The sequence below is a fragment of the Vibrio sp. E150_011 genome (assembly GCF_053544015.1).
Window position 1 is genome coordinate 1 of the sequence record NZ_JBHFOL010000013.1, and the last position, 115343, is coordinate 115343.

Annotated in this window: 101 protein-coding genes and 1 tRNA gene (1 of these 102 running past the window's edge); 41 read left to right on the forward strand and 61 right to left on the reverse strand. The window is 45.4% G+C overall.

Annotated features, from left to right (window positions below):
* Positions 1-267: 267 nt before the first annotated feature.
* The 6 genes from ACE1OE_RS17390 (at position 268) to gloA (ending at position 3952) form a co-directional block, all read left to right on the forward strand.
* A complete protein-coding gene (locus ACE1OE_RS17390; RefSeq protein WP_449211810.1) occupies positions 268-396 on the forward strand; it encodes a hypothetical protein in 129 nt (42 codons plus the stop codon).
* Positions 396-1442: an electron transport complex subunit RsxD gene (gene rsxD / locus ACE1OE_RS17395; protein ID WP_372060806.1), complete on the forward strand. Its 1047-nt coding sequence runs from the start codon at positions 396-398 to the stop codon at positions 1440-1442. The genes ACE1OE_RS17390 and rsxD overlap by 1 nt, the downstream gene beginning before the upstream one ends.
* Positions 1443-1447: 5 nt before the next feature.
* On the forward strand, positions 1448-2080 hold the full coding sequence (gene rsxG / locus ACE1OE_RS17400) for an electron transport complex subunit RsxG (protein WP_449211869.1): 633 nt from the start codon (positions 1448-1450) through the stop codon (positions 2078-2080).
* On the forward strand, positions 2077-2766 hold the full coding sequence (locus ACE1OE_RS17405) for an electron transport complex subunit E (RefSeq protein ID WP_102470381.1): 690 nt from the start codon (positions 2077-2079) through the stop codon (positions 2764-2766). Before rsxG ends, ACE1OE_RS17405 begins: the two co-directional genes overlap by 4 nt.
* A 78-nt stretch (positions 2767-2844) precedes the next feature.
* Positions 2845-3480: an endonuclease III gene (gene nth / locus ACE1OE_RS17410; protein ID WP_372078765.1), complete on the forward strand. Its 636-nt coding sequence runs from the start codon at positions 2845-2847 to the stop codon at positions 3478-3480.
* A gap of 55 nt (positions 3481-3535) precedes the next feature.
* Complete coding sequence (gene gloA, locus ACE1OE_RS17415) at positions 3536-3952, forward strand: lactoylglutathione lyase (protein ID WP_449211811.1); 417 nt, start codon at positions 3536-3538, stop codon at positions 3950-3952.
* 114 nt (positions 3953-4066) lie between these two features.
* On the opposite strand, the gene motY is transcribed toward gloA, so the two are convergent.
* Positions 4067-5068, reverse strand: coding sequence for a flagellar protein MotY (gene motY, locus ACE1OE_RS17420; protein WP_449211812.1), 1002 nt, complete (start codon positions 5066-5068; stop codon positions 4067-4069).
* Positions 5069-5406: 338 nt separating this feature from the next.
* Between motY and rnt the strand changes: the two genes are divergently transcribed.
* Positions 5407-6057 (forward strand): ribonuclease T, encoded by a 651-nt coding sequence (gene rnt / locus ACE1OE_RS17425; protein ID WP_449211813.1) that lies wholly within the window; start codon positions 5407-5409, stop codon positions 6055-6057.
* Positions 6058-6084: 27 nt separating this feature from the next.
* A complete protein-coding gene (locus ACE1OE_RS17430) occupies positions 6085-7410 on the forward strand; it encodes a Na+/H+ antiporter family protein (RefSeq protein WP_102467733.1) in 1326 nt (441 codons plus the stop codon).
* 139 nt (positions 7411-7549) lie between these two features.
* On the opposite strand, the gene ACE1OE_RS17435 is transcribed toward ACE1OE_RS17430, so the two are convergent.
* Positions 7550-7885, reverse strand: coding sequence for a Grx4 family monothiol glutaredoxin (locus ACE1OE_RS17435; RefSeq protein ID WP_102467732.1), 336 nt, complete (start codon positions 7883-7885; stop codon positions 7550-7552).
* 315 nt (positions 7886-8200) lie between these two features.
* Between ACE1OE_RS17435 and sodB the strand changes: the two genes are divergently transcribed.
* From sodB to ACE1OE_RS17450, 3 genes are all read left to right on the forward strand, one after another.
* Positions 8201-8785, forward strand: a complete 585-nt coding sequence (gene sodB, locus ACE1OE_RS17440; protein WP_102467731.1) for a superoxide dismutase [Fe] — start codon at positions 8201-8203, stop codon at positions 8783-8785.
* 120 nt (positions 8786-8905) lie between these two features.
* Positions 8906-9406, forward strand: coding sequence for a VC2046/SO_2500 family protein (locus ACE1OE_RS17445; RefSeq protein WP_449211814.1), 501 nt, complete (start codon positions 8906-8908; stop codon positions 9404-9406).
* Positions 9407-9611: 205 nt separating this feature from the next.
* The gene (locus ACE1OE_RS17450) at positions 9612-10286 is read left to right on the forward strand and encodes an SDR family oxidoreductase (RefSeq protein ID WP_372060800.1); all 675 of its coding nucleotides are present in this window, start codon (positions 9612-9614) and stop codon (positions 10284-10286) included.
* 172 nt (positions 10287-10458) lie between these two features.
* On the opposite strand, the gene adhE is transcribed toward ACE1OE_RS17450, so the two are convergent.
* Entirely contained in the window at positions 10459-13161 is a 2703-nt protein-coding gene (gene adhE / locus ACE1OE_RS17455) for a bifunctional acetaldehyde-CoA/alcohol dehydrogenase (protein ID WP_449211815.1), read from the reverse strand.
* Positions 13162-13826: 665 nt separating this feature from the next.
* On the opposite strand from adhE, the gene ACE1OE_RS17460 reads away from it, so the two are divergent.
* Positions 13827-14465: a YchE family NAAT transporter gene (locus tag ACE1OE_RS17460; RefSeq protein WP_102467727.1), complete on the forward strand. Its 639-nt coding sequence runs from the start codon at positions 13827-13829 to the stop codon at positions 14463-14465.
* A gap of 113 nt (positions 14466-14578) precedes the next feature.
* Positions 14579-15427 carry an ion transporter gene (locus tag ACE1OE_RS17465; RefSeq protein ID WP_449211816.1) on the forward strand — a complete coding sequence of 283 codons (849 nt, stop codon included), beginning with the start codon at positions 14579-14581 and terminating at the stop codon, positions 15425-15427.
* Positions 15428-15519: 92 nt separating this feature from the next.
* Here ACE1OE_RS17465 and asd read toward each other — a convergent pair whose 3' ends face one another.
* The 4 genes from asd to yejK form a co-directional block, all read right to left on the reverse strand.
* Entirely contained in the window at positions 15520-16632 is a 1113-nt protein-coding gene (asd, locus tag ACE1OE_RS17470) for an aspartate-semialdehyde dehydrogenase (RefSeq protein ID WP_449211817.1), read from the reverse strand.
* A gap of 332 nt (positions 16633-16964) precedes the next feature.
* The gene (locus ACE1OE_RS17475) at positions 16965-18167 is read right to left on the reverse strand and encodes a chemotaxis protein (RefSeq protein ID WP_449211818.1); all 1203 of its coding nucleotides are present in this window, start codon (positions 18165-18167) and stop codon (positions 16965-16967) included.
* Positions 18168-18281: 114 nt separating this feature from the next.
* The gene (locus ACE1OE_RS17480; protein ID WP_449211819.1) at positions 18282-19601 is read right to left on the reverse strand and encodes an Hpt domain-containing protein; all 1320 of its coding nucleotides are present in this window, start codon (positions 19599-19601) and stop codon (positions 18282-18284) included.
* An 81-nt stretch (positions 19602-19682) separates the two neighbouring features.
* Positions 19683-20681 (reverse strand): nucleoid-associated protein YejK, encoded by a 999-nt coding sequence (gene yejK / locus ACE1OE_RS17485; protein ID WP_102467722.1) that lies wholly within the window; start codon positions 20679-20681, stop codon positions 19683-19685.
* 84 nt (positions 20682-20765) lie between these two features.
* On the opposite strand from yejK, the gene ACE1OE_RS17490 reads away from it, so the two are divergent.
* The 3 genes from ACE1OE_RS17490 to ACE1OE_RS17500 all read left to right on the forward strand — a co-directional run bounded on the left by ACE1OE_RS17490 (position 20766) and on the right by ACE1OE_RS17500 (position 23132).
* Positions 20766-20981: a YejL family protein gene (locus tag ACE1OE_RS17490; protein WP_102467721.1), complete on the forward strand. Its 216-nt coding sequence runs from the start codon at positions 20766-20768 to the stop codon at positions 20979-20981.
* 38 nt (positions 20982-21019) lie between these two features.
* Complete coding sequence (locus tag ACE1OE_RS17495; protein ID WP_449211820.1) at positions 21020-22843, forward strand: DUF3413 domain-containing protein; 1824 nt, start codon at positions 21020-21022, stop codon at positions 22841-22843.
* A 198-nt stretch (positions 22844-23041) separates the two neighbouring features.
* Positions 23042-23132: transfer RNA gene (locus tag ACE1OE_RS17500), tRNA-Ser, on the forward strand.
* A gap of 77 nt (positions 23133-23209) precedes the next feature.
* Here the strand turns inward: ACE1OE_RS17500 and ACE1OE_RS17505 are convergent.
* Positions 23210-24289, reverse strand: a complete 1080-nt coding sequence (locus ACE1OE_RS17505; RefSeq protein WP_449211821.1) for a LacI family DNA-binding transcriptional regulator — start codon at positions 24287-24289, stop codon at positions 23210-23212.
* Between the two features lie 244 nt (positions 24290-24533).
* On the opposite strand from ACE1OE_RS17505, the gene ACE1OE_RS17510 reads away from it, so the two are divergent.
* The gene (locus tag ACE1OE_RS17510) at positions 24534-26639 is read left to right on the forward strand and encodes an alpha-galactosidase (protein ID WP_449211822.1); all 2106 of its coding nucleotides are present in this window, start codon (positions 24534-24536) and stop codon (positions 26637-26639) included.
* A 133-nt stretch (positions 26640-26772) separates the two neighbouring features.
* A complete protein-coding gene (locus ACE1OE_RS17515; RefSeq protein ID WP_102467717.1) occupies positions 26773-28476 on the forward strand; it encodes a solute:sodium symporter family transporter in 1704 nt (567 codons plus the stop codon).
* Between the two features lie 309 nt (positions 28477-28785).
* Here ACE1OE_RS17515 and ACE1OE_RS17520 read toward each other — a convergent pair whose 3' ends face one another.
* From ACE1OE_RS17520 to ACE1OE_RS17530, 3 genes are read right to left on the reverse strand one after another with little or no spacing between them, the layout of a single operon-like run.
* The gene (locus ACE1OE_RS17520) at positions 28786-29001 is read right to left on the reverse strand and encodes a DUF2986 domain-containing protein (RefSeq protein WP_372060789.1); all 216 of its coding nucleotides are present in this window, start codon (positions 28999-29001) and stop codon (positions 28786-28788) included.
* Between the two features lie 56 nt (positions 29002-29057).
* Entirely contained in the window at positions 29058-29546 is a 489-nt protein-coding gene (locus tag ACE1OE_RS17525; protein WP_449211823.1) for an NUDIX domain-containing protein, read from the reverse strand.
* Positions 29546-30466 carry a histone deacetylase family protein gene (locus ACE1OE_RS17530; RefSeq protein ID WP_449211824.1) on the reverse strand — a complete coding sequence of 307 codons (921 nt, stop codon included), beginning with the start codon at positions 30464-30466 and terminating at the stop codon, positions 29546-29548. Before ACE1OE_RS17530 ends, ACE1OE_RS17525 begins: the two co-directional genes overlap by 1 nt.
* Positions 30467-30524: 58 nt before the next feature.
* Here ACE1OE_RS17530 and ACE1OE_RS17535 point away from each other — a divergent pair, with 58 nt between their 5' ends.
* From ACE1OE_RS17535 to ACE1OE_RS17550, 4 genes are all read left to right on the forward strand, one after another.
* A complete protein-coding gene (locus ACE1OE_RS17535; protein ID WP_449211825.1) occupies positions 30525-31211 on the forward strand; it encodes an SDR family oxidoreductase in 687 nt (228 codons plus the stop codon).
* A gap of 159 nt (positions 31212-31370) precedes the next feature.
* Positions 31371-32762: an efflux RND transporter periplasmic adaptor subunit gene (locus ACE1OE_RS17540; protein WP_372060785.1), complete on the forward strand. Its 1392-nt coding sequence runs from the start codon at positions 31371-31373 to the stop codon at positions 32760-32762.
* Entirely contained in the window at positions 32759-33472 is a 714-nt protein-coding gene (locus tag ACE1OE_RS17545; RefSeq protein WP_449211826.1) for an ABC transporter ATP-binding protein, read from the forward strand. Before ACE1OE_RS17540 ends, ACE1OE_RS17545 begins: the two co-directional genes overlap by 4 nt.
* Positions 33469-34695: an ABC transporter permease gene (locus tag ACE1OE_RS17550; RefSeq protein ID WP_102467710.1), complete on the forward strand. Its 1227-nt coding sequence runs from the start codon at positions 33469-33471 to the stop codon at positions 34693-34695. Before ACE1OE_RS17545 ends, ACE1OE_RS17550 begins: the two co-directional genes overlap by 4 nt.
* A gap of 96 nt (positions 34696-34791) precedes the next feature.
* Here the strand turns inward: ACE1OE_RS17550 and ACE1OE_RS17555 are convergent, their stop codons facing one another.
* From ACE1OE_RS17555 to ACE1OE_RS17565, 3 genes are all read right to left on the reverse strand, one after another.
* Positions 34792-36735, reverse strand: a complete 1944-nt coding sequence (locus tag ACE1OE_RS17555; RefSeq protein ID WP_102467709.1) for a DNA topoisomerase III — start codon at positions 36733-36735, stop codon at positions 34792-34794.
* 79 nt (positions 36736-36814) lie between these two features.
* Positions 36815-37363, reverse strand: coding sequence for an NAD(P)H nitroreductase (locus tag ACE1OE_RS17560; protein ID WP_102467708.1), 549 nt, complete (start codon positions 37361-37363; stop codon positions 36815-36817).
* Between the two features lie 170 nt (positions 37364-37533).
* A complete protein-coding gene (locus tag ACE1OE_RS17565; protein ID WP_449211827.1) occupies positions 37534-39537 on the reverse strand; it encodes an oxidoreductase in 2004 nt (667 codons plus the stop codon).
* Positions 39538-39831: 294 nt separating this feature from the next.
* Here ACE1OE_RS17565 and sppA point away from each other — a divergent pair, with 294 nt between their 5' ends.
* On the forward strand, positions 39832-41682 hold the full coding sequence (gene sppA / locus ACE1OE_RS17570) for a signal peptide peptidase SppA (RefSeq protein WP_449211828.1): 1851 nt from the start codon (positions 39832-39834) through the stop codon (positions 41680-41682).
* A gap of 120 nt (positions 41683-41802) precedes the next feature.
* Positions 41803-42816, forward strand: coding sequence for an asparaginase (ansA, locus tag ACE1OE_RS17575; RefSeq protein WP_102467743.1), 1014 nt, complete (start codon positions 41803-41805; stop codon positions 42814-42816).
* A 184-nt stretch (positions 42817-43000) separates the two neighbouring features.
* Here ansA and ACE1OE_RS17580 read toward each other — a convergent pair whose 3' ends face one another.
* Positions 43001-43462: a low molecular weight protein-tyrosine-phosphatase gene (locus ACE1OE_RS17580; RefSeq protein ID WP_372060780.1), complete on the reverse strand. Its 462-nt coding sequence runs from the start codon at positions 43460-43462 to the stop codon at positions 43001-43003.
* 119 nt (positions 43463-43581) lie between these two features.
* On the opposite strand from ACE1OE_RS17580, the gene cobO reads away from it, so the two are divergent.
* Positions 43582-44190: a cob(I)yrinic acid a,c-diamide adenosyltransferase gene (cobO, locus tag ACE1OE_RS17585; protein ID WP_372060779.1), complete on the forward strand. Its 609-nt coding sequence runs from the start codon at positions 43582-43584 to the stop codon at positions 44188-44190.
* Between the two features lie 255 nt (positions 44191-44445).
* On the opposite strand, the gene ACE1OE_RS17590 is transcribed toward cobO, so the two are convergent.
* The 3 genes from ACE1OE_RS17590 to apbC all read right to left on the reverse strand — a co-directional run bounded on the left by ACE1OE_RS17590 (position 44446) and on the right by apbC (position 48605).
* Positions 44446-46560, reverse strand: coding sequence for an AsmA family protein (locus tag ACE1OE_RS17590; RefSeq protein WP_372060778.1), 2115 nt, complete (start codon positions 46558-46560; stop codon positions 44446-44448).
* A 147-nt stretch (positions 46561-46707) separates the two neighbouring features.
* The gene (udk, locus tag ACE1OE_RS17595) at positions 46708-47349 is read right to left on the reverse strand and encodes a uridine kinase (RefSeq protein ID WP_102467702.1); all 642 of its coding nucleotides are present in this window, start codon (positions 47347-47349) and stop codon (positions 46708-46710) included.
* 179 nt (positions 47350-47528) lie between these two features.
* A complete protein-coding gene (gene apbC / locus ACE1OE_RS17600) occupies positions 47529-48605 on the reverse strand; it encodes an iron-sulfur cluster carrier protein ApbC (RefSeq protein WP_449211829.1) in 1077 nt (358 codons plus the stop codon).
* A gap of 165 nt (positions 48606-48770) precedes the next feature.
* On the opposite strand from apbC, the gene metG reads away from it, so the two are divergent.
* The gene (metG, locus tag ACE1OE_RS17605) at positions 48771-50837 is read left to right on the forward strand and encodes a methionine--tRNA ligase (RefSeq protein ID WP_372060776.1); all 2067 of its coding nucleotides are present in this window, start codon (positions 48771-48773) and stop codon (positions 50835-50837) included.
* A 237-nt stretch (positions 50838-51074) separates the two neighbouring features.
* Positions 51075-51884, forward strand: coding sequence for a hypothetical protein (locus ACE1OE_RS17610; protein WP_449211830.1), 810 nt, complete (start codon positions 51075-51077; stop codon positions 51882-51884).
* Between the two features lie 121 nt (positions 51885-52005).
* On the opposite strand, the gene fadR is transcribed toward ACE1OE_RS17610, so the two are convergent.
* Positions 52006-52845, reverse strand: coding sequence for a fatty acid metabolism transcriptional regulator FadR (fadR, locus tag ACE1OE_RS17615; RefSeq protein ID WP_372060774.1), 840 nt, complete (start codon positions 52843-52845; stop codon positions 52006-52008).
* Positions 52846-53523: 678 nt separating this feature from the next.
* Between fadR and nhaB the strand changes: the two genes are divergently transcribed.
* Both nhaB and dsbB read left to right on the forward strand, forming a co-directional pair.
* Positions 53524-55116, forward strand: coding sequence for a Na(+)/H(+) antiporter NhaB (gene nhaB / locus ACE1OE_RS17620; protein WP_372060773.1), 1593 nt, complete (start codon positions 53524-53526; stop codon positions 55114-55116).
* A gap of 78 nt (positions 55117-55194) precedes the next feature.
* A complete protein-coding gene (gene dsbB, locus ACE1OE_RS17625) occupies positions 55195-55737 on the forward strand; it encodes a disulfide bond formation protein DsbB (protein ID WP_449211831.1) in 543 nt (180 codons plus the stop codon).
* Between the two features lie 94 nt (positions 55738-55831).
* Here the strand turns inward: dsbB and ACE1OE_RS17630 are convergent, their stop codons facing one another.
* Positions 55832-56434, reverse strand: coding sequence for an SEC-C metal-binding domain-containing protein (locus ACE1OE_RS17630; RefSeq protein ID WP_449211832.1), 603 nt, complete (start codon positions 56432-56434; stop codon positions 55832-55834).
* Positions 56435-56554: 120 nt separating this feature from the next.
* On the opposite strand from ACE1OE_RS17630, the gene dusC reads away from it, so the two are divergent.
* Positions 56555-57517 (forward strand): tRNA dihydrouridine(16) synthase DusC, encoded by a 963-nt coding sequence (dusC, locus tag ACE1OE_RS17635; protein WP_449211833.1) that lies wholly within the window; start codon positions 56555-56557, stop codon positions 57515-57517.
* 74 nt (positions 57518-57591) lie between these two features.
* Here dusC and malZ read toward each other — a convergent pair whose 3' ends face one another.
* The 4 genes from malZ to ACE1OE_RS17655 all read right to left on the reverse strand — a co-directional run bounded on the left by malZ (position 57592) and on the right by ACE1OE_RS17655 (position 62341).
* Positions 57592-59433, reverse strand: coding sequence for a maltodextrin glucosidase (gene malZ, locus ACE1OE_RS17640; RefSeq protein WP_449211834.1), 1842 nt, complete (start codon positions 59431-59433; stop codon positions 57592-57594).
* 143 nt (positions 59434-59576) lie between these two features.
* Positions 59577-60371, reverse strand: coding sequence for an ABC transporter ATP-binding protein (locus ACE1OE_RS17645; RefSeq protein WP_102467692.1), 795 nt, complete (start codon positions 60369-60371; stop codon positions 59577-59579).
* Positions 60368-61309, reverse strand: a complete 942-nt coding sequence (locus ACE1OE_RS17650; RefSeq protein WP_102467691.1) for an ABC transporter permease — start codon at positions 61307-61309, stop codon at positions 60368-60370. The genes ACE1OE_RS17645 and ACE1OE_RS17650 overlap by 4 nt, the downstream gene beginning before the upstream one ends.
* 66 nt (positions 61310-61375) lie before the next feature.
* Complete coding sequence (locus tag ACE1OE_RS17655; protein WP_102467690.1) at positions 61376-62341, reverse strand: ABC transporter substrate-binding protein; 966 nt, start codon at positions 62339-62341, stop codon at positions 61376-61378.
* 396 nt (positions 62342-62737) lie between these two features.
* Between ACE1OE_RS17655 and ACE1OE_RS17660 the strand changes: the two genes are divergently transcribed.
* The gene (locus ACE1OE_RS17660; RefSeq protein ID WP_449211835.1) at positions 62738-63841 is read left to right on the forward strand and encodes a PQQ-dependent sugar dehydrogenase; all 1104 of its coding nucleotides are present in this window, start codon (positions 62738-62740) and stop codon (positions 63839-63841) included.
* Between the two features lie 118 nt (positions 63842-63959).
* Here ACE1OE_RS17660 and yfbV read toward each other — a convergent pair whose 3' ends face one another.
* A complete protein-coding gene (gene yfbV / locus ACE1OE_RS17665; protein ID WP_102467689.1) occupies positions 63960-64412 on the reverse strand; it encodes a terminus macrodomain insulation protein YfbV in 453 nt (150 codons plus the stop codon).
* A 332-nt stretch (positions 64413-64744) separates the two neighbouring features.
* On the opposite strand from yfbV, the gene ACE1OE_RS17670 reads away from it, so the two are divergent.
* Together ACE1OE_RS17670 and pta are read left to right on the forward strand one after the other, a co-directional pair.
* Positions 64745-65941, forward strand: coding sequence for an acetate kinase (locus tag ACE1OE_RS17670; RefSeq protein WP_102467688.1), 1197 nt, complete (start codon positions 64745-64747; stop codon positions 65939-65941).
* A 130-nt stretch (positions 65942-66071) separates the two neighbouring features.
* Positions 66072-68216 (forward strand): phosphate acetyltransferase, encoded by a 2145-nt coding sequence (gene pta / locus ACE1OE_RS17675; RefSeq protein ID WP_102467687.1) that lies wholly within the window; start codon positions 66072-66074, stop codon positions 68214-68216.
* 166 nt (positions 68217-68382) lie between these two features.
* On the opposite strand, the gene ACE1OE_RS17680 is transcribed toward pta, so the two are convergent.
* From ACE1OE_RS17680 to ACE1OE_RS17710, 7 genes are all read right to left on the reverse strand, one after another.
* Entirely contained in the window at positions 68383-69327 is a 945-nt protein-coding gene (locus ACE1OE_RS17680; RefSeq protein ID WP_449211836.1) for a glutathione S-transferase family protein, read from the reverse strand.
* Between the two features lie 220 nt (positions 69328-69547).
* Positions 69548-70549, reverse strand: a complete 1002-nt coding sequence (gene oppF / locus ACE1OE_RS17685) for a murein tripeptide/oligopeptide ABC transporter ATP binding protein OppF (RefSeq protein WP_449211837.1) — start codon at positions 70547-70549, stop codon at positions 69548-69550.
* The gene (gene oppD, locus ACE1OE_RS17690) at positions 70546-71517 is read right to left on the reverse strand and encodes an ABC transporter ATP-binding protein (protein ID WP_102467684.1); all 972 of its coding nucleotides are present in this window, start codon (positions 71515-71517) and stop codon (positions 70546-70548) included. Before oppD ends, oppF begins: the two co-directional genes overlap by 4 nt.
* Positions 71518-71538: 21 nt before the next feature.
* Positions 71539-72441, reverse strand: coding sequence for an oligopeptide ABC transporter permease OppC (gene oppC / locus ACE1OE_RS17695; RefSeq protein WP_449211870.1), 903 nt, complete (start codon positions 72439-72441; stop codon positions 71539-71541).
* Positions 72442-72456: 15 nt separating this feature from the next.
* A complete protein-coding gene (gene oppB / locus ACE1OE_RS17700) occupies positions 72457-73377 on the reverse strand; it encodes an oligopeptide ABC transporter permease OppB (protein WP_372060764.1) in 921 nt (306 codons plus the stop codon).
* 99 nt (positions 73378-73476) lie between these two features.
* A complete protein-coding gene (locus tag ACE1OE_RS17705) occupies positions 73477-75108 on the reverse strand; it encodes an ABC transporter substrate-binding protein (protein WP_102467682.1) in 1632 nt (543 codons plus the stop codon).
* Between the two features lie 810 nt (positions 75109-75918).
* Positions 75919-76755 (reverse strand): helix-turn-helix transcriptional regulator, encoded by an 837-nt coding sequence (locus ACE1OE_RS17710; RefSeq protein ID WP_372060763.1) that lies wholly within the window; start codon positions 76753-76755, stop codon positions 75919-75921.
* A 596-nt stretch (positions 76756-77351) separates the two neighbouring features.
* Between ACE1OE_RS17710 and ACE1OE_RS17715 the strand changes: the two genes are divergently transcribed.
* Entirely contained in the window at positions 77352-78068 is a 717-nt protein-coding gene (locus ACE1OE_RS17715; protein ID WP_102467680.1) for a cation transporter, read from the forward strand.
* 191 nt (positions 78069-78259) lie between these two features.
* Here the strand turns inward: ACE1OE_RS17715 and ACE1OE_RS17720 are convergent, their stop codons facing one another.
* From ACE1OE_RS17720 to ACE1OE_RS17730, 3 genes are all read right to left on the reverse strand, one after another.
* Positions 78260-78787, reverse strand: coding sequence for an NADPH-dependent FMN reductase (locus ACE1OE_RS17720; protein WP_372060762.1), 528 nt, complete (start codon positions 78785-78787; stop codon positions 78260-78262).
* 115 nt (positions 78788-78902) lie between these two features.
* The gene (locus ACE1OE_RS17725) at positions 78903-79166 is read right to left on the reverse strand and encodes a YfcL family protein (RefSeq protein WP_372060761.1); all 264 of its coding nucleotides are present in this window, start codon (positions 79164-79166) and stop codon (positions 78903-78905) included.
* A 26-nt stretch (positions 79167-79192) separates the two neighbouring features.
* The gene (locus ACE1OE_RS17730) at positions 79193-79720 is read right to left on the reverse strand and encodes an elongation factor P hydroxylase (protein WP_372060971.1); all 528 of its coding nucleotides are present in this window, start codon (positions 79718-79720) and stop codon (positions 79193-79195) included.
* A 212-nt stretch (positions 79721-79932) separates the two neighbouring features.
* Between ACE1OE_RS17730 and ACE1OE_RS17735 the strand changes: the two genes are divergently transcribed.
* Positions 79933-80556, forward strand: coding sequence for a trimeric intracellular cation channel family protein (locus ACE1OE_RS17735; protein ID WP_449211838.1), 624 nt, complete (start codon positions 79933-79935; stop codon positions 80554-80556).
* Positions 80557-80629: 73 nt separating this feature from the next.
* On the opposite strand, the gene fusA is transcribed toward ACE1OE_RS17735, so the two are convergent.
* The 3 genes from fusA to prmB form a co-directional block, all read right to left on the reverse strand.
* Complete coding sequence (gene fusA, locus ACE1OE_RS17740; RefSeq protein WP_449211839.1) at positions 80630-82645, reverse strand: elongation factor G; 2016 nt, start codon at positions 82643-82645, stop codon at positions 80630-80632.
* A 302-nt stretch (positions 82646-82947) separates the two neighbouring features.
* Positions 82948-84033 carry a chorismate synthase gene (aroC, locus tag ACE1OE_RS17745; protein WP_372060758.1) on the reverse strand — a complete coding sequence of 362 codons (1086 nt, stop codon included), beginning with the start codon at positions 84031-84033 and terminating at the stop codon, positions 82948-82950.
* A 200-nt stretch (positions 84034-84233) separates the two neighbouring features.
* Complete coding sequence (gene prmB, locus ACE1OE_RS17750) at positions 84234-85166, reverse strand: 50S ribosomal protein L3 N(5)-glutamine methyltransferase (protein ID WP_102467674.1); 933 nt, start codon at positions 85164-85166, stop codon at positions 84234-84236.
* 63 nt (positions 85167-85229) lie between these two features.
* Here prmB and smrB point away from each other — a divergent pair, with 63 nt between their 5' ends.
* The gene (gene smrB, locus ACE1OE_RS17755; RefSeq protein ID WP_102467673.1) at positions 85230-85760 is read left to right on the forward strand and encodes an endonuclease SmrB; all 531 of its coding nucleotides are present in this window, start codon (positions 85230-85232) and stop codon (positions 85758-85760) included.
* A gap of 142 nt (positions 85761-85902) precedes the next feature.
* On the opposite strand, the gene sixA is transcribed toward smrB, so the two are convergent.
* The gene (gene sixA, locus ACE1OE_RS17760; RefSeq protein WP_449211840.1) at positions 85903-86367 is read right to left on the reverse strand and encodes a phosphohistidine phosphatase SixA; all 465 of its coding nucleotides are present in this window, start codon (positions 86365-86367) and stop codon (positions 85903-85905) included.
* Between the two features lie 332 nt (positions 86368-86699).
* Here sixA and ACE1OE_RS17765 point away from each other — a divergent pair, with 332 nt between their 5' ends.
* Positions 86700-89489 carry an insulinase family protein gene (locus ACE1OE_RS17765; RefSeq protein ID WP_449211841.1) on the forward strand — a complete coding sequence of 930 codons (2790 nt, stop codon included), beginning with the start codon at positions 86700-86702 and terminating at the stop codon, positions 89487-89489.
* A gap of 84 nt (positions 89490-89573) precedes the next feature.
* Here ACE1OE_RS17765 and fadJ read toward each other — a convergent pair whose 3' ends face one another.
* Complete coding sequence (gene fadJ / locus ACE1OE_RS17770; RefSeq protein ID WP_102467670.1) at positions 89574-91688, reverse strand: fatty acid oxidation complex subunit alpha FadJ; 2115 nt, start codon at positions 91686-91688, stop codon at positions 89574-89576.
* Positions 91688-93010 (reverse strand): acetyl-CoA C-acyltransferase FadI, encoded by a 1323-nt coding sequence (fadI, locus tag ACE1OE_RS17775; protein WP_102467669.1) that lies wholly within the window; start codon positions 93008-93010, stop codon positions 91688-91690. Before fadI ends, fadJ begins: the two co-directional genes overlap by 1 nt.
* A gap of 627 nt (positions 93011-93637) precedes the next feature.
* Here fadI and ACE1OE_RS17780 point away from each other — a divergent pair.
* From ACE1OE_RS17780 to ACE1OE_RS17795, 4 genes are all read left to right on the forward strand, one after another.
* Positions 93638-94144 (forward strand): sigma-70 family RNA polymerase sigma factor, encoded by a 507-nt coding sequence (locus ACE1OE_RS17780; RefSeq protein WP_241903118.1) that lies wholly within the window; start codon positions 93638-93640, stop codon positions 94142-94144.
* Entirely contained in the window at positions 94137-94856 is a 720-nt protein-coding gene (locus ACE1OE_RS17785; protein WP_449211842.1) for a DUF3379 domain-containing protein, read from the forward strand. The genes ACE1OE_RS17780 and ACE1OE_RS17785 overlap by 8 nt, the downstream gene beginning before the upstream one ends.
* A 267-nt stretch (positions 94857-95123) precedes the next feature.
* On the forward strand, positions 95124-96380 hold the full coding sequence (locus tag ACE1OE_RS17790) for an outer membrane protein transport protein (protein WP_449211843.1): 1257 nt from the start codon (positions 95124-95126) through the stop codon (positions 96378-96380).
* A gap of 329 nt (positions 96381-96709) precedes the next feature.
* Positions 96710-97975, forward strand: coding sequence for an outer membrane protein transport protein (locus ACE1OE_RS17795; RefSeq protein WP_449211844.1), 1266 nt, complete (start codon positions 96710-96712; stop codon positions 97973-97975).
* A gap of 266 nt (positions 97976-98241) precedes the next feature.
* On the opposite strand, the gene ACE1OE_RS17800 is transcribed toward ACE1OE_RS17795, so the two are convergent.
* The 20 genes from ACE1OE_RS17800 to ACE1OE_RS17895 form a co-directional block, all read right to left on the reverse strand.
* Entirely contained in the window at positions 98242-99168 is a 927-nt protein-coding gene (locus tag ACE1OE_RS17800; protein ID WP_449211845.1) for an MlaA family lipoprotein, read from the reverse strand.
* A gap of 223 nt (positions 99169-99391) precedes the next feature.
* Positions 99392-100621 carry a c-type cytochrome biogenesis protein CcmI gene (gene ccmI, locus ACE1OE_RS17805; protein WP_449211846.1) on the reverse strand — a complete coding sequence of 410 codons (1230 nt, stop codon included), beginning with the start codon at positions 100619-100621 and terminating at the stop codon, positions 99392-99394.
* Entirely contained in the window at positions 100621-101100 is a 480-nt protein-coding gene (locus ACE1OE_RS17810; RefSeq protein ID WP_372060749.1) for a cytochrome c-type biogenesis protein, read from the reverse strand. The genes ccmI and ACE1OE_RS17810 overlap by 1 nt, the downstream gene beginning before the upstream one ends.
* Positions 101097-101651, reverse strand: coding sequence for a DsbE family thiol:disulfide interchange protein (locus ACE1OE_RS17815; RefSeq protein WP_449211847.1), 555 nt, complete (start codon positions 101649-101651; stop codon positions 101097-101099). The genes ACE1OE_RS17810 and ACE1OE_RS17815 overlap by 4 nt, the downstream gene beginning before the upstream one ends.
* Complete coding sequence (locus tag ACE1OE_RS17820; RefSeq protein WP_102467660.1) at positions 101651-103612, reverse strand: heme lyase CcmF/NrfE family subunit; 1962 nt, start codon at positions 103610-103612, stop codon at positions 101651-101653. The genes ACE1OE_RS17815 and ACE1OE_RS17820 overlap by 1 nt, the downstream gene beginning before the upstream one ends.
* On the reverse strand, positions 103609-104094 hold the full coding sequence (gene ccmE / locus ACE1OE_RS17825; protein ID WP_102467659.1) for a cytochrome c maturation protein CcmE: 486 nt from the start codon (positions 104092-104094) through the stop codon (positions 103609-103611). The genes ACE1OE_RS17820 and ccmE overlap by 4 nt, the downstream gene beginning before the upstream one ends.
* The gene (gene ccmD, locus ACE1OE_RS17830) at positions 104091-104297 is read right to left on the reverse strand and encodes a heme exporter protein CcmD (protein WP_102467739.1); all 207 of its coding nucleotides are present in this window, start codon (positions 104295-104297) and stop codon (positions 104091-104093) included. The genes ccmE and ccmD overlap by 4 nt, the downstream gene beginning before the upstream one ends.
* Positions 104298-104302: 5 nt before the next feature.
* Positions 104303-105055, reverse strand: coding sequence for a heme ABC transporter permease (locus ACE1OE_RS17835; protein ID WP_449211848.1), 753 nt, complete (start codon positions 105053-105055; stop codon positions 104303-104305).
* Between the two features lie 65 nt (positions 105056-105120).
* The gene (gene ccmB, locus ACE1OE_RS17840; RefSeq protein ID WP_102467657.1) at positions 105121-105789 is read right to left on the reverse strand and encodes a heme exporter protein CcmB; all 669 of its coding nucleotides are present in this window, start codon (positions 105787-105789) and stop codon (positions 105121-105123) included.
* Position 105790: 1 nt separating this feature from the next.
* Positions 105791-106408, reverse strand: coding sequence for a cytochrome c biogenesis heme-transporting ATPase CcmA (gene ccmA / locus ACE1OE_RS17845; protein ID WP_102467656.1), 618 nt, complete (start codon positions 106406-106408; stop codon positions 105791-105793).
* 288 nt (positions 106409-106696) lie between these two features.
* Positions 106697-107200: a DUF2802 domain-containing protein gene (locus ACE1OE_RS17850; protein WP_449211849.1), complete on the reverse strand. Its 504-nt coding sequence runs from the start codon at positions 107198-107200 to the stop codon at positions 106697-106699.
* Complete coding sequence (locus ACE1OE_RS17855; RefSeq protein WP_102467654.1) at positions 107200-107694, reverse strand: chemotaxis protein CheW; 495 nt, start codon at positions 107692-107694, stop codon at positions 107200-107202. Before ACE1OE_RS17855 ends, ACE1OE_RS17850 begins: the two co-directional genes overlap by 1 nt.
* 57 nt (positions 107695-107751) lie before the next feature.
* A complete protein-coding gene (locus ACE1OE_RS17860; RefSeq protein ID WP_449211850.1) occupies positions 107752-109005 on the reverse strand; it encodes a chemotaxis protein CheW in 1254 nt (417 codons plus the stop codon).
* Positions 108992-109774: a ParA family protein gene (locus ACE1OE_RS17865; RefSeq protein WP_102467653.1), complete on the reverse strand. Its 783-nt coding sequence runs from the start codon at positions 109772-109774 to the stop codon at positions 108992-108994. The genes ACE1OE_RS17860 and ACE1OE_RS17865 overlap by 14 nt, the downstream gene beginning before the upstream one ends.
* A gap of 4 nt (positions 109775-109778) precedes the next feature.
* On the reverse strand, positions 109779-110906 hold the full coding sequence (locus tag ACE1OE_RS17870; protein WP_449211851.1) for a protein-glutamate methylesterase/protein-glutamine glutaminase: 1128 nt from the start codon (positions 110904-110906) through the stop codon (positions 109779-109781).
* An 11-nt stretch (positions 110907-110917) separates the two neighbouring features.
* Complete coding sequence (locus tag ACE1OE_RS17875; RefSeq protein WP_449211852.1) at positions 110918-113185, reverse strand: chemotaxis protein CheW; 2268 nt, start codon at positions 113183-113185, stop codon at positions 110918-110920.
* Between the two features lie 9 nt (positions 113186-113194).
* Positions 113195-113911: a protein phosphatase CheZ gene (locus tag ACE1OE_RS17880; protein WP_102467650.1), complete on the reverse strand. Its 717-nt coding sequence runs from the start codon at positions 113909-113911 to the stop codon at positions 113195-113197.
* Between the two features lie 31 nt (positions 113912-113942).
* Positions 113943-114311, reverse strand: a complete 369-nt coding sequence (gene cheY / locus ACE1OE_RS17885) for a chemotaxis response regulator CheY (protein WP_096995504.1) — start codon at positions 114309-114311, stop codon at positions 113943-113945.
* A gap of 45 nt (positions 114312-114356) precedes the next feature.
* On the reverse strand, positions 114357-115091 hold the full coding sequence (locus ACE1OE_RS17890; RefSeq protein ID WP_102467649.1) for an RNA polymerase sigma factor FliA: 735 nt from the start codon (positions 115089-115091) through the stop codon (positions 114357-114359).
* Positions 115084-115343: the final stretch of a MinD/ParA family protein gene (locus tag ACE1OE_RS17895; RefSeq protein ID WP_102467737.1), read on the reverse strand. It continues 625 nt past the right edge of the window; only the last 260 of its 885 coding nucleotides appear in the window; the start codon falls outside the window, past its right edge — the gene reads right to left on this strand; it ends in the stop codon at positions 115084-115086. The genes ACE1OE_RS17890 and ACE1OE_RS17895 overlap by 8 nt, the downstream gene beginning before the upstream one ends.

Consider the following 115343-nt stretch of genomic DNA (forward strand, 5'->3'; position numbering starts at 1 on the left):
GCAGATGGGTAGAAGGGACAGGAGCCAGCCAACGCTGATACCGCTGCCGATGTCGACCCGAAAAAAGCCGCCGTTGCTGCCGCAATTGCTCGCGCCAAGGCACGTAAAGCTCAGCAAGCGGCAAGCGAACCTGAACCAGAAGTACCTGAGCTAGCCAACGCTGATACCGCGGCCGATGTCGACCCGAAAAAAGCCGCCGTTGCCGCCGCAATTGCTCGCGCCAAGGCACGTAAAGCTCAGCAAGCGGCAAGCGAATCTGAACCAGAATTGCCTGAGCCAGCCAACGCTGATACCGCGGCCGATGTCGACCCGAAAAAAGCCGCTGTTGCCGCCGCGGTGGCACGCGCCAAAGCACGCAAGTTAAAAAATGAACAACAAGATAAGGAGAACAACTAGTGTCGTTCTTTATTGCTAGCTCTCCACATGCTCATAGTCGTAAACGTACCCCAGATCTGATGAAGGGCGTTGCCTTGTGTGCGCTGCCGGGATTAATAGCGCAAAGCTACTTTTTCGGCTGGGGTACCCTGATTCAACTTGGTTTGGCCGTTATTATTGGTTTAACACTCGAAGCACTGATCATGTTGCTCCGCAAGCGTTCTCCTAAAAGAGCACTTAGCGACTACAGTGCACTCGTCACTGCATGGCTACTAGCGGTGGCTATCCCGCCAATGTCACCTTGGTGGATCGTGGTTATTGGTTTGATTTTTGCGATTATTATTGCCAAACACCTGTACGGTGGCTTAGGACAAAACCCATTTAACCCCGCCATGGTCGCTTACGTTGTGTTGTTGATTTCATTTCCGGTAGAAATGACAAGTTGGATCACTCCGCATTCACTAAGCGGCGAGTCAATTACCTTTCAGGATACGTTTTCACTGATTTTTACTGGCTTTGACGTTGATGGTTATTCCTTACAGCAAATCCGCACCGGTATCGATGGCATCACGATGGCAACACCACTGGATGCGTTAAAGACTGGCTTCAAAAACGGATATACCTCGACTGAAATATTCCAACAACCTATCTTTTCTGGTTTAGCGGGTATTGGCTGGGAGTGGGTGAATTTGGCTTACTTGGCAGGTGGGTTATTGCTCCTTAAATTGCGGGTTATTCAATGGCACATTCCAGCTGCTTTTATCGGTTCACTTATTGTTATCAGTGGTTTGTTTGCCCTCATTTATCCAGGTGAATCTGCCTCTCCGTTGCTACACCTATTGTCTGGTGCAACCATGTTAGGGGCCTTTTTTATTGCCACTGACCCAGTGTCGGCTTCAACAACGATAAAAGGTCGCCTTCTATATGGTGCTTTCATTGGTGTCATGGTGTTTGTTATTCGGACATGGGGCGGATTCCCAGACGGTGTCGCCTTTGCAGTATTACTTGCCAATATGTGTGTGCCGTTAATCGACTACTACACGAAACCTAGAACTTACGGACATTAATGACTATGTTAAACGCGATTCGTAAAAACGGACTAACATTGGCTATTTTTGCCTGCGCTTCTACTGGGATTGTGGCGTTGACGCAGTATCTGACAAAAGATCAAATCCTACAGCAAGAGCGAGCCCAGCTGCAGGCCACTTTGAATGAGGTTATCCCCCATTCTCTCCATGATAATGAATTGTATGCGTCATGTACGCTTGTCACCGATCCTTTGCTGGGTAGCGATTCTGCACAGCCACTCTATATTGCGACTCAATCTGGTGCGCCCACGGCGATGGCAATAGAAAGCATCGCACCTGATGGTTACAATGGCGCTATCCGTATTATTGTCGGCATCGATATTAATGGTGTTATATTGGGCTCTCGTGTGTTGTCTCATCAAGAAACGCCAGGGCTCGGTGATAAGATCGATCTTAGGATCACAGATTGGATGTTAAGTTTCACTGGTAAGCAAGTGACCCCTGACAATAACTCTGAGTGGGCCGTGCGCAAAGATGGCGGCCAGTTCGATTCCTTTACTGGCGCGACCATCACCCCTCGAGCAGTCGTAAAGGCCGTTAAAAATACGGTTAACTATGTTAATGCTAACCGCGACATTATTCTCAAGCAGCCGTTAAACTGTGGAGGTAAATCATGAGTACATCTAGACAACTCGCAAAAAATGGCTTGTGGGACAACAACCCTGCTCTGGTGCAATTATTGGGTTTATGTCCATTGCTCGCGGTCTCTTCAACGGTGACGAATGCCCTAGGATTGGGGTTAGCGACACTTGCTGTTTTAGTTGGCTCTAATGTCACGGTGTCACTCATTCGCGACTACGTCCCAAAAGAAGTTCGAATACCCGTTTTTGTCATGATCATTGCGGCGTTGGTGACCTGTGTTCAATTATTAATGAATGCTTACGCCTACGGACTCTACCTATCGCTAGGCATCTTCATTCCATTAATAGTGACGAATTGCATCATTATTGGACGTGCAGAAGCGTTTGCCTCCAAGAATGAAGTCTTGCCTGCCGCACTTGATGGCTTATGGATGGGATTAGGTATGACGGCTGTTTTAGTTTTGCTAGGCGCAATGCGCGAAATCATCGGTAACGGTACGCTCTTTGACGGCGCAGACTTGTTACTTGGAGACTGGGCGTCAGCGTTACGAATTCAAGTCTTTCAATTCGACAGCCAGTTCTTGCTCGCGTTATTACCCCCTGGCGCGTTTATCGGCGTAGGTTTTCTTATTGCGCTTAAGAATGTCATTGATAGAAAAATTGAAATGCGTCAGCCTAAACAAGACAAGCCTGCAATAGAAAGAGCAAGAGTGACAAACTAATCATGCTTCACCGATGTCTGGCACCGTTCGGACACGAATACTGAGCATTTATTCACTGGAAGAAAAAGTTAGTCAGCAATGAATAATATAAAAAGAAGACAAATTCTAGAACGACTCCGCGAGAACAATCCAAAGCCGGAGACCGAACTTAATTGGAGCAGTCCATTCGAGTTACTGATCGCCGTTCTTTTATCTGCACAAGCGACCGATGTGAGCGTCAACAAAGCCACAGACAAACTTTACCCTGTTGCTAATACACCAGAGGGCATTCTTGCTCTAGGTGTAGACGGGGTAAAAGACTATATCAAAACGATTGGCTTATTTAATTCAAAAGCTGAGAACGTGATTAAGACATGCCGTATTTTGGTTGAGCAGCACGCAAGCGTGGTCCCTGAAAATAGAGAAGCGCTAGAAGCGTTACCTGGTGTGGGTCGAAAAACCGCCAACGTCGTCTTGAATACCGCCTTTGGTTGGCCAACCATTGCCGTCGATACACATATTTACAGAGTCTCTAATCGCACTAAACTGGCGATGGGAAAAACGGTTGACGATGTTGAGGCGAAACTCCTCAAGGTTATACCCAGTGAATTTAAGCTCGATGTGCACCACTGGCTCATTCTTCATGGACGCTATACCTGCGTTGCACGCAAACCACGTTGTGGAAGCTGCATCATCGAAGATTTATGTGAATTCAAAGAAAAAGTAGACATATAGCCGAAGCGTTATTCGAAAATGCTCTGGCTATTACCGACAATTAAGGAGCAATGTCATGTCAAACGGTCGTATCTTACACACCATGTTACGCGTAGGGGATCTTGATAAATCCATTTCTTTCTATAGCGATGTGATTGGAATGAACCTGCTACGTAAAAATGAAAATACTGAATACAAGTACACGCTAGCATTTCTAGGGTTTGGCGACGAATCAGAAGGTTCGGTGATTGAGCTAACCTACAACTGGGGCGTTACTGAGTATGACCTAGGCTCAGCATACGGTCATATTGCCATTGGCGTTGATGATATCTACACCACTTGTGATGCAATTAAAGCGGCTGGCGGCAACGTCACTCGTGAGCCAGGTCCCGTTAAGGGCGGCTCAACTCAAATTGCATTCGTCAAAGACCCGGACGGCTACATGATTGAGTTAATCCAAAACAAGGAAGCAAGCGCTGGTTTGGAGGGGTAATAATCCCCCCTCAAATTATGCCCTTCTAATCAAAGAGCGTGCTTCCTAGCACGCTCTTTTCGTAACACTCACGTCATTGTCAATTCGTCATTAGGTAAGTTAGAATTAGGTAAGCTAGACATTTGTGCGCCCAAACGAGATGACAACACGTTGGTTTTTAGCTTTACCAATCGGTGAGGAGTTATCGGCTATTGGTCGACGCTTGCCATATCCCTGCACCTGAATTCGATCTTTGGGTAATCCCAAAGACTGAAAGTAATCCTGCAATATCAACGCTCGCTTATCAGATAGCTGCTGACTTTCACTCTTGGACTCTGTCGAATCAGTATAAGTAGAGACCAAGACTAAATCGATATTCTGGTTGAAGCGAACGTATTCGGCGATTTGCTGTAAGCGATGCTGCGACGTTTTATTTAACTGTTCGCTATTGGCATCGTAGTGAAGGATTGTAAACGAGATATCTTCGAAACTGTAAGGAAGCAGGTTAGCGATACACTGGCTGAACACGTTGTACTTGGCTTGAAATAATACCGATGATAATGCGACTTCTATCCGTTCATCTCGACTTTGCCAGTCTTGATAGCTAAACGTGGGATAGCGGCCTTTTTCAAGCTCACTCAATAAGCTCCATGCGGCTTGCCCACCAACGTACCCATCAAACTGTCTGAAAAACTGCAGGTTTGAAATGCGATCCGCGCTATCTCCTGGCCGCCAAGGCGGTGGCATAGAAACCAAACTTACATTGCGCGTCTCACCCATCGCTCTTCGCATCTTTAATTCAAAGTCTAGGTTCATCTTCTTACCTGCTTTGGAGGTAAATTGAGCATCACCAAAGTTAGGAATGGGGTGAACGAGCTGACATTCTAACGGAGTGTTAGTGACCATCTCCCACTGAGATTGTGTTGGTGTCGCGACATAACGTTTTTCAATTGCCGCTTCTGCTTGAGGTATCAGTAAACTAGAAAAAACGACTCCACATAGCAACGCACTAGATAACCCTCTTCTAGGGCGCAATGTTCTAGGTCGGAGAGTTCTAGGTTGCAAAGTCGTAGATAACAATGCCCCAGATAAAAACCGAGGTACCAGCGGCAATGTAGATGTGACATTCAATTTCATAGTGATAAATAGACTCAACGTTAGCGTCTTAGCGGCATATCATTGCCGCGACGATTCTAGATTATTAGATCTCTACTCAACACTGCAAAATCCTAGCCAATTATTTAAATTCATCACCAGGCATTGAAGAGGTTAACTTTTCACCACCCATTGCACTTGCTGTTGGTATATCACTACATAAGCTTCCACCGAATGCACATAACAACCGTTACCAATGAAAATGAGCAATAGATTCGATAAATAGCACCAAATAGTGACCAAATTAAATGCCGTGGCAGGTTTGTTATAAGGCCATTATCTGCAATAATGCAGCCTTCGCCACCACTGATAGATCTGAAATGACTGTAGAAAACGAAGCTCTCACCTTAAAAAAGCGATTCCGTGGCTATTTTCCTGTTGTTGTCGATGTAGAGACGGCTGGATTTAACGCCCAGACCGATGCGCTACTCGAAATCTGTGCCATCACTTTGAAAATGGATGATGAGGGAAATCTCGTCCCTGCTAGTGTTTTGCACTATCACATCGAGCCATTCGAAGGCGCAAACCTTGAAAAAGAAGCACTTGAGTTTATTGGTGTACGTGACCCTTTTAGCCCGCTTCGTGGCGCCGTACCGGAGCAAGAAGCGCTAAAAGAAATCTATAAAGTCATAAGAAAAGAACAGAAGCAGCACGACTGTAGCCGAGCTATTATGGTTGCTCACAATGCTAACTTCGATCACAGTTTTGTCAGTGCAGCGAATGAACGTTCAAAATTAAAACGTGTCCCTTTTCATCCCTTTGCGACTTTTGATACCGCCACATTGAGCGGCCTTGCGTTTGGTCAAACCGTTTTGGCAAAAGCATGTAAAACCGCAGGAATGGAATTTGACAACAAAGAAGCCCATTCGGCACTGTATGATACTCAGAAAACAGCAGAGTTATTCTGCCGAATCGTTAATAAATGGAAGGCTCTTGGAGGCTGGCCGCTTATTGACAACAATGAACAATAATTCAAACACAACATTTTAGAGCTTATTATGAACCCTGTCGTTATTTCCGTTTGCATCATGCTGCTACTCGCACTGATGCGTGTCAACGTAGTCGTTGCGTTGACCTTTAGTGCCATTGTTGGTGGTGTCGTTTCTGGTATGTCACTCACCGACGCAGTAAGCGCCTTTGAAGGCGGCCTAGGTGGCGGTGCAACCATCGCATTGAGTTATGCCATGTTAGGTACGTTTGCTGTCGCGATTTCCAAATCAGGCGTCACTGACTTGCTGGCGCAAAGTGTCATCAAACGCATCCATGGTAAAGAGAACGCAGCATCAGCGACTGGCCTAAAGTACGCGGTACTGGTTGCGCTAATCTTGGTGACGGTGTCCTCTCAAAACGTGATTCCAGTGCACATCGCCTTTATTCCAATTTTGATCCCACCTCTATTAGGTGTATTCGCCAAGATGAAGCTTGACCGCCGACTGGTTGCTTGCGTTCTAACGTTTGGTCTGGTCACGCCATACATGATTTTACCTATCGGTTTTGGTGGTATTTTCTTAAACAACATCTTGCTTAAAAACCTCCACGACAATGGGCTAGAAACGATTACTGCCGCTCAGGTACCAATGGCGATGATTCTTCCCGCCATCGGGATGTTGACGGGTCTGGCCATCGCGGTCTTCTTTAGTTACCGCAAGCCGCGTGAATACAAAGAAACTGAAATGACGCAGGTCGACAACGAACCTGCACACATCAACAAGAAAAACATCGTGGTTGCTTTAGCCGGTATCGTCGCTGCATTAGCGGTCCAGTTGACTTCTGGCTCGATGATTATTGGTGCATTAGCTGGCTTTATGGTGTTCACTTTCGGCGGCGTTATTGCTTGGAAAGAAACCCACGACGTGTTCACTAAAGGTGTTCACATGATGGCAATGATCGGCTTTATCATGATTGCGGCGGCTGGCTTTGCTGCGGTGATGAAGCAAACTGGCGGCGTAGAGTCTTTGGTTGAAGCACTATCGACGAGTATTGGCGATAATAAACCTCTCGCAGCCCTATTGATGCTTGTCGTCGGCCTGCTTGTGACTATGGGTATTGGTTCATCATTCTCGACCATCCCAATCCTTGCCACAATCTACGTGCCACTTTCGCTGGCCTTCGGGTTTTCTCCAATGGCAACGGTTGCACTTATTGGTACCGCCGCAGCGCTGGGTGACGCAGGCTCTCCGGCATCAGATTCGACCCTCGGTCCTACCTCTGGATTGAATGCTGATGGCCAGCACGAACATATCTGGGAAACCGTAGTACCTACGTTCATTCACTACAATTTACCACTGATTATCTTTGGTTGGATTGCAGCGATGGTGCTATAAACATCACCGATGAATTGCTTGTACGAGAATAGAAAATAACAAAAAGGCTTGGTCACTGACCAAGCCTTTTTCTATAATGTTGCCTAAGATGTCACGCTAATCTCAGCGAGTGCAGTAACATCAATTAGACCATTGCCTGCTATTCAGCATCACCAGCACTGCGTGCTGCTGCTTCTTTAATTAATGGTTGAAGTTCACCCTTCTGGAACATTTCCATGATGATATCGCAACCACCAACCAACTCACCTTCAACCCATAATTGTGGGAATGTAGGCCATTGAGCATAGCTAGGCAGCTCTGCGCGAATGTCTGGGTTTTGCAGAATATCAACATAGGCAAACTTCTCACCACAGCCCATTAGCGCTTGTGATGCCTGTGAAGAAAAACCACAGCTAGGCAGCTTTGGTGAGCCTTTCATATAAAGAAGGATCGTATTTTCTTCAATTTGCTGTTTGATTTTATCGATAGTTTCCATTGCTTCCTCGAAATACTAGTACTGCGGATGTGTTCACATTCTAGCGAATCGACACAGAATAAAAAGCACAATAATTATAAGGTTATATAATTAACTCGTTTTAGTGTGCATTTGGTGACAACAGACGCCATATTATCGACTAAAACAACCTAAATAGTAGGCTTTTGACGGTAAGAAAAGAGAGATATCTCTTTTAATAAAGTAAAAACTTGCTAAAATAGAAACCAGTCAGTCAATACATTGACTCATATATATAATAAATTGGAAGCAATCAAAGGGTTAATACCCCTAAACCACTCAATGGAGAAGCGAGCAATGGCATTCGAACTACCAGCACTTCCGTACGCGAAAGACGCTCTACAACCACATATCTCAGAAGAGACTCTGGAATATCATTACGGTAAGCACCACAACACATACGTTGTTAAGCTTAACGGCCTTGTTCCTGGTACTGAGTTTGAAGGCAAAACATTAGAAGAAGTCGTGAAGACTTCAACTGGTGGCATTTTCAATAATGCAGCACAAATCTGGAACCACACGTTCTACTGGCACTGCCTAGCGCCAAACGCGGGTGGTGAACCAACAGGCGCCGTTGCTGAAGCAATCAACGCAGCATTTGGTTCTTTTGAAGAATTCAAAGCTAAGTTCACGGATTCTGCAATCAACAACTTTGGTTCTTCTTGGACTTGGTTAGTGAAAAAAGCAGATGGCACACTCGACATCGTCAACACTTCAAACGCAGCCACTCCGCTGACTGAAGAAGGCGTAACGCCGCTGCTAACCGTTGACCTTTGGGAACACGCTTACTATATCGATTACCGCAACGTTCGTCCTGATTACATGAATGGCTTCTGGGCGCTTGTAAACTGGTCTTTCGTTGAAAAAAATCTAGCTCAATAAACTAGAGTTTCAACTGATTTTATAAAACCTGCCTTGTGCAGTTTTTTTTATTTCAGTTGAAAAGAAACCCTAAAGTGCCCCTCACACTTGCCGATAAAGAGAGTGAACATCGAGGGTACTATGCAAATTCATACAGTAGACAAAGCAAATTTAATCAACGAATTACAATGTGGCACATCACTTAGCCGTGCCGTTGTCCAAGGTAGACGCGCGGATTTTTCATTGTTATTGTCTATGCTAAGCCATGACTCTCGAGAAACTAGCGTAGTAGAAGAGTTTGACACCTCTATTACTGATGAAAAAGCATTAAAAAAGAGATTTGATGTTCCCACAGCCCAGAAGCTCAAAGGGGATCTCGACGATTATAGTAACTCGGCAGCCATAGCAAACCAATTCCATCAAGGCGGCCTAGCAAGCGCAAAATTACATCATTATCGTTCTCCGGAACCATTGAGTTTTCAACCTGTCGACACTCAAGGCTTAGCCGAAGAGGTCTATCAAAATCTATCTGGTCACACTCGCCGACAACTGAGCAAGACAAAAACAAATCCGACGATCGATATTTTGTATAATCAGCTCTCCACGGCTTACAGAAAAGACCAAATTTCAATTCGATTATAACCACTTAACAAAGGTGGCAATGAATGCAACATCGACATTCGCTCTCATGCGGATTGTGATGAGTTGCATAATTAGTCGCTCCCAACCCTACTCATATGCAAAACTTTGACACCATTCACATCTCATCTAATTTTTATATACCAAGTTAATAACTTGCTGACGTTACCTTTTTAGGTGCAACCGACCCCCCTTATTCGGAGTCTTTATGGTTATTGATAACTCAATAGTACTCATCACATCTGCTGGAACTACCCTAGGTGCGATGCTTGCTATTCACTTTTCTCGTTTAGGGGCACACGTCTTTCTTTGTGATACAAGTGACTCTCGATTACAGAATACCTACCAGCGCTGCCAAAATTTAACTCAGCGAGTTGATAAAATTCTAGTGAGTGACATTTCCATCTCGTCCATAGAAACGTTGTTTGATACCGTGGAAAGCCGCTCAGGTCGAACGCCTGATGTTCTCGTTAATCATTGGCTCTCCTTACCTCAGCAGTCATTAACGAATTCAGTATCCGGCGAGGCGTTTATTACGCAATTTTCACTATTGGCATCGAGCCTTTTCATGTTTGGGCAAGTGGCGGCCGAACGAATGTCTAGCGGCCAGTCTGGTGTCATCGTTAACGTTGTTGCTCAAGAGCCAGACCAACACCACAGTGATCTAGAGAATACGACCTCAATGGTCACAGGTTTTACTAAGAGTTGGGCAAAAGAACTTGAGCCTCATAATGTTCGTGTTGGCGGCGTTATACCGGTGAAAAGCCACAACTTTAACCTTTCTGGGAACTGGTCTGAAATACAAGACGAGTTGACGCGTACGACCGAATACATCATCACCAATGACTACTTTAGCGGTCGAGTTGTTAGCACGGAGGCGTAGTTATATGGTTCTTTACACTTGCGCTGGCTGCCTACTAAGACGGTTTAATTGAAGCAGCACCCTATTCTCAAACCACGCTTTTCAAGCGATAAAAAAAGCCCCTCTTCTTTTGAAGAGGGGCTTTGATCTTTTCCCGAAATAGTATTCGTGCTAGCGAAAACTACGTTCTCAATTAAGCGTTAGCTTTTTCTTTTTTTGCTTTTGCTGCTGGCTTAGCCGCTTGTTGCTCGTCTGTTTTCTTAATAACAGTCGTGCCTTCAAACGTTTCACCTTCAACAAACGCTTTACCGTAGTAAGAAGCCGTTAGTACTTCTTTCAACTCACTGATTAGTGGGTAACGTGGGTTAGCACCAGTACATTGGTCATCAAATGCTTCAACTGACAACTGGTCTAGTTTCGCTAGGAAGTCAGCTTCTGGAACACCAGCAGCTTGAATTGATAGCGGGATATCTAGTGCAATTTTCAGCTCTTCTAACCATGCTAGTAGACGCTCAATCTTCTGAGCAGTACGGTCACCTGGTTGGCTTAGACGAAGGTGGTCAGCAACTTCTGCATAGCGACGACGAGCTTGTGGGCTTGCGTACTGAGAGAATGCTGTTTGCTTCGTTGGGTTATCGTTCGCGTTGTAACGTACCGTGTTAGAAATCAACAATGCGTTAGCTAAACCGTGTGGTACGTGGAACTCAGCACCCAGTTTGTGCGCCATTGAGTGACATACACCTAGGAAAGCATTCGCAAACGCGATACCAGCGATTGTCGCGGCATTGTGTACTTTCTCACGAGCGATTGGGTCAGCGGCACCATTTGCATAGCTTGATGGTAGGTATTCTTTAAGCATCTTAAGTGCTTGTAGAGCTTGACCATCTGAGTATTCGTTCGCTAGAACTGAAACATAAGCTTCTAGAGCGTGAGTTACTGCATCGTAACCACCAAATGCTGTTAGAGACTTAGGCATGTTCATTACTAGGTTTGCATCAACGATAGCCATATTTGGCGTTAGCTCGTAATCCGCTAGTGGGTACTTAGCACCTGTTTTGTCGTCAGTTACAACAGCAAAAGGAGTAACTTCAGAACCTGTACCTGAAGTAGTAGTAATACATACTAGTTCAGCTTTCTCACCCATTTTAGGGAACTTGTAGATACGTTTACGGATGTCCATAAAGCGCATTGCGAGTTCTTCGAAGTGAGTTTCTGGGTGCTCGTACATTACCCACATGATCTTCGCAGCATCCATTGGAGAACCGCCACCTAGTGCTAGGATAACGTCAGGCTGGAAGCTCTTCATTGCTTCAGCGCCTTTCTCAACAACAGACAATGTTGGATCTGCTTCTACATCGAAGAATGTTTGAACTTCGATACCTTGAGCTTTAAGTAGCTTAACGATTTCATCTGCGTAGCCGTTGTTGAATAGGAAACGGTCTGTTACTAGGAATGCACGCTTCTTACCTTCTAAGTCGCTCATTGCGATTGGAAGGCTACCACGACGGAAGTAGATTGACTTAGGTAGTTTGTGCCACAACATATTTTCAGCTCGCTTCGCTACAGTTTTCTTGTTGATAAGGTGCTTAGGACCTACGTTCTCAGAGATAGAGTTACCACCCCATGAGCCACAACCAAGAGTTAGAGAAGGTGCAACGTTAAAGTTGTAAAGGTCACCGATACCACCATGAGTAGTTGGGATGTTTACAAGAATACGAGCCGTCTTCATTTTGTCACCGAAGTAACGGATACGATCTGCGTTAGTGTCTTGGTTAGTGTATAGACCAGATGTGTGGCCGATACCGCCAATTTCAACCATAGTCACAGCTTGTGCTACTGCGTTCTCGAAAGAAGAAGCACGGAACATACCTAGAGTTGGAGACAGTTTTTCGTGAGCAAATTCATCATCGTAAGACACTTCACCGATGCCTTCACCAACAAGAATCTTAGTATCTGCAGGCACTTTAACACCCGCCATCTCAGCGATAGCTGTTGCAGGTTGACCTACGATCTTCGCGTTTAGGTTACCGTCGATTAGTAGTACTTTGCGTACTTTATCCGCGTCAGCTTTGCTTAGTACATGAGCTTTGTGAGTAGCAAAACGCTCTTTCACTTCGTCATAAACTTCGTCCATAACGATAACTGCTTGCTCAGAAGCACAAACTACGCCGTTATCGAATGTTTTAGACATAAGAACAGAAGCTACAGCACGTTTGATGTCTGCAGTTTCATCAATAACAACAGGAACGTTACCTGCACCAACACCGATTGCTGGTTTACCTGATGAGTATGCTGCTTTAACCATGCCTGGACCACCAGTTGCTAGGATAAGTGCAATACCGTCGTGCTTCATTAGCGCGTTAGAAAGCTCAACTGAAGGCTGGTCAATCCAACCAATGATGTCTTTTGGTGCGCCTGCTGCTACTGCTGCATCAAGAACAAGTTTTGCTGCGTCGTTGGTAGAGTTCTTAGCACGTGGGTGTGGTGAGAAGATGATACCGTTACGAGTCTTCAAAGAGATAAGCGATTTGAAGATTGCTGTTGATGTTGGGTTCGTTGTTGGAACGATACCACAGATGATACCAACAGGTTCTGCGATAGTCATTGTGCCGAATTCTTCGTTCTCTTCAAGAATGCCACACGTTTTTTCATCTTTGTATTTGTTGTAGATAAACTCAGAAGCAAAGTGGTTTTTAATTACTTTGTCTTCAACAATACCCATGCCAGACTCGGCTACCGCTTGTTGCGCTAGAGGAATACGAGCTTGGTTGGCAGCGAGTGATGCTGCACGGAAGATAGCGTCTACTTTCTCTTGTGAGTAAGTTGCAAACTCTTCTTGTGCTGCTTTCACGCGTGCTACGAGTGCATCGAGTTCAGCTAAATTAGTTACAGGCATAGTGGATCTCCTAAAAATATAAAATATAAAAAACTAAAAACTTTTTAGTAAGTTAGCTGGCTAAACTTATACGCTGCTCTAGCCAAATCAGCTCTACTTAGTAAATTGCTTTCATGACTGAGTATAATATTTCACGACGCGAAAAAAATTGACTCAGATCAGTTCTGAAAAGTTATTTACCCACTTAGTAGTAACCATTAAGGATAGCAACAACTAACCTATTGTTTATCAACAAATAAAAAGCCAAATTCCCGTCGATTAAAAAAGTAGCAATCAAACAAAAATCTGAAAAAAATCACGCAAAAATGTAAAAAAGTTTCATTTTTGTACAATAAATCCAAGTAAAACACGCTCCGCGTGCTACAAATAGTATATACAACCCACCCATGTCAGCCATCAGTTATTGACACTTTATTAAAAAGTGCGCCATTGATAACATTTTTCATACATCTCTCAGCCGAAGAGCCAAAAAAACCGACGTAAAATTTCATATTTCTTCACAAATGACTTGGAATACAAACTCATTAGTTTTTCCATTGTTTTTTTGTTTGGAACGTTAGATTTTTTCATTCGCCAAAATGAACGTGTTGGCGTACATTAGCGCCAACTGAAGCGGCATTAAAATGCCGATAGGATTGACTCTAATTTTTTCGAAGAATACGCCCATGAACAACATCGAACTTGCCATTTATTTACAGTTTTTCTTAGGCTTGGTGGCTGCGGTTAACCCCGTTGGCATTATGCCCGTATTTGTATCGCTTACCGGACACATGTCTCCCGAAGACAAAAACAAAACCGCTGCAACGGCCAACGTTGCCGTTGCTATCATTTTAATCGTGTCGCTATTAGCCGGTCAGGTATTACTGGATATGTTCAGTATTTCTCTGGATTCTTTTCGAGTCGCGGGTGGGTTGCTGCTATTGAGCATCGCTTTCTCAATGATGTCGGGTAAATTAGGTGAAGATAAGCAAAACAAACAAGAAAAATCCGAATACGTCAGTAAAGAGCAGATCGGCGTTGTGCCATTAGCGATGCCATTAATGGCCGGCCCCGGTGCTATCAGTTCCACCATCGTATATGGTGCGCGTTACCCTGATATGATTGAAACCATCGGAATTATTATCACCATTGCCTTATTCGCACTCTGTTCATGGCTTTTGTTTCGCTCTGCACCCTTGATTGTCCGCTTTCTTGGACAAACGGGTATTAACGTCATCACCCGTATTATGGGGTTAATACTGGGCGCGCTAGGCATTGAATTTATGGCCAACGGGCTAAGAGCCCTATTCCCAGGCCTTGCTTAGCAAAAAAAAGACATCCATCAGCCCTTCTGACGGGAGGGCTTGCACCAAAGATCCGATTGTCATTCGACTGGTATATAATAGTAGGTAACCTTTTCAGCTTGTTACGTACTTTCATGACAGACAATAGACTCAAGCATAAACTGTACATTATTATATTTGGGACACATACCAAGGCCGGTTGGGTGTTCGATGTCGTACTGATCATTGCAATCTTGCTCTCTCTCGCAGTATTAGTTTTGCACTCCTTGCCTAATGTTGGTGCTGAATGGGGAGGGTTACTTGAGAAGTTAGAATACATCTTTACCGCTATTTTCACGGTTGAGTATTTATTAAGACTCTATTGTTCTCCCAAACCAAAGGCGTATGCCACAAGCTTTTATGGCGTGGTGGACTTACTGTCTATCTTACCCACTTATTTGGCTCTGCTGTTTCCAAGTGCATCGTTCATGGGGGTCTTACGTCTTCTTCGTGTTATGCGGATTTTCCGCGTATTGAAACTCGTGCGGTATTTACAAGATTCCAATATTTTACTGCGCTCATTACTTATGGCGAGACGAAAAATACTGGTATTTTTTAGCTCTGTTGCCGTACTCGTCACGATATTCGGATCATTAATCTATGTGATAGAAGGTCCTGAAAATGGCTTTAGCAGCATCCCACAAAGTATCTACTGGGCCATCGTTACCATTACCACCGTTGGTTACGGTGATTTAGTGCCCTCTACTCCTTTAGGTAAAGCGGTTGCTTCGCTAACAATGTTATTGGGCTACTCTATCCTAGCCGTTCCCACCGGCATCATCACGGCTGAACTCAACAACGAGATGCATGCGCACCGGAATTTGGTCAAATGCCCTAATTGCTCTCAGGCTGGCCATGAATCTGATGCTCTTCATTGTAAACATTGCGGCAGCCAACTTGCGGAACCAGATCAGCGCGTTGTGGTACCTGAAAAGAAACCTTAATCCTTGATGGTTAATTGAAGCGGTACGACTACGTACCGTATTATGCTCATAAAAAAAGCGCCATAGGCGCTTTTTTTATTCATTACGAAATCCTAACGCTGGGCTAAGATGATACGTAGAGTACGTCTAAGTGGCTCAGCTGCGCCCCACAAGAGTTGATCACCTACCGTAAATGCATTTAAGAAATCATCTCCCATCGCCATTTTTCTCAATCGACCAACAGGAATAGACATCGTACCCGTCACCTTCGCTGGTGTGAGTTCTTGAGCCGTGATGTCACGTTCATTTGGAATCACTTTAACCCAATCATTATGGGTGGCAATAATATCTTCAATTTCATCCATCGGAACATTTTGCTTGAGCTTAATCGTCAGTGCTTGCGCATGGCAACGCATCGCACCTATGCGGACACATGTCCCGTCAATTGCAATTGGACTCCCTTGAGAGCCTAGGATCTTATTCGCTTCAACACCCGCTTTCCACTCTTCCTTACTTTGTCCATTATCACGCTTAACGTCGATCCAAGGGATCAATGAACCCGCTAGAGGAGCACCGAACTGCTCGGTAGGAAATGAGGATGAGCGAAGCGTATCCGCCACTTTTCGGTCAATATCGAGAATAGAGCTAGCAGGATTAGCAAGTTCAGAGGTCACAGCATCGTTCACCACACCCATCTGAGAAATAAGCTCACGCATATTTTTCGCACCAGCGCCAGAAGCCGCTTGATACGTCATTGCACTCGTCCATTCAACGAGGCCTTTTTCAAATAAGCCCCCTAAACCAAGAAGCATAAGACTCACGGTACAGTTACCGCCCACAAAAGTATTAATACCTTTATGAATCCCGTCTTGAATTCTTGTTAGGTTCACTGGGTCTAAAGTGATAATCGCATCATTTTCCATGCGAAGCGTAGAGGCAGCATCAATCCAGTATCCTTTCCAGCCAGCTTGCTTCAATGCAGGGTAGACTTTTTCCGTATAGCTCCCACCTTGGCAGGTAATAATCGCATCTAATTGCTTAAGGCTTTCAATGTCATAGGCATCTTGAAGCATTCCTGCATCTTTGCCCAGATTTGGTGCCGGGATACCAATTTGAGAAGTACTATAAAAGACCGGTTCGATGACATCGAAGTCTTTCTCTTCCACCATGCGCTGCATCAAGACCGATCCAACCATGCCACGCCAACCTACTAAACCAACTCTCATTCAATTACTCTCCATGTGATATTTAAAACGCTTCCCCCATCTATAAAATTTTCGAGCCAAGAAAACAAGCGTAAATTCAAATAAAGAGCGGTTTTTTTAACAAACCCAACCAGTTTAGGGTGTAACCATAGTAAAAGTAGTCATATGTGAAAAATCGAACAACATGAAACCCAACATTCTTAACCCCTACGAGCTGTGACAAAGACCCGCTAAACGTCATGTTATTCTGGATCGCAATGCGAAGTAAATTAGTGTTAGTTACGGCTCATTGTTCATCCAAGTTAACGACTGACCAACATTAACAACCAAAACAAACTATTGACGAGTGTACGTTAAGTACTCGTACGGGTATCTTGTTTACGCTGAACCTTCTTGCCAAGCAAGTAACCTAGCCCAAGGGGAGCAAAAAAGATAATCAAGATAAACAAAATGAAATAGATAATGGTGCTCTTGATCAGCTGGATTAACTTGTCCACGGCCAACGTCACGACATCCTGAGATATTTTATCCAAGTCTTCAGCAAACAGGCTTCGTTCATGATTGACTATGATCGCAAACGCCTTGCGCTCACGCTCAACCATTTTTATCAACTCGTCTCTTTCACGCGCAACCATGTCGTCCAAAGCTTGTCGCTCTGCGCTCAATTGAGTCAATTTGTCTTGGGTTTTCGTATCCAAATCATTTAACAAAGGTTGCAGTTCGATCGCCATCTGCTGAGCCATACTCTGCATGTATTCCGGGTTGTTATTGACAAAATCTTGGAATGCATCCGCGCTCATTTGAAAACTCTGCAATGCCCCTCGGATATCATTACCATTGACGTTACTATTCAATGCAATAAGCTGAGCTTTCCAGGTCATCAATTTAGGTGTCTGCTCCGACATTAACGCCAGTCGATCAGACACGTCCGATAACGCTTCTGGCATCGTTCCAAGTGTGGATGTCACCTCACTTTCATCAATCCCTTGTGACTTGAGCCAATCACGATAAGCGGGCGTGCGTGCAAAACTCAGGGTTTCAAAGGGGTGTAAGCGTGCAAACTTATCCACAAATGCCTTGCTTGTTTGGTAGCTATCTCCCTTAAAAAGTGACTGAGCTAATTCGTCAATGCTTTGGCTCAATTGTTGAGACGTCTTCAATGCCTCTTGGCTGGCAAATAACGATTGGCCTGCACCGTCAGAAAAAAAATGCTCCATCTGCAGAGTAAAAACCCACGTATCGATTAAGCCAGCGGGAGGGGAAACTTGGAAAGCAGCTTTTTGCAGCCCTTCTTCAGCATGAATTTTCCAGAGTAAAACATAAGACTGATTCATGACGTCAGATTCAGGGTATAACTCGCTCAATGAATCAGCAGTAGATTCCACTTGTGTGAAAAACTCTCGGCTATACTCGCGAGTCATCAACCTCATGTTAAGTTCTTGCTTGGAGAGTGGAGTCGTCTGACTGTCGAGTTTCACTTCAAGGAGTGAACATCCCGCCAGTAGGGTAAATATAACACCAAGAATTACATTGCGAGTCATCGGCACAATGTTCATGAATTAACCTCAATTTTTTGGACAAAGCAATCAGTAACTGAATTATAACTCAAGGCAGTATATTCACGTTAACTATTGATAGTTATAATCTAATAGAGGGAAATTTCCACGCAACTATCTCGATTGTTCCGCTTGAATGTAGTCTTTCGCTGACCGAATCGCATAACTCAACTGCACCCGCAGGCGCTCCAGCAGCTCTACGGTCACTTCCCCATGATCCTTTAGTACTTTTTCAGCCTCCGATGAGACATGGTGCAATGCTTCCGCATAAATACTGCCTGACACGCCTTTTAAGGTATGAACAACTCGTGTCGCGGCATCTAGATCATTCTCAAGGCATTGTTGGAACTTGGCGATATCTTCCGTATGTTCATTAACAAAGACATCAAGAAGCATCAACATCGACGCTTTATCACCATCTAAGGTATGAAGCATCGTCTCAAAATTGATCGTCGGCCCACCCTGCTCTTCTACGATATCGGCCTTCGGAACTTCACTTTCGGCAGGAGTGCGACTCGCGAGGATTTCTTCATTGTGAGGTGGACGCGACTCCATCGCTTGCGGCTTGCAAACATCATCGGATTCTATTGTATTCTTGCTTGGCGTGGATACGGCCTCAATAGGCGTCACATTCTGCATGGTTGTAGGGTCTTTATCCACCCTGCTGATGCTAATGACTAATTGACGTCGACTCAGGGCAAAAACAGACATCAACGACAGCAAGCTGACTAAGGCAAGAATGAGCAGCTGTTGTCCTAAATAGGTCTCAGATTGTCTCGAGCGTGCTGCTAACTCTGCCACGACAGAATGATTAACGACGCGATCAAGCAGAAACTCCGTATTAGCTGACTGAGCAAGCAGGACCGACGCCTGAGAATTAAGCAATAATAACGATTGTCTATCATCTTGTGGGAGTTGATAAGCCGCATGTTGTATCTCTTCCAATTTGAGATAGACCTGTCGTGCCTCAAGAGCCTCATTAAACAATGCATCAAGCACAACTGAGGACAATTCATTACTCACTTTCTGTCCCTGTTCACTCAGCGTTGGAAGTCTCACACTTATATTTTGCACAAATTCTTTAAGGCGAACCTCATCATGAGACAGCTGTTGAGATTGCTCGATAAAACGTTCAAGAAGGTACACGGTGTGAGTAAGGTCTGACGACGTTCCTGATTCCGTATAAGCTTTTAGCTGCATGGTTTGTGCATGGATAAGCTGAAGATCGAGCTCAATTCTCTGAGATAGCTTCGACCGATAGGGCTGTTGGATAAAGAGAACTTGCCGTAGTTTATCGATACTGATTGAAATCTCACTAATCAGTTTCGTTGCTTGCTCCTCTTTAAATGATACACGTAGCACAAAGGCCGTAGTGACGACCCAAATAAGCAAAATGGCGACAATGGCACGAGAGACAGATTGGCTAGAGTTCAACGACGGCATCCCTTCCCTGGTTTGACGAATGTTTGAAGCGTTACTTCGCAGCAACGCTTCATGATTAGCATATTGAGGTCGCTAGCGGTTGCGACTAAGTTGATCTCGCAAGTTTGGTGGCGTACCTTTGATTGTCAAGGTATCCGTCTCTGGATCATAAAAGACACGCTCGCCAAGTAAAAGGCTATCGAAACTCAGGTTCAAACCACCCCCAGCTCCAACAAATTTTGTCAGCTTGCGGACGGTCGAACGGTCAGCAGGAAAACTTTCCTCAAGTTCATACCCCTGTTCTTGAGTGTAATCCAAAAAGCTTGAGCCTTCATTAGCAGGCAGTTCACCTGACAACTCTCGCACTTGAACTTCGTCACCGGCCTTTATCTGTTCGTTGCAGTATTCGTACACTTGCTTCTTGTAATTGACCGTCTCTTCTTTGTCGAGTTGCGCATCAGCACAAAAATCATTCACCGCTTGCATCAAAATGGTATTTTGTTGCTTCGTATCTAAACCGACTTCAGCCTGTAAAAAATCCAAAAAGAAATCAGCGACTTTGCGCCCGACTCGGCCTTTAATGTAAGTGAGGTAGCGATTAGAGTTCTTATCAATGTCATAACTCGTTAAATCAATTCGAGCAACAATGTCCATTTTGCCGATATCAAGATAATCAATGGCACCAATATTTAACCCCTCAGTGATTTGTAAACTACTATAAGAAGGTAGCAGTCCAATAAACAAATACTCAGTGGCAAGAGATTGATATTGCGCCATAACCAAAGTACCAGCATCAGCAAACGGGTACTTAGATAATTCAGTCTTTAAACGTTGAGCGCTGTCTTGAGAGAAGGAATAGAAATCTTTGTCGCCATTTTTTAATTCATTCAACCAGACTTGAAAATCGCTATCGCTTTTGAATGCGCCAAAGCCTTTACCCGCTTTTGCATTAAAGACGCGATGAAGCTCGGCGACGAGGTTTTCTGCCGAACTGTCATTAGGGAGAAGCTCATCACGATAGTGGACAACTAGCTCTTCCTGCTCATTTATCGTCAGCTGGTGTAAAATAACGTTAGATAGGTTCAAACTCATAGTGAAATTATTATCGATGCTGTTTCGTTTGTGATGCAGAGTAGGGTATCATAAGCCGCTTTCATTATCATTAGCAGAGTCTTTATGCCAATTACATCTAAATATACCGACCAACAAGTTGAACAAATTTTAACCGAAATAGCAGCCGTTCTTGATAAACATGGTGCTGGCCCTGAGCTTTCACTTATGATTGCAGGAAATATCGCAACCAATGTCTTAAATACGGATGTTGCACCTTCACAACGTGAAGCAATTGCGGAAAAATTCTCTAAAGCTCTGATTTCTTCTGTAGAAGCATGAGAAAAACACTAATTTAGGCACGGAATCAATAACGGCAAATGGTAGATAGCGGAAATTCATACGGTGAGCGCGTCTCCCGACTCGTAGGTTGGGGGCACTGGTTTGCGTTCTTCAACATAATTGCAGCGATGCTTGTGGGTACTCGCTACATCTCTGCGTCTCCATGGCCAGACACCTTGTTTGGACAAGCTTACCTCCTGACATCATGGATTGGTCATTTCGGTTTCTTGGTTTTCGCACTCTACCTGCTGATTCTTTTTCCGTTAACTTTTGTCATTCCATCTCGAAAACTATTCAGACTAATATCGGTCTGTTTTGCTACATTCGGCTTAACGGTACTTCTGATCGACACGCAAGCCTACCAAACGATCAATCTCCACTTATCACCTGTGGTATGGGAACTGCTGTTTGGCGATGAGAGCACCGCGGTAAGTAGTGACTTACAACACCTCTTTATTGTCTTACCTCCTATTTTTTTAGCACAGCTTGCCTTATCAGAATGGGTCTGGAAAAAACAACGTAAGCTGTCTCACAAGCATGTCGGACGACCGATCACTGCATTATTTTTCTTGTGTTTTATTTCAAGTCACTTGATTTTTATGTGGGCAGACGCGTTTTTCTATAACCCTGTGACCGTTCAAAAGGCAAATTTTCCACTGTCTTATCCAATGACGGCAAAGTCATTTATGGAAAAGCATGGCTTACTTGACCGTGAAGAATACCTACAGAAGCTGAAAGACAATGAAGGGGCCGTTGATTTAGTCACTTACCCCCTCACCCCAATCGAGTTTAATCGTCGTTCTGAAAATCTCAACGTTCTCGTTGTTAGTATTAACAACCTGCGCAGCGATATGTTATCACCGAAAACAATGCCCGTTAGTTATGGCTTTTCTCTAAACAACCAGAATTTTCTTAACCACTACAGCTCAAGTAATGATGACTTTGGCGTATTTGGTCTTATGTATGGCATACCCACCAGCTACGCTAGCAGCATTAAAGCGCAAGGTAGCGCACCCTTGTTTATGTCTACGCTCAAAAAACAAGGCTACCAGTTCAAACTATACAGCGGCGATAACTTTGCAGATGACCTGTACACCGACACTATTTTTAGAAACTTTCCTATTGCGGACATTTCGTTAAACAGTGACGGGACGCCTTCTAGTTCGCCTATTGGCGATAACCTAGCGATCAAGCAATGGCAGCAATCCGTAGCCGGTGACAAAGGCGCACCTTGGTTTAGTTATATTGAACTAACAACCGTTGATGACTTTGATAGTTACCAGCCAGCCACACCTAACTTATCACCAGAGCAACAATTTATTGCTGCGTATTCAGCTGCCGCCACCGCCGCTGATACAGAATTTGGTAAAATACTTCAGACGCTTGTCGATGGGAAGATGTTAGACAATACCGTGGTTGTCTTGACCTCGAACCATGGCACTGAATTCAACGAAACCAAGACGCGTAGTTGGGGCTCCAACACCAACTACAGTCAGTATCAACTAAAGGTTCCCTTCGTAATGCATTGGCCAGGTAAGTTATCTGCTGACTACACGCATATGACAAGTCATTTAGACTTAGCGGTAACGTTTATGCAGGACCTTAGCGGTGTGTCAACTAACGCGAAAAACTATAGTAGTGGCCGCAATTTGTTTGATGAAAGCAAAAGAAGGTGGATCATTGCAGGCGATACTCGAGAGCTCGCGCTCATCACAGCGAGTGAAACGACGGTTGTCGACAAGTTCGGTAACTACAGTCTATATAACAAAAATTACCAAAAGCTTGATGATAAGAATCCGAAGTTACCGATATTAATGCAAGGCTTTACCGAACTTCAGCGTTTCTACTCAAAAAGTCAGTGACGTCTATAACAAAGAATAACGCGCTCTATAACTTTCGTTCTCAAACCCCAAGCCTATGTACTTGGGGTTTTTTGTCAGTTATGCATAGATAATAGACACTCTAGGTTACTTTTTAATCCAACAGTCAGTAATTCTGTTTTTTTAAATTAAAAAGGGTTTACAAAGAGTAAGATGCCCATTAATATACGCTTCAACAACGGAGGGATGGCTGAGTGGTCGAAAGCACCGGTCTTGAAAACCGGCAAGGGTTAATAGCCCTTCTAGGGTTCAAATCCCTATCCCTCCGCCACTTTTAGAAAAAGCCGCTATTTATAGCGGCTTTTTTGCATCTAAAGCAAAGACGTGAGACCCCGTAAAATGGAGGGTTCAATCAGTCTCTGGCAAAAGATATTCAATACGCTGCAATAGCGCCTTAATTTCTTGTTTTTTATAGCCTGATATTGAGCGAGGAGCACTGCTGCCTCGCTCCAATAACGTGACTGGAATGACCCTTTCAGCGTAGCCATCCGTCAACAACTCTTCGTTTCTCACCTGAAGCGCTAACACCACTGCTTGTAAGCCAATCTCAGTAAAGTCTTGCTTTATTGTCGTCAATGGCGGAGAGAAAAAAGCACTATCTGCAATACCATCAAAGCCAACAACAGCTGCCTGATCTGGTACCGCTATGTTAAATTCTTCGAGTGCTCTGAGTGCTCCTAATGCCATTTGATCACTGGCCACTAGCACAGCATCAAATGAGACCTGTTTTGAAATTGCCTGACGAACAGCCATATACCCACTCTCTGCCTGCCAGTTACCCTCATATTGAAGCGCCACTGTACTCTTGTTTTTTTCGATCACCGACTGCCAACTGTGCAAACGAATCGTCGAAGCACTCGATTCATTCGGCCCTGTGATTAATAAAAACTTGCTCCTGCCACCAAGAATTAGGTGCTCTGCGGCTTGTTTAGCGCCTTCTCTGTGTGCACCACAGATATGATGCACATTGGATTTTTCTGGCACATCAATAAATATCAAATGTAAATGGGAAAACTGCTCTAGCAAATAACGGGCATCCACCGATGTCAGCGGAACGTTGAGGATGACACAATCTACTTGTTGTGCGGTCAGTTCCCGGATCGATTGCTGTATATTATCCAACGATGGCTGAGACACAACTGAAAACGCGACACCATACTTCAGTTCGTGGGCTTTCTGTCGCACCCCGTTTGCTATAAGAGCCGCACCATGCAGCGCCATGTCCAATGTAATTAAACCGATACTTTTTGACTTTGCTCGGCTGAGCATCTGCGCGCCTTTATTTGGCACGTAACCTAGCTGCTTAATTGCTTGGTTAACTCTGTCCCGCGTTTTTTCTGCGACCTGTTCAGAACCATTGGTAACCCTAGATACCGTCTGAGTTGATACACCGGCGAGTTGAGCTACATCTTTAAATGTCACATTCATAACTAAATATTCTCTCTAGCTTCTCATACTCACATCCTAACTAAAAACTCTGTCCCTCTCTTTGCGCGGCTTCAAAATGTCACAAAACACATTAAAAAATGTTTCCGAAAACAGTCGATCTAGCGCAAAATTCGCAATATAAAAAGCCGATCACAATCACACATAACTAACATCTCGCTATTAATTCAACGTCACGAGCGCAAGATAACTCTCAAATAATGTTCACGAAAACAACGAGACTATCATGAGCAACTTTGTTCACTTAACGAGTAAAAACCAAAGCTTAATCATCAAGGTTGACCGTGTCCCAGAAATTTTGCACTGGGGTACTAAAATTGCTTCTATCGACAATGACCTGTTGCTGTCGACAGAGCGGCCTATCTCTCAAGCGCGTTTAGATGTAGATGTACCACTGTCGTTATGCCCTGAGTTAGGTAGCGGCCACTTTAATGCCCCCGGTCTCGAAGGCCATAGATCCAGACATGATTGGGCTCCCGTCTTTACCACAACATCAGTGTCAGCAGATGAGCACAGCGCTTGTTTTGACCTTATTGATGACGTCGCAGGGCTTGAGCTTAAAGTCGAACTCAAACTGGATAGCGAAACAGATGTATTACAAAAACGTGTAACCGTTAAAAACATCACCTCCACCCCTTACCATCTAGGAAAATTGTCTTCGACGCTCCCTTTGCCAAGTCATGCTAATGAACTCATGACATTCCACGGCCGTTGGTGTCATGAATTTCAGACTCAACGTCAACGATTCGACCATGGTGGCTTCATGCAAGAAAATCGTCGCGGACGCACTTCCCATGAAAACTTCCCTGGCATGTTTGTAGGCAGTCATGGCTTTAGCGAACAACAAGGGCTGGTCTGGGCGTTTCATTTAGGCTGGAGCGGAAATCACCAAATGCGTGCAGACGTTCGAAGTGATGGGCGACGATTTGTGCAAGCTGGCGAACTATTGCTTTCTGGCGAATGCCTCTTAGAAGAAGGACAAGAGTATAAAACCCCTTGGCTTTATGGTTGCTACAGCAACACTGGTCTTAATGGCGTAGCACAACGATTCCAAGCGTTTGTGCGCAACAATATCGTCTCATTTCCGACTGATAAACCTCGCCCAGTTCATCTTAATACCTGGGAAGGGATCTACTTTGATCACAAGCCTGACTATATCATGCAAATGGCGACAGAAGCCGCTCGCATGGGTGTTGAACGCTTTATTATTGATGACGGCTGGTTTATTGGCCGCGATGGTGAACGTACTGCATTAGGCGATTGGTATCTCGACGAAACTAAATATCCAGATGGACTAGAGCCCGTGATTGACCACGTCAACCAGCAAGGCATGGAGTTTGGTCTTTGGGTTGAACCCGAGATGGTGAGCCAAGACTCTAACCTTTACCGAAATCATCCGGACTGGGTACTTGGCCTTAAAGGTTACCATCAGCCATCCGGTCGTTGGCAGTATGTGTTAGACCTTCAAAACAACGATTGCTTCAATTACCTATTTGAACGACTAGATACTCTGCTGACACGTTACTCAATCACCTACCTGAAGTGGGATATGAATCGTGAGCTTGTTCAGCCCGGCCACCAAGGCAAAGCCGCTGTCCACGGCCAGACGCAAGCACTCTATCGCCTCATTGACAAACTCACTGGTGCCCATCCATCTGTTGAGATTGAATCTTGTTCTTCTGGAGGAGGTCGCATCGACTTCGAAATTCTCAAGCGAACCCACCGTTTCTGGGCATCCGATTGCAATGACGCCCTAGAAAGGCAAGCAATACAGAAAGGGATGAGCTATTTCTTTCCACCAGAGGTAATGGGCGCACATATTGGTCCAGCTGAATGCCATTCAACAAATCGCCGTCACCACATTAATATGCGCGGCGTTACCGCCTTTATGGGACACATGGGCGTTGAACTCGACCCAGTGAAAGAGTCTGACGAAGAGAAAGCCGCGTTCGCTCATTACATTGCCCTACATAAAAAATACCGCCATATCCTACATTCCGGGCGGAGTTTCAGAATTGACCCCGCCGACCAAAATCAGCACATCTATGGTGTCGAAACCGATGATGAAATGATCATAACGGTATGCCAGTTAGCAATGCCATCTCATGCCCTTCCATCGCCGCTGCGCATTAGCTGCTGCGACACAAACAGTCAATATAAAGTGACCATAGTGGAGATGCCCCAGACCAGTTTTCAGTTAATGAAACAACGCCCTAAATGGCTTGAGCAAACACTCACACTACATGGTGACAACCTAAAAGAAATTGGTATTACCCTACCCATTCTTGACCCGGAATCCGCGCTTATTGTGCATCTACGAAAGATAAATTAATTCTTACCTAGCCCCACAGTATGCATTTAAGTGACGTGTATCGTTCACCAACTTCGCATTCTGTGCGGGCAACCCTACACACAAATGACTCGGAGTAGTCATAATCACTACGACTAACGTTTAAGGAAACAAAATGTCTATTACAGTATTACTATCGTTCTTGCTGTTTACAGGCTTTGTTGTCGCATTTACCTACAACAAAGTGAAACACGACAAAAACACCTCTCAAGATGGTTTCTTCCTCGGCGGGCGAAGCCTGACTGGCGGACTGATAGCCAGCTCTCTTATTCTTACCAACCTAAGCGCGACTAGCTTTGTAGGAATGAGTGCGCAGGCATATACCCACAACATGAGTGTTATGGGTTGGGAGGTCGCCTCGGGCGTTACCTTGGTCATTATTGCGCTATTACTCGTACCACGCTATCTCAAGCAAGGGATAACCACTATCCCTGACTTCCTTGAGAGCCGCTATGATATGTCCGTCAAAAAGTTCGTAACCTTGTTATTTTTATGCCAATACGTTATCAATATTTTGCCCACTACCCTCTATGCTGGTGCCGTCGTTCTTGGTGAAATATTTGACGTTCAAGCCTTACTTAATATTTCTGAATTCAGTTCGATTGCTCTCATTTCTGCCACCATTGGTCTGCTTGGATTCTTCTACGCTATTTATGGCGGATTAAAAGCTGTTGTTATTGCAGACACGATTAACGGCGTTGGTTTGATCGTCGGCGGAATGATGATACCTGTTTTTGGTCTAATGGCGCTGGGTGGTGGTAGCTTTGGTGAGGGGCTCGACATTCTATTGACGGCTGCGCCAGAAAAGCTTCAGTCTGTCGGTAAAGAAACTGACCCGCTACCATTCTCAACGCTATTTACCGGTTTGTTACTGGTTAATCTCTATTATTGGGGAACAGACCAATCGATCATCCAACGAGCTCTTGGCGCTAAGAATCTAAAAGAAGGTCAAAAGGGTGTCATTCTGGCGGGGGCAATCAAGGTCATCTCACCTCTGTTCCTCATTATTCCTGGAATCATTGCTTTTCATATGTTCGGCGCAGATGCCGGTAATCCAGATACCATGTACACCCGATTAGTCAACGAAGTCCTACCAAAACCATTAGTTGGCTTTTTCGTCGCGGTAATGTTTGGGGCAATCTTAAGTACCTTCAATGGCGTACTTAATAGTTCGACCACCTTATTTGCACTGAACGTCTACAAGCCATTATTTGGTCAAGGAAAAACTGACGAAGAATTGGTGGGTAAAGGTCGAATCTTTGGCGTCATCATCGCGATTATCTCGGTGTGTATCGCGCCATTCATCATGTATGCTCCCGAAGGACTATTTCAATATTTACAAATGGTAGCTGGCTTTTTTAGTGTGCCTATTTTTACCATTGTATTCGTTGGTTATGTATCAAAGCGCGTCCCAGCCATTGCGGCTAAGGTCTCACTGGTTGTGTTTGTCAGCTCTTACGCGGCGATGCAATTGATATTCAAGACACCGATTCACTTCCTACACCAACTCGCGATTCTATTTGTCGTGTGTACCACCTTGATGTTTATCATTGGGCACTTTATGCCAAGAGAACAAGACTACGTTATGCCCGTAAACGATACGATTGACGTAACGCCTTGGGCGTTCCGCTTTGAAGCGTCGGCCATCATTCTGTATATGGTTTTAGGTGCGTATATCATGTTTTCTGACGTTGGCTTCGTTTCTAACGACCCAACCATCATGCAGGTCTATGGATTCTGTGGCGTCATTATGATTGTCGGTATTGTCTTACGAACCATGAGACGCCGTAAAAACAAGTGCCTAACACCGAGTTTATAGGTTCTCACATCACGCGATACCTTAGATCTGCTATCGCGCGTTAAAGCCACGTTAATTTGCCCTAGACAGTATTCTGATCTGGGGCTTTTTTACATCAGGATTTGCTAATGGAGATAATTAGTTGGCGTCGACGCATCACACCGGGCACAAGAGTGAGGAGCACAAACAATGCGCGAGATTGGTAATAAATTGTGGAGGTAAGTAGCTAGCCTCAGCACTCAGAAGGCATGATGGGTGTCTATTGCTCAGTGTTCCATGAGAAACATACACTAGACTCTACAAACCAGACTCGATACAAACCTGAATCAATTACGCCGATGCTACGGGTTCTGTAGTCTCAGACGAAGTCGCATCTTGCGTCGATGAATCTTGTTCAGCTTGTTCATTCAATAAGGCTTGTTCCGCCTCTATTTTTGCACGTTCTGCTTTAGAAATGTAACGAGGCTTATTGCTCGTTTGCTTCTTTGCGTTCGCTTTTTTTACGCGAGCTTTATGAATTTGATTAATCTTTTTTTTGCGGTTCATGGCGTCTAATATCCGTCAATAGTGTGAGGCCGAGCATAATACCCCCCTCTCTTAAGTTAATCCAGTCGATTAACATCATCATTGTCACCTTGAACGAAGCTACCGAGATGCAATGAGGACCGCCTCGCTTCAATCATGGGGACAATCTGCGACACGATATCTCTGGGAAACGTTTTTATATTCGCTAACTCCGCCAATGGCACCCATTGTACTGCATGGATGTACGACTCATCATTAAGCCCGCTTAAGTGATGTAATCCTAGCGAGCCGCTCCAGCTTTCAATTTGATAAAAAAGCTCCACGTGGTAGGTATTGCGGGCCGTTTCCAAAAACTCTCGTACAAACAGCAATGGCCCGACGACGACATCAAGACCGGTTTCTTCTTTATACTCCCTGACAAGGGCGTGCTTGCTACTTTGATCCGAGCCTTCAAGCCCACCACCAGGCGGAATCCAGTATTCACCGGAATGTTCATCGCTCACTTTTAATAGCAGAATGTTGTCGTTGTTTAGTGCGATCCCCGCCGCTCGAATACGGTGTTTCATTATGCCTTCTCCCACACTTCTCGGCCTGCGTTGATCAACGCCATATGTATTGGAACAAGATCGGCATGATGGCTACGGTATCCACCGCCAATCACACACGCAACCGGTAAACTTGCCGTTTTACAGCGATTCAATAACCAACGATCTCTTTGCGCAATACCTTCCGTGGTAACGTTAAGATACCCGAGTTCATCCCCTTCATGAATATCAACGCCAGCGTCATAAAGCACAAGGTCGGGCGAATGTAGCCTTATTGCCAAGTCCACCACATTATAAAATGTAGCAAGAAATTCGTCATCGCTAACGCCTCTTGCCAGCGGTACATCAAAATCTGATTGTGGCTTGCGGGCAGGAAAGTTTTTCTCACAGTGAAACGACAACGACACGATCTGAGGATTGCCTTCAACCAAGGTCGCCGTGCCGTCACCATGATGAACATCACTATCGACGATCAAGACCTTTTCAATACCTCGATTCAGTGCATGTGTTGCCGCAAGTACCAAGTCGTTAAATAAACAAAAACCGCTGCCAAAATCGTAATGAGCATGATGGTAACCGCCACTCAAATGGATCGCGACTCCATTCTCCAGTGCTTTATCAACGGCTAAGCAAGTACCGGCTGCGGAGATAAGTGTTCGTTCGACAAGTTCTGGACTCCACGGAAAACCGATACGACGCATTTTAGCGGCGGGTAACTCTCCGCATAACAGCGAATCGACATACTGACGGCAATGAACTTGATACAGCTGTTCAACACCAAGTGGCTGTGGCGAGTACACGTCAAATGTGGCTGAACCTTGACTCAAATACTCAGCATTTATGGCTTGATAAAGCAGACGGTATTTATTAATCGGATATCGATGACCGTCTGGTAGCACTAGGTCAGAATAGATATGATGATAGATTAAGGGAACAGGCATGAATGATCTTGTCGGTTTGGAAAATGTGATAGTTGAAGTTTAACGCGAGGTGAAGTAGATGAAAACCGTACTAATAACAGGGGCTAACCGCGGGATAGGCTTTGCCTTGACTCAAGAATACTTAACGGCTGGTTATCAAGTTTATGCCACTTATCGTAGTGAGTCTTCTTCACAGGCGTTGATGGCACTTTCTATCCAGCATGAATCACTCACCACTTATAAACTGGATATCACCCGCTATGATGAGATGAGTCGGCTGTTCCAGGACTTCCCTACTATCGATATCGTCATTAACAATGCCGGCTATTATGGCCCTAAAAACTATGGCTTTGGCAACACGGATCCGGAGGAATGGCGCCGCGTTTTCGAAATTAACACCATTGCCCCTCTTAAGCTCGTTGAAATACTTTGCCCTAAACTGCAAGCTTCGTCAGTCAGAAAAATTATTTGTTTGTCTTCTAAAGTCGGTAGCATGACTGAGAACACCTCCGGTGGCGGCTATATTTATCGCTCATCTAAGGCGGCACTGAACTCGGTAGTAAAAAGCCTCAGTAATGACCTTTCATCAGACGGCTTTACGGTTCTCGCATTGCACCCGGGGTGGGTTCAAACGGAGATGGGAGGCCCCAACGCGCTCATCTCAACACAAATCTCCGCCAAAGGGTTAGTTTCTGTCATTGAATCAGCAACGTTAGAAGATTCGGGGCGATTTCTTAACTATGATGGCCGTTCATTACCATGGTAACCTTAATGGTGTTTGGGCAAACTAGCTCTGTAGGCTGTAGTGCATCGTTTGATACGACCTTTGAAGTAATAACCTATTGTAAATTGCTGTAAATATTCACTTTACCACGACATTTGTTGCTACGCTGAATAGCGTATAACCACTGTATGAGTAAGGATTATGAATCATTGGCTTCGCATTAGTACTATCACGGCCATCGTTATTGGAGTGACGGCGTCAGGGGTTTGGCTAACCTATCCCGAGATGTTTTCCTCCTCAACAACAAACACAACCTCTTATCGGACAGAGTCCTCTAGTATTGGTGATATCAGCAACACTGTCAGCGCAACAGGAACACTTGCCGCTGTCGATGACGTGGTCGTGGGCGCACAATTGTCGGGTCAGGTGATAAAAGTGTACGCTGACTTCAACGACGTCATTGAAAAAGATCAATTGTTGGCCAAAATTGATCCGGCCTCATTTGCCGCTCAAGTTGCACAAGCAAAAGCACTTTCTGAGAAAAGTGCCGCCGATGCGACGGCACAACAACTGCAGATCCAACGAGCACGACTCAATTATGAACGCTCAGTGAGAGAAGTAGAACGCGCTCACGTGCTGTATTTAAAGAAAAACGTTTCTGAAGATGCGTTAGACGACCTACAAACGACGAGTAAACAATATCGGTTAGATTGGCAGCAAAGCATCGTTCAACTCGAAATACTGCAAGCGACCCATGCAGCCAACCTTGCTAGTTTAGAGCAAGCTCAGATTGAACTCGACCGTACCAATATTCGCGCACCAATCAGTGGTTTCGTTATCAACCGAAATATTGAAGCGGGTCAGACGGTGGCCTCTAGCTATAACACGCCCGAGCTCTTCACATTAGCGAAAAGTTTGACTGAGATGGAAATCGAAGCCTATATCGACGAATCAGATATCGGCTTAATTGTTGAAGGGCAAAAGGTCAGTTTTGGTGTTGATGCCTTTGCCGATCGCAGCTTTAAAGGTGAAGTAAAACAAATACGTAAAGCCCCACAAACCAATTCGAATGTTGTCAGTTACGTGGTTGTCATTTCGACCAGCAACCCAAGTGGGGTGTTACTTCCAGGGATGACGGCAAACCTAGAAGTTGCCATAGAAAAAATGGACGGCGTACAGCGAATAACGAACGCGGCCATTCGCATGGCCAATCGATATACCGTCTCTGACAGTAATGAGGCGAAAGGCCCGCTGTCTCGCTTAAAATATTTAAACCTAACAAAAGAGCAAACGCTCGCAATCCAACAAGCGCTGCCCAAGAAAGCCCCCGATGCTTCTCCAGATGCAGACAGACAACGTCGACAGCAGTTCAATAAAGCGCTAGCGGGTGTATTAACAAAAGAGCAGCGTTCATTGCAAAAGCAAATTCGAAACGGGCAAGTAAAAATGGGACCAGTGTTGGTGCTCCGCGACAATAAAATGGAGACCATTTATGCGGAACTTGGTGTATCCGATGACACATTCACAGCCGTAATCAACCCCGATCTATCGAATGAAACTATCGTTACCCAATATAGGGAGAGCAACCAGTGAACGCGGCAATAAGGTGTCAGCATATCAGTCATAGCTTCCCTACCGGTGAAGAGCGCTTTCAGGTTCTTGATGATGTAAATTTCACCGTGCAGCAAGGTGAAATGGTCGCAATTATGGGACCATCAGGATCTGGGAAATCCACATTGATGAATATGATTGGCTGCCTAATGACGCCTGAAGATGGCCAAGTTTCAATCCTTAACCAAGAAACACAAGATCTCAACAAAAACCAACTGGCAGAAGTACGCAGAGACCATATCGGTTTTGTTTTCCAACAGTTCAACCTACTGTCTCGCACATCCGCGCTCGATAATGTCAAAATGCCTTTAATGTACTTCGATAAACCTATTAAGGACGCCGATAGCCGCGCCAAGAAATGCCTTGAGCTTGTCGGCTTAGGTGACCGACTTCATTCTCATCCCAATCAACTATCCGGCGGTCAACAACAACGAGTAGCCATTGCCAGAGCCCTTGTCAATCAACCTGACATATTGTTGGCCGATGAGCCGACAGGCGCACTTGATAGTAAAACCGGTAACGATATTGTGGCCCTGTTTCACCATCTCAACAGCCAAGGCCAGACCATTATTATTATCACTCATGACCATGAAGTTGCGGCGCAAGCCAGTCGCATACTGCACATTCGAGATGGGAAGCTACTGTCTGAAGACGCGCTCAAACATCTTGATACATTGAGGGGGTCGGCATGATACTCATCAGCACCGCGCTGTTATCTCTTAAGCGCAATCTACTGCGATCTATATTAACCACATTAGGCATTATTATTGGCATCAGCGCCGTCGTCATCATGTTTGCATTGGGTGAAGGCGCACAACGGCAAGTCGAGCAACAGATTGAGAGCTTAGGTACCAACCTATTAATGGTCCGACCCGGCTCTATTAAGTCTGGTGGCGCTTCAAACGCAGTAGGAGCAAGCAACAAACTGTCGATGAGTGATGTGGCTATCATAAAGAACGAAATCCCCGAAATTATCGCGGCAGGCGCGTCAGTGGATAGTCAGGCACAAGTTGTCTGGGGCAACCAAAACTGGAGCTCTACGATTCAAGGCACGAACGCCGATTACCTTGTTGCCTCCAACTGGGGCGTGACATCCGGGCGGCTGTTTGATGAAAGTGAAGTTAAAAAAAGTGCCAAGGTTGCCTTAATTGGTAACACCGTTGCCACCGAGTTGTTTGGGCATGCTCAGAGTGCAATGAATGAAACCATACGCATCAATAAGGTTCCCCTGACTATTATTGGTGTCTTAACATCAAAAGGGCAAGACATGCGGGGACAGGACCAAGATGATATTGTGATAGTGCCGATCTCGACCGCAAATCGAAAAATCATTGGCCGAGACAATGGCAAGAGTGACCGTGTCAAACGCATGACCATCTCCGTTGAACATCAAAATGACATGGACTTTGTAGCCGAAGAAATCGAGCGACTGCTTATCCAAAAACATAGAATTCCGTCCCATCAGGTCAGTCCTTTTAAGATTATGAACCTCACCGCTATGTTGAATACTCGGGCAGAAGCGAACAAGGTATTTTCTTTATTGTTATCAGGTGTCGCCGCCGTTTCGCTGCTCGTGGGGGGCATTGGGGTGATGAACATCATGTTGGTGAGTGTCACTGAGCGAACCCGAGAAATTGGGCTTCGAATGGCCGTGGGTGCCAAGCCAAAAAACATCTTATTACAGTTCCTCATTGAAAGTGTTGTGCTCTGTTTAGTTGGGGCATTACTGGGGATTATTATTTCGTTAGTCACAATAGCGGTATTACAGCACGGTTTAGGCTGGCAATTGATCGTATCACCAATGATCATTATGGTCAGTATATCCGCCACAGCCTGCATCGGCATCGGGTTTGGTTTCTACCCGGCTTATAAGGCTTCTCAGCTTGACCCTATTGAAGCACTAAGATACGAATGACGAAGTACGATTGCGATACGAGTGCAAACAAAGACGCTTAACCACTTTGTTAATAAAATACCGCCACATCACGTGATATGGCGGTATTTTATAGGGCTACTTTGACTTCCTCGGGCTTTTTCTTGGCTTACTGTTACGTTTTTTCTTAAAAGCCGGCCGTTCCACCTTGGGTAAGTTTCTCAACGATTCAGGCACTGGCTCTTCTTTAACCCGACGCATCAACTCATCCATTTTTTGGGTGAGACCTAGCATAAAGGGAGCGTATGAATACGTTTTTTCGGCCATACCTTGAAGCTGATGTTCCCAGTGCGCCGTCATGTCCGGATAGGTCGATTCATCTGGTAATGCATACACTAAACCTCGACCTGCAGGTGAACCTAACACTGCCTTGCCATCGCGTCTTAACAACTGCCTTTTAAACAAGGTATCCAGTATGCCTGCACGAGTCGCCTCCGTACCGATTCCATCGGTGTCTCTTAGGATTTTTTTCAACGATGGGTCAACAACAAAGCGGCCAATACCCGTCATTGCCTGCAGCAGCGTTGCCTCAGTAAAATGACGGGGAGGTTCCGTTTTTTTCTCCAATATTTGTCCTTCACGACAAAGCAACTCGGTACCAACAGGTAGAGCTGGCACCGCATCAACATCTTCCTCCTTGCTGTTAGACTGCTTACCAAGCAAGACGCGCCATCCTGGTTCTTGCATACGCTTGCCTTTTGATACGAAGAGTCCACCTTGGATATCAAATTCGAGCATCGCTTCGGCATACACGGCTGGCGGGTAAAATTGCATGACGTATTGACGAGCGATCAACCCATAAACGTTCTCTTCGTAGTTCGACAGTACACTGTTCGACTTTTTAGGTGTTGGGATGATGGCATGGTGCGCATCAACTTTGCTGTTGTTCCACGCTTTTGACTTGCGACTGCTATCCGCCCCATCCACATGAGCCGCACAAGCTTTACTATTATTTTTTATTGCAGCGAGTACTTCATTGGCCTGGTAGAAATGGTCATTAGGTAGGTATCGACAATCTGAACGCGGGTAAGTGATCAGTTTATGTTTTTCGTACAAGGCTTGGCAGACATCGAGAACCTGTTGAGCGCTCATGTTGTAACGTTTGGCAGCGTCAATCTGCAACGCGGACAACGAATACGGCAGCGGCGCATTTTGCTTGGTCGATTTGTGTTCAGACTTTACCACCTTAGCGGGTTGGCCTTTAATTCGACTCGCGACATTCTCAACCAGCTTGCGATTAAGCACTCGACCTTCTTCATCTTGCCAATTCTTACAGGCTTCACTTGGTTTCCAGCGAGCTCGAATATCAAAGCTACTTTGACTGTCTTGATAAGGAATGAGTGCATGCAGCGTAAAGTAATCCTTGGGGATAAAATTTGCGATCTCATCGTCACGTCGAACCACTAATCCTAAAACGGGTGTTTGTACTCGCCCCACAGAAAGCACACCTTGGTAACCCGCTTTTTGGCCCAATAATGTGTAGGCACGAGACATATTCATCCCATACAGCCAGTCTGCTCTTGAGCGAGCCAATGCAGAGACCGAAAGCGGTACAAACTCTTTGTTCATGCGCATCGATCCAATGGCTTTCTTTACCGCAGGTAGGTTCAAATCACTAATCAATAACCGTTGCGCATTATCTTTCTTGGCTTTGCTGACCTTACAATAATCAATGACCTCGTCGACAAGTAACTGCCCTTCTCGGTCAGGATCGCCCGCGTTAACTAATTCGCTTGCTTGTTTGACACACTTTTTCACCACGGCAAGTTGCTTTGCTGCCGTTTTTCTAGGTCGAAGCTGCCACTGTTCAGGAATAATGGGGAGGTCAAGGAGGTTCCATTTTTTATACCGGTCATCGTAAACATCGGGCTCAACCTGTTCAAGTAAGTGGCCGATGCACCATGTCACCACATCACCATTACCACATTGAATAAACCCATCCCCTTTCTTCTGAGGGTTAGGTAAGGCCGCCGCGATTGCGCGACCTAAGCTCGGTTTTTCTGCGATAAATAGACGTGTCATAAAAATATACTGGCAAAAGAAAAGGTAAGCTTAACCAAGCTTACCTTTATTAATCAAGAAAAACTGTATAAATAGACAGTTACAGGAACTCTATAAACTTAGAAAGGTCTCGCTCGGGGGCTTTCATCGGGGTGCAACCAGGCGTGCCAACATAAAGAAAACCAACAATTTTATCGTCTCCTGTCACATTAAATGCTTGTTTCACATGCTCATCAAACATCCATTTACCAGAGCGCCAAAAGGCTTGAAACCCTTGCGCAACCGCAGCCATTTGCATTGCTTGAACGGCGCACCCAGCGGAAAGGTATTGCTCAAATGCGGGTACTTTTTCATGTGGAGTCACGCTGGCAATCACCGTGATCACCAGTGGCGCTCGAAACGGTGCTTTTTGCGCCTTATCAATCACATTTTGCTCACGACCCGCGAGCGTGCTGGCCTCTGATAAAATGGTCGCAAGCTTGTTAAGACCATTGCCTTGAGCCAACACGAACCGCCAAGGTGTTAAACCACCGTGATCGGGCGCACGCAGTCCTGCTTTTATGATATTTTCCAGTGCGACCCCTTCCGGTGCCGGGTCACTTAGCCGGGCAATTGAACGTCGGTTAAGCAGCAGTTCTAAGGCATCCATAATACGTCCTTGGAGTTAATGTTGTTATCGGTCTCTGCATTAATAATAACAAATACCCAACGTGTTAACACTACTATTGATAACCATTATCAAACATCATATTTAATGTTCTATGGTTCACTTCAACCATCACCCGCGTTTTTTATCTCTCTAACTTAGAGGCTGCAGGCCTAAAGCTTAGCCGCTAGCTCTACACCTTGGCGAATTGCACGCACCGCATCTAACTCTCCGGCATAATCAGCACCGCCAATTACGTGCAGCTTATCTCCAAAGTCAGGCCATTGCGCCTCAAATGGTTTCACGGATTCTTGCCCCGCACAGACAATCACCTTATCGGCAGGGATCAGTTTATGCTCCCCCTTAATCGTGATGTGTAGGCCTTCGTCATCAATTTTTTCATAAGACACACCGGCCAATAGATTAACGCCGCGCTTTTCAAGGATCTTTTTGTGGATCCAGCCAGTTGTTTTTCCAGGGCCCTTGCCAACACGTCCTGCTTTTCGTTGCATTACCCAGACGTTAGTCTCAGCTACTGTATCAGGGAAAGGGTACAAGCCACCCGGATGTTCCACTTGAGTATCGACCCCCCACTCATGCAGCCAATCATCAAGCGTATGACCAACTGGTTCGGTCAGCATAGAGGCGACATCAACACCGATGCCACCAGCACCCATTATCGCGACGTTTTCGCCGACGTATACCTTGTCACGAATCAGTGTTTGGTAATCGATCACCTTATCAGCATTATCAATACCTTCCAGTTTCGGCATTCTCGGCTTCACCCCAGACGCCATGACCACCTCATCGTACTCTTTCAACAAATCGGCATTGGCTTCGGTTTCTAGGTGTAGCTTTACGCCTGTCTCATCAATTCGATTTGCAAAGTAACGGATCGTCTCACGAAACTCTTCTTTGCCAGGGATCTGCATGGCGAGACGAAACTGGCCACCAATTCGATCGCTTTTTTCGAACAAATCAACGGAATGGCCCTTCTCTGCAAGCATAGTGGCACAAGCTAGCCCTGCAGGGCCTGCGCCGACGACGGCAATACTTTTGGACTTAGCGGTCGTTTTAACGATAAGTTCCGTTTCATAACAAGCTTGAGGATTCACCAAACAGGTCGCGCGCTTACCCTTAAAGGCATTATCCAAACACGCCTGGTTACAACCAATACAAGTATTGATTAATTGCGATTTTCCTTGCTCTGCTTTTTGAACAAAATTAGGGTCTGCTAAGAAAGGTCTCGCCATTGAGACCATGTCCGCGTGACCTGACGCCAATACTCGCTCAGCTTCTTCAGGGGTATTGATTCTATTGGTGGTGATCACCGGAACGTTAAGGTGTGGGCGAACCTTTTCTGTCACCCAAGTGAAGGCTGCTCTGGGTACCTGTGTCGCGATGGTTGGGACTTTGGCTTCATGCCACCCAATACCTGAGTTTATTATGGTGACGCCCGCGTCTTCTAGAGCCTTACCTAACTGAATAACCTCGTCAAATGTGCTGCCCTGCTCAACTAAATCAAGCATCGACAAGCGGAAGATGATGATGAACTCCTCCCCAACAGCAGCACGTACCGCTTTAACAACTTCAATCGCCAAGCGGATACGATTTTCATAGCTCCCGCCCCATTCGTCATATCGAACGTTGGTCCGTTTACAAATAAATTGGTTGATGAAGTAGCCTTCCGAACCCATTATCTCTACGCCATCATACCCAGCAGTTTGCGCTAAGGCTGCGCTATTCGCATAGGCTTCAATTGTTTTCCAAATCTGGCGGCTACTAATTTCACTGGGCGTAAAGGGGGTGATAGGTGATTTTATTTTTGAGGCACTTTGAGAAAAAGGGTGATAGCTATACCGCCCAGCGTGTAGGATTTGCAATGCAATCTTACCACCATGCTTATGTACAGCTTCTGTCACAACTTTGTGTGCCTTGGCATGTTTAGGCTTACTAAACTCAGCAGCAAAGGGAGCGAGGCGTCCACGTAAGTTGGGTGAGAAACCACCCGTGACGATCAGTCCAACCCCGCCTTTAGCACGTTCTTCATAGAAAGCCGCCAATTTTTGCAAGCCTTCTTTATGTTCTTCAAGCCCCGTGTGCATCGAGCCCATCAAGACACGATTGCGAAGTTGAGTGAATCCTAGGTCTAGAGGTTTTAGTAGGTTTGGGTACATGGCGACTTCACTTTGCTTTTTATAATTGTGGTCTGACCAGATTATTACAACAAGGTTAATAAATCAAACTTACGTTTACATTCTTACAACATAATGCAAAATAATTTTTGATTATTTGAACTTCATCGATGATGATAAGTCTCTAATTTTTATGATGATGGCTTTTGATTGGGTGAAAGTCGTCACATTCACGTACAATTACAATATTCATACAGCTTATTCATAGTCGTAACACTAGACTACAAGCTGTTATTTAGGGATGCAGACACTCACTTCGTGTGTTGTGGAGAGATGATGAAAAAAATAGTTCGATTTATTGGGTTAATCTTCAAGGGATTCTGGAAAGTGATTAACTTTACCAGACTTGCCATTGTGAACCTGTTGTTCTTTGCCGTGATCGCCCTGCTTTATTTCGGTTTCACTCAGGTAGAACCAAGCGCTCCGCCAGTTAAAAAAGAAGCCGCGTTAGTATTAAATATTGCCGGCCCAGTGGTAGAGCAAAGCACCTATGTGAACCCAATGGATTCGGTCACCGGTTCTTTGTTTGGTAAAGACCTACCCAAAGAGAACGTCCTGTTTGATATCGTGGACACCATTCGGCATGCCTCGACAGATGACCATGTCACTGGGTTGGTGCTCTCTCTACGTGATATGCCAGAAACCAGCTTAACAAAGCTGCGCTATATCGCCAAAGCCATCAATGAGTTCAAGGCAACCGGTAAACCTGTACTTGCTTATGGCGCTTTCTATAACCAAAGCCAATACTACCTAGCCAGTTATGCCGACAAGGTCTATCTTGCGCCTGACGGGGCGGTGTTAATCAAGGGTTACAGCGCGTACTCAATGTACTACAAAACGCTGCTTGAAAAGCTTGATGTTACGACACACGTCTTCCGCGTTGGCACCTACAAATCAGCGGTTGAACCATTCTTACGTGATGATATGTCTCCGGCAGCCAAAGAGTCAGCAACACGCTGGGTATCCCAACTTTGGGGCGCTTACGTCGATGATGTTGCCACCAATCGTCAACTTGAACCTAGCGTCTTAACACCAACGATGGACACCTTCCTATCCGAGTTGAAATCCGTGGATGGCGACCTTGCGGCTCTGTCTAAAAAGTTGGGACTTGTCGATGAATTAGCCACCAAGCAACAAGCCAATCAAGCTATGATTGACGCATTCGGTAGCGACGGAGATGGTAGCTTCAATGCTGTCGGCTATTACGATTATCTCATGACGATTCCATTTGATATTCAACCACCGAAAGACAGCGTTGCTGTCGTCGTCGCTAGCGGTACCATCATGGATGGAGAGCAGCCAAGAGGCACGGTGGGTGGTGACACTGTCGCAGGGCTTCTCAAACAAGCCAGAGAAGACGATTCGGTTAAGTCCGTGGTTCTTCGTGTTGATAGCCCAGGCGGAAGCGCCTTCGCTTCAGAGGTTATTCGTAACGAAGTCGTCGCTTTGCAAAAAGCGGGCAAACCGGTCGTGGTATCAATGTCTAGCCTCGCCGCATCTGGCGGTTACTGGATCTCAATGAGCGCTGACAAAATTATTGCTCAGCCAACGACGATTACCGGTTCGATTGGTATCTTCAGCGTTATTACCACGTTTGAGAAAGGATTGAGCAACATTGGTATCTCAACCGATGGCGTAGGCACTTCCCCATTCTCGGGTGTTGGTGTGACGACAGGCTTGTCCGAAGGCGCATCAGAGGCCTTCCAGATGGGGATTGAAAATGGCTACAAGCGCTTCATTACCCTAGTCGCCAACAATCGTGATATGGACGTTTCCGATGTCGATAATGTCGCTCAAGGTCGAGTATGGACAGGCAAAGACGCCCTAGAACGTGGATTGATCGACCAAATTGGTGACTTTGATGACGCCGTTGCGCTAGCGGCGGAGTTGGGCAACTTAGACGATTATGACGTTTACTGGGTTGAAGAGCCATTAAGTCCAGCGCAGCAGTTTATCCAAGAGATGATGCAACAAGTGAAGGTGTCGTTGGGGTATGATATCTCGAGTATGCTCCCAGAGAGCCTACAACCGGCAGCTGCACAGATTCAACAACAAGCATCGCTAGTAGAAAGCTTCAATGATCCTAAAGGTCAGTACGTTCTCTGCTTAACGTGTAATGTTGAGTAAGCAACATGATTTAGATTTAACCACTTGTTAAATGCCCTAAGAGCCGCCGTTTCGGTGGCTCTTTTGTTTGATTCCGCTATAATCCTGCCACCTGTTCTAAACATTGAAGTAATGTCGATCATGACAAGAAAACACATCTACATCGCCTACACTGGCGGAACAATTGGGATGAAAAAATCATCCAATGGTTACGTCCCAGTCGCGGGATTCATGGAAAAACAACTAGCAAGCATGCCTGAGTTTCATCGTTCAGAGATGCCTGAATTCACTATCCATGAATACGATCCCTTGATTGATTCTTCCGATATGACACCAGCGGATTGGCAGCAAATTGCCGATGACATCCGAGATAATTACGATAATTACGACGGTTTCGTTATCCTCCATGGTACTGATACCATGGCTTACACCGCGTCAGCCTTATCCTTTATGTTAGAGAACCTAGGTAAGCCAGTGATCGTCACGGGATCGCAGATCCCTCTCGCGGAGCTTCGCTCAGATGGCCAAGCTAATTTGCTCAATGCGTTACATATTGCGGCAAATTACCCGATTAATGAAGTCACGCTGTTCTTTAATAATCAGCTTATGCGTGGGAATCGCAGCACAAAATCTCATGCTGACGGCTTCAACGCCTTTACGTCACCAAATTTACCGTCGTTGCTAGAAGCTGGTATTAACATCCAGCTCAGCAATGGTGTAGAAATCAATAAGCCAGCAAACGGTGATTTCCGAGTCTGTAATATTACGCCTCAGCCTATTGGGGTCATCACCATGTACCCAGGCATCTCTCACGAGGTGATCCGAAACACGTTGCTTCAACCGGTTAATGCTATGATTTTGCTTACATTCGGTGTGGGTAACGCGCCACAAAACCCAGCACTACTCGCGCACTTGAAAGAAGCGTCAGAACGTGGGGTTATTGTAGTCAACCTGACGCAATGTCTTGCAGGGAAAGTAAATATGGGTGGCTATGCTACGGGATGTGCACTGGCCGACTCTGGTGTCATTAGCGGCTACGATATGACACCAGAAGCCGCATTAGCAAAACTGCACTACTTATTAAGCCAAGATCTTAGCTATGAGCAGATTAAACGACAGATGTCAGAAGTGTTGCGCGGTGAGATGAGTAAGTAAGCGTCTGCACTTAAGAATCAACCCATTGAATAACAGTTCACACACCCAACAAGGTTTCACCCTAACGCGTTGATTATGTGAACTGTTAATCGTGAGTACGATTGATAGTGAGAATGGATTGATACAGTCAGCTGGTGAATAGTGACAACGCGTTAATCCCGCCAGTGGCCGTCTAATTACGCCATTATTTCATTGTTTTTAGTGCTTCTAACACCCCTTGTGCGGCATCCTCAATCAAGTCAAGAACCTGCTCAAAGCCTTGCTCCCCACCGTAGTATGGATCGGGTATCTCCTTTTGTTCAGAGTGACCATGACTTAGGAAAAGCGATAATGCGCTCTGTCGATGTTCGGGACACCTAACAATAAGATCATTGAGGTTGTCTTCATCAGCAGCCAAAATCAAATCAAAGTTATAAAAATCCGCATCAGTCACCTGCCTCGCCGTTATGCCTTCAAAGGAATACCCTCTCGATTCTGCCGCCACTTGGGCCCTTGGGTCCGGAGATGCCCCCTCATGAAAACCAATCGTCCCCGCGGAGTCCACCAAAATATCCAGTCCTTGCCTTTGTGCGCAAGCTCTAAGCACCGCTTCTCCCGTTGGCGAACGACAAATATTCCCCATACAGACGACTAATACTTTCTTCATTGCTATACCCTTAAAATTTAACTTGTTTTTTTCTCACGCTATTTCATTATCATAGAGTGTAGATGGGTTTATAGAAACTCGATTAATGAATAAAAACAATACTCAGCAAGGGAATCGTCATGTCACTTTCGGAAGAGCAAAAACAACAGCGCCATAAAGACCGTCAGCAGAAAGTTAAAGAAAACGTTGATAAAAAAATTGCCAACGCCCAAGAAGAAAAAGGATTATTGTTAGTCATTACTGGCAACGGTAAAGGCAAGTCGACGGCAGGATTTGGTACCGTAACCCGAGCGATTGGTCACGACAAGAAAGCGGCCGTTGCGCAGTTCATAAAAGGAACATGGGCAAACGGAGAAAAAAACCTGCTCGAAAAGCTGGGCGTCGAATTTCAGGTGATGGCAACCGGCTTTACTTGGGAGACTCAAAATAAAGAAGCGGACACGCTAGCTGCGCAACTAGTCTGGCAGGAATGTAAACGAATGCTTAAGGACGAAAGTATCGATGTCGTACTGTTCGACGAACTCACGTATATGGTGAGTTACGGCTATATCGATTTAGATGAAGTCGTAGAAGCCTTGACGCATCGACCTAAAATGCAGTCGGTGATAATCACAGGCCGCGGCGCTCATCGTACATTAATTGAGCTCGCTGATACCGTTTCTGAGGTTAAAAACGTTAAGCATGCTTTTGAATCTGGCGTAAAAGCGCTCAAAGGCGTGGACTGGTAATAAAATAGCCAGTTTATATCACCAGAGCGGCGAACCGATGCTGCCCATCTTGAATTTAAGGCCGTGCTGGTCGCAACGCTTGCTAGCACTGATGAGTGCTTATCTTGGTTTTTTCCCTTGCCGTTAAGCTGGTAACGTTCCGCACATTATCTCAAAAACAAAAACGGTGCCCAAGGGCACCGTTTTTTAGCTTTTAACTTTTAGCTTTTAACTTTTAGCTTTTAGCTTTTAGCTTTCAATATAGCCACTAGCCGATCAGTTGAACAATCCTTTCAATAATCCATCAACGGCTTTCTTCGTTTTCTCATCTTTGATGCCAAGGCGTTCTGTTGCTCGCTCCACCTCTTTTTGCGCTTTTTGTTTAAGCACGTCATCGAACACGAGTGCGAACTTAGGCGCTGCCCATGGACCCGTTATCTTGATTGGAATCGTGACATCACGCAGTTCGGTAATGCTCTCACCGCCTTGTCCTTCGAGCGTCCCTACCACCGATGTACTCACCAAGAAGTCAGCCGTTTCGTTGATGTAATTAGCCGAGCCTGAGCCCTTAATCCGTAACAATGGCGACTCGGCTTTCATATTGTTCGTCGACACAACCCCTTTATTGAAGGTAAGCGTTGCCGTCATCGCGCTAAAGTCTGTTTTTTGTGGCTCAGACTTACCGTCTAACGATTGTCCTTTAAAGCGTGCGTAGTTTTCACGAATCATTTGTGCAACGTTTATACCGTTGACCGCACCATCCGCAAAGTTAATCTTGACCGTGCCTTTTAGGTTTTTCTTGATGCCTGTTGGCGTTAGACTTTTACCGGTAACGTTGACGTCAATATTGCCCGTACCCTCGAGTTTGTCGTTATTGGCAACATCAATAAGCAATGGTTGGACTTTAACCCCTTTAATGGTCTTTATTGCGCTATAGCTTGCTGGTGATTGGCGAGCATCCAATTTCGCTTTTGCGGTAATCGAGCCTTGATAAAGGTTTGAACTAAATGAAGTCAGTTCAGCAATCCCACCTTTAACATAAAAGTCGCTTTTCACTTCCTGCATGCGAGCGTTAGCTGCTTTAAACTTGTCAATCGAGATTGACCCTTTAACATCTAATCCTTTCAATGCAGATAGGTCAGGTTCAACCTCTTTACTTACCGCTCCATCATTTGAACTACCCGCAGACTCTTGGGTATCTGACTGCGCCGTCTCAGAGGCTTGGTTTAACCCTAGAAACTCATCAAGATCAATGTCTGGGCTGTGCAAGGAAAAACGAACCTTGGGAATGTCAGCAAGTTGTACCGTCGCTTTACCATCCAGCTTTATCTTATTGACGGTGAGTTTTTGTAAGACGAAGTCTAAGAAGCTTTTATTGAGATCAAACGTCAAATTAGAAGCCATACCAATCTTCATAGGAGATTGAGGCAACGCATCCCCTTCAACGGTCGCATCCAACGTCAATGCATTTAACTTCAACATCGTCATCGCTTTATCGATCTCAAATGCGGTGCCGCCTGTCGCATTGAGCGTCATGTCCGCAACTACGCCCTGTACGGTAAAATCAATATTGTTGGTTTGGTCAAATTCAAAGGTATTCAATTTCAACTGTGCGTTATCAATCTTATTCACCCCATCATCGAAGGTGGCATCAAACGCGATGTTCTTTAGCGCATAGCGACTAAAATCTTGGCTAAGCGTAAAGTCCGCTGTGCCGTTGGCGGTAAAGGTCTGCGCATTAGGTTGGCCTTTCGCTTCCATTTGACCTTTGACTTCAAACTGAGCCGTTGTCCATTGATCAGCCGCAAACTCAGAAACTGTCAAACCAACATCGTATAACTTGGTATGCGAGCCCGTTTTAGCATCCGAAATATCGAGTAAGGCATTTGAAACCGTCACGCCGGACAGAGAAATACTCCAGCCATCAGCCGAAGAGGCCGTTTGTTGTTGCGGTTGAGTCGTGTCATCGGTGGTCGCAGCTTCAGCGGAGCTGTCTTTAGATGCTGTCAAGGCGTCTAGGTTTGATGCGCCATTTGGCAACGTTTCGAGGTAGACTTGCGCCCCATCCAGATTGATTGAACCTATCTCGAGTGTTTTGTCCAGTAACGGCATTACTGCGATACTAACACCCACTTGTTGAACGCTGAATAGGTTCGGGTTGTTGAATCCTTGTGGATTCTTAAGATTGGTTTCTCCTAATTCAAAGCCAACTGATGGGAAGAATTGCCAGCTAATATCACCATTAATCTCCAGGTTGAGTCCAGTTTGAGCCTGAACCTGTTCGGTAATCATAGGCTTAAATTGATTTGGATTGACGAAAATCGTTAGGCCTACGATACCAAGTAGAACGACGACAATAGGAATGGCGATGACGAGAAGAAGTTTTTTCATTGGCAACGTCCTTTGCAAGGCTGAAAATAAAAAAGTGGCACTAAAAGTGCCACTAATTCATTAAAAAATAAAGTGATTTAATTGCGGCTCGAGTATTGATTTAGTATAGAACGTTACTGAATCAATACTCAAGAAATCCATCCGAAATTAAGCGCGAAGTAACTTCGCAATATGCGCTTTCAACACATCGATAGCAATACGATTTTTACCACCACGAGGAACAATAATATCCGCGTATTGTTTAGAGGGTTCGATAAACTGCATGAACATCGGACGTACTGTCGTTTGGTACTGCTGCAAGACCGATTCCATCGTACGGCCACGCTCTTCTACATCACGAGTCACGCGGCGAAGAAGACAAATATCTAACGGCGTATCCATAAACACCGTGGCGTGCATCAACTTACGAAGGCGAGGATCCGTTAACAACAGAATCCCTTCTAGGATGATCACTTTTTTTGGTGTCAACGTCGTCGCGTTGCTGGTACGGGTGTGTTCAGAGTAGCTGTACTCTGGAACTTCGACCGCTTCGCCTCGAATCAAGGCCTCAAGGTGATCGCACAATAGGTTGTGGTCCAGTGCACTTGGGTGATCATAGTTTGTTTTAACACGCTCTTCCATGCTCAGATGGCTTTGGTCATTGTAGTAACAATCTTCCGTGATGACACCAATTTGGTGATCGCCTACTTTCTCGCGCAATTCGTTATAGATAGTGCTCGCAATGAGACTTTTTCCAGAAGCAGAAGCGCCAGCGATACCGACGATGACACATTGATTATTATCAGACATTCTTTGCACCTAGTACATATATGGTGGTGAGGACAAAACCGGGTAATTATAGGGATTTCACCCCTTATATACTAGACGATTGAGCAGTTATTTGATGGCCATTTTGGTCTTTAACTAACAAAATCCAAATTGCAATCGATTACTTCACCTTGTCCTCACCAACCTTGAACATTCTAGCGTCACTGAACCATGGTAAATTGGATGGCGTCAGGTCTCACTTTGCCACCCCAATACAAATCTGCACATACTCTTTCGGCCAACGCATGATAGATCGCAGCGTGCTCACCTTGCGGGTCTGAAGCGACCGTCGGCGCGCCGTTGTCAATCGACTCACGAATATCAATATGAAGTGGAACTTGTGCAAGCATATTGATACCAAATTTTGATGCCATCCACTCTGCGCCACCCGAGCCAAAGATGTGTTCTTTTGAACCGCATTGGCTACAAATGTGGTAGCTCATATTTTCTATCACCCCAACCACTGGCACAGAGACTTTCTCAAACATAGCGACGCCTTTAATGGCGTCAGCTAACGCTAGGTCCTGCGGGGTTGTCACAATCACTGCCGCTGTCACAGGGATCTGTTGAGACAATGTAAGCTGAATATCACCCGTACCCGGAGGCATATCAAGAATCAAATAATCCAAGTCTGGCCATTCCGTTTCGTTTAATAATTGCGCCAGTGCTTTTGATGCCATTGGGCCACGCCAGATTGCCGCATCGTCTGAACTAATCAAGTAACCTATCGATTGAGTATAAATACCGTGTGCTTGGACGGGTTGCATCCACTTCCCATCACGAACCTCTGGGTGTGCATCCATTTTTCCAAGCATCAGCGGAACCGACGGCCCGTAGACATCTGAATCCAAGATGCCGACCTTGGCTCCGAGTGCACTAATCGCAAGTGCTAGGTTAACCGCTGTCGTTGATTTGCCCACGCCTCCTTTTGCAGACGTTACCGCAATGATATTTTTGACGCCTTTCACTTCAGCCGCTACCGTTGTCACCAGTGATTTGGTTTCACTCGATACAGAAAAATCAAACGGCGCGACACGCTGGCTCTCTTGTTCTTTTCTAATCCACGCTTCTAATTCATCGACCGTCGTTTTATTGGCAAACGGCAAGGTGATTTTAAACTCACCACTGGCTAATACAGTCACCACATCCGGAATTTCGCTCCAGCCTATTTTCAGATTGTTTGCTGTAAATTCACCTAACCATTGACAAAATTCTTGTTTCGACTCGAACGCTCGCATCTGGGATTCCTTATAATTGCTCTCACCATTAAGACTAGCACCGAGTGGCCAGAACCAGAACCCCAAAAAAGTTAAGGGGATCGACTCTGGATACCTTGGAGTCATGGCGAGCATCATGTAGTATTAGCCAATATTTTACACTGAATAAGAAAGCGAAATTTAAGTATGGCAACCGATCCAAGAAACCTTACCCCAAGGAAACTGTTGGTAACCTGCGCGCTTCCGTACGCGAACGGCTCAATTCACCTTGGTCATATGCTTGAGCATATCCAAGCGGATATTTGGGTGCGCTACCAACGCCTGCGCGGCAACGTAGTTAACTTCATTTGTGCTGATGACGCTCACGGCACACCAATCATGTTGAAATCTCAGCAGATGGGGATCACGCCAGAAGAAATGATCGCAGCCGTTAGCGAAGAGCATCAAAAAGACTTCGCTGGCTTTGACATCAGTTTTGATAACTACCACAGCACGCATAGTGAAGAGAACCGCGAATTAGCATCTCACATCTATCTGGAGCTCAAGAAAAACGGTTTTATTTCAAGCCGCACGATTTCTCAGTTATTTGACCCAGAAAAAGAAATGTTTCTTCCCGATCGTTTCGTTAAAGGCACCTGCCCGAAATGTAAATCTGAAGACCAATACGGCGATAACTGCGATAATTGCGGCGAAACGTATAGCCCAACGGAGCTTATCAACCCTAAATCTGCCGTGTCTGGTGCTACGCCCGTCATGAAAGATTCAGAACACTTCTTCTTTGACCTTCCGCAATTCGAAAGCATGCTAAAAGAGTGGACACGCTCAGGTTCATTGCAAAATGAAACCGCGAATAAGATGCAAGAATGGTTTGAGTCAGGTCTTCAACAGTGGGATATCTCTCGTGATGCGCCTTATTTTGGCTTCGAGATCCCAGGCGAGAAAGACAAATTTTTCTACGTTTGGTTAGATGCACCTGTTGGTTACATGGCGTCGTTCAAAAACCTCTGTGACAAACGTGACGATTTAGATTTCAACGAATACTGGTGCAAAGACAGTAAAACTGAGCTTTACCACTTTATTGGCAAAGACATCGTTTACTTCCACAGTTTGTTCTGGCCAGCGATGTTAGACGGAGCAGGTTTCCGCAAGCCTAACAACGTTTTTGTTCATGGCTATGTCACAGTGAACGGCGCGAAGATGTCTAAATCTAAGGGCACCTTCATCAAAGCGGCTACGTACCTTGATCATTTAGACCCTGAATGCTTGCGCTACTATTACGCTGCGAAACTCAACAGCCGCATCGATGATCTAGACTTAAACCTCGAAGACTTCACGCAACGCGTTAACTCAGACGTGGTGAACAAAATTGTTAACCTCGCGTCCCGTAACGCCGGCTTTATTAGCAAGCGTTTCGAAGGCAAGTTATCGGATACTTTTGCCGAACCTGAGCTTTACAACGAATTCGTTGCTGCAGCAGAACGCATTGGTGAATGCTACGAGTCACGTGAGTTCAGTCGCGCTATTCGTGAGATCACGGCACTTGCTGATAAAGCCAACCAATACGTTGACGAAAAAGCACCGTGGGTAGTCGCGAAAGAAGAAGGCAAAGACCAAGAACTACAAGATATCTGTTCAGTCGGTATCAACTTATTCCGCGTGTTGATGGCTTATCTCAAGCCTGTCATGCCAGAGCTCACGGCTCGTACTGAAGCTTTCTTAAATGAAGAGCTGACGTGGGACAGCATCGTGAACCCGCTGACCTCTCATGAAATCACCAAGTTCAAAGCACTGTTCAACCGCATCGACCCTAAGAAAGTTGAATCTATGGTCGAAGCGTCTAAAGAAGATGCCGCTATTGAAATGGCCGCAAAAGAAAAAGCGGAAGCAGCAAAAACAGAAACTGAGCTGACTAAAGAGCCAATTGTCGATGAGATAGAATTTGACGACTTTGCTAAAGTCGACATGCGAATCGCTCGAATCATTTCCTGTGAAGAAGTGCCGAAAGCAAACAAACTACTTAAATTCCAATTGGATATTGGTGGCGAGACTCGCCAAGTATTCTCAGGCATTAAGTCAGCCTACAAGCCAGAAGAACTCGAAGGCAAATTGACGGTAATGGTTGCGAACCTAAAACCACGTAAAATGAAATTTGGAATGTCCGAAGGTATGATCTTAGCCGCTGGTCCTGGTGGCAGTGATCTTTGGATTTTAGAACCTCATGACGGTGCTCAACCGGGTATGCGAGTGATGTAATTGAGCTTCACTTAACCCTTCAAAAAGGGTGTGTTCATCAACAAAAGCCAGCCTTCGTGCTGGCTTTTTTATCATTTACTCCCCCCTCAACTCTGGTGCAATTGCACCAACAGCATCCAATCAATATCATCCTTGAACCAATAGTGAAAGTAAGGCATTGATTTTAAATAATAGTTTTCTTGGCATCTAGATTGCAACGACTTAAGGCAGTGAAACAACGACAACGAGGAGGTCGTTATGTTTATCTTAGTGTCCGTGATCATTTCGCTTGGGATTTTATTCGTGATATACCGTTATTCACGTCAACAACAGCACAAGTTTGAGCGCCGATATCAACTGATTGTTCATCTTAGAGATCTCGTTAACCTCATAAGGCAACATCGCTCTATCACTCACTTTGCGCTAATGTCTCGCCACAAAAAAACCAGACACATCGATAAAGTCGAACAAGAGATCGACATTCATTGTCAGGAGCTCATCCAACTCGCTCATTTCAACAATAAGCCGATGTACCGTGTTCTGCATAATAATATCTCACTGCTGATTCGCTCTTGGAAACGCAGCAATGTTAACAAGAATCAAATCATACATGGCAAAATGGTTCGTCATACACTGTTGTTAATTGATGAACTAATCGTGGCTTGGTTGGTCGACCTTGAGCAAAGCGAACTAGAGTTAACATACAGTGAGGTTTGGCATGGCGTTATTGATTGCCTTGATTGTTTGACTCAGTTTCGAATGTGTATTCAAAACTCCGATACCACGATGGGAAAACAACAACTATTACATTATTGCCATGTCATACAGCGTAAGGTGAACCGTTTAAGCGTTACACGCTCTTACGCCACAATTCGTGTCCCAATGGCCAGCGCAGCGATGATCACGATCGATGACATACTCGCTCAGCCAGAGAGCCCGATCGATAAAGAGGCCATGTATCAGTTAAGTTCAACGCTTTCCGACTTCATCTTTCAGACTTATGATGATTGTATTGGGGAATTGGCCGAAACCCTTTATCAACCATTACCTCATACTGCCGCTATTTAACCCCTCTTAATCGAAACAATAAAAAGCCGCCTCGAGGGCGGCTTTTTATTGTTTTGTCGGCAAGTATTCAAACCTAAACAACGTTTTCTCTTACATAACACGAACAAAATTTTACCAAAACCTAACCATCATCTTCAGTAAAACTCGTTGGCAATGTTGTTTTCATTTCATTCCACATATGGCCACTGTCTAAACCGTATTGGCGAATAACCATCGGCAAACGGTCTCGATCACCAGACTCACAAATAACCAGCAAGTCCTTATAAAAATTTAGTGCCAATGTTCTTGCTTGGGCGTTAGAAAAATAATATGTGCCTACGCGGTCATACAGTTTTTTAACCCCATTGAAGATCAATCCGTAAATTTGATTCCCGGAATGAAATGCTAATCGCTGAAACAACATGTAATCATAAAAGTTAAACGTGCGAGCAATTAAAGCGATCTGACGCTTCTCTTCGTCTTTTTCGGTTTCATCTTTTACATGCTGACGAATCTTGTCTTCGTACGGTGAGGTTGCAACAAATGCATCCCATGACTCTGCGTTAAGTAAGCTCTCACAGGACTCAATCACACCCTCTATAGTGCGTTCTGAGTTTTCTTTGTTCGCTTTGAATGCATAGCGCATAAAAATCGGGCTAATACTCGTTCGAGCAGCAAGCAAATCTTCAACAATCGACGTTGCATTATCAGCATCTAGGGTCATCAACGTATCGAGAATATGTAAACCGGAGGTTTCCATAAACTGGTTCACTTTTGTTGGTTTACCATGCTGAATGGTCAACCAACCATCTCGAGCCAGACGCTGTAATACCTCTCGCAATGTGGTCCTTGTGACCCCAATTAGCTCTGATAACTCACGCTCTGCCGGTAAAATTGAACCAGGGGGAAAGCGACCATTCCAGATACTCTCGATAATATATTTTTCAGCGAACCCTGCTGGGCTCTTCGCCTTAATCACCATTATGGGGTTTATCCAATTAATTTATTCATTTGGTTATGGAACTCATCATACCACTACTTAAAGAATTTGGTAAACCTACACTACTTATATCTGTAACATTAAAAATATAGAGTATTGACTCTATATTGACATTTTATTAGCGAAGTGCCGTTATTGGTGATGAATATGAATCACTTGCCCCTGTTAATAATGCTGCTACATACTCATGCCTTGGTACGCATGCAGTTTGTCCCTATAATTCAATATGTCTATTATTACGTTATATCCGAAGGTTCGATACTTTTCGCACAGAATAACTTACTTTTTTACGCCCTTCACATACCTTATTATCGATGAGTCTTATTTTAAACAATCCATGCTCACACAGATGTTTAACTTCAAGGCATGAAACACCGCAATTTACTTATCTTGCATGGATCGCGTTTTTGGCAAAAACTATAAAAATCAACCCCTAAAATTGTAATTTTTGTTGACTAAATTTAACCAAAGAGTAGAGTTGCGGTCGAAGCAAGGAGTGCTTTGAAACTGAGAGACTTGGCAAGTGAACGCAGTTATTCGCTAACGTGCAACCATGTTTGTTTTCTAAGTTTTTACAGTTCAACTTTTGTTTGGAACTTCCTCTCAAATACTCTAACGCACCCTTGCAATTGTCGATTAATAACAACAAAGAGTATTAGTATGCCGATGTCTCTAGGAAATGCTTTCATCAAGAACTTCCTTGGTAAAGCTCCGGATTGGTATAAATTAGCGATCATTGCTTTCCTAATTATCAACCCTATCGTTTTTTTTCTGATTGATCCCTTCGTAGCTGGTTGGCTACTGGTTATCGAGTTCATTTTTACGTTAGCAATGGCGCTAAAATGCTACCCATTACAACCAGGAGGGCTGCTCGCGATAGAAGCTGTCGCCATGGGGATGACCAGTCCCGCCATGGTAAAACACGAAATAGTCAACAATATCGAAGTATTGTTATTGTTGGTGTTTATGGTGGCAGGCATCTACTTCATGAAACAACTATTGTTGTTCATGTTTACTAAAATTTTGCTCGGTATCCAATCCAAGATCATTTTATCGTTGGCTTTTTGTTTTACCGCCGCTTTCTTATCCGCATTCCTCGATGCATTAACCGTGATTGCCGTCGTCATTAGTGTCGCTGTAGGCTTCTACTCGATCTACCATAAAGTCGCATCCGGCAAAGGGTCAGGTTCTTCTCATGATCATACTCACGATGAAGAAATCTCTGAACTGACGCGTGACGATTTAGAAGACTATCGAGCTTTCTTGCGCTCACTACTCATGCATGCCGGTGTTGGTACTGCCCTAGGTGGCGTAATGACCATGGTAGGCGAACCACAAAACCTGATTATTGCCGATCAAGCTGGGTGGCTGTTTGGTGAGTTTATCATTCGCATGCTACCAGTTACTGCACCAGTATTCGTACTTGGTCTTGTCACTTGTGCGTTGGTTGAAAAATTTAAGGTATTTGGCTACGGCACTAAGCTACCTGAAAACGTTCGTAAGATTTTGGTTGATTTCGATCGAGAGGAACGCAAATCTAGAACTAAGCAAGACGTTGCAAAGCTTTGGGTTCAAGGCGCTATCGCTGTTTGGTTAATTGTGGCGCTTGCCATGCACCTTGCTGCGGTTGGCCTCATCGGCCTTTCCGTCATTATTCTGGCGACAGCGTTTACGGGCGTGATCGAAGAGCATTCAATGGGTAAAGCATTCGAAGAAGCGTTGCCGTTTACTGCTCTACTTGCGGTATTCTTTTCTATTGTTGCCGTCATCATCGATCAAGGCTTGTTTAAGCCCATCATCGATGCTGTCCTTCACGTTGAAGATAGCAGCAGCCAACTCGCGCTATTTTATGTTGCCAACGGTATCTTATCGATGGTATCAGACAACGTCTTTGTCGGAACAGTCTACATAAACGAAGTAAAAACAGCACTCAACGAAGGCATCATCACTCGCGATCAGTTCGACTTGCTGGCCGTTGCTATCAACACAGGTACGAACCTACCGTCCGTTGCAACACCAAATGGCCAAGCGGCGTTCTTGTTCTTGCTTACATCAGCACTTGCCCCGCTCATCCGTTTGTCTTACGGCAGAATGGTCGTGATGGCACTGCCTTACACCCTAGTACTGGCACTTGTTGGTTTGTTTGGTATTGTTTATTTGCTCGAACCGATGACCGCTTGGTTTTACGACGCGGGCTGGATTGTCGCGAACTCAAGTAAAGTTATTGAGGCCGCAGTCTCATCTGGGCATTAATTTTTAGTTGATTGTGAAACTAATCCACGATAAAAAGCTCTGAGTATTCAGAGCTTTTTTTATTCCAAGGACGAATCAGTGACCATTCTCTCCAACATCAAAGCATTTTCAACAACACGTCTATCATGGGTTTTGTTATTTGCTTGCACATTAATCTTTGAACTATGTGCGCTTTTCTTTCAGCATGTCATGATGCTGGGTCCGTGCGTCATGTGTATCTATGAGCGAGTGGCAATGTTCGGTATTTTAGGTGCCGCGTTTATTGGCATGCTCAATCCAAAAAATGTCGTCTTGCGCTGGGTTGGGTTTGCCGCATGGGGTGCATCCGCGGTAAAAGGCCTCACCTTGGCTCTTGAGCATGTCGACTACCAGTTTAACCCCTCTCCATTCAAAACCTGCGACCTCTTCGTCACATTTCCGGATTGGGCACCACTCAATGAGTGGGCACCATGGCTATTCGAGGCTTACGGCGATTGTTCAAAAGTTGTTTGGCAGTTTTTAACACTGTCTATGCCGCAATGGCTTGTCATCATTTTTGCGGGTAACCTTTTCGTGTTAGCGATCATTATTTTATCTCAAGGTGCTAAGCAGACCCGCTCGCGTGCTAGAGGTTTTCAATAAGTGGCACTTGATTGAAACCAGTCTGTCGATGTTAAAAAGCCTCCAACAGGAGGCTTTTTAACGACAATTCGTACATTCATTACTAATGTTGAAGTTATTTACCACAACATTTTTTGTACTTCTTACCGCTTTCACAAGGACACGGGTCATTTCGTCCCGTGTCTTTAAACGGATTGACTGACTGAGATTGATGACCAATCATCATCTCATCCGCGGCCAGTGCTATCTCGTTGATCATATGATCAACTTGTGGGATTAACCCTTCAAGTTGCGGTAAGGTCTCAAACCCGGCTTCCGTCATTTGCGCATGCGTTTGTTCTTCATCAATCGCCAACATTAGCGTCGTTAACCAAGCTTGCAACATGCGCATTGTGCCATCATTGGGCGACTTTTTTAGCCATAACGGTTCAACATGCTCCCAAACCATCATAAAGCCTTGCGCAAAATCGGCTAAACGCTCTCGACTTTCACCCACTTTAGGTAGAAGGCTGTACTGATTAGCTTTCAAATACGCATACTGTGCATTTAAGTGTGCGACGACCCAGTCTTCCTGTGACTTGTCGTAATCAGCAATCACGCTCGCAAGCCAGACCGAAGGTTCAAGTGGAGATACGGTAAAGTTTGCGGCTAAGATCGCCCCTTCTAGATAATCGGCCGACTCGCCTTGCCACGCTTCTGGCAATTGAATGAGGTTCATAAGTTCAATTCTGTATTTAGGTTTGCCGCAAGTATATTTCGAGCGTGTCGATACATCAATGGTCGATTCTTGATCGCTTTCCAGATAGAATCGCCGCTCCAGAATTATGAGAGTGCCAATATGCGTGTTGTGCTAGGTCCGATGGAAGGTGTTTTAGACCATTTGATGCGAGAGATTTTGACTGAGATTAACGACTATGATCTCTGCGTCACTGAATTTGTGCGTGTTAGCGACCAATGTCTCCCTGACCACGTTTTCCAGCGTATTTGCCCTGAACTCGCGCAAGGGTCACAAACTAAATCTGGTACGCCTATCCATATTCAATTACTTGGCCAGCACGCACAATGGATGGCAGAAAATGCGGTAAAAGCGGAACAGATGGGGGCGAGGGGGATCGACATTAATTTTGGTTGCCCAGCGAAACTAGTGAACAGAAGCAACGGTGGTGCCGCCATGCTTCAGTATCCTGACCAAATCTACCAAGTCGTTAAAGCCTGCCGTGATGCCGTCGACGCTGCCATTCCTGTAACGGCGAAAATTCGCCTCGGTTGGGAGAATCCAGACGATTGTTTCGAGATCGTTGACGCCATTGAACAAGCCGGCGCTGCCGAACTTACGGTTCATGCTCGAACCAAAAGCGGTGGGTATAAGGCCAGTGAGATTAAGTGGGATTATATCACTGAGATCCGTAAACGCACGTCACTGCCGTTGATAGCCAACGGTGAGATTTGGAACTACGCGGATGGCCAGCGCTGTATTGAAACCACCGGTGTCGATTCATTGATGGTATGTCGAGGCGCATTTAACGTGCCTAACTTAGGCAATGTCGTCAAACATAATCATTCCGTGATGCCCTGGCATGAGGTCGTTGACCTATTATTGCAGTACTCCACATATGAAATGAAAGGTGACAAAGGCTTATACTATCCGAACCGTGTGAAGCAGTGGTTTGCTTATCTTCGCAACCAATACCCTCAGGCGATGGATTTATTTAGAGAAATTCGCATCCACAAAACCGCTGCACCCATCGTTGCCGATATAAAACGCTATCGTGACGCAATCGATGGTGCAACGACCCTGTGACCATTAAGTGCTAGCGCCGGAGATTCTTAACTGCCAGAACTAACGGCTTATTACTAGAGTTGGCTCATCAATCATTACCTTTCGGCGTTGGCAAGCAGTATTGACCCTCTCCCGCCAATCGTCACGGTAAACGCACTGTCTTGAACCGGTTGAGACTTCTTCGTCCACCAGCAATGCAATACATGAAGATCGGTGGCAAGCTTCCATAACGGTAGTGTCACTGTGATGTCACGATCTGAAAGGTTAAAGCCGCTGATCACAACTTCCCCCCCGAGTACTCGTGCAAAGACAAGGCATTGCTCACTCACCGACAAGGTGACAAAGCTGCCTTTCTGTAACGCTTTGAACTGCCGTCTTGCCGCGATTAGATGCTTAAAATACACTAACCAATCACTATCCACTGTCTTATCCCACGGAAAACATCGGCGATTATCGGGATCATGCCCTCCTTCCAAGCCCACTTCCGTGCCGTAATAAAGACAAGGTGTACCAACATACGTCATTAACAGTTGCGACGCGATTTTGACTGCTTGTGAATCCCCATGCAATGTCGTCAAGAACCTTTCCGTATCATGGCTGTCCAGTTGATTCAGTTGTGACAACTGGTTGGCCCACGGCACTTTGGCTTGCGCCTCCAACAACCAAGCTAAGAAGTCATGGCAACCTATGTCAATGGGATCAAATTGAATGTCCTTATGAGCCAATAGCGCCCTAACTGGGTGGGCGAACCCATAATAGTTCATTGAACCGTCTTCTTGATCGCCTTGTAACCAACTCGTCGCCTCAAAGAAATGTTCACCTAACATGTAAGAATCTGGCGAGACCGTTTTCATTGAATGACGAAACGCTTTAACGTAGTGGGCATTATTCGCGGCCCCTTCCCCTTCTCCCAGCATATGGATAACATCAAAACGCCAACCATCAATAGAATATGGCGGTTTTAACCAATGTTTGATGACAGAGTTTTCATTGAGATAAATCTCGTTACGCACTGGCTCGTGATGGAAATTGAGCACCGGCAACGTATCAATGCCCTTCCAACCGACATAATCCTGACTGGCACCATCAAAAAAATAGTAGTCGCGATATGGGCTGTCTACCGACCCATACGCCCCATTGCCTTGCTGTGATTTATCAAACCATGCGTGCTCGGTCGAGGTATGGTTCAGCACCGCATCCAACACCACTTTCATACCACGTTGGTGAATATCAACCGATAGCGCTGCGAACTGCTGATTGGTGCCAAATTTTGGGTCAATCGAAAAATAGTCAACGGTGTCGTATTTATGATTCGAGTAGGACGTGAATATAGGGTTAAGGTAAAGGGTGGTGATGCCCAACGCCTGTAAATAGTCTAGTTTTGCTTGTATACCCGCTAAATCGCCACCGTAGAACTCGACCGCCCCAGTATTACCGTGCTGACCAACCGGCTCCCCCCACTGTCGTTTAACCGATTGTCGATTCTTACCAAGATATTGATATTCACCTGTTTCTACGCTCAAGGACGGGTCACCATTACAGAACCTGTCGGGGAATATTTGATAGAACACTTGTTCTGACACCCACTCTGGTGGGCGATCGACACGATTGTATTTAAAGTGATACTCTCTTCCTGGCATTCTGGGTTGTACCCCTCTGCCATCTAACCAATATTGCTTGGCTCCTAAGATTGCTTTGAACGTGTAGTATGTGACGTCTTTATCAAGACTCATCGGCAGCTCAGCACGCCACACCCTCAATTGTCCTTTGAGACCCATAGGCTGCATCTCAATCATATATTCTTCATTATCAGGTTCATGCCTGAGCAGAACACGCTCGAAAGATAGATCTTCGGTTAATAATTCAATCACGAGATAGCTCACGTTCAGCGTCACGCCATCGGTAGTTTGGGAGTGGTAGAGATAAGGTGTGCTCATGGGTATCTTCTTATTAAACGATTGAGATAAGACTATTTTAATTAACTTCCCCTATAAAAAAATCCCCCTTCAAATTGAAGAGGGATCACAGTTGGTAGGGTTAGAACTTAGGGCGTAGCGACAACCTCATACACCTTAAATAACTAGCTAAGCAGCAAGCTATCATCCGCTAATTCTTCGCCTCTTACCTTAGAGAACATCTCAAGTAGGTCCGGTACCGACATATTGGCGCGCTGGTCACCGGCAACATCCAACACGATCTCACCTTGGTGCAACATTACTGTTCTATCACCACACGCAAGCGCATCTTTCATCGAGTGAGTCACCATCATAACGGTCAGGTTAAACTCATTGATGACCTTTTTTGTCAGGTCGATAATGAAAGCCGCCATACGAGGATCTAATGCCGCAGTATGCTCATCGAGTAATAGTAATTTACTGTCAGAGAGCGTCGCCATCACTAAGCTCACGGCTTGGCGTTGACCACCTGACAATAGCCCAATGTTGTCACCTAGGCGATCTTCTAATCCCAAGCCAAGAATACTAATACGCTCTTGAAATAGCTGACGACGTTTCGAGGAAAGTGACATACTCCAGCCTCGTTTTTTCCCGCGCATGTAAGCCAATGCCATGTTCTCTTCGATTGTTAAATCTGCACAGGTCCCCGCTAGTGGGTCCTGAAAAACACGTGCGCATTGATTGGCGCGCTGATCGACAGTTTGCCTAGTGACATCCATCTCATCAATCAAAACCCGACCACCAATCATTGGTGTTTCACCTGTCACGGCGCCTAGTAAGGTTGATTTCCCAGCGCCATTAGAACCAATAACCGTCAAAAACTGATGCTCTGGAACCTCTAAATTCACACTTCGTAACGCGCGGTTTTCCAGGATCGTTCCTGGGTTAAAAGTGACCTGAATATCTTCTAATCGAATCATGTTACTTTCCCCGTTTTGCCTGAATTTGAATTTGCCTTATTCTCAACAGGCTTACCGACCTTTTTTGCTTTAAGGTTCCCCTTAATCTTCGGCGCAATCAACGCTGCGGCAACAAGGATGGCCGTAACCAAGTTAAGATCTGATGCCTGTAATCCGAACATACCACTACTTAAGGCAAACGCGACCGCAAGGCGATACAAAACGGACCCAACGATAACCGCCACAACAGCGATCCAAATTCGTCGACCAGGAATAAGCGTTTGACCGAGAATAACAGCCGCTAGGCCGACAACAATCGTCCCCACCCCTGAAGTCACATCAGCAAAGCTGTTCGTTTGAGCAAACAGCGCGCCTGCAAAACCAACGAACCCATTTGATAACGCCAAGCAAAAATACGTGTATAACGCGGTGCTTGCGCCTTGAGCTTTCACCATACGTGCATTGACACCCGTCGCGCGAAGCCCTAAACCAAAGTCACTATTCAATAAGCGGACAACAAACCAAGCGGAAATAAGGACTAATACACCAACAACGATAGGACGAATGTACATTGAATCCCCCATCATTTCGAATGGCGTTAAAATCGTCTCCTCACCTAACAGCGCGATATTAGGTCGACCCATGATTCGGATATTGATAGAAAATGCAGCGATCATCGTCAAGATAGAGGCCAGAAGATGCAAAATACCGCAACGAACCGCTAAAAAAGCCGTGACCCAACCTGTCGCTGCGCCAGCAACAATAGCCATTCCCGTTGCGAGCCAAGGGTTAATTCCAGAAACGATGGCCGTTGCTGCCACTGCAGCGCCCATAGGAAAACTACCATCAACACTCAGGTCAGGGAAATCGAGCACTCTGAAAGTAAGATAAACACCCAGTGCCACTAAGCCATAAATAAGGCCTATTTCAATGGCACCGAAAAATGCAAAAGCAGACATAACAACTCCTTTTCTGCTTATTTATAAGGACCGAGTAGAGCACTCGGTCCGGAATAGGAACAAAACCTATTTAACGCTGGTCGCGCGATCCATGACGGTTTTAGGAATCGTTAGACCCAATTTTTTAGCGGCCGTCGCATTAATAACGAGATCCGACCCTTTAGCGACTTTAACATCCAGTTCACCGGGATCTTTACCATCTAAAATTTGTGCAACGTAGTCCGCCGTTTGCACGCCTATCTGGTAGTAATCAAAGCCAAGGCTTGCTACTGCACCACGCTCAACATAAGACGTTGCTGCACCAAACACTGGTGTATTCGCTTGGTTTGCTGAAACAATCATACCTTCAATTGCACTGGCAACAGTGTTATCGATCAACGCGTAGATAATGTCTGACTTACCAACAATTGCCTGAGTCGCAGTTTGAACATCCGCCGTTCTAAGCGCTGTTGCTTCAACCAATTCGATACCATGTTTCTTGGTGCTTTCTTTCAACAGCTCCATCAAACTCACGGCATTAGCTTCGCCAGGATTATAAACCACACCGATCGTTTTCACGCTTGGCATAATTTCTTTAATAAGCGCAACGTGCTGGTCAACTGGAGACAAATCTGACAAGCCCGTTACATTTTGTCCTGGCTGCTCTAGTTGCTTAACTAACTTTGCGCCTACCGGATCGGTCACGGCAGTAAAAACAACTGGGATATCACGCGTGGCAGAAACAAGCGCTTGTGCGGTCGGCGTAGCAATTCCGACGAGCACATCTGGGCGTTCACCAACAAATTGGCGAGCAATCTGAACCGCAATCGCAGGATTACCTTGCGCTGTCTTATACTCAAATTCTAAATTCTTACCCTCTTCATAACCGTTGGCTTTAAGGCCATCAACCAATCCTTGTCTTGTCGCATCCAACGCTGGGTGTTCAACGATTTGTGAAACGGCAACTTTTGCCGTTTTTGCCATAATGCTGGCTGAAGACAACAATGCTGCCCCCGTTAAAATCGCGGTGGTAATTAGCTTGCTTGCTTTCATCTTGACTCCTTGATTCAGCAACTCGTTTTTGTGTTTGCTGTGACGACACCCCATTATTGAATTTGAGGTGTAATTATTATTTTACGATCTATTATCGATGTGATTTATTAATCACACTTAACCAATATTACTACCAGTAAGCACACCAAATTGAAAGAAGTTATTAACATCTGGCGCTGCAAACGTGCGGACAGGACAGTTTCACAAAAAACATTCCCTCCGCTCCGTACATAATACAATACAGGATGCGCTGTCTATTTTTCAATGACGAAACCATAGCAGTGAGCGCACGACAAATAGCAATGGCCAACATGAACCACGATGACAACTTCCCGATCTATTACTAATCAGCATTCCCGACTATATTTGAAATAACGTCGTCTTAAAGGGATAAAAATGGACATAAAATCTCTCATCCGTATAGGTCTTATAGGATGTATAGCTTCAACAGCTAACGCTCAAGAATTTGAAAGCAGTGAGCATAAAAAGCTCACGCAAGTTTCTGGCGTACCATGGGCAATCGAAACCTTTTCTGATACGCATTTTCTCGTCTCGATTCGTTCTGGTAAATTGCTACTACTCAATAGCAAAACTGGCCATTCCGAAACCATTGCTGGGCTACCTGAGATTTATAGCAAAGGACAGGGCGGGCTGATGGACATAGTGCAAAGCCCCAAAAATGATAATGAGTTCTTTTTTACTTACGCGAAGCCCGTCGATGATGGGGGTGCACCGACGCTTGCAAAAGCCACGCTTGAAAATAAAACCCTGGTCAACTGGCAAGACCTATTTACCAGCAACACGGCAGTAACGACAGGTCGTCATTTTGGTAGTCGGCTCGTTATTCAAGATAATAAAGTGTTTATGACCATTGGTGATGCGGGAGATAGGGACAACGGCCAAAACACCAAGACCCACGCAGGAACCATCGTAAGGCTAAACCTTGACGGTACAATCCCTAGCGATAATCCATTCATTGAGGATGGGAATTACCTACCAGAAATTTACAGCTATGGGCACCGCAACCCCCAAGGTATTGCTTATCACCCTAGGACCCAACAATTGTGGGCAATCGAACATGGCCCTAGAGGCGGTGACGAACTCAATTTGATTATAAAAGGTCAAAACTACGGCTGGCCGGTCACTTCACACGGAAAAGAGTATTGGGGGCCGTTAAATGTTGGCGAAGCGCAAGAAAAAGAAGGGATCGCCGCACCGAAAAAAGTCTATATCCCATCAATCGCACCAGGTTCGCTTTATATTTACCCACATCAGTACTTTCCTCGCCTAGAAGGTAAGCTATTAATTGGTGCTTTGAAGTTGACTCACATCAACCTACTCGAAATCAATCAAGCGGGACAAGTGTTGGAAGAAAGGCGTTACTACGAGGAGTTCAATGAGAGGATAAGAGACATTACCTCTGATACGAAAGGCGTCGTCTGGTTTACGACCGACAGCGGTTACATCTACCAGGTCTCCCGCGCATACGAACCACAGTAGTCACCAAAAAGCGAAGATCTTACTTATGTATGAAGACACTCTGATATAACTCTATAACTCTTATCATAAAAAAACAGCCTGCTACTCAGCAGGCTGTTTTAAAAATTCAATGCCATTATTAGAACCAACGCTCAAACGAGCTGCGGTCGAGCTGTCGAAAAGCATTATTCAGCATAACCGCCAATTCTTTGTAGCGAGGTTTTGCTTTCGGTGGCTCTAAGGCATAACCCGTTTCCGTCACCTTTTGATGAAGCTCGCGGTACCAAGATGCCAGTGCAGGAGGTAATGTGGTGTTTGACCGGTTTCCCAACCACCACATGCCTTGTAGCGGTAGACTGATCGCAAACAATGCAATAACAATTGTTTGAGGTAGCGCTTGTGCGTTGTTGAAGACCATCTGAGTAAGCACACTAATAGCCGCCACTGCAGGCATCACTTTCACAGCAAACTTTGTCGCCTTAATAATGCGCTGTTCTGGAAACAGAGGCGTTAACTCTTTTCTCATCGGCCAAGTATCCATGTACTTCTGACCATTTTTCAAACTCTGAGTTAAGCTTAGTCTTTCACTCATCGGCAACCTCACTAAAAAAAAGTTTAACCATTCAAATAAAAACGCAAAATATTGACGAAAGTTAATATTCTTTCAAATTTATTTTGTTATCATTACGCAATATCGTTATTCTCTGCGTAACCTCAATCTCATTGTTGACTTTATTTTCGGATAAGGCAACCCAGAGATGAACGTCGCAAGGACGCAAAGGTGATTTTCTGAGAAAATCGCTTATGATTATACGGCAATTGTTGAATTTTTGATCAAGGCTGAATCGTAACAATTTGTGCGATCTCAGCCTTGAGATATTTATACCCTTGATCTTCGATCAGACAAATTACAGGTAACCTTTAATGTCTAAGCTAGTTTTAGTTTTAAACTGCGGCAGTTCTTCTCTTAAGTTCGCTATCGTTGACGCAACCAATGGTGAAGAACACCTAACAGGCCTTGCTGAGTGTCTTCACCTTCCTGAAGCACGTATCAAGTGGAAACTTGATGGCAAACACGAAGCACAACTTGGTAACGGTGCTGCTCACGAAGAAGCATTAGCGTTCATGGTAGAAACTATTCTTGGTTCTAAGCCTGAGCTTAAAGCTAACCTAGGCGCTATCGGTCACCGTATCGTACACGGTGGCGAGCAATTCACTTCGTCTGCACTTATCACTGATGATGTTCTTAAAGGAATTGAAGGCGCTTCAACGTTTGCTCCTCTTCACAACCCTGCGCACATCATTGGCATCGAAGCGGCTAAGCACAGCTTCCCTGAGCTTAAAAACGTAGCGGTATTTGACACAGCATTCCACCAAACAATGCCTCAAGAGTCTTACCTATATGCCCTTCCGTACAACTTGTACAAAGAGCACGGCATCCGTCGCTACGGCATGCACGGTACTTCTCACCTATTTATCGCTCGTGAAGCTGCTGAGCTACTAGGCAAGCCAACAAGCGAACTAAACATCATCAACTGCCACCTTGGTAACGGCGCATCTGTATGTGCTATTAAAAATGGTGAGTCTGTAGATACTTCAATGGGTCTTACTCCACTTGAAGGTCTTGTGATGGGTACGCGTTGTGGTGACATCGATCCTGCGATCATCTTCCACCTACACGACGCACTAGGCTACTCTGTTGAGCAAATCAACAACATGCTAACGAAAGAGTCTGGCCTACAAGGTCTAACGGAAGTGACTTCTGACTGTCGTTTTGTTGAAGACAACTACGGCGAGAAAGAAGAAGCAACTCGTGCGATGGACGTGTTCTGTCACCGCCTTGCAAAATACGTTGCTGGCTACACGGCAACTCTAGACGGCCGTCTAGACGCTATCATCTTTACTGGTGGTATCGGTGAGAACTCTGCACCAATCCGTGAAATGGTTCTTAACCGTCTAGGCGTATTCGGTATCGAAGTAGATAACGATGCGAACCTTAAAGCACGCTTCGGTGGTGAAGGTACTATCACTTCAGCTGACAGCCGTATCCCAGCAATGGTTATCTCGACTAACGAAGAGCTAGTGATTGCCGAAGACACTGCGCGTCTAGCAGGTCTTTAAGATTCAAACTGGCTGACCTAATGGTCGGCCAGTTTTTTATTAAGCTCAGTTTTTCTCGCTTGCCCCCAATCGAAGTGCACAAATGCACTGAGCTTCTTCCCCCCTTATTATAGTTAGAGGTGCTCAAAGAATGTCCCGTACTATTATGCTTATCCCTACTAGCGCAGGCGTCGGCCTAACTAGCGTTAGCATGGGTCTCCTTCGCGCAATGGAGCGTAAAGGTGTTAAAGTTTCTTTCTACAAACCAATTGCTCAACCTCGTAGTGGTGGTGATCAGCCTGATCTAACCACAACTATCGTTGCCGCGAATAGCGATATGCAAATTGGCTCTCCTCTTCAAATGTCTGTCGCAGAAAGTCTAATCGGCAACGACAACATGGATGAGCTGTTAGAGACGATTGTAGAGCGTTACAACCAAATCAATAAAGATGCAGATGTGACCCTAATCGAAGGTTTGGTTCCAACTCGTAAGCACCCATTCGCTAACCAAGTGAACGCGGAAATTGCAGCGACACTTGGTGCAGAAATCGTCATGGTTGCAACACCAAGTACAGACAACCCAGTACAGCTTAAAGAGCGTATTGAAGTAGCGTGTTCAAACTTTGGTGGTACAAAGAATAAGAACATCTCTGGCGTTATCATCAACAAATTGAACGCACCAGTCGATGAAGCAGGCCGTACTCGCCCTGACCTTTCTGAAATCTTTGATGATGCAGACACTGCAAAACAAAACGAATTGAAAGTGATGGAAATCTTCAACACTAGCCCAATTCGTGTACTAGGTTGCGTGCCGTGGAGCATCGACCTTATTGCAACGCGTGCTATCGATATGGCGCAGCACCTTAATGCTGAAATCATCAACGAAGGCGACATCGCCACTCGTCGTGTGAAAAGCATTACCTTCTGTGCACGTTCACTGCCAAACATGATTGAGCACTTCAAACCAGGTTCATTGCTTGTCACTTCAGCGGATCGTCCAGACGTTATCGTTGCTGCTGCACTTGCTTCAATGAACGGCGTTGACATTGGTGCTATCTTGCTAACTGGCGGATACGACATTCCAACTGAAATCCGTGACCTAATTAAGCCTGCACTTGATACTGGCCTGCCAATCTTCAAGGCGCAAGGTAACACATGGCAAACGTCTCTGAACCTGCAAAGCTTTAGCATTGAAGTCCCTGCAGATGATAAAGAGCGTATTGAGTTCATCAATGACCACGTTGCTGGCCATGTTGATGGCAACTGGATTGAATCAATGACGGAAGGGACTGAAAAGTCTCGTCGTTTGAGCCCACCAGCATTCCGTTACCAGCTAACTGAGTTCGCTCGTAAAGCTGGCAAGCGTATCGTCCTTCCTGAAGGCGATGAGCCACGTACCGTTAAAGCGGCGGCTATCTGTGCAGAGCGCGGTATTGCTGAATGTGTGCTTCTTGGTAACCCTGAAGAGATTCGCCGCGTTGCTGCGCAACAAGGTGTTGAATTGGGTGCTGGCGTACAAATCATCGACGCCGATGCAGTACGCGATAACTATGTTGCTCGTCTTGTTGAGCTTCGCGGCGCGAAAGGCATGACCGAAGTTGTGGCTCGTGAAAAACTTCAAGACTCTGTTTTCCTAGGCACAATGATGCTAGAAAACGATGAAGTTGACGGCCTAGTTTCTGGTGCGGTACACACGACAGCAAACACTATCGTCCCTCCGTTCCAAATCATCAAGACTGCGCCTGATGCGTCTATCGTATCCTCTATCTTCTTCATGCTTCTGCCTGACCAAGTATTGGTTTACGGTGACTGTGCGATCAACCCAGATCCAACGGCTGAACAGCTTGCTGAGATTGCTATTCAGTCTGCAGATTCTGCGACTGCATTTGGTATCGAGCCTCGCGTTGCAATGATCTCATACTCTACTGGTGAGTCTGGTAAAGGCGCAGATGTTGATAAAGTACGTGAAGCAACGAAACTTGCTCAAGCGAAACGTCCTGACCTTATCATTGACGGTCCGCTACAGTACGATGCTGCTATCATGGAAAATGTTGCCGCTTCTAAAGCGCCTAACTCTCCAGTTGCCGGTAAAGCAACCGTATTCGTATTCCCTGATCTAAACACAGGTAACACGACATACAAAGCAGTACAACGTTCAGCTGACCTTGTATCAATCGGTCCAATGCTGCAAGGCATGCGCAAACCGGTTAATGACTTGTCACGTGGCGCGCTAGTAGACGACATTGTTTACACTATCGCTCTAACAGCAATTCAATCAAGCCAAGAGCAAGGCTAATTAATGTCGCTAGCGAGATAACATTCACGCAAGCAACAAATCATTAGTCCTATGAAAAAGCGCCTTCGTTACCGAAGGCGCTTTTTGCTTTTGAACTCTTAATTCTTAATTCTTAATTCTTAATTCTTAACGACTTTAAATCGCTCATCACCTTGATTTGACAACACTAGATACCTTCTCGACCATGCAACGATTCTAAATCTAAATCAGGCCCCATCGGCACAATTTGCGTTGGATTAATCCCGGCATGACTAAAGTAATAGTGACGCTTGATATGATACATATCGGTTGTCTCTTTCACCCCAGCGACCTGATACAATTCTTTGAGATAGCCTTGAATATGCTCATAGTCAGCAATGCGCTTTTTGTTGCATTTAAAGTGACCAACATAAACCGCATCAAACCGCACTAAGGTCGTAAACAAGCGCCAGTCTGCTTCTGTTATCTGACTTCCCGCTATGTAGCGGTGCTGAGATAGATGCTCATCAACTTTATCTAAGGCATTGAATAACTCTGTATACGCCTCTTCATAGGCATCTTGCATCGTGGCAAACCCACAGCGATATACCCCATTATTTATCGCTGGATAGATAAAGTCATTCCAATCATCAATGCTTTTGCGCAGTTTCTCGGGATAATAGTCGTCCGTATTTCCTGTTAACTCGTTGAACTCAGAATTAAACATGCGAATAATCTCAGACGATTCGTTACTCACAATCGTCTGCGTTTTTTTATCCCAAAGCACAGGAACGGTAACGCGACCTGAATAATCTGATTTTGCTTTTGTATATATCTCATAAAGATTTGAGAAACCGAATAAAGGTTCAGGAAGCCCAAAAGACCAACCTTGGCTGAGCATGTCAGGGCATACTACGGTTACATCAATATGAGGTTCGAGTCCCTTTAATGCACGAAAGATCAACGTTCGGTGCGCCCAAGGGCATGCGAGAGAAACGTAGAGATGGTAACGGCCCGATTCCGGCAGAAACTTTGCTCCAGCCTCATTTTTCACCCAATGGCGAAACCCTGCATCTTCACGGACAAACTTACCGCCACTGGTTTTTGTGTCGTACCAAACGTCATGCCATACGCCATCAACTAATTTACCCATTACCCACACTCACTTTATTCTGCTTTGAAACCAGTATAGAAAACGAGATCGCTAAGGTTCAGTGGGGTAGGTAAAAGAAGATGTTCGAATAAACTGAAGGAACAAAAAAAGCGCGACTCAAATTGATGTCGCGCTTAGGCCTGTCACAGGCTGAAATTATCGTCTTTGCTGTTCATAACGCTTAAGCGACATAGCGCCGCTACTGCGAAAATAGAGCGAACTAGACCGAAACGTTAAGGCAAGACACGGCGTGCACATCTGAGCCTTGAATGGTCGGCTTTTGCTGAGCACACTGTTCCGTTGCTTGAGGGCAACGAGTCCTAAATACACAACCAGACGGTGGGTTAATCGGCGACGGCAAGTCCCCTTCCAACATTTGAATGGTTTTAGAACGCTCCAGTCTTGGATCCGGGATCGGTACTGCTGACATTAGCGCGCGCGTATAAGGGTGCTTAGGGTCAGCAAACAAAGCATCGGCTTCACCGAGTTCAACAGCGTTACCTAAATACATCACTAGAACACGGTCAGAGATATGTTTTACTACCGACAGGTCATGCGCAATGAACACTAGGCTCAAGCCCAGTTCCGTTTGTAGCTCTTTAAGTAGGTTAACCACTTGCGCCTGAATCGACACATCAAGCGCCGAAACCGGCTCATCACAGATGATCATTTTGGGTTTCAGAATCAAGGCTCGAGCAATCCCGATACGTTGACACTGCCCGCCAGAAAATTCGTGAGGATAACGGTTGATCACGTTAGGCAACAAGCCTACTTTCGTCATCATTTCCTTCACTTGCTCCTTCACTTCTTGCTTAGATAGTTGCGGATAAAATGTTTGTAGAGGCTCGGCGATGATATCACCAACGCTCATACGTGGATTCAATGATGCCAACGGATCTTGGAAAATCATCTGAATCTCTTTGCGCGTTTCACGGCGCTGAACCGCTTCCATCTTAGTCAGGTCTTGACCTAACCACATGACTTCGCCTTCCGTTGCTTCAACCAAGCCAATAATCGCGCGAGCAAACGTCGATTTTCCACATCCTGACTCACCAACAACGCCTAAGGTTTCACCTTCATAAAGGTGAACGTCGATACCATCAACCGCCTTAAGGTTGGCAGGTTTTGACCATGGCCACGAAGATTTAGACGCAATGCTGAAATGCACCTTGAGGTTTTTAACATCAAGCAGTAGAGATTTATTATTTGAAATAGCGTTCATCGTACCCAAGTCTCCCAATCAGAAAAACACGCGCGTTGGCGATCTTGCCCAAAACTCGTCAGTATCGGTGCTTCTTTACGGCAACGATCGGTCACTCGATGGCAACGCTCTTGGTAAGGACAGCCTGTTGGCAAACGCAGCAGGTTAGGTGGGTTGCCCGGTATCGTCGGTAGCACCGCTTCTACGCTATCGAGACGTGGAATCGCTTTAAGAAGACCTTCTGCATACGGGTGCGTCGGCTGGTAAAATATTTCGTCAACCGTCCCATATTCCATGGTACGACCGGCGTACATCACCAATACCTTGTCACACGATCCTGCCACAACACCCAGATCGTGGGTGATCATGATGATAGCGGTATTAAATTCGCTTTTAAGCTCGTTAAGCAAATCCATGATTTGTGCTTGAACGGTCACATCTAATGCGGTGGTTGGTTCATCGGCGATAAGCAGTTTAGGCCGACACAACAACGCCATAGCAATCATGACACGTTGGCGCATACCACCGGAGAACTCGTGAGGGTACATGGTAATACGCTTGCGAGCCTCAGGGATTTTTACTGCTTCAAGCATGCGTACCGATTCTTCAAATGCTTCTGATTTTCCCATGCCTTTGTGAAGCATCAGTACTTCCATCAACTGGTCACTCACCTTCATATAAGGGTTGAGCGACGTCATCGGGTCTTGGAAAATCATGGCAATTTGTTCAGCGCGCACCTTGTTCAAGGCCTTTTCAGGCAGATTCAGAATCTCGTTGCCTTCAAACTTTGCACTGCCAGAAATAATACCGTTTTTGGCCAGTAGGCCCATAATCGCAAAAACCGTTTGCGATTTACCTGACCCTGACTCACCCACAATACCTAAGGTTTCACCTTGGTTTAGTGAGAAATTTAAATCGTTAACTGCGGTAACAATACCATCTTGCGTGGTAAATTCGACTCGCAGATCTTTGACATCTAATAAGCTCATATTGTTTCCTTTCTCTAATTCTTATCTGTCTTTTGGATCAAGCGCGTCACGAAGACCATCGCCCACATAGTTGAAGCAGAACAAGGTCACGACCATAAAGATGGCAGGGTAAATCAACTGCCAAATCGCCACTTCCATGGTTTGAGAGCCTTCTTGAAGAAGCGCGCCCCAACTTGTCATGGGCTCTTGAACACCTAAGCCAAGGAAAGAAAGGAAAGATTCCGTCAAAATCATGCTTGGAATCAGCAGCGTTGAATACACCGCAACGATACCCAGTACGTTTGGAACAATGTGCTTTGTAATGATTTTCCAGTTACTCACACCAGAAACATACGCCGCTTCGATAAACTCTTTATTACGCAGACTGAGTGTTTGTCCACGAACAATACGCGCCATATCCAGCCACGCAATCGCCCCTATCGCCACAAAGATTAGAACGATATTTCGGCCAAAGAATGTCACCAGTACAATCACAAGGAACATAAAAGGCACCGCGTATAGGATCTCCAGGATACGCATCATGATACGATCGACACGACCGCCGATGAATCCCGACGTTGCGCCGTACAAGGTACCAATTAATACCGCAACAAACGCCCCCAAGATACCGACCATCAGTGAGATTCGGCCACCGATTAGCGTACGTGTGTACAAGTCGCGACCCAAGCTATCGGTACCAAACCAGTGATCGGCGCTCGGCGCAGCGTGCATCGCATACCAATCGGTATCATCAAATGCGTGCTGAGCAAACATCGGTAAGAAAATCACCGCTAGCGTCATTAAAATCAGAATAAATAGACTGACCATCGCCGCTTTATTGCGCATAAAACGAATACGAGCGTCTTGCCACAAACTGCGGCCTTCAATTTCTAGATTCTCGGAAAATTTTTCAATCGCTTCCAAGTTTTCTTTTTTCGTTAACATCATTACCGCACTCCCTTAGTAACGAATTTTCGGGTCAATCATCGCCAGTAAAATATCAACGATAGCGTTGAAAAGAATGAATAGGAAACCAATCAAAATGGTGACTCCCATTACTAGCGAGTAGTCGCGGTTAAAGGCAGCGTTCACAAACAGTTTACCGATACCGGGTAAGCCAAAGATCGTTTCAACCACTACTGAACCGGTGATGATGCCAACAAACGCAGGTCCCATGTAAGAAACAACCGGGAGCAATGCAGGTTTTAAAGCATGCTTGAGAACGATGTAACGGTAGCTCAACCCTTTCGCGCGAGCAGTACGGATAAAGTTACTGTTCAGTGTTTCAATCATGCTGCCACGAGTGATACGGGCAAACGTTGCCACGTAAAGCAGCGACATTGCCATCACAGGTAACACGATGTACTTCATGCCGCCATCGTGCCAGCCGCCTGCTGGAAAGATATTCCAATGGAGTGAAAACAGGTAGATCAATGCGGGTGCCAACACGAAGGATGGCATCACCACCCCGAGCATGGCGGTCGACATTATGGTGTAGTCGACCCAGGTATTATGCTTCAAGGCGGCAATGGTGCCGACGCTTACCCCCATGATCACGGTGAATATAAAGGCAATAAAACCAACTTTTGCAGACACAGGCAGTGCCACGGCAATCAGCTCATTTACGGTGTAATCTTGATATTTGAAGGAAGGACCAAAGTCACCTTGTAGAATGTTCGTCAAGTACGTGGTGTACTGCTCAAACACAGGCTTATCAAGACCATATTTTGCTTCGATGTTCGCCATCACTTCCGGAGGAAGGGGACGCTCACTTGAAAAAGGGTTACCTGGTGCAAAACGCATCAGGAAGAAAGATACGGTAATAAGCACCAACAAGGTTGGGATTGCTTCGAATATCCGTTTCATAATGAATTTAAGCATAAACTCACTCATCCAGTCTGTGACAATTTAAAATAGAAGAGACCCTGCGTGTGCTTTCGCACACACAGTGTCTTATATCGTTATATTTTTTATAGGGTTTTATTTAGCTTTGATGTAGAGATCTTTAGAATAGATCTTATCTTCAGCGTTACCTTCAGGGTAACCACCAAGCTCAGGTGACACGAGACGAGTCGTCACGTACTGATAAATTGGTGCAATAGGCATGTCTTTCGCGAGTAGTTTTTCAGCGTCGATATAAAGCTTAGTACGCTCTTCTTCAGAAGTAGAAGCCAGTGCTTTTTCGATCACCGCATCGTACTCTGCACTCTTGTAGTGCTGACCCGCTGTTGTGTTAGCGCTCACCATTAGAGTTAAGAATGAAGAAGCTTCATTGTAGTCACCACACCAGCCAGCACGTGCAACGTCAAAGTTACCTGTATCTTTACTGTCTAGGTACGATTTCCACTCTTGATTCTCAAGTTTTGCATTGATACCCAGTTCTTTTTTCCACATTGAAGCAATGGCTACCGCAATCTTCTTGTGGTTTTCAGACGTGTTGTACAAAAGATCAAATTCTAGAGGGTTACTCTTCGAGTAGCCGGCTTCTTCAAGGAGACGTTTTGCTTCTGCAACACGCTCTTTTTGCGTCAACTGACCGTAAGCTGGAGTCACCGGATCAAATCCCGCTGTGATTTCAGGCGTTAAGAAATAAGCAGGTTTTTGACCTTGACCAAGGATCGCTTTAGAGATGATATCGCGGTCCATTGCATAAGACATCGCTTTACGAACGCGAACGTCGTCGAACGGTGCTTTTTGTGCATTAAATTGGTAGTAATAAGTACAAAGGTTACCTTTGATAGCAACGTCTTGTGGGTATTCTTTTTGTAGGCGACGGAAGTGCTCATTCGGTACTTCGTAAGTGAAATCTAATTCACCAGACAAGAAGCGGTTCATTTCCGCTACTTGGTTTTCAATTGGTAGGAACGTTACCTTGGTCAATACTGTCTTATCTTTATCCCAATATGTATCGCTCTTAACAAGCTCTAGACGCTCGTTTACTACCCATTTGTTTGGTACAAATGCGCCGTTACCTACGAAGTTTTCTGGCTTCGTCCATTGGTCACCAAATTTTTCGACCGTTGCTTGGTGAACAGGCTTAACCGTTGTGTGACCCATCATCATTACAAAATAAGGAACCGCAGTATCCAAAGACACTTGTAATGTATGGTCATCCAGTGCCTTAACACCTAGCTCACTCTTGTCTTTCTTACCAGCAACGATGTCTTTTGCATTCGCCATCTTGGTGTATTCCATATACCAAGCGTACGGAGAAGCCGTTTTAGGGTCAACTGCACGTTGGAAGCTGAATACAAAGTCATTGGCGGTTACAGGGTCGCCGTTAGACCACTTCGCGTCATCACGAAGATGGAATATAAACGTTTTGTTGTCTTCCGTTTCCCAAGACTTAGCAACACCGGGGATAGTTTTGCCGTTTGCATCTTGGTTGACCAAGCCTTCTAGAAGATCACGAATAACATGTGATTCTGGAACGCCTTGAGATTTGTGCGGATCAAGTGTTGCTACTTCTGTACCATTACCACGTACAAGCTCTTGTTTATCTGCTAGTTTTGTGCCAGCAGGAACGTCTGCGGCAAGCGACGAAAAAGAGGTGGCAGCCACTGCCATACTCGCGCCTAGAAGAAGGGCTTGAGTGATTTTGTTCTTATACATGCATCTAACTCCAAGTAATTTTTATTGCATCCATGACGTCTTCGTATATTTGCTAGAACGGACAGCATTTTAGATTAATTTAGCTTCAACAATGAGCACAAAAATCTAAATCCATACAAAGATTGCGGTTCACATTACCAACCTTCAAAGTAATTTGCCATTAATTTGTAACAGAAATGGCATAACAAGCCTGTTTGCTCGAATAACCAGCAGATTACCCTGAAATATCGCTAATCCTTTAAAACTTATCGCTACAAAGTGCTAGATAGACAAAGGTGGTTATTCAAAACTCTTAAAAGAACAAGTTTTTTAGAACAATACACCATATATATCTACACTTATTTAACAATTAACCCTCATTCTACCCTTTGTACAGAATGTTCAAGTGTCAAAATAAACCTAAATGTGATATTTATCACATCAAATAGAAAGTCTTTTTTTTTACTCGATAAAGGTCACAAATTTTTCGGACTACACCGTTTATTTGGTACGTTGAGAATAGAGATTATCACGCAGATTAATGAGCCACTAAATCAGTAACGACCTTCTAGAATTCAATATCACGTCATTTTTGGGCATTATTTTTTACAAAATTTGCACTTAACAAACAAGAAAGCAAAAAAAACCCAGCCTTTGACTACCAAAAAGACTGGGGTAACTGGAGGTTTGCGCGGCTCTAGCGCAATCTCAGATAAGGAGATGTATTATATGACCAGAAAGCGTTGCTACTTTGCGCATCATCAACACAGATAAATGTTAAATATTTTTAACATTTACTTCCATAACCCATTCAGGGGACATCGTGAGTGGTTAGTGAACATGTTTCCCACCAAAATATACCGTCAAAGGATCAATGTTACTGTCAGATGGCACTGACGAAGCCGCCTCCAGAAAAAGGGAGAACAGCTCGGATTGTGACGATATCTTTAACTTATTATGTATTCGCTTTCGATACACTTTAACCGTTTCCGTACTGACCTCCAATAAAGGAGCGATCGCCTTTGTCGAATAGCCTTGCAGCACAAGTTGCGTGACCTGACATTCTCGCTCACTCAAAAAGTCCTTACCGAAATTGCTAAAAATATCGTTGAGTTGATGGCCGATGGTTCGTTCTTCATTATTGCTCATTTTAAAATGCTTACTCACGGCAGCCTGAATGAGTTCAAAATAAATATCGAGGCGAGACTTTTCATCGCAAGACACCGCTTCTTGCTCACGAAGTCCGAGTGATAGCACAACATTAAATTCTGCGGAACACTGTATCAACATCCCAACCTCTTTCTTTAACCCAGTTTGCTTATACACCTGTTGGTAGTAATCGCTGGTATAAAATTCATCGGGCGCAATGTCGTCAAGCTTGTAAATTCCATCTTTAATGCCCGCCCTTATCAGCTGATAAAAGGGATCAAGAACTAACGTATTGAGCAACTCTTTATTTTTCACCTCGTCACAGAAGTAATCTGAATCGTTATAGATCATGACAGGGGGTTGGCCTTGGTTAAATCCCATCACCACTAGGCTTTCATAACCAATAATTTGAGTCACAAGCTTCGATAACTCTGACAGAAATTCAGCCTCCCCAATGGCCGTTACCACACTTGGGTACTTGTCACTAAACACTTGCCAACCTTCTATAGGTAAGGACATAGACACTCCTTATTGTCATTGCCATTCTATCAATAAGGATTTACCACGATTAGTGGCGTACCTCAACGCTTCCCCCTCCAACCTATTCGCTTCAATCAAAGAGCGACAGCTAACCTATTAGTTCTTCGGATCAAGAGTGAATGTAAGTGAATATTTCTTACATATTGGCAAATATAATTAACATCAAAAAGGACAATAACGATTTTTGATAGCATCCATCACAGTTTTAATTCGAATTTTATAAAATAAGTCTACTTCGATAACCAACTCGACTCGACCCAGCATCGGATTCCGCTCCGCTCCTCATCACGCTTATCTATTAACAGGCTTGTTATGCAAATAATTTAAAGGCCGAGCCCTAGGGTAACAACCCCAAAGCACCATTACCGTCGCTTTTAAGCACCATTTGAGTTCAAGCAAATAGCGTTACCTTTGTCTTTAGCTCGCGATGTAGGCAACAATAAAAACCATCACCACAAACACAATTTAAACAAATTTAACAAACCCGTAACCCAAAGGGGGACTATGGCAAAAAATCCATTCAGCACATCATGGAATAGCTGATAAAAATATATCTTAGAGACAAGGAATTGGTTATGAAAGTCACACAAGTAGAAAATCAAGCTATGGTCGCTGGCTTTGTCATGTTCTGTATAATGGCAATTGCTGGTTACGTTATGATGGGTCCAAATTACGTAGACTCAAACTTAGTCTTCGTCGATGCGTTATTCTCAACGCTATCTGCTACCTGCACACTTGGGGCAATTATGGTCTCTCGCGTGGTTGCGAAGCATTACGCAAAAGTGCCCGAAGGTGAAAGTAACCCTGAGAATTACTATGTATTATTTCGCGCAAGCCTTTTAGTTCTTGTGTTGCTGCTTGCCTTAGTCGGCGCTGCAGAAACGCTTGTTCTTCTCTATGGTGGGGCGACAGTATCTCTTCCTAACGCTGACCTATTTGCTATGTACTTCCTTGGTATTGGCCTTTTTTACTGCGTTTTATGGTTCCTTTATGCTCGCGCTAATCGTAAAGTCAACGGGCAAAGCTCTCTCTTAACAGCAGAAACACTTAACGCTAAAGTGAATGCTTTCTTACTCATTGGCGTGATGTTTATTTATATTGCAGTCATCAACATCCAAGCGATTTCAAGTATTTCAATAGGGCAAAGCTCGATTGGTGCCATGGCCGACAACTTGATACTTCTTGTTATCATCGCGGTCATCTCGCCAGAGCCAATTAAGTTAGCGAAAAGTGCTCTTAAGCAATTACGAACCAATAAAACCATGGTCTCCATCACTGGCCATAAAGCATGATGATTTCAGTACGCTTTTAAAAATATGCGAATGACTAGGTGAGAGGGATCGAGCCAGTCGCTAGTTGTTAATAAAGAATAGAACTGTGAATATATAACACAAAAAGCCACCTCTCCTCGAGGTGGCTTTTTGTGTTTATCGCGACTCAATTGCTACAACAAGAGACTCGTTTGACATCTCTTGTTCTGTTGCTACTCAACTAACGTGGCAACAGCTTGCTGCAGTTGTTGTTTGATTTCAGCATTAAGAACGTCACCATTCTCAACGTCAAAGTTGTCATAAAAACTTGGTACAGAAAGACTCGCTTTTACATTACCACCAAAATATGGCGCTGAATTCAAAGCGGCGGCCAACACATTTGCAGCCCCACCCGGTCCCGGTGAAGTCGATAAGTACACAGCAGGTTTTCCAGCAAAGACTTCACGTTCAATACGTGTCGCCCAATCAAACAAGTTCTTATAAGCCGCTGGAAAATGACCATTGTGCTCTGCATATGAGATGACTAGAGCGTCAGCCTGAGCAATCGCTTCTAGAAACTGTTTAGCGCCATCAGCTTGTCCGATCTCTTTCTCTTTGTCTTCGCTAAAAAGAGGAACTTCATACTGATTGATATCAAGCACTTCAACATCAGCACCTTCAATTTGGTTTGCGGCGTACGTCGCAAGTGATTTGTTAATAGATGTACTACTAGTGCTTGCGCCAAATGCGATAACTTTCATGATGATTCCTTATATTCTTATTGCTGCTTGCTTCTATTTGTTAATAGATTAGTCCACTAACAAAAATCAACAAGCTAGAAAATCTCACTAAGTCATTCAATATTTTCGAACAAGGTTAAACCAGCGCTTGCAGTTCAGCCCAGAGTGCATTAACAATGGTTCGATCTGACGGGCTTAATTCTGATTTTGCTTCATCTAAGCTTACTTGGATACGAGCCTTCAATATTGCAATGTCGTCGATCTCTTCTTCCTCACAAGAAGCCGTAGATAGCGAAATGTGTCCGCGTAGGTAGCCCCCAGCAAACAACTCGTCGTCTGACGCTTCTTGGATTCGTGCGTCAATAATTTCGATAAGCTGTTCTTCGTATTCAATAATCATATAAAACGTTGTCCTAATTGTGTCGTTCAACGAACAATAAACTGTTCACTGGTTAATTCTGGGGTACCGTAATGCTGCCTGAGCGCAAGCGAAAGCTGTGCCACTCGAACTGGCAGCCCTTCTTGCAATATTTTATCTAATTCATCTTTCACTTTTTGCATGAACACCAACCGATCAGGTTCGACATCACCATTTAAGTTATCGCAGCTTACTGAAAATGGAAAACCAGCACTGGTTGCTAAAATCCATTCATAGGCTTGTGGACGAATCTCAACTTTTTCAAATTCAGATTGGACTTGTTCAGTACGACCATCGGGTTCATACCAATAACCGAAATCTTCCAGTAGTCGCCTCTGTGGACCAGCCACACACCAGTGTGCGATCTCGTGTAGCGCCGAAGCATAAAAACCGCGGGCGAATATAATACGATGGTATTCGTAGGTGTTATCAGCTGGCAGATAGATCGGCTCATCGCCACCCAACTCTAGAACGGTATTATAGTCGCTGAATGTCTGGTTAAAAATCGTAATTAAGTCTTGATATTGGTGCTGCATGGTCATTTTATACTGCAAATATTAGGGCCATATTGTCTATGGAATTGGCAACAAGGTAAAGTCTCTATCTGTCTTTTGTTCTTTCTCGTTTATTTCTCTTTTATTCATTAGTTTTATTTATCGGTAAAACGTTTCCGTTGTAGTTAATTTCATTCGTCAACAACACTTATCCCCCCTACACTAGCGCATCTTTTTCTTTTGAGATTCACATCATGTTACTCAGTGTTTTGTACATTATTGGTATTACGGCCGAAGCGATGACAGGGGCCCTGTCTGCGGGTCGACGTAACATGGACTGGTTTGGTGTCATGCTTGTTGCCAGTGCGACCGCTATTGGCGGGGGGACGGTAAGAGATATTCTGCTGGGTCACTACCCACTAGGTTGGGTAAAAAACCCAGAGTTCTTGGTCATCACCTGTATTGCCGGGGTCCTAACCACTGGGCTTGCCAAATGGATAATTAAGCTGAAAGGTGTCTTTATCCGACTCGATGCGCTGGGATTAGTTGTTTTCACGATTATCGGTACTAACGTGGGTCTGAGTATGGAACTGCACCCTTTCATTTGCATCGTTTCAGGGCTAGTCACGGGCGTATTTGGAGGATTACTGCGTGATCTTATCTGCCGACAAACCCCGTTAGTGCTGCATCAAGAGCTATACGCCTTGGTTTCCGTTGTCGCGGCATGTCTCTACTTGGGGCTACTAGAGCTTGGTTTAAATACACTACCAACAACAATTATCACCATTGTAGTAGGTTATACATTGCGCATGGCAGCCGTGCGCTTTAAATGGCGACTTCCTAATTTCAAGTTAGATACCGAAGAAGCCATCCATTAGACGTGACTCATTGGTGCCTGGGGCTTAAAACGAATAAAGGTCTCGTCAAAACGTAACGAGACCTTTACTTGAGTTAATCACTCTCGGCACATACGCGATTCTGAACCGAGGCTGGTGCAGGCTCATAGTGACTCAACGTCATACTAAAACGCCCCTCGCCTCCGGTTAACGCTTTCAAGCGACGAGAATAATCTTGCAGTTCATTAACCGGCGACTTTGCTTGCAACCGCGTGGTGGTGTACCCCGTCTGCTCAGTGCCTACAATCAACCCTCTATTGCCCGACAAATCGCCGGTCACGTCACCAACACAAGACATGGGAATGTCCAACGCAAGGTCAACTATCGGCTCCAATACAATAGGACCCGCTGACCTTACTGCGTCTAAAAATGCTTTTTTACCGGCAATCACAAACGCAATTTCTTTGGAATCAACAGAGTGATATTTACCTTCATGAAGCGTCACTTCTATGTCTCGGATAGGGTTCCCCGAAATCGCCCCTTCTTCCAGTGCCTGGCGAATACCTTTTTCAACAGCCGGTATCAATGAGGTTGGAATGGAAGCCCCAACGACCTTATTGATAAAAGAAAATCCTTTACCACGTTCTAAAGGCGTAACCGATAACGACACCTCGCCAAACTGTCCAGCGCCACCACTTTGCTTTTTATGCCGGTATCGCGCGTCTGCTGGGCGAGTAATGGTCTCAAAATACTCGACACTGGGTTGATGAGTATCGACCTTGAGCTTGTAGACCTTCTCCATTTTTTCTAGTGCAATGGTGAGGTGAAACTCACCCTGGCCACTCAACACAGTTTCGTTTGTTGCGGCACGATGTTCCAACTTAAGAGAAGGATCCTCAGCCAAAATTTTCGTCAGCACATCGGAAAGTTTCTGTTCATCCCCACGCTTCGTTGGCGTCAGAGCTAAACTGTACATGGACTCAGGAAACAACAGGGTGCGAAATTTCACGCCGTCTTCGTCATGGGAGTCATGAATCAACGAATCGAAAGCCAACTCATCCACTTTCACCATCACGCATAGTCCACCAGCTTTACAAGACGCAATCTCTTGACGTTTTTTCCCTTGCAATGAGTATAAATGTCCTACCTTAAAAGCCTTACTATTCTCACCCACATAGAGTTGGCTACCGGCGGTAATCTCCCCTTGGAAGACTCGAATATAAGCAATTTTGCCAAGGTAAGGGTCGACGCTGACTTTGTAGACATGCGCGACGGTATGATCACGCTTATCACAATTAATCGCCACTGACTGGCCATGTTTTTCTAACAATGGCGGATTCCCTTCATCAGGCATTGGCATAATTTCAGCTAATGTACGCAGTAATAAATCACAGCCTGCTCCTGTGTCCGAAGACACAAAACAGATCGGTATGACATGCCCTGTCCGTAAAGCTTCTTCAAACGGATCGTGAAGTTGCTCTGCCGATAGCTCCGAGCCTTGCTCTAAATAGACCTCCATTAAGGATTCATCCATCTCGACAACTTGGTCCACCAGCAGCTCGTACGATTCATCAACACTACTAAATAGCGTCGCTTGCTCAATGTTGGGTTCAAAATAACAATCGACAACCTCTGCGGGTTTATCCGATGGAAGATTGATGGGTAAACACTGCGCACCAAAACGTTGCTCTATTTCATCAAGGTATGCCATCAACCGCTCTGGATGTGCGTCAATTTTATTAATGATGATCATCTGACACTTACGCTGTTGGTTAGCAAAAGCAAAAAGCTGTTCAGACACTTGATTGATCGGGGTGCTTGCATCAAGGACCAGTGCCGTCGCTTCGACCGCAGGGAAAATACTGAGCGTTCTGCCCATCAGTTCCGTTTGCCCCGGAGTGTCGATGAGGTTGATACGGTGCTTATTCCACGTTAGAGAAATAGGGGTAGCTTCAACACTGTGTTGATAATGAATAGACTGGTCATCAAAATCGGTGATTGTGTCGCCATCTTCAACGTGCCCCAAGTGTGAGCTGGAGTGCGATTCGAAAAGCAAGCGTTCGATTAAGCTGGTTTTACCGGTACCGGTTTGGCCAATAAAGGCAATATTTCTGATTTCATAATGGGACATAACAGGCTCCTTAAATGATAGAAAACACGTGTACACGTCGAGTCGGCGGTTTCCCGCCTTCTCGTCTTCCATGTCATTTTTTGGATTCCTCTACTCAAGAAGCACCTCCTTGTCACCGGAGTAGATAGTCTGACCCTATAACCATATTATTTATGTGACTAATTTCATGTCGCCGTAATTTTTATAGTGACCATGACGCATTTCCGTTATTTATGCGATGTTTCGTGAACCAATACAAAAAAACGCCCCGAAGGGCGTTATTTTCATATTTGTTGCATCCGTTGTGCTTCCACACTAGGCGATTAGATTTTTGGCGTCTCTGTTGTCACGCCGTGGTTTTGACCACGATGGCGCAATAGATGGTCCATCAGTACAATCGCAAGCATTGCTTCTGCAATGGGTACCGCACGGATACCCACACAAGGATCGTGACGACCTTTAGTAATAAGCTGGGTCGCTTCGCCGCTTCGGGTAATCGTATCACCCGGAACGGTGATGCTCGATGTTGGCTTCAAGGCAATACTGGCAACAATATCTTGCCCAGTAGAAATACCACCTAGAATGCCACCAGCATGGTTGCTGCTAAAGCCTTCTGGGGTTAAAGGGTCGCGATGCTCACTGCCTTTTTGCCCAACCACATCGAAACCGTCGCCAATCTCTACGCCTTTCACCGCATTAATGCTCATCAGTGCGTGAGCAATGTCAGCATCAAGCCTGTCAAAGATAGGCTCCCCAAGACCAACTGGGATATTCGTTGCGACGACCTGCAACTTGGCACCAATCGAATCGCCCTGCTTTAGAAGCGCACGAATCAGCTGGTCAAAGTCATCAACCTTATCGGCATCAGGACAAAAGAACGCATTGTTTTCAATCTCGTTCCAATCTACCTTATCGATGCTGATATCACCCATTTGTGACAAATAAGCGCGAACCTCAACACCAAATTCTTTTTTCAAGTACTGTTTTGCAATCGCACCCGCGGCGACACGCATCGCAGTTTCACGCGCTGAAGAGCGACCACCACCTCGGTAGTCACGCACGCCGTATTTCTGATGATATGTGTAATCAGCGTGACCAGGGCGGAATTTGTCTTTAATTTCTGAATAATCTTTAGAGCGTTGGTCGGTATTTTCAATCAGTAACCCGATTGACGTACCTGTTGTTTGACCTTCAAAGACACCAGACAGGATCTTGACTTCATCCGCTTCACGTCGTTGAGTGGTATAACGTGATGTGCCAGGACGACGGCGATCGAGGTCAACCTGGAGGTCTGCCTCTGAAATTTCCAATCCTGGAGGGCATCCATCAACGATACAACCTAGCGCGATACCATGGCTCTCTCCGAATGTTGTCACTCGAAAGTGTTGTCCGATACTATTTCCTGCCATTACTTCCTCTGTTTTCTAGAACAAGCCCGCCTCAATACAATAGCTTGTTCTTCTGCCTGTCTGTTCTTCGTGATTTCATAGTGACGACAAAGCCTGACGTTGTAAAGCCCCAAACAAAAAAACGCCGCAATAATCATTGCGGCGTTTTCGTTGAAATCATGACGGTAATTCGTGAGCGCTATGCCACGAACAAAGGCATGCTAGTCTTTATAAATAGCGAAATCATCCGCGCACGCTAGCAACTGTTCACGACTTAGCATGAACACGCCGTGGCCGCCATTCGCAAACTCAATCCAAGTGAATGGAATATGCGGATATTGTTCCATCATGTGTACCATGGAGTTACCCACTTCACAGATAAGGAAGCCATCATCAGTCAAATAATCCGGTGCATTACACAAAATGCGTCTCACCAACTTAAGACCATCACTCCCAGCAGCCAAGCCAAGTTCTGGCTCATGCGTAAACTCTTCTGGCAATGAGTTCATATCTTCTTCATCCACATACGGCGGATTAGTGACAATGAAATTGTACTTGTCTTTCGGCAGGTCGCGGAATAGATCGGAACGAATAGGGAAAACTTGCTGCTCTAGGCCGTGGTCTTGAACATTTTGCTCTGCCACTTCCAGCGCATCTGCCGAGATATCGATAGCATCCACTTCGGCGTTCGGAAACGCATGCGCGCAAGCAATGGCAATACAAGCGCTTCCTGTACACATATCCATGATACGTGTCGGTTCTTCTGTTAGCCAAGGTTGGAACTGCGCTTCAATCAACTCGCCAATTGGTGAACGTGGCACAAGAACGCGCTCATCAACAAAGAACTCCAATCCACAGAACCACGCTTTATTCGTGAGGTAAGCGGTTGGCGTTCTGTCGTTGATGCGTCGAATGACTCGTTCAACGACTCGCAAGCGCTCACTGCTCGTTAGGCGAGAGTTCAATACATGCGGTGGTACATCAATCGGCAGATATAATGTCGGCAAGATAAGCTGAACGGCTTCATCCCAAGCATTGTCTGTACCGTGTCCGTAGAAAAGACCCGCGGCATTAAAGCGGCTAACAGTCCAGCGTATCAAGTCTTGAAGTGAGTGAAGCTCGGAAACGGCCTCTTCCACAAAAATCTTATCCAAAATTGCCTCCAAAAAGCGCTACAATACTACCCAATAACGACGTTCACTGAGTTTTTCTAAAAAATGAGCCAAAATGACACCGACGCGGATGACGATTTCGCCCTTTTTAGGGGTGAAGTACAGGGCGTAAAAAAGTTGCGACAGGATACCATAGTCCAGCAACCAAACCGAAATAAGAAACAGAAAGAAGCAAAAAGAACGCATCGAGAGGCCTCTGATGCCGAGTTCTATTTTTCTGATGAATTTGTGCCTCACTTAAGCGAAGACGGCCCGACCCGTTACGCGCGTGACGATGTATCCACTTACGAAGTTAAAAGACTGCGTCGTGGTGTGTATGTCCCAGACGTATTTTTAGATATGCACGGCATGACTCAACAAGAAGCCAAGCGTGAGTTGGGGGCAATGATTGCTCACTGTGTAAAAGAAAGCATTCATTGTGCCTGTGTGATGCACGGTATCGGCAAACACATACTCAAGAAGAAAGCGCCTCTTTGGCTAGCACAACATCCCGATGTGATGGCATTTCACCAAGCCCCTCTCGAGTTTGGTGGCGACGGCGCATTGTTGATTTTACTCTCGATTCCTGAGAAATAATGCGCTAAAGCGACCCGAATCTAAATCATTCATACCAAATAGCATGACATTCAAATAAGTAATACGCTCAAATAAGTAACATGTTGAAGCTAGGCCATCTGAATCATCAGATGGTCAAACGTGTTTTGTCAGTATTGTCAGACTAAGGGTGAAGATGCCAGAGTAATTCGCCCTGTCTTTTGTCAACATCGTAGTCCACACACACCAAACCCGATGTAGGGAACATAGGCGCGTTGATACCGCCCACCAATTCTGCCGTCAAATAACCGACCAATGGCAGATGTGATACCAATAAGATGGAGTCTAACGATTCTACTTTCGTCAATGCGTTGATAAACTCCGCGACATCTTCCGCCTGACCATAGGGCGTAATGTCATCACATACGGCAACGTCTTTGCCGTTAAACTCAGCACTGATGATATCCCATGTCTGCTGCGCTCTTAAGTAAGGGCTCACCAAAACCATATCAAACGATGAAAATCCTTTCTGTTTACATGCACGTGCAACCGCAAGAGAACACGCTTCGCCATGTGGAGTGAGGGCTCTCTCTTCATCCGAAGCGGCATAATGAACCGCTTCTCCGTGACGCATTATAAAAACTTTCATACCTTTACCTGTTCAAATCGGCGAGCCCAAAGTATGTTTAAAGGACTCTATATGACCATTACTCAAGAATAAAAAATTAATTATATCAATTGACTTGCTAAAGGCGTCGACTTTCTTAACAATTTAATGAGTAAACTAAGAAAAATTGTAACTTTATTTTTGCGTGTCTCTTATTAACCGTCATAATTATTCTACTCAGTGAGTTTAATGAATATTTGGCAACAACTGTTAGTAGCATTTATGAGAACACTAGAGTTACCCATGAGACGACGCGTTTTTTGCCAGATGCTTGGTATGCCCGTCCAAGCTTTCGCTTAATCTGGAGAAGATAAGTGCATCTAAGTCCTAACGATAACCGTTCCTATCGTACCCTTACCCTCGATAACGCGATGCGGGTCTTGCTGATTAACGATCAACACGCTCAAAAATCGGCGGTGGCGCTCGCCGTGAACGTCGGTCACTTCGATGACCCCGACGATCGAGAAGGTCTCGCCCATTATCTAGAGCATATGCTGTTCCTCGGGACTGAAAAATACCCTAAAGTGGGAGAATTTCAATCCTTTGTTAGCCAACACGGTGGTTCCAATAATGCTTGGACAGGCACCGAGCATTCTTGTTTCTTCTTTGACATCTACCCCAACGCTTTTGAACGAGGGCTTGACCGCTTTAGCCAGTTCTTTTCTGCGCCCTTATTTAACGAAGAAGCGTTAGATAAAGAACGACAAGCCGTCGATTCAGAATACAAACTCAAACTTCACGATGACGGCCGACGTTTATATCAAGTACAAAAAGAAACCGTCAACCAAGCGCACCCTTTCGCCAAGTTCTCTGTCGGCAATCTCGATACGCTAAGCGACCGAAACGGCAAGTCAATCCGAGATGAGATCTTACACTTCCACCAACAAGAGTACTCGGCGGATCTCATGACTCTTGCACTCATCGGTCCGCATGACCTAGATGAACTCCAACAATGGGTTGAAGATAAATTCAGGTCCGTCACTAATCAACAACGCGCAGGAAAACGGGTTGAAACGCCCTACATGACGCCAGAAAATACCGGTGTCGTGGTTCGAGTGGAACCCATCAAAGAAATCCGTCGATTGACCCTCGCATTCCCAATGGCAGAGACCAATCAGTACTATCACAGCAAACCCTTGTCTTATTTTGCCAATTTATTAGGCCATGAAGGCAGTGGCAGCTTGATGTTGTTTTTAAAAAACAAAGGCTGGATCACGTCACTCTCCGCAGGTGGCGGCGCATCAGGCAGTAACTTTCGTGAGTTTTCCGTTGGTATGACACTGACTCAAGAAGGGCTCAACCACACCGACGACATCATACAATCGGTATTCCAGTATATCTCGCTTATCAAGACGGATGGGATGCAAGAGTGGCGTTATCTTGAAAAACGCGCAGTATTAGAGTCGGCATTTCAATTTCAAGAGCCAGCGCGTCCTCTGGATGTGGTCAGCCACCTCGTCATGAACATGCAGAATTATCAAGTTGAAGACATCATGTACGGCGACTACAAGATGGCAGCGTACGACGAAACGCTCATTCGTCATTTTGGCGAACAACTGACAACAAACAATCTCAAGGTAACGCTTGTCGCGAAAGAGCAACATTTTGATAAAGAAGCCGAGTGGTATTTTACCCCCTATTCCGTCGAGCGCTTCTCCGATGAGCAGCGTGCATTATTTGTTGAAGCAGAGTCCACACTCCCACAGGATCTGCCTTTCTCATTGCCAGAAAAAAACCCGTTCATCATTTATGATTTGAGCAGCTACCCAGCCGAATCCAGCGGTGAATACCCGGTATTATTGGAAGAGCTTGATGGCTTTCGTCTATGGCACCTTCAAGACAGCGAATTTAACGTGCCAAAGGGTGTGGTTTTTATTGCCATTGATAGCCCACACTCAGTAAGCACACCACGAAATATCGTTAAAACTCGCCTTTGTGTTGAAATGTTCCTTGATTCACTCTCAGAAGAAACCTACGAGGCTGAGGTTGCTGGCCTGAACTATGATATGTACGCACACCAAGGTGGTGTCACTCTGTCTATTTCTGGCTTTAGCAAGAAACAACCACAGCTGCTCAACATGATCCTGCAGCGCTTTGCGACTCGCGAGTTTAATCAGGCCCGTTACGAAAGTATCAAGGCGCAGCTATTACGCAGCTGGAAAAATGCCTCTAAAGACCGTCCCATCTCTCAGTTGTTCAACCAAATGAGCGGTATTTTACAACCTAACAATCCACCCTACCCTGTGTTGATCGAGGCACTTGAAACCATCGATGTAGACGAACTGCCATCATTTGTTCAGTCGATCTTATCAGAACTCCACATCGACATGTTTGTCTATGGCGATTGGCAGCGTCAAGGTGCTATCGATATTGCGACCACGTTAAAAGATGCACTTCGCCTTGCTGACCAGCAATATGAAGAGAGCCTGAGACCACTCGTCATGTTGGGCAAAAACGGCAGCTTCCAACGAGAGATGTTTTGTGACCAAGAAGACTCCGCTATCGTAGTTTATTATCAATGTGATGATATTTCGCCACGTAGCATTGCACTGTACACGCTTGCCAACCACTTAATGTCCGCGACTTTCTTTCATGAGATTCGCACTAAGCAGCAGTTAGGGTATATGGTCGGTACCGGCAACATGCCTCTTAATCGCCATCCTGGGATTGTACTCTATGTGCAATCTCCCAAAGCCGCGCCAGGTGAACTCATTCGTTCGATTGACGAATTCTTAAATGCGTTTTATATGGTGCTGTTTGAGCTCGATGATTACCAATGGCATAGCAGTAAAAAAGGCTTATGGAATCAAATATCGACGCCCGACACGACACTAAGAGGACGAGCACAGCGCTTATGGGTGGCCATTGGTAACAAGGACACAAATTTTGATCAGCGCGAAAAAGTGTTAGAGCAGCTCAAAAACCTGACTCGAGCCGATATGATTCGCTTTGTGGTTAACGAGCTTAAGCCACGTACTGCCAATCGTTTGATCATGCATAGCTTAGGAAAAGCACACCTTGACGCACCTCGCTTAAACGTCGGGCTCGAGATTGGCTCCATCGATGAATTTCAGCTACGACCAAAAGATACGGATTTAGGTTAGCGTGGTCTATTAACCACAAACAATAAAAGCCATCCCTAGGGATGGCTTTCCATTTCATCTAACACGGTAAACGAATGACAAGCGTTAGTAGAACGTCTCGTTTAGACCCGCTCGAGTCAGCAAGCCATCACACGGTGCAAATCGGTCACCATGTTTTTGCGCGTGTTCGTTCATCATCTCAACCACCTTAGTGATACCGAGCGTATCCATATAGTGGAACGGTCCACCAAGGAACGGCGGGAAACCAATCCCGAAGATTGCGCCAATATCGCCATCTCTTGGGCTTTGAATGATGCCTTCATCTAAACAACGAACCGCCTCATTCAACATCGGTAATACACAACGCAATGCCATCTCTTTTTCTGACGACTTCGCTTCCGGTTTCAGCCCTAGCACACTATAAACTGAGCTATCGACTGACTTTTTCTTACCTTTATAGGTATAAAAGCCTTTGCCCGATTTTCTGCCTTTGCGGCCATCATTCAACAGCTTGTCAAAGACATCCGGCCCTTGGAATCGCTCGCCCAATTCTGCAACCAAAATAGGCATAATTTTTGCGCCGATATCAACCCCAACCTCGTCGAGAAGCGTAATAGGCCCAACAGGAAAGCCAAAGTTAAGCAATGCTTTATCTAGGGCTTCAATCGGCTCATTAGCCAAAAGGACGTTGGCGGCTTCATTCATGTAAGGCGCCAAGATTCGGTTCACGTAGAAACCCGCCTGGTCTTTAACCACTATGGGGGTTTTACCTTGCTTCTTCGCTAAGCTAACCGCGGTTGCTACTGCCTCATCAGAGGTGGTGTCATGTGGGATAACCTCAACCAGTGGCATCTTATCGGCAGGGCTGAAATAATGCAGCCCCACCACATTCTCAGGCCGTTGTGCTTGTTCGGCAATCTGACGAATAGGCAGCGACGACGTATTGGTGGCAAAAATAGTATCTGGACGCGCATGAGTTTCGACATCTTTTACCATCTGCTGTTTAAGCGCCAAATCTTCAAAGACCGCTTCCACCACAACATCGGCTTGATCGAAGCCGGTAAAGTCCGTGCCTCCTGCCATTTGTAGCATCTGTGATTGCAATTCCGCTTTAGATATAATGCGGCGCTTACGCTTTTTCTCATACAGCTTGTAGTTGTAGCTTAAGGCATTAAGTACGCCTTCATTCGCCACATCTTTGATTCGCACCGACGCCTTAGCCTTGCTCACCGTGACGTGAGTAATGCCTGCGCCCATCAACCCCCCACCTAAGACCACGGCATTTTTCACCGTTTTAGGTTGAGCATCACGACCCAATTCTTTCTTCATTTCTGTCGTTGCAAAGAAGATAGAGCGTAACGCTTTAGATTCGGAGCTCATAACCAACTCACCAAAGCGTTTAGCCTCGTATTCCAACCCTTTCGCCATGCCTTTTTCTAGGCCGTAACGAATGACGGCAAGGATGGCATCAGCCGCTGGGTAATTACCACGAGTTTTAGCATGGGTCTTCTTCGCGGCTTGGTCAAAGATCACTTTTCGCCCAAGTCCTGTGCCAGCCATGACGAGTTCTTTATTAGACAGTTTTTTCGTTTTGCGCTTTTTACCTTTGTCTAAGAACTGCTTAGCCACATCCAGCAAGATGGTTTCTGGCACCATGGCGTCAACAACACCTAATTTCTTAGCTTTCTTAGCGCGAAGTTGCTTGCCGGTAAGGATCAAATCTAATGATGGCAATAAGCCAATCAATCGAGGCAGGCGCTGCGTGCCGCCGGAACCTGGCAACAAGCCAAGTTGAACCTCAGGCAGTCCCAACTTAGTAATCCCAGCGTCCGTACATACACGGTAATCACAAGCCAAGGCTAGCTCTAGCCCCCCGCCTAGACAAGGACCATGTATCGCAGCAACCACAGGAAACGGCATGCCAGCCAGTCGGCCAAACATCTCTTGTCCTTTTGCCGCAAGGCTTTGCGCCTCATCAGCGGACGTGCAAGCCGCCAACATACGAACGTCTGCGCCAGCGACAAAATTATCGGGTTTTAAAGAATGTAGGATCAAGCCTTTAAGGGACGACTTCTGTGCATCGAGTTGACCAAACACATCCGCCATCTCGTCAGCGAATGCCGCTTGCAGCGTGTTCATCTTTTCGTTTGGTACATCAATACTTAACCAAGCAATGTTTTGCTCATCTACTGTTAGCTGAAATGCTTTTTGATCACTCATTATTCCACCTCCAAAATCATCGCTGCACCAAGACCACCAGCCGCACAAGCGGTATTCAACGCCAATCCACCGCCACGTCTTTGTAGCTCATTAAGAGTTTGGGTAATCATTCGTGCTCCCGTCGCCGCAAACGGGTGACCGTAGGCAATAGAACCACCAAGCACGTTAAATTTATCCATATCGATTTCGCCGATCGCTTTGTCGCGCCCCAGCATCTCTTTAGCAAACTTATCACTGCCAAACATTTTCACGTTCGACAACGCTTGCGCTGCAAAGGCTTCGTGCATATCGATAAGCGTTAGGTCCGATAACGAGATACCCGCGCGATCAAGTGCCATTGGGGTCGCATACGATGGCCCCATTAGCATATCTTTTTGTACACCTATCGCAGAAAACGCATAAGAACGTATGTAACCTTTTATCTCCAAGCCCAACTCTTTTGCTCGGCCTTCGCGCATCATCATAATAGCCGCCGCACCATCGGTAAGCGGCGTACTGTTCGCGGCCGTCACGGTTCCGTATTGGCGATCAAATGCTGGGCGCAGCTTTGCATAACCGGCCAGCGATGAGTCATGACGAATGTTGTTATCTTCGTCTAAATACTTTCGATACGGTTCGGGGAAAGCGGTCATCACCTCATCTCTCACCTTGCCGTCTTTCCAGGCTTGCGACGCCAAGCTATGCGACCGGTGTGCGAGTTCATCTTGCTCGAGACGAGTAATGCCGTATGACTTGGCCATTTGTTCCGCGGTTTGCCCCATTGACTGACCCGTTGAATATTCAGCGACAGCAGGGGGAACGGGCATCAAATCTTTAAGAGAGAGCTTCTTTAGAATACTCAGCTTTTGTCCGACAGTTTTGGTCTTGCTTAGCGCAAGCAAATTCGCCGCCAGTGTTTTAGATACCCCAATAGGCAGGACTGAAGAAGAATCGGCGCCACCAGCTATTCCCACATCAATCGTTCCCGACATGATGCTTTCGCAGACGTTCGCTGCCGCTTGGAAACTCGTGGCACATGCGCGGGTGACACTGTAAGCATCAGTGTGGATGTCCATTCCTGTACCTAGCACGATCTCGCGAGCAATGTTCGGCGCTTCTGGCATTTGCACCACTTGGCCAAAGACGACTTGCTGTACCAATTTAGGGTCGATATCAGTTCTTGCCATCATTTCTGCAACAACCATTTTACCTAAATCAACGGCAGGCACCTGCCCGAATTCTGTGCTTTGTTTTGCGAAGGGAGTACGAAGCCCTGCAACAATGGCGATTCGCTCACCATTGCGTGTGGTAAGGTCGAGCTTCCTCACATCCTGATTGCTCATAGTTTATCCTTTCAATAAGAGGTCTGACCACAACATTGTAACGAAGATGTTAAAGATTTAAAACGTTCGTTTGATAAAATTTCGAGTCTTTATTGAATAACGTGATAGGGTCGACCAAAATTGAATATGAGATTTCGTTCAATTGGGTGAGAATAGCAGTAGGTTTTATGTTATTTAAAAGTAAGTTAGCGAACAGCGTATAAAAAACATCTATGGCGTCGCGCCTCATTTAAAAGTCGCTGGCGAACGATTGTCACCCAAAAAAAGTGCCGTAGAAAAGTAAATGACAGGTAAAAAAAAACCACACAATCAATTGTGTGGTCGGAATGTATAAAGCAATTAACTTGCGCCAATTGAAAATAATCAGTTTCCTGATTAGGAGAAAGTAAAGTCAGCCTTCAAAAGGAAGTGTCATCTTGCTCAACATGTCGGTTTCGAAAAACCAACGAGATGACAGAAACTAATATAACGATTTCGCGTTTATAAAATTTGCAGTAGATCAATTTTGAGTGACTTTACTGGCCTTATGTAACAAAAAATGCCAATCACAGAGCAAAAACGGGGGCTCCTGTGTCAGTGATAAAAAAAATTCGAAATAAATTTTCAGATAGTCCGGTCAACTTAGATATGGATAAACAAAGAAAATACGAAGCACTTGTACGTGCCTATCATCGTGACCTGTTCCGATATGCTTATTGGTTATGTAAAGACAAGAGCATTGCGGAAGACTTGGTTCAAGAAACCTGCCTCCGCGCTTGGAAATCTTTAGATAGCCTCCAAGACGAAAAGGCAGCAAAATCGTGGCTAATCACGATACTACGACGTGAAAATGCAAGACGCTTTGAGCGCAAGCAGTTCGATCTCGTGGATATCGATGATTTTGGCAACGAGGCCAAGGTATCTGATGACCCGCACCATCAACAAGAGTGGCTTCACGCCCAGATAATGAAACTCGATGTTGAGTATCGCGAACCGCTTTTTTTACAAGTCGTGGCTGGCTTTAGTGGCGAAGAGATTGGTGACATACTCGATTTAAACAAAAATACCGTCATGACCCGACTGTTTAGAGCCAGGAACCAGCTCAAAGATATGATGGAGTCTAGCGCATCACCAAGGGGGCAACAAAATGGATGAATTAGAATTCCGTCGTCGCATTATGTCCGAACCGAAGGCGAGAGATACTGAGCTGCTGGAAGCTATTCAGAATAACGACGCCAATGCTAAGTTTATGGATGACATCCTGTCGCTGGATGCGCGTATCGAACAAGCCATGAAGGTCGATGTTCCCGATGACTTAGCCGATAAAATACTGTTTAATCAATCAAGCACCAACGTGGTAAAAGTGAACTTCAGCAAACGCGCCATGTCGCTCGCCGCATCCATCGCATTCGCCTTTGGCCTTGCGGTGGGTCAGGTAAATTGGGGAGGCGCTATTGTCGCACCAGCTCATGCCTCGATGAGTGACACCGCGATTGAACACGTTCATAACGAAATGGGCTTTATTGACCCACTCGATGAAAATGTGTCAGAAGCACAGATCAACGCGAAGCTGCTGCCGTTTGCTTATCAGATTGGTCAACAATTCCCTTACCACGTGTACTATCTTAATCACTGTGGCTTTGGTGACGCAAATGCGATGCACATGGTTTTCCAAGGGGAGAAGGGAAAAGTGACACTTTTCCTTACAAAAATACCCAGTGAACAAGCGAACCTTTTCGATAAAGACGGTATGTCAGGGCTGGTTGAACCGATCGGTGACGCAAGCTTTATCTTAGTCGGAGAGAAAGGCGAAGACTTTTCTAAGATCGGCGAAAGTATAAAAGAAATACTCGATCCTGCGGCTTAATTCGTCCAAAAGGCTTCATTTCATCATGAAGCCTTTTTTGTATGCAAATTTTGTCAACACGCACCAATAACTAGAGTACAAACTCTAAAAATAGACATTTTCGATACTTTTCCTGTCAGATACTCATCATTTATATACTTTTCACTTCTTTTTTACTACTGGTCTGATTTCTATTGCCTATACTACCGATTAGGATCAGCCCCAAAATTGAGTATTAACTCAATTCAATAACGCCCATAGAGGCGATTACATAAAGGATGTATATAAATGACAACTTCGCGTCTGTATAAGAAAACACTAGTAGCAGTGGCCGTGTCATCACTCACACTTGCTTCGCAGCAAGTCGCAGCTGCTGGCTTCCAACTTAACGCTCAATCTGCAACCGGCTTAGGTCGTGCTTTTGCTGGTGATGCGGTTATCGCTGATAACGCGTCGGTTATGGCTCGTAACTCAGCTGCCATGGCATTGTTTGACTCACACCAATTCTCCGGTGGTGTGAACTACATTAAAACAAGTATTGATGTCAAAGATATAGACTATGTTACAGGTCCAATAGCTGATCAAAATAATAGCAGCGGAACTCCTGTCCCAAACATTTACTATGTTCACCGCCTTAACGAACAATGGGCATTAGGTGCAGGAATCTATTCAAATTTTGGTACAAACAACAATTTTGATGACAGTTTTGGGGCGGGTAGCGGCTCATTAATAAACGGTATCCCAGCAGCTTCAGTTTTTGGTGGGACTACAGAGATCTCTAGCATCAACTATGCATTGAGCGCTTCATACCGTTTAAACGAGCAATGGAGCTTTGGTGGCGGCATCGATATAGTACAAGGTAGTGGCAAACTAATACGTGAAACTGGATTTCCTGGCAGCTTAAACACAGCTGTGGATATCGAAGCTGACGGTGTTGGTGTTGGCTTCAACCTCGGTACCGTGTTCGAACTTAATGAAGACAATAGATTTGGTCTTTCTTATCATTACAGTCCGGAAATTGAAGCGAATGGCACTGTGATTTACTCTGGTGACCCCGATGCTGACAGCATAAAATTGCCACTTCCAAGCATGGTTGAGTTTTCTGGTTACCACAAAATTCAAGATACCAAGTTCGCCGTTCACTATAGCTTACAATGGATTGGTTGGAGTGCATTTGACAAAATCGTAACCAATAATAACGTTACCGTTAAAGATTACGAATGGAAAGATGGCTACCACGCAGCTCTTGGCGGTACGTATTACTTGAATGACGAGTGGACTTTACGTGCTGGTTATATGTACGACACAGCGGCACAAGACAAACTAACTTCAATTTCAGTTCCTGACTCTGATCGCCAATGGTTGTCTGCAGGTTTTGGTTACCACTTCAAACAACACCACACGGTTGACTTTGGTATCACTTACCTAATGGGCAAAGAGGTTGATGTTCAAGAAACATTAGATCCTGCGCTTGGAACAATGCTTACAGCAACCACACAGGCTAATGCTATCCTAGCAGGTATCCAATACAGCTATAGCTTCTAATTGCTAGCCAGTTGAAAGCGTAGCACTTTTGTTGAAAGGGCCGGTTATCCGGCCCTTTTTTGTGCCCAAAATTTACATCAAGTTACCCCATCCAAACACCCAAAAGCCGCGCTATTTACATAACTGGTCAAACCTGCCCTTCATATTAAGTTACATGTGTTCGCTGAAAAACTGAAACAACCTCATAACAAGTAACATATATCTCCCAAATTATATAAATTCAAAGCATTTAACTCCAAAAATGCGCCTTTTGTAATAAATAAGTGTTAAAGCATTTGCTCTAAAAATACAATCGCCGCTCAAAATAGAAATGCATTGAGCGAATAATAATGACAATATCAACACGTACTCCCCTTTCCATAGCAGTGGTGCTAGGTTTACTTTCTTCTACGCAAGTGTCTGCCGCAGGCTTCCAGCTTGCTGAGTATTCAGCGACGGGCCTAGGCCGTGCATACGCTGGTGAAGCAGCGATGGCAGATAATGCCAGTGCACAATGGCGTAATCCTGCCATGCTGACTTACCTAGAAGGCACACAGGTTTCTGGCGGCGTGTTGTATGTTGAACCGAATATTGATGTTAAGGGAACAGCTGACACAGGATACACAGAAGCGAAAGACATTGCTCATAGTGCACCAGTACCTAACCTGTATCTCTCTCACCAACTCAATGACCGGTACTTTGTTGGTTTAGCGTTAAGCTCTAACTACGGCATGGAAACCGAGTTAGACAGCAATTTCGGCGCAACTCAATATGGCAACGAAGCGAAAGTAATGACTATAGAAGCGGTGACAAGTCTTGGTTACAAAGTAACGGATACCGTGAGTGTTGGCGGTGGTATTCGCTTTATCACCGGCGAAGGTAAAATTGGCGCAACCGCTCCGAACAACAGTATTCCGGGTATCGACAAGGGTGATTATCTTAAATACGTTGAAGGTACCGATTCATCATGGGGCTACCAATTAGGGGCAGCTTGGCAGATTAATGAATCTAACCGTATTGGCTTTGCCTATAAATCTGAAGTCACGATGGACTTTGACGGCTATGGTGAAGGCGCTGGCTTCAGTTTTAGTGGCAAACAAGATGGAAAACTCAGCATTGCTCTCCCTGCAACAGCAGAACTGTCATCATTCCACCAGTTAACGCCAAAATGGGCAATTCACTCTAGCATTAACTGGACACAATGGAGTAGTTTTGACAAGTTAACCGCCGAATTTGCAGACGGCTCTAGTTCTGAAATTAAAGATGAGAACTGGAAAGACAGTTATCGTTTCGCGGTTGGTACTACGTATAGTCTAAACAAAAAAGTCACGCTTCGTGGTGGGGTCGCTTATGACATGTCAGCAGTTGACGACAAGTACCGTACCACTACCATTCCAGAAACCGACCGTACCTGGCTTAGTGCGGGTGCAAGCTACGCATTCAGTAAGCAGTTTACCATTGATGGCGGTTTGACTTATATCATGGCGCGAACGGCTACGATTGACGAGCCACGAGTTCCGTCTGATGGCCTAGCGGACATGTTATACGGTGGATTCACTGGCGAAATCTCTGGTGATGTATGGATTGCCGGCATTCAAGCCAACTACCGTTTCTAATTTTACTGCGTAAATACGTTGTTACTGACACGATAATCTCAGTATTGGTAACAACGTAAACACAATGCCTAACAGCGTGTCACTCCTGCGCAGGCAGGAACCTAACTAAGGCTGGGGCTCGCTGAAAGTCGATCCCAGCCTTAGCTGGGATGATAAACTTTTCTTCTAGCACTTTTCTTCTAGCACTTTTGCTGTATAGCTTTATCTAGAATCTTGCTTATCAAAACGCCACTCTGAGAGTGGCGCTTTATCTGGTCATCGTGAATCTATTCAAAATCGTCTAAGTAATCATCGATATACGCTTCTTGCTCTTCGTCCACCTCATCATTTGTCACTTCGGCGTTGTAGTCCTGACGTTGAATATAGATATCTCGAGTGAGTGCATACGGATCCGGCGATTGTTCAAGTGTGACTTCTTGCGGCACCAACAATGCTCGTTTCTCCATTCCTTCTAGTGCCCACTTACCAAAACTGGCCCAGAAGTTAAGGTATGAGATCGGCGGGTAGAAGCCATCAACGGTATCAGCAAAAGAACGCACTGTAGTTGGGCCGTAGCCCGGCACCATAATATAAGGACCGTGCCCTACACCATAATGCCCAATCGCATCACCAAACTCTTTCTTATCTCGCTTTTCAATTCCAGCGGCTGACGCAATATCAATAAAGCCTAGCAACCCTAAGGTACTGTTGATCCAAAAACGATTAAAATGGTCTAAAGCTTTGCCCCCATTACCCATTACCGCATTGTTGACGGCGCTGAAGGGTTCATCTAAGTTCGCTAGAAAGTTACGTACACCAAGACGCACAGGATCAGGAGTATAATTGACGTATGCCAATGATACTGGGCGAACAAAGTACGGATCGAGATAATCATAGTTCAGATCCCACATCACACGGTTAAAGCCTTCAATGGGGTCATAGATGTCTGAATCTGTGACAGATTCATCGGCAGTGTTGGTCTCTAAAGGCGTGTTGAGATTAGGCGTCTGATCGGAGTCCGATGCCAAGGCAGGTTCAGAACTCACGGCAGTATTATTACTGGGTTCTGATTGCTGTAATTGCTGTGCTGTTGTCTCTTCAACGTCAGTCGATTGAGCTGTTTCATCCGGTGCCGACGAACAACCAAACAGAAATACGCTAGAAACAAAAACGGCAAAAAGTGTCTGCTTTTTGCCGGTTAATGCTGATTGCATAACCTCTTCCATAAGTCGCTGCAATCTGAGTTTTTTTAGTTTTTACTTTCTATAACCATATGATTTATAGAAATAATGCTCGAGATTGCTACTGTACCACTTTGAATGAGTATACATCCTAGTATTCAAGCATTCTAGGTTTAGTCGCAATCAAGATGCATTTAAATAACAATCATTTCATCATTATTGATTATTAATGAATGTAACCGAGCGTTAGCACTGGTTAATATTGCTGATTGATATTCACCTCAATCGTATCACCAAGCTTGCCCGGTTGGCTCTCGCCATACCAGTCACCCTCACGGGTAGACACGTTGCCATCGCTATCAATTCGCGCACGAATCATAAGACCATCTAGGTCAGACAGCTTTCGGCCTTCCATCATGCTGTCTTTATCATCCAACACGACAGTGCGAGGGAATGTACCCACAGGGTAACGAGCGGCAGCTATCGGCATTGGCGCGCCGTCGGCAGTATGAGCCGAAACAATCAAAAACGACGTCGGTCGTGCAGACATTTCTGGTGAAACGGTAATATTCACCGCAACTGCGTTTGCACTGACCTGCCCCGTTTTGTGTTCCGTTTCGCCAAGACGCGCTTCCGCACTCTCGATACTGCGACTCAGCATTTCGTAACGGCTATCATCAGGACCAATCAACTGTTGCATAATGCCCCAATATTTAGCCGCACCAGCAAAGTCTTCGCGTTCAAACGCATCAAAGGCCAACAAAGAGAACACACGCAGATCAACATAGTCTTCTTGAATTAGCCCCGTCAACAAACCACGGGCGCGATTCTGATCCATTTCGTCTTGCGACATCATCAACGCTTGAGCGAACCCTAGCTGAACATCAGCATCTTTTGGCGTTAAACGGTAGGCATTTTCCATGGCATCTGTTGCCGTTGTCACATCACGATTTGCCAAGGCAATACGACCGAGTAACAACCAACCAGTAGAGTCATTCTTTTGGTAATGCAAGCGAGTTCGAAGTGCCAGAGTCAAATCTTGCATTTCTTCTTCGGTCATCGGCTCTGCAGACCCTGCCATCAATTTCTTCGATAACTCAGGCAGGTTTGCGGAAACGTCTTGCCACTCTTTCACTTTTGTCGCACCACCAAAGGCAGCGTACAGGCCATAACTCATACCAACAATCAATATCAGTGACGGCACAAGTACGGTCATTGGAGAGATCGCCGACTTGTCCTGCTTCTCTTCTTTTGGGATGTCATCAAGCAGAGACTGCTTAAGATCAGAGATGAGGTCTTGTTCGTTTTCAACCAAGCCTTCTTCTGTCTCGATCGCCAACTCGCCTAAACGGTCTTTATAGAGCGCTTTGTTGAGATCGTCACGTAGCTGCTCATCGTTATGTACTTTTTTACTGCGCAGTGGAATCGCTAACATGAAGCAAGCAACAACGACTAATGCGACAGTCGATATCCAAAATAGTGTCATTATTGCTTATCCCCTGTCTTTTTTTCATCTAGCAAGGCGTTAAGCTCCGCTTCTTTTTCATCACTCCAGTTACTGGTGCGTGCTTTTTTGATTTTGCTTTTACGACTTCTCAAGATAATCATACCAAAACCAATCAGGACAACAGACAAAGGCCCTGCCCATAGAATAGCGGTGCCCAGAGTCAGTGGCGGATTGTAGGTCACGAAATTGCCGTAGCGAGCAATCATGTAGTCAACGATCTCTGACTTAGACTTGCCGTCTTTGGTCATCTCATACACTTTTTGACGTAAATCTTGCGCCAATTCTGCATTTGAGTCGCCAATAGTATTGTTCTGACACTTTGGACAGCGAAGCGTGTGATTCAGCTCTTGGAATTGAAGCTCTTGTTCCATCGAGTCAAATTCATGGATCTCAATCGCGGCCTGAACAGAAAAAGCCAGCACGAGCGCAGAGATCCCAGCGATTAACCACTTTCTCATTGTTTCGCCTCCTGCAGGAGTTCTTGATACATCGGCTGAAGTTTTTCGCTCCAGTTTCGAGCATTCACATCGCCAACATGGCGGTAGCGAATCACGCCATCCGCATCAATTAAGAAGGTTTCCGGTGCACCATAAACGCCAAGGTCTAGACCCAGCATACCGTCGCCATCAAACAAACTAATAAGGTATGGGTTGCCCAGCTCTTGCAGCCATTGAACCGCTTTATTACGCTGATCTTTGTAATTAAGTCCAATGATTTTAACGCCATCTCCCGCCAACTCGTTTAGATATTGGTGCTCGGCATAACACGTTGGACACCACGTCGCCCAAACATTAAGAAGAAGAGGCTCACCTTTAAAGATAGATTGATCGTAAAGCTTGCCAGGTTCGACTAAGTCTTCAAGCCGAAACTCTGGAACCTGTTTGCCCAACAATACGGACTCTAGCTTGGTCGGATCATCTCCTGCCGAATTGCGGCTCAACTGAACCGCAAAGACAGTAACAAGCACCAAAAAGAAAACCAACGGAATAAACAGTATCTTTTTGTTCATTACGCTTTCTCCTCTTCGGCTGACGGTTTACGGAAGCGGTAACGCTTGTCGCTAATGGCTAAGGCACCACCAATCGACATGAATATCGCACCTAACCAAATCCAACGAACAAACGGCTTGTGGTAGATACGGATCGCCCAAGAACGCCCATCATCAAGCTGCTCACCCATCGCAATATACAAATCACGAGTGATACCGCGATCAATCGCCGCTTCGGTCATCATAGACTTCGCGGTGCGATAGAAACGCTTTTCAGCATGTAAGGTGTTGATGTACTTACCGTCTTTTGTGATTTCGAAATCAGCAATATAGCCATCATAGTTAGGACCGTCATGATCACGTAGACCTTTGAAGTAAAAGTCATAATCGTTGATTTGGTAGTGTTCACCCGGCGCTAAACGCACGTCACGCTCTACGCTATAGTTCTGCACCATTGCAATACCAATCACAGTGACCGCCATGCCTAAGTGAGCCATGATCATAGCCCAATGGCTGCGTGGGAGTTTTCTTACCCCCACCATAAAGCTGTGACGGTGAGTCGCACGTTGATAGAGCTCAAAGCCGTGCATCGTGACAATCCACGTGGCCATTACCCAGCCAAGGAACGCAAGACCTGTGAAAAACTCGGCCAGCAACATAACCATTAATGCCGAGAACGCTAGCGAGATCACGCCAGAGATAAGCATCGGTTTTATGAGCTTCGATAAGTCATCACGCTTCCAGCGAACCAGAGGACCGATACCTAACAAAAACGCAAATGGCACCATTAACCACGTAAACAACATATTGAAGAATGGCGCACCAATGGACACGGAACCCAAACCAATCTGTTTATGGACGAGCGGCAGCAATGTACCAATCAACACAACAACCAGTGCGGCTATGAGTAAAATATTGTTACCTAGCAGCGCATTTTCACGCGACACTAAATCAAAGTTACCCCGAACTCGAACAGAGGCCCCTTTCACGGCGAACAATAGCAATGACCCACCAATCACAAAGACCAGGAAGCCCAAAATGAACATACCGCGCGATGGATCGGAAGCAAACGCGTGTACAGAAACCAAAATACCTGAACGAACTAAGAACGTACCGAGTAAGCTCAATGAGAACGCAGAGATTGCAAGCAATACGGTCCAAGCTTTGAATGTGCCGCGTTTTTCAGTGACCGCAAGGGAGTGCATGAGCGCCGTACCGGCTAGCCAAGGCATGAATGAGGCGTTTTCAACCGGATCCCAGAACCACCAGCCACCCCAGCCAAGTTCATAATAAGCCCACCATGAACCTAGTGCGATACCCAACGTTAGGAAAACCCATGCCGCTGTAGTCCAAGGACGGGACCATCTTGCCCATGCCGTATCCAAACGGCCTGTCATCAATGAAGCAATCGCGAAAGAGAAGGCAACCGAGAAACCAACATACCCCATGTACAACATCGGCGGATGGATAATCAAGCCAGGATCTTGCAATAACGGGTTGAGGTCACGGCCATCAACTGGGAAGAATGGCAGCGTACGCAAAAACGGGTTAGACGTGACGATAATAAACAGTAGGAAGCCCACGGTTATCATACCCATCACAGCCAAAACACGCGACACCGACTCTTGAGGCATGCCACGACTGAAGGTCGCGACGGCCACAGTCCAACCTGCTTGGATTAAAACCCAAAGCAGCAACGAGCCTTCGTGCGCGCCCCATACCGCTGTTAGCCGATAATACCAAGGCAGCATGGTATTGGAGTTACTGGCAACATAAGTCAGGGTAAAGTCGTTACTATAGAAAGCCCATAGCAGAATAAGAAATGACATCAACAACATTAAGAACATGCCCCAAGACAACGGTCTTGCGGTGTTCATCAGCATGGTGTTGTTTCTTGAGGCACCAATAAGCGGCAAGATACTGAGCAGAACCGAAAGGCTCAGCGACACTATCAGGGCGAAATGCCCAATTTCAGCAATCATTGACCGCTTCCTTGTTTTTGTTCAGACGAATATTCGAGTGGCGCATGAGTTTTCTTCATCGCTTCGGCGACTTCAGGAGGCATGTATTCTTCATCATGCTTCGCTAATACTTCAAAGGCTTCTATCGTCGTTGGATCGACCAACACACCTTGAGCCACAATGCCTTGCCCTTCACGGAATAGATCCGGAAGGATACCATCGTAAACCACCGTCACTTTCGGGCCGACATCCGCCAGATCAAAACTGACACGCAGTGATTCATTGTCTCGTTTTACTGAGCCTACGACGACCATGCCGCCAATACGCAAGCGCTGGCCAACCTCTGGCAGAGAGCCATCATCTTTACCGTTTACCAATTCCGTTGGTGTGTAAAAAAGGTCCATATTCTGATTTAACGCATAAAGAATGAGTCCCACGGTGGCACTGATGCCAATAAAGATAGCAAGGATAATTCCAAGCCTTTTCTTACGCCTAGGGGTCATAATGTATTCTCCATATTTTTCGCCGCGTCAATCCGCGCTTGTCTGTCTACTTTAGCCTGAACCTCTTTGAGTAAGGTCTTGCCGCGTGAAACACTGGTTAAAAGCAAAATAAAAAGTGATAAAAAGGTAATGCCAAAGGCGCTCCAAACGTAGCCTGCATAACCGCCCATCGCAAAAAAGTCACTTAATGAATCAAAATGCATGGTCATTACCCTCGTGGCTTAAGTTTTTGATTGGCAAGAGCAATCACCCACGGGCGATGACCTTCCTTACTGATAATTTCGTTACGAAGTCGGATAAGCGTCAAAGCGCCAAAGAAAAATGCAAAGCCTATGATATTGAGCAATAACGGCCAAAGCATATCACTTGAGATTGACGGTTTGGCAAACTTGGTAATCGACGCGCCCTGATGGAGTGTGTTCCACCATTCAACAGAAAAGTGAATGATCGGCAGATTGACCACACCGACAATAGCAAGAATGCCCGCTGCTTTAGCGGCGGTTTTTTGGTCGTCAAATGCATGATAAAGCGCAATAACGCCGAGATACAGGAACAAAAGGATAAGTTCAGAAGTAAGACGTGCATCCCACACCCACCAAGCGCCCCACATCGGCTTACCCCAAACGGCGCCAGTCAGTAACGCAATAAAGGTAAAGACTGCGCCAATAGGTGCCATTGCAAGGGCCGCCATGCTCGATAACTTTACCTGCCAAACGAGCCCAACAAATGCGGCGATCGCCATCGACATGTATACACCCATTGACCAAATCGCCGACGGGACATGGATATAAATGATCCTAAAACTATCGCCCTGTTGATAGTCAGATGGAGCGAATGCAAGCCCCCACACCGTACCAACAGAAAGACAAGCCAGCGCTATCGTGGCAAACCACGGCAACAAACGACCACACAATTGATAAGCAGTTTCAGATTTGGCATAAGGATGAAGCCATTTCCACATAGTGTCTCTCACTCTTTTAACAACATTGCCGTGTCTCTACAATGGACACACGCGCATAATAATTATTAGTTAACGCTGACTCTAAGGGCAGCGCTGATAGCAATTGGGGTTAATGTCATCGCACCTGCCAACATGGCCGCCAACAAGGCTAACTGCCCGTTATACGCAACACCCAGCGATGCCGCATCAATTGCAGACGTAGCAAAAATCAAAATAGGGATATAAAGCGGCAATACCAATAAACTTAGCAAGACCCCTCCCTTTTGCAATCCAACCGTTAACGCAACACCAATGGCGCCAATAAAGCTTAACGTTGGTGTGCCCACTAACAATGTTAATACCACCGCCAACCACGTATCGAAATCTAGTGATAGCAAAACAGAAAGCAGTGGGCTAATCAAAATCAGCGGCAACCCCGTTAGCAACCAATGTGCGATAATCTTTGCCATCACTACCAATGATAATGGTATGGGCATGAGCATCATCTGCTCCAACGCGCCATCTTGGAAGTCATCTTTAAAGAGGCGCTCCAAGGATAATAAAGCCGAAAGCAGTGCGGCAACCCAGACTATCCCAGCCGCAATGCGTGCTAATAAATTTGGCTCTGGCCCTATACTCAAAGGAAAGAGCGTAATGACAATAATAAAAAACCACAATGGGTTAAAAATGTCCGCTTGACGTCGAAAAGCAATAAGTAGTTCGCGACGGATGATTTTCATCGTAGAAGCTAACATACTACGCTCCGAGCTTAATTTTTTTTAGTTTAGGGCTTTGACTAAACATATCTTGATGGGTGGTCAACAATACAATGCCACCTTTGTTGGCATGGTTAAGAAACAAGTCTTCCAATACCTTGACACCCTGTTTGTCAATCGCCGTCAATGGTTCATCTAGTATCCATAATGGTTGCTCACTCAGCCACAAACGCGCTAACGCAACTCTTCGTTGTTGACCAGCGGATAACTGTGCAACTGGCACGTCCTCACGCCCAGCCAGTCCGACTTGGGTCAAGGAATCAAATATCTGAGATTCAGAGGTATCAGGAGCATGAATCGACTGGTAAAACTTTAAGTTTTCAAAGGCGGTCAATTCTCGCTTAACACCCGTCTGGTGCCCCAAAAAGAGCAACGATTGGTGATACTCTTCTCGATTGGACTCAATCGTTTCATCTTTCCATCGAATTTCGCCACTTTCTCTATCACCTAGACCCGCTATGATTCGCATCAAGGTGGTTTTTCCAGTGCCGTTTCGACCTTCAATCTGAACTAGGTCCCCGGATTGTAACGAAAATGATAAATTTTCGAACAATACGCGTTCATCTCGAATCGCGGTTAACTTTATGACTTCTAACATTCATTTACGTGCTGGGTCGAAAAGAGGTTCATCTTACCATAGCTATAAAGCGACAATAGGATAATGATCAAACTCGCTTCACGAAACTTGAGAACAACGCGCCAAGCGTTGATACCATTACCAATCAACTAACCCTTAAGTATTATAAAATTAAATTTTTTGCGCCATAATGACTGTTAGAATAGCAGACGTCATTTTGCTCGCGAATAGGAAAACGTAATAATTTATTATGAATGTAACAAGAAAATAACAAGTGTATCTCTTTAATATCAATACACTTGTTAACAACTATCGAGGACGCTTTGGCGTTTGATAATTTCTGATTTGAGGTTTGGCAGTTTGACCGCGCGTGGTATTTAACGGTGGAACCCGTTCTTTGCCTGCAATCTTATTTTGCAGTGACATCATGAGTTCAGCTTCGGCTTTTGGCAGCTCGCACTCTTCAATCAATTCATTGATGTCCGCACCAAGTTTAACCATCTTGTTGGCACGAGTGTAAAGACGGCCATCGCTATCGATGTTTTCTAATTCAACGACACGCTCAGTCAAGTGACGGATAATATCCTCTTGCTCTGAGATCTTTTGACCCAAACCCACCAACACCGAGCGAACTTCAAGCAATTGTTTATTGCACTTGTCTAACTCTCTGTCTGACTGACGAATCTGTTGACGGCTTGTATTTTTGTGCACGTTTAACTGGCGATGAACTTTCACTAACCAGATAAAAGCCACAATAAGCGCAACCGCCCCTATCCATGGTAGAGGCGATTGAAATGGCAATGACTCAAACATTATAAGTAAGCCATATCGTCCCACTCATCTTCTGAGAGCAGTTTATTTAAGTCGACAAGTATCAGTAACTTACCTTCACGATTACTCACGCCTTGAATGAATTTCGCACTTTCATCGGTACCAACACTCGGTGTGGTATCAATTTCTGAAGAGCGTAAATACACCACCTCAGCAACACTATCAACTAAGATACCGATCACTTGACGCTCTGATTCAATCACAATAATACGTGTATTATCGGTGGTCTCACCTTGCATTAAGCCAAAGCGTGAACGTGTATCGATAACCGTAACCACGTTGCCACGTAGGTTGATAATACCTAACACATAGTCTGGCGCACCGGGAACAGGCGCAATTTCCGTGTAACGAAGTACTTCGCGTACTTGCATTACGTTGATGCCGTATGTTTCCTCTTCTAATTGAAAGGTTACCCACTGCAACACTTCGTCATTAGCTTGGTCTTTTCTTAGTTCTACATCCATCGTCTGAGACATGATTTTCCTCTCAATATCTTAATTGCGGAGCCATCCACAATGGCATCATTCTTGTTGTTATTGTACTGAATTAACATCTAATCCAGCATTAAGCATTTCAATTAGTTCTGACACATGCACTAGTGCACACATTTTTTCTTTTACCATACCGGCAAGCCAAGGACGTTTACCTGATTGCTCACGCCAACGAACGGCTTCTGGTTGCAGTTGTTCCGTGCCTTTCAATTTCGTTGCGGCAAGGCCCCAATTACTTTCTCCAAGCATCACAATGTATTCATAATCCAATTTATAATCATCACCGTTCAGCACCTGAGGCATCACCCAGCGTGCCGTATCGACAACATCGAACTGGCTATCTCGACTCGACTGCAAACCAAGATACCATCCAGGTCGTCCGATCAAATGACTAAGCTCTCCCATTTGATGAATCCCGCCCAACTCATCAAGCGGAACTGCAAATGTCACGTCATTAACCGAAAAATACAATACTTGAAAACTTTCACTGCGCTCGGTGCTTTGCCAACTATCAAGGTGGCCACCACCAACGTCTCCGGTCGACGCGGCCCCGATATGCGCGTCTGCTGATTCGTTTTCGCGGCTTGTGTCAGTGCCTACTTCAGGCGCTGTCTCGGCAATTGCAGGCTGTACATCAACAGAATCATGACGGTCGAGGTTTAGATTTACATCCACGCTTTTACTAGTATCGGCAGTTAACCCATCAGCTTGAGGGTTGGATTCGTTCGCGACCGCTTCTTCTGTCGCGATCTCCCAACCCTGAATCTCAGTCTCTAACGACTCGTTACTATCAGTTTCTGACTGAGACAAAGTCACGGCATCCGTGTCCCCGCGCATGCCATCAAATAGCTTTTCTAACTGTTGTAAATTCGGCGGTTCATCGTAGTCAATCGGTGCACTCGTTGATGGATAAATAGCAGGTTGCGTCATCGACGATTGAGCCGGTGATAACCATTCTCTTGGCTCCGGTAGGCAAGCCGCGGAGTTTGCATCCTCGCTTGCTGCAACCTTGCTTGGCGAGTGGAGTTCGCCGTCTACTTGGCTACCAGCGTCAACATTTTCAGTGGCCGTACACTGAGCATCTTGTTGAGACAAAACATCGACGGCGGTATCTATATCTACTTCCACATCTACCGCTATATCAACAACATCGTCTTCTTTGGATTCCGCATCGGATAGCACCGTCGATGGAGGAAGGCCGTCAATGTCTTCTGAAAAGTCACCGATACCAAGTAATGAGTTGAAATAGTCATCAAGCGCCTGTTCGCTTGATAGAGGCGTCTCATCCATTGCCATCAATTGCCAGCCTCTCTAAATAAATAAGCAGTTGCTTGTAGGCAAACACCCCTCGACTACCAGAAGCAAAGTGTGATGCTGGTAAGTGCTTGAGGCTCGCATCTCGGAACTTGGTGTCAATCGGCACCGCTGAGCTCCAAACTTGATCCGGATAATCCTGCTTCAATTGTGTGAGCGTTTGCAGCGATGCACGAGTTCGTTTGTCATACATCGTGGGTACAATCGTCACTTTAAATGGTCGTTGACGAGACTTTTGCATGATGGCCAATGTTCGAACCATTCTTTCCAGCCCTTTCATGGCCAGAAATTCAGTTTGAACTGGAATCAGGATACGATCGCTGGCGGCCAGAGCGTTTACCATCATGACGCCAAGGATAGGTGGACAGTCTATGAGCACATAATCGTAGTGGTCACGCAGCGTGAGTAACGCTCGCTTAAGAATAAGCCCCATACCACTGCGATTACCCATGACACGGTCTAGGGTCGCCAAAGACATATGGGCTGGAATCACATCAATATTGTCTATCTCTGTGGCATGAATCAGTGCTTTGACTTTAGGTTCGGTAAATTCCTTTAACTGAAACAAGTCAAATAAACTCTGAGGTAAGGTGTCTGAATCCATGCCGAGGTAAGTCGTCAGGGAGGCATGAGGGTCGGTATCAATTAATAACACGCGGTGACCTTTCTGAGCTAGAAGCCCTGCTAAGGTTACCGTGCTTGTGGTTTTTCCGACGCCACCTTTTTGATTCGCAACACTCCATACAATCATGTTGCTACCTCTTTAATTCAACAAGAATACGTTCCGCGACGCGTTCTAATGGTAGGTCTTCTGTCGAGATTCCCGCTTTTGCAACGGCTTGCGGCATTCCATATACCACGCAGCTTTCTTCATCTTGTGCCCAGATGGTCGAACCAGCCGCTTTCAACATACGAGCACCTTCTCGGCCATCTGCACCCATACCGGTTAATACAACCGACAACACTTTGTCTTGGTATATTTTTGCCGCAGACCCGAATGTCACATCGACACAAGGTTTGTAATTCATTCGCTCACCGCCATCAATAATTCTGATTTTGGCGTTAGATGGGCGTCCTTCTAGCATCATTTGCATGCCACCAGGTGCAAGGTAAGCCACACCGGGCTTAAGTACGTCCCCATCAGCGGCTTCCTTAACGGTAATTTGGCATAGCGAATTTAAACGAGCTGCAAAGGCGGCAGTAAACGTCGCGGGCATATGTTGAATAAGCAAAATAGGATGTGGGTAATTTCTCGGAAACTGCGTCAGTATTTTTTGTAACGCAACTGGCCCACCTGTTGAAGTGCCGATCGCTGTCAATTGATACTGTTTTCCCGAGGCACGAAAACGAGCTTGGACAGGCGCCGCTGGCGTGACGATGGATTTGGATAGGGTACTGTCTGACGCTTTCAACGCCGCAGTGCGAGTTGAGGCAGGCTCAACTCTTGGAGTACGACTCGCCATCGGCATGCGGCGAAGCATTGCTCGCCGACTTGCAATGTGCTGGACACGTTGCTGTAACAAGGTGACCGCTTCGTCTTTGTTGCGAGCGATGTCTTCAAACTTCTTAGGTAAGAAATCCAACGCTCCGGCCTCAAGTGCGTCTAACGTCGCTTTAGCACCGTCATGGGTCAGCGATGAAAACATGAGAATCGGCGTAGGTTGCTTTGCCATTATCTCACGCACAGCGGTAATCCCGTCCATCACAGGCATCTCAATGTCCATGGTGATAACGTCAGGTTTTAGAGAAAGCGCTTTTTCAAGCGCCTCCTTTCCATTGACCGCCACATCAATGACTTCTAACCGAGGAGCGGCGTTAATGATGTCACTAACTCTACGACGAAAGAAACTCGAATCGTCTACTACTAACACTTTGATCGACATAGATTTCCTTATCAGATACGCGACGCGGCAGCGTACTGCTTAAGCAAATCAGGTACATCCAAAATAAGCGCAATATGGCCATCACTGGTAATCGTTGCCCCCGCCATGCCAGGCGTGCCCTGCAATAATTTATCGAGAGGCTTAATCACTACCTCTTCTTGACCGATGAGTGTATCGACAACAAAGCCAACCCGTTGACTGCCAATCTGAACAATCACGACATGACCATGTCCCTTACGCAACTCAACTTGATCGGCATGAGAAGCAAGCCAGTTTCGCAAATAAAATAGTGGAATCGACTTGTCACGAACGATGATCGTTAATTGACCATCAACAACATTCGTTTGGCTAAGATCAAGGTGGAATATTTCATTTACGCTCGCCAGAGGTAAAGCAAAAGGATGTCCTCCCACTCCAACCATTAGCGTGGGTAAGATTGCCAGTGTGAGCGGCACCTTAATCGTGATCTTGGTACCCGTTCCAAGCTCTGAATCAATATCAATCGAACCATTAAGTGTATTGATGGCCGTTTTCACCACGTCCATACCTACACCGCGTCCAGAGATATCCGAGATCTTTTCTTTGCTCGAAAAGCCAGGCATGAAAATCAGATTGAAGCACTCTTTGTCGGTCAGACGAGAAGCCGCATCTTCATCCATCATGCCGCGTTTCACCGCAATAGCACGCAGTTTATCTGGGTCCATACCTCCGCCATCATCAACGATAGCGAGCTCGATATGATCACCTTCTTGCGACGCCGAAAGTGTGACGGTACCGGTTCTAGATTTACCGGATTGTTCGCGTACATCCGGCATTTCAATGCCGTGGTCGACCGAGTTACGAACCAAGTGAATCAGAGGATCCGCTAACGCCTCAACCAAGTTTTTATCGAGGTCTGTCTCTTCGCCTTGCATCACAAGAACAATGTCTTTGTTCAGGCTGCGTGCCAAATCGCGGATGACGCGAGGAAAACGTCCAAATACCTTTTTAATAGGTTGCATACGCGTTTTCATCACCGCACCTTGTAAATCGGCGGTCACGACGTCTAAATTAGAAACGGCTTTCGACATTTCCTCATCGTTACTGTTTAGCCCAAGGCTAACCAGTCGATTGCGAACCAATACCAACTCACCCACCATGTTCATAATGGTATCAAGGGTTGACGTGTCAACACGCACGCTTGCTTCAGCTTGCGGTTTCTTTACTGGTGTCGCTTTTGTTTCGCTGTTTGTTGGCAGTTTTTTCTCTTGCAAGACAGGCACAGAAGCGACGGGCTGAGCTTCTTCGGTCTCTACTGCAACGGTTGGTCTCGGCGACAGCGTCGCTTCGGGTACCTGAGTAGGGACAGACGATGTCGACCCCTTCAATACTGAAATCGGTTGGGTTGCCGCTTCCAATTCTTCTGGCGAAGGACCATTACCTACACCATGAAGTTCATCCAACAGTTTTTCAAACTCTTCATCAGTCATCAAATCTCCACCATTAGGTGGCGAGGATGGAGAAGGCGGTGGTGTCGATACCGCGGCTGGTGGTGGCGTAGCATCCCCTAAGGAAGGGCCTTTTCCTATACCATGCAACTCATCCAGAAGCTTTTCAAACTCATCATCCGTAATATCCGACGAGCTAGCATTAGCCGCGACAGGCGCTCGATCCACAGCAGCAATCGCTGGTGATGGGGGTGGCGTCACCGCATTTTTTTTCTGATTAGGCGCTGCACCTTTACCGTGAAGCTCGTCAAGAAGACGTTCAAATTCGTCTTGAGTAATGTCGTCAATTGAGCCACTTTGCACGTCGACTGAGCTTGGTTCAATTGCCGCTACAGGCTCAATTATGGGTGCAATGGGGGCGATTTGGGGCGCAATAGGGTCAGGTACGTTTTCATTACTGGTCGCCGGTGAGCTAAGGCGATGCAGCTCTTCCAATAAATCAGGATCGGCAGATGACATTGTTTCTGAATTCTGCACGGCTTGGAACTGGTGGTTAATCGTGTCCAATGCCCTTAGCATCGTATCCATCAAGCTTGCGTTAACGCTTCTTTGACCATTACGAAGAATATCAAACACGTTCTCCGCGCCATGGCACGTATCAACGAGTTCGGTCAGCGCCAGGAATCCAGCACCACCTTTAACTGTGTGAAACCCTCTAAATATCGCATTCAGCAGATCTTTATCTTCAGGGTTGTTTTCTAGCTCCACGAGTTGTTCAGACAACAATTCGAGAATTTCACCCGCTTCTACTAGAAAGTCCTGAAGAATCTCTTCATCTAATTCGTAGCTCATAATCCACCTCTAAAACCCAAGACTCGAAAGCAAATCATCAACTTCGTCTTGCGAGGAAACGGCATCAATGCGTTCATGAGGATTGATAATCGGTCCTTCAACGCCAACTGGTGCCTGCTTTGGTTTTGTTGTTATTGATTGTTGTTCGTCACTGAACACTTTCAAAATTTCCACAAGCCTTGTTTCCACTTCACTCACTAACGTGATAACGCGGCGTATGATTTGTCCAGTAAGATCCTGAAAGTCCTGAGCCATCAATATGTTGGTCAACTGAGTTCGAAGTTCAGTGCTGTTGCCCTCAACCTGAGTCAGTAGATTATCAATTCGATGACACAAATCTTTAAATGTTTGTAGCTCGACACGTCCATGCATCAGTTCATTCCATTGTGGACGAACTTGTAGCAAGCACTCATGGAGGTTGTCAGCCATTGGCAAACAATGTTCAACCGCATCCATGGTTGTATTGGCCGAAACCTCGGTCTTGTTAATAACGTATTCAAGACGGTCTCGCGCTTCAGGAATTTCGTCATTGGCAATCTCGTTGAGACGAGTATCAATGCTAAATTCACTCAGTGCGTCGTGCAGATCTCGTGTCAATGCTCCTACTTCTTGAAGCACCTTACTTTCACTGCCGCCTTGAACCATTATGATTAGCTCATTCGCCTCTTGTTGTTTGCCTTCTTCAAGCAGTTCAACAAGTTGCTTCGCTTGTTCCAATGAAATCATTCTGAAATAGCCGCTTTGCTATAGGAGCGCGTTATAAGCGCTCAAAAATTTTATCTAGTTTTTCTTTTAAGGTTGCTGCGGTAAATGGTTTAACAATATAACCATTCACACCGGCTTGTGCCGCTTCAATAATTTGCTCGCGTTTTGCTTCAGCTGTAATCATTAAAACGGGTAAATGCTTTAACTCGTCATCCGCTCGGATATGGCGAAGAAGATCAATGCCTTGCATGCCTGGCATATTCCAGTCAGTCACAACAAAATCAAAATCGCCTTTTTTGAGCATAGGTAACGCCGTTAAACCATCATCAGCTTCAAGTGTGTTGCTAAAGCCCAAGTCGCGTAGAAGGTTTTTGACAATACGTCGCATTGTTGAAAAGTCGTCAACAATAAGGATTTTCATGTTTTTATTCAAAATTGCCTCCACTGACAGAAAGATCAGTGATTATTAATTATTATCAGTCCAAGCGTTGAGCTTGGTACGAAGACGCTGCATCGTTTGACTAAGTATTTGGCTAACGCGCGATTCGCTGACGCCCAATACCTCTCCTATCTCCTTCAAATTTAACTCTTCGTCATAATACAAGGATAACGTTAACGCTTCACGCTCGGGGAGCGTTTTAATTGATTCAATTAACGCTTCGCGAAAAGCTTCATCCGCGACACCCTGAAATGGCGAGTTGTCTTCATCATCAGTAGCAATAGAGACCGAGTCCTCTGAAACGCCTAAATCTTCAATACCAACCAAACGAGAACAGCTAATATCTGTTAACGCTCGGTGATACTGTGTCAAACTCATCCCTAAATGCTGCGCAACCTCACTATCGGTAGGCTCCCGGTTAAGTTCGACTTCAAGAAGAGAGATTGCTTGAGATATATCACGACTATTTTTATGTACCGACCTTGGCACCCAATCGCCACGACGAATATCATCCAGCATAGAACCACGTATACGAATACCCGCATACGTTTCAAAACTCGCGCCTTTACTACCGTCGTAGTTTTTTTGCGCTTCAATCAAGCCGATCATGCCGGCTTGAATTAAATCTTCCACCAGTACATTTGGTGGTAGTCGCCCAATTAAGTGGTGCGCAATCCGCTTCACTAATACTGAGTATTTCTCTAAGAAAGCTTGTTGACCGCTTAAATTGGCGTGCTGGTCATAGGTCAAAGCTTTATTCACTAAATGGTTCCTCTACGGCAGGTCTATTTAGCAAACGCTCCACAAAAAATTCCAAGTGTCCACTTGGAACCTTGGGTATCGGCCAAGTGAGCGCTTTACTCGCTAAAGAGTTCAATGCTAATGCAGCAGGAGAACGTGGAAACGCATCGACAACAATTTTTTGTCTTTTCACTGCTTGTCGCACTTTATCATCTAATGGGATGCATGCGACAAGTTCAAGACTCACATTGAGGAATCTCTCTGTGACTAATG

What these genes read in the sequence shown, in the direction of transcription:
- rsxG (WP_449211869.1), top strand. Translation starts at nt 1,448, where the DNA reads ATGTTAAACGCGATTCGTAAAAACGGACTAACATTGGCTATTTTTGCC.
- ACE1OE_RS17405 (WP_102470381.1), top strand. Translation starts at nt 2,077, where the DNA reads ATGAGTACATCTAGACAACTCGCAAAAAATGGCTTGTGGGACAACAAC.
- nth (WP_372078765.1), top strand. Translation starts at nt 2,845, where the DNA reads ATGAATAATATAAAAAGAAGACAAATTCTAGAACGACTCCGCGAGAAC.
- gloA (WP_449211811.1), top strand. Translation starts at nt 3,536, where the DNA reads ATGTCAAACGGTCGTATCTTACACACCATGTTACGCGTAGGGGATCTT.
- motY (WP_449211812.1), bottom strand. Translation starts at nt 5,068, where the DNA reads ATGAAATTGAATGTCACATCTACATTGCCGCTGGTACCTCGGTTTTTA.
- rnt (WP_449211813.1), top strand. Translation starts at nt 5,407, where the DNA reads ATGACTGTAGAAAACGAAGCTCTCACCTTAAAAAAGCGATTCCGTGGC.
- ACE1OE_RS17430 (WP_102467733.1), top strand. Translation starts at nt 6,085, where the DNA reads ATGAACCCTGTCGTTATTTCCGTTTGCATCATGCTGCTACTCGCACTG.
- ACE1OE_RS17435 (WP_102467732.1), bottom strand. Translation starts at nt 7,885, where the DNA reads ATGGAAACTATCGATAAAATCAAACAGCAAATTGAAGAAAATACGATC.
- sodB (WP_102467731.1), top strand. Translation starts at nt 8,201, where the DNA reads ATGGCATTCGAACTACCAGCACTTCCGTACGCGAAAGACGCTCTACAA.
- ACE1OE_RS17445 (WP_449211814.1), top strand. Translation starts at nt 8,906, where the DNA reads ATGCAAATTCATACAGTAGACAAAGCAAATTTAATCAACGAATTACAA.
- ACE1OE_RS17450 (WP_372060800.1), top strand. Translation starts at nt 9,612, where the DNA reads ATGGTTATTGATAACTCAATAGTACTCATCACATCTGCTGGAACTACC.
- adhE (WP_449211815.1), bottom strand. Translation starts at nt 13,161, where the DNA reads ATGCCTGTAACTAATTTAGCTGAACTCGATGCACTCGTAGCACGCGTG.
- ACE1OE_RS17460 (WP_102467727.1), top strand. Translation starts at nt 13,827, where the DNA reads ATGAACAACATCGAACTTGCCATTTATTTACAGTTTTTCTTAGGCTTG.
- ACE1OE_RS17465 (WP_449211816.1), top strand. Translation starts at nt 14,579, where the DNA reads ATGACAGACAATAGACTCAAGCATAAACTGTACATTATTATATTTGGG.
- asd (WP_449211817.1), bottom strand. Translation starts at nt 16,632, where the DNA reads ATGAGAGTTGGTTTAGTAGGTTGGCGTGGCATGGTTGGATCGGTCTTG.
- ACE1OE_RS17475 (WP_449211818.1), bottom strand. Translation starts at nt 18,167, where the DNA reads ATGAACATTGTGCCGATGACTCGCAATGTAATTCTTGGTGTTATATTT.
- yejK (WP_102467722.1), bottom strand. Translation starts at nt 20,681, where the DNA reads ATGAGTTTGAACCTATCTAACGTTATTTTACACCAGCTGACGATAAAT.
- ACE1OE_RS17490 (WP_102467721.1), top strand. Translation starts at nt 20,766, where the DNA reads ATGCCAATTACATCTAAATATACCGACCAACAAGTTGAACAAATTTTA.
- ACE1OE_RS17495 (WP_449211820.1), top strand. Translation starts at nt 21,020, where the DNA reads ATGGTAGATAGCGGAAATTCATACGGTGAGCGCGTCTCCCGACTCGTA.
- ACE1OE_RS17505 (WP_449211821.1), bottom strand. Translation starts at nt 24,289, where the DNA reads ATGAATGTGACATTTAAAGATGTAGCTCAACTCGCCGGTGTATCAACT.
- ACE1OE_RS17510 (WP_449211822.1), top strand. Translation starts at nt 24,534, where the DNA reads ATGAGCAACTTTGTTCACTTAACGAGTAAAAACCAAAGCTTAATCATC.
- ACE1OE_RS17515 (WP_102467717.1), top strand. Translation starts at nt 26,773, where the DNA reads ATGTCTATTACAGTATTACTATCGTTCTTGCTGTTTACAGGCTTTGTT.
- ACE1OE_RS17520 (WP_372060789.1), bottom strand. Translation starts at nt 29,001, where the DNA reads ATGAACCGCAAAAAAAAGATTAATCAAATTCATAAAGCTCGCGTAAAA.
- ACE1OE_RS17525 (WP_449211823.1), bottom strand. Translation starts at nt 29,546, where the DNA reads ATGAAACACCGTATTCGAGCGGCGGGGATCGCACTAAACAACGACAAC.
- ACE1OE_RS17530 (WP_449211824.1), bottom strand. Translation starts at nt 30,466, where the DNA reads ATGCCTGTTCCCTTAATCTATCATCATATCTATTCTGACCTAGTGCTA.
- ACE1OE_RS17535 (WP_449211825.1), top strand. Translation starts at nt 30,525, where the DNA reads ATGAAAACCGTACTAATAACAGGGGCTAACCGCGGGATAGGCTTTGCC.
- ACE1OE_RS17540 (WP_372060785.1), top strand. Translation starts at nt 31,371, where the DNA reads ATGAATCATTGGCTTCGCATTAGTACTATCACGGCCATCGTTATTGGA.
- ACE1OE_RS17550 (WP_102467710.1), top strand. Translation starts at nt 33,469, where the DNA reads ATGATACTCATCAGCACCGCGCTGTTATCTCTTAAGCGCAATCTACTG.
- ACE1OE_RS17555 (WP_102467709.1), bottom strand. Translation starts at nt 36,735, where the DNA reads ATGACACGTCTATTTATCGCAGAAAAACCGAGCTTAGGTCGCGCAATC.
- ACE1OE_RS17560 (WP_102467708.1), bottom strand. Translation starts at nt 37,363, where the DNA reads ATGGATGCCTTAGAACTGCTGCTTAACCGACGTTCAATTGCCCGGCTA.
- ACE1OE_RS17565 (WP_449211827.1), bottom strand. Translation starts at nt 39,537, where the DNA reads ATGTACCCAAACCTACTAAAACCTCTAGACCTAGGATTCACTCAACTT.
- sppA (WP_449211828.1), top strand. Translation starts at nt 39,832, where the DNA reads ATGAAAAAAATAGTTCGATTTATTGGGTTAATCTTCAAGGGATTCTGG.
- ansA (WP_102467743.1), top strand. Translation starts at nt 41,803, where the DNA reads ATGACAAGAAAACACATCTACATCGCCTACACTGGCGGAACAATTGGG.
- ACE1OE_RS17580 (WP_372060780.1), bottom strand. Translation starts at nt 43,462, where the DNA reads ATGAAGAAAGTATTAGTCGTCTGTATGGGGAATATTTGTCGTTCGCCA.
- cobO (WP_372060779.1), top strand. Translation starts at nt 43,582, where the DNA reads ATGTCACTTTCGGAAGAGCAAAAACAACAGCGCCATAAAGACCGTCAG.
- ACE1OE_RS17590 (WP_372060778.1), bottom strand. Translation starts at nt 46,560, where the DNA reads ATGAAAAAACTTCTTCTCGTCATCGCCATTCCTATTGTCGTCGTTCTA.
- udk (WP_102467702.1), bottom strand. Translation starts at nt 47,349, where the DNA reads ATGTCTGATAATAATCAATGTGTCATCGTCGGTATCGCTGGCGCTTCT.
- apbC (WP_449211829.1), bottom strand. Translation starts at nt 48,605, where the DNA reads ATGCGAGCGTTCGAGTCGAAACAAGAATTTTGTCAATGGTTAGGTGAA.
- metG (WP_372060776.1), top strand. Translation starts at nt 48,771, where the DNA reads ATGGCAACCGATCCAAGAAACCTTACCCCAAGGAAACTGTTGGTAACC.
- ACE1OE_RS17610 (WP_449211830.1), top strand. Translation starts at nt 51,075, where the DNA reads ATGTTTATCTTAGTGTCCGTGATCATTTCGCTTGGGATTTTATTCGTG.
- fadR (WP_372060774.1), bottom strand. Translation starts at nt 52,845, where the DNA reads ATGGTGATTAAGGCGAAGAGCCCAGCAGGGTTCGCTGAAAAATATATT.
- nhaB (WP_372060773.1), top strand. Translation starts at nt 53,524, where the DNA reads ATGCCGATGTCTCTAGGAAATGCTTTCATCAAGAACTTCCTTGGTAAA.
- ACE1OE_RS17630 (WP_449211832.1), bottom strand. Translation starts at nt 56,434, where the DNA reads ATGAACCTCATTCAATTGCCAGAAGCGTGGCAAGGCGAGTCGGCCGAT.
- dusC (WP_449211833.1), top strand. Translation starts at nt 56,555, where the DNA reads ATGCGTGTTGTGCTAGGTCCGATGGAAGGTGTTTTAGACCATTTGATG.
- malZ (WP_449211834.1), bottom strand. Translation starts at nt 59,433, where the DNA reads ATGAGCACACCTTATCTCTACCACTCCCAAACTACCGATGGCGTGACG.
- ACE1OE_RS17645 (WP_102467692.1), bottom strand. Translation starts at nt 60,371, where the DNA reads ATGATTCGATTAGAAGATATTCAGGTCACTTTTAACCCAGGAACGATC.
- ACE1OE_RS17650 (WP_102467691.1), bottom strand. Translation starts at nt 61,309, where the DNA reads ATGTCTGCTTTTGCATTTTTCGGTGCCATTGAAATAGGCCTTATTTAT.
- ACE1OE_RS17655 (WP_102467690.1), bottom strand. Translation starts at nt 62,341, where the DNA reads ATGAAAGCAAGCAAGCTAATTACCACCGCGATTTTAACGGGGGCAGCA.
- ACE1OE_RS17660 (WP_449211835.1), top strand. Translation starts at nt 62,738, where the DNA reads ATGGACATAAAATCTCTCATCCGTATAGGTCTTATAGGATGTATAGCT.
- yfbV (WP_102467689.1), bottom strand. Translation starts at nt 64,412, where the DNA reads ATGAGTGAAAGACTAAGCTTAACTCAGAGTTTGAAAAATGGTCAGAAG.
- ACE1OE_RS17670 (WP_102467688.1), top strand. Translation starts at nt 64,745, where the DNA reads ATGTCTAAGCTAGTTTTAGTTTTAAACTGCGGCAGTTCTTCTCTTAAG.
- pta (WP_102467687.1), top strand. Translation starts at nt 66,072, where the DNA reads ATGTCCCGTACTATTATGCTTATCCCTACTAGCGCAGGCGTCGGCCTA.
- ACE1OE_RS17680 (WP_449211836.1), bottom strand. Translation starts at nt 69,327, where the DNA reads ATGGGTAAATTAGTTGATGGCGTATGGCATGACGTTTGGTACGACACA.
- oppF (WP_449211837.1), bottom strand. Translation starts at nt 70,549, where the DNA reads ATGAACGCTATTTCAAATAATAAATCTCTACTGCTTGATGTTAAAAAC.
- oppD (WP_102467684.1), bottom strand. Translation starts at nt 71,517, where the DNA reads ATGAGCTTATTAGATGTCAAAGATCTGCGAGTCGAATTTACCACGCAA.
- oppC (WP_449211870.1), bottom strand. Translation starts at nt 72,441, where the DNA reads ATGTTAACGAAAAAAGAAAACTTGGAAGCGATTGAAAAATTTTCCGAG.
- oppB (WP_372060764.1), bottom strand. Translation starts at nt 73,377, where the DNA reads ATGCTTAAATTCATTATGAAACGGATATTCGAAGCAATCCCAACCTTG.
- ACE1OE_RS17705 (WP_102467682.1), bottom strand. Translation starts at nt 75,108, where the DNA reads ATGTATAAGAACAAAATCACTCAAGCCCTTCTTCTAGGCGCGAGTATG.
- ACE1OE_RS17710 (WP_372060763.1), bottom strand. Translation starts at nt 76,755, where the DNA reads ATGTCCTTACCTATAGAAGGTTGGCAAGTGTTTAGTGACAAGTACCCA.
- ACE1OE_RS17715 (WP_102467680.1), top strand. Translation starts at nt 77,352, where the DNA reads ATGAAAGTCACACAAGTAGAAAATCAAGCTATGGTCGCTGGCTTTGTC.
- ACE1OE_RS17720 (WP_372060762.1), bottom strand. Translation starts at nt 78,787, where the DNA reads ATGAAAGTTATCGCATTTGGCGCAAGCACTAGTAGTACATCTATTAAC.
- ACE1OE_RS17725 (WP_372060761.1), bottom strand. Translation starts at nt 79,166, where the DNA reads ATGATTATTGAATACGAAGAACAGCTTATCGAAATTATTGACGCACGA.
- ACE1OE_RS17730 (WP_372060971.1), bottom strand. Translation starts at nt 79,720, where the DNA reads ATGCAGCACCAATATCAAGACTTAATTACGATTTTTAACCAGACATTC.
- ACE1OE_RS17735 (WP_449211838.1), top strand. Translation starts at nt 79,933, where the DNA reads ATGTTACTCAGTGTTTTGTACATTATTGGTATTACGGCCGAAGCGATG.
- fusA (WP_449211839.1), bottom strand. Translation starts at nt 82,645, where the DNA reads ATGTCCCATTATGAAATCAGAAATATTGCCTTTATTGGCCAAACCGGT.
- aroC (WP_372060758.1), bottom strand. Translation starts at nt 84,033, where the DNA reads ATGGCAGGAAATAGTATCGGACAACACTTTCGAGTGACAACATTCGGA.
- smrB (WP_102467673.1), top strand. Translation starts at nt 85,230, where the DNA reads ATGAGCCAAAATGACACCGACGCGGATGACGATTTCGCCCTTTTTAGG.
- sixA (WP_449211840.1), bottom strand. Translation starts at nt 86,367, where the DNA reads ATGAAAGTTTTTATAATGCGTCACGGAGAAGCGGTTCATTATGCCGCT.
- fadJ (WP_102467670.1), bottom strand. Translation starts at nt 91,688, where the DNA reads ATGAGTGATCAAAAAGCATTTCAGCTAACAGTAGATGAGCAAAACATT.
- fadI (WP_102467669.1), bottom strand. Translation starts at nt 93,010, where the DNA reads ATGAGCAATCAGGATGTGAGGAAGCTCGACCTTACCACACGCAATGGT.
- ACE1OE_RS17780 (WP_241903118.1), top strand. Translation starts at nt 93,638, where the DNA reads ATGGATAAACAAAGAAAATACGAAGCACTTGTACGTGCCTATCATCGT.
- ACE1OE_RS17785 (WP_449211842.1), top strand. Translation starts at nt 94,137, where the DNA reads ATGGATGAATTAGAATTCCGTCGTCGCATTATGTCCGAACCGAAGGCG.
- ACE1OE_RS17790 (WP_449211843.1), top strand. Translation starts at nt 95,124, where the DNA reads ATGACAACTTCGCGTCTGTATAAGAAAACACTAGTAGCAGTGGCCGTG.
- ACE1OE_RS17795 (WP_449211844.1), top strand. Translation starts at nt 96,710, where the DNA reads ATGACAATATCAACACGTACTCCCCTTTCCATAGCAGTGGTGCTAGGT.
- ACE1OE_RS17800 (WP_449211845.1), bottom strand. Translation starts at nt 99,168, where the DNA reads ATGCAATCAGCATTAACCGGCAAAAAGCAGACACTTTTTGCCGTTTTT.
- ccmI (WP_449211846.1), bottom strand. Translation starts at nt 100,621, where the DNA reads ATGACACTATTTTGGATATCGACTGTCGCATTAGTCGTTGTTGCTTGC.
- ACE1OE_RS17810 (WP_372060749.1), bottom strand. Translation starts at nt 101,100, where the DNA reads ATGAGAAAGTGGTTAATCGCTGGGATCTCTGCGCTCGTGCTGGCTTTT.
- ACE1OE_RS17815 (WP_449211847.1), bottom strand. Translation starts at nt 101,651, where the DNA reads ATGAACAAAAAGATACTGTTTATTCCGTTGGTTTTCTTTTTGGTGCTT.
- ACE1OE_RS17820 (WP_102467660.1), bottom strand. Translation starts at nt 103,612, where the DNA reads ATGATTGCTGAAATTGGGCATTTCGCCCTGATAGTGTCGCTGAGCCTT.
- ccmE (WP_102467659.1), bottom strand. Translation starts at nt 104,094, where the DNA reads ATGACCCCTAGGCGTAAGAAAAGGCTTGGAATTATCCTTGCTATCTTT.
- ccmD (WP_102467739.1), bottom strand. Translation starts at nt 104,297, where the DNA reads ATGCATTTTGATTCATTAAGTGACTTTTTTGCGATGGGCGGTTATGCA.
- ACE1OE_RS17835 (WP_449211848.1), bottom strand. Translation starts at nt 105,055, where the DNA reads ATGTGGAAATGGCTTCATCCTTATGCCAAATCTGAAACTGCTTATCAA.
- ccmB (WP_102467657.1), bottom strand. Translation starts at nt 105,789, where the DNA reads ATGTTAGCTTCTACGATGAAAATCATCCGTCGCGAACTACTTATTGCT.
- ccmA (WP_102467656.1), bottom strand. Translation starts at nt 106,408, where the DNA reads ATGTTAGAAGTCATAAAGTTAACCGCGATTCGAGATGAACGCGTATTG.
- ACE1OE_RS17850 (WP_449211849.1), bottom strand. Translation starts at nt 107,200, where the DNA reads ATGTTTGAGTCATTGCCATTTCAATCGCCTCTACCATGGATAGGGGCG.
- ACE1OE_RS17855 (WP_102467654.1), bottom strand. Translation starts at nt 107,694, where the DNA reads ATGTCTCAGACGATGGATGTAGAACTAAGAAAAGACCAAGCTAATGAC.
- ACE1OE_RS17860 (WP_449211850.1), bottom strand. Translation starts at nt 109,005, where the DNA reads ATGGCAATGGATGAGACGCCTCTATCAAGCGAACAGGCGCTTGATGAC.
- ACE1OE_RS17865 (WP_102467653.1), bottom strand. Translation starts at nt 109,774, where the DNA reads ATGATTGTATGGAGTGTTGCGAATCAAAAAGGTGGCGTCGGAAAAACC.
- ACE1OE_RS17870 (WP_449211851.1), bottom strand. Translation starts at nt 110,906, where the DNA reads ATGTCGATCAAAGTGTTAGTAGTAGACGATTCGAGTTTCTTTCGTCGT.
- ACE1OE_RS17875 (WP_449211852.1), bottom strand. Translation starts at nt 113,185, where the DNA reads ATGAGCTACGAATTAGATGAAGAGATTCTTCAGGACTTTCTAGTAGAA.
- ACE1OE_RS17880 (WP_102467650.1), bottom strand. Translation starts at nt 113,911, where the DNA reads ATGATTTCATTGGAACAAGCGAAGCAACTTGTTGAACTGCTTGAAGAA.
- cheY (WP_096995504.1), bottom strand. Translation starts at nt 114,311, where the DNA reads ATGAAAATCCTTATTGTTGACGACTTTTCAACAATGCGACGTATTGTC.